This is a genomic window from Glaesserella australis (assembly GCF_003260095.1).
Lineage (GTDB): Bacteria > Pseudomonadota > Gammaproteobacteria > Enterobacterales > Pasteurellaceae > Glaesserella > Glaesserella australis.
Window position 1 is genome coordinate 115,344 of the sequence record NZ_PTPX01000014.1, and the last position, 115,343, is coordinate 230,686.

Here is a 115,343-nt window from a genome sequence, read left to right on the forward strand (position 1 = left end):
TTTAAGAACTATTTCCCTTAATTTTGGCTCTAATGCCCATTATTTTCTCTATGAGATTTGGAAAGCAAAAAGATGAATATGATCCTGACCAACTTAAAGCAGCAACTTAGTCAAATTAATGATTTAATTTTAGATAAAAATGATGTGTTGTATTTTGATTATCCCCTTCATTTGAATGTAGGCGATTTATTAATTTATGCAGGCACAGAAGCATTTTTTAAAGATTATAATTTGACTATTCGTTTAAGACGTTGTTTGCAAAGTTTTGATCTTCAAGAAGTCAAAAAATTCGTGAAGCCTAATTCTACGTTAATTTGTCATGGTGGCGGTAATTTTGGCGATCTCTATCCTTCTATTCAAAAGATGCGGGAAGATCTCGTTCAAGCTTTTCCAAATAATCGTATTATTGTGATGCCACAAACAGCGCATTTTTCAAATGAAGATGCGATGAAAAAGTCAGCGAAACTTTTTTCTGCACATAAAGATTGCCACTTATTTGCACGTGATAGCGCTACATTCGCTTTAATGCAAACGCATTTTTCTGACAAGGTAAAACTATCGCCTGATATGGCGCACCAGCTTTATGGTTCACTGCCGACTAAACAACCTAAAACGGATAACATTTCAGAAAGTAATACACTCTATTTTTTACGCAAAGATATTGAAAAAAGCCAACTAGAGCAAAGGATTCGTGAACATTTATCTACAAATGCTCATATTAAAGATTGGGAAGATTTACTGACTGAAAAAGATCATCAAATGGAAAAACTCTGTGGGCGTTTAGCTCGCTTGGCAAATAGCTTAAATCTTGGTTTTTTAAAGAATAAAGTCAATGATATATGGTACCAGCATAGTTTATCGGTGATTAAGCGTATGCAAGAGATTTTTATGGATTACGATTTAGTAGTAACGAGTCGTTTACACGGGCATATTTTTTCTTGTTTACTTGAATTACCTAACGAAGTTTGTGATAACTCCTATGGTAAAAATTTAGGTTATTACAGCCAATGGACGAAAGGTATTGAATTTACTCAACCTTATCAATTACCGGAGAAATAATAAAAAAGAGTAGTGTCAATCAAGGTAAAAGTCAGCTTTATTTTGCATTTGCACTAAGTGCGCTATTGTTTAGGGTTTTGATTAAAATTAAAATATCAGTTATTTATTATTTGGTATGACAAGCGGTCAGATTTATGAAAAAAATTGCAATTATTCCAGCTCGAGCAGGCTCAAAAGGCATTAAAGATAAAAACTTACAACTCGTTGGCGGTGTTTCACTTGTAGGGCGAGCCGTACTAGCAGCAAAAGAGTCAGGTGTGTTTGACTTAATTGTAGTAACGTCAGACGGTGATCGTATTTTAGCAGAAGGTGAAAAATATGGCGCAATGGCGGTTCATCGCCCTGTAGAACTTGCACAAAGCAATACGAGAACGATTGATGCGGTTGTACATTGTTTAGAAACACTTAATATTCGTGAAGGTGTGGTTGCACTTTTCCAACCAACTAGCCCGTTGCGTAATGCTTTAGATATTCGTAATTCTATGGAAATCTTTTTAGGCGGAAAAAGTAAATCGGTTGTTTCTGCTTGTGAATGTGAGCATCATCCTTATAAGTCGTTTACCTTAAATGGTGATGATATTCTTCCAATCAATGAAATCAAAGATTTTGAAGCGCCACGCCAACAGCTACCGAAAGCCTATCGTGCAAATGGAGCGATTTATATCAATGATATTGCCAGCTTGCTTGAAGAAAAATATTTCTTTATTCCGCCTGTGCGTTTCTATTTGATGCCAACGTATCGTTCGGTAGATATTGATACCACCTTAGATTTACAATTAGCCGATAGTTTGATTGAGAAAGAGATGTCATGAGAGCTATCAAAGACAGTGCGATTTATGTCATCGGTGAATTAACATCAAGGGCAATGCCGTTTTTACTCTTGCCCTATTTATCCCGCAAATTAGGTCCAGAAGGATTTGGTGAATTAGCTTATTATCAAACCTTTCTGGTTTTGTTTTTTCTCATTGTGGGATTAAGTCAAGAAGGGGCGGTGACTCGCTATTTCTATGTATATGGCAAACGCTCTTTAAATTTGGTCGTTAATACAGGCTATGCCTATACACTCTTTATGGGCGGGCTTATTTTAATTGGCTGTTGGATTGCACAATCTGAAATATTATTTTATTTAGCATTATCTGCTATTTTTCAATCTTTCTTTACGGTGCAATTAAGTATAAGGCAGTGTCAAAAACAAGCAATTCCTTATGCCATTATTCAATTTATTTCAAGTTTAAGTGCAGTTGTATTTACCATTTTATTACTTGAAATATATCAAACAGATTTAGTTGAAAAACGGGTTGTTGCGATTTTATTAGGCTATATTACGGTATTTTTAGTCTCTTATGCATTATATAGTAAAAATATTCGTCGTAAGAAATTTAAATTTGCCCAATATAAATTAGCTTTGCTTTATTTATTAGCCTTTGGTGTTCCGCTTATTTTTCATAATGCAAGCCTATTTTTAAAAGGACAATTAGATCGTATCTTTATTTTTCACCAATTTAGTGAATCAGAATTAGGTATTTACGCCATGGGAGCGCAAATTGCTTCTATTTTTATGATTGTATTACAATCACTGAATAAAGCGATGACTCCTTATTATTTTGATGGATTAAAGCAACAACGTATTACAATTAAACAGGTACATAAGTGGGCGTTTTATGCGCTTTGCTTTGTGCCTTTGCCTGCTTTAGTGATGTGGTTAATTCCAGAATCTGTTGTGGTATGGACGTTAGGTGAACGATTTATTGGTACAAAATATTATATTGTCTTATTTCTTATTTCTACTAGTTTGATTATTCCTTATTTTATTTTGGTGAATTATCTCTTTTTTCATGGTAAAAATAAGGCAATTGCTTTTTGTTCGGTTCTTTCAACCATTATTTATGTTTTAAGTTTAATTGGATTAACCTATACTCAAATTCAATATATTCCTTATGCGTCTATTATTGGGGCTTTAGCAATTATTCCAATTTTATATTTCATTACAGCAAAGGTAAGTAAACGTTTATGAACTTAATTATTTGTTATACCCCTTTACAAGTCCTTCTTGCAGAAAAAATCATTGCATTACACCCATCAGAAAAGTTTTATGGTGTTATGCTTTGTTCGGTTAAAAATGCGAAATTTGATTATTATGCAGAGCGTTTATCTCAAAAATGTGAACAATTCTTTGTGATGAAACAAAGTACAGACCGTTTTAATTTATTAAAAGAGATTGCTTATTTACGTATTAAATTTTTTGCAAAGTCTTTTGATAAAGTGTTTGTAGCGAGTATCAATGATATTCAAATTCAATTTATTTTAAGTTCAACGAGATTTAAAGCGTTTTATACTTTTGATGATGGTACTGCAAACATTGCTAATCATAGTGTTTATTATACCGATGAACCTAAGACAATGATTCGTCGTTTAATAAACACTTTATTTTGCAATAAATATAGTGTTGCGAAATTAAAATCGATTTCCCAAAAACATTATACGATTTATAAAGGATTACCAAATATTATTGAAAATACAGAATATATTGATATCTTTTCCTCAGAAAGCACTCAAGATGTTGAAGGCGAAACTGTTAAGATTCTCTTAGGACAGCCTGTTTATTTAGATTTTCAGAAGAATATTGATTTGGCAGAAAAAGTGATCAAGCGGTTTGATATCGACTATTATTTACCACACCCACGTGAACAATATAAATTAAATAATGTTGAATATATTCAAACACCCCTGATTTTAGAAGACTATTTAGCTCAAGAGTTTAAAAATAAAAAATGTCGCATTTATACTTATTTTAGTAGTGCGGTATTAAATATCAAAGACAAAAGTAAAAATATAGATGTTGTCGCTTTAAGAATTCATGTCGATAACCCTGATTTTATTCAGGTGTATGAGTTATTTGAAAAGTTAGGCGTTAATATTATAGATATTAGAGAATAAAATGAAAAAATATTTAATTTCTTTAGATAAAGATAGTCATAGACGAGAACTATTTTTTGCTCAGCCAGATACCGCTGATTTTTCCGTATTTTCAGCATTTAATACCATGAACGAAGATGAGCAAAGTTTGGCAACACGTTTTAACTTAACACAATTTAGTGAACATTACGGCAGAAAAGTAACAAAAGGTGAAGTGGGTTGTACATTAAGTCATCTTGGCGTCTATCAGCAAATTTGTGACGATAAGAGCATCGCAGATGAAGAGTATTGCTTAGTCTGTGAAGATGATGCATTATTTAATCAAGATTTTCAGGCAAATTTAATTAAAATCTTAAATGAAAAACCAACAGCAGATTTAATTTTGGTTGGGCAATCAAAAATTGCAACCTTTGATGATATTGAGTTAGAAATAAATTATCCCACGACATTTGCAAATTTTTTGAAGAAAGTGACCGCTTGTCCTTTTGTCTTGGCATATCCTTACAAGAATTATTTTGCAGGCACGGTAGCCTATTTAATTAAAAAATCAATTGCACAGAAAATATTAAATCAGGTTAATCAAAACGGTTTGCCTTATTGGTTGGCAGATGATTTTATTCTATTTGGAGATAAATTTGGTTTAGATATTCAAGTTGTACGTCCTTTAATGGTTATTGAAAATCCAAATTTAAATAGTAATTTAGAATCTATTCGTGGCTCAATCGCTCATGGTTTTTTTACAAAACTTGCCAAATATCCGCTTAAAAAATTATTAGCGGTTAAACGTAATTTAGGAAAATAAATGTCTGCGTTAATTAACCTATTTTATATTTACGATCCATGGTTATTCCATTTTTTTAGAATGGCCTTTTTCTGTGGAATCATCTCTGCACTCTTTTTAGCTTATAAAATTTATAAGAAAGAGTTAGCTTTTGGGATTAGTTTACCGATAGATAGCTTTATTGCCATTATTGCCTTAATTGGTCTAAGTGCTATTCCAATGTTAGTTCACGGCACTTACGAATTTTATGCCGTTGGCATGTATATCAAGGCACTCATATTATTTAGTTTTGGTGTGATTATTTATAATCTACTTTACAGAAATAATAATGGACAGGCTTTGGTTGTTCGAGATCTCAAAATTGGCATTCTTATTCAAGCAGCGATAGGCTTTATTGCTTTAACTGGATTACCTTTTATGGTTGATGCCGTATTAAAAACGCACGCTTTTTTACCTCGTTTTTATGGTTCAGAGCAAGAATATCGTTTATACAATATTACATCAATGGCTTTTTTCCAATTAAGTCTATTTTATGCTTTTTTATTACATTTCTTACTTGCCTATAATGCGAAACATAATAATATAAGTTCAATTTTTATTTTCCTTTTATTATGTATTGGTTTAATTTCAGGTAGAACCTTTTTATTTATTTCTGCAATTAGTTTTCTCGTCTATTTTAAATGGCGTTATATTCCTGCATTGGCGATCTTTGGTGTAATTTGTTTGTTTTTAGCGCTTAATTTTGCAGAGCATAAATATGTTGAACATGCGTTAGAGCCATTAATTAACTTAATTTATGGCAAAGGAACAGTAAGTTCTTCCACAGATACATTAATGCAAAAACATTTGTATATCCCAGAATTAAAACAAATTCTTGTAGGAGATGGTCGCTATTTTTATCCACAAGGTGGATATTATGGAAAAACAGATTCTGGATTTTTGCGTCAAACTTTATATGGTGGCTTTATTTATTTGTCTGTTTGTTTCTTATTTATGTTCTATTTTGTCCGCAAAGTTGCAATAAATTGGTTTAATGGTAGTTGGAAATTCATTTTATCTACACTGCTTATTTTATCTATTTTAAACATAAAAGCAGATACTTATGCTTTCCCTGGAATTATGTTGGTATTGTTAATGTTTTTATCCCTATTTGGTTCAGAAGGTAAAAATAAAGTATTATTTGAAAATATAAGGAAAGAAAATGTTTAGTATTATTGTACCTTCTTATAATCGTAAGAGCGAAATTCCTTCTCTATTAGAAAGTTTAGAACATCAAACAAAATATAATTTTGAAGTGATTATTGTAGATGATCACTCTGTAGAGCCTGTAGAAATTAAGCATCTTTATCCTTTTCCTGTCAATATTATTCGTAACGAACAGAATTTAGGTGCAGCGGAAAGTCGTAATGTCGGAGCAAGAATAGCTAAAAATGAGTGGTTACTTTTTTTAGATGATGATGATCGTTTTGTGCATCAAAAATGTGAAATATTAGAAAAAGCGATTTTAGAAAATAGCCAAGTTAATTTTATTTATCATCCAGCAGAATGTGTGATGGTCAATGAAGGTTTCAGTTATATGACGCACCCTTATTCAAATGAAAAGGATGTTACTTTAGATAATATTCTGTTAGGTAATAAAGTCGGTGGAATGCCGATGATTGCAATTAAAAAAGCTCTCTTTTTTAAAGTAAAGGGTTTATCAACAGAATTAAAATCGTTAGAAGATTATGATTTTATCTTGAAAGTGATTTCAGATGAAACCTTTAATCCTAAATATATTTCAGAAGCCTTAACAACTTGTACATTTCATACAAAACGTTCAAGTGTTTCAACAAATACACAAAATACTGAAATCGCCATTGAAAAAATTAAACAACAATATGTGAAGACTGAGATTCAGCAGAATAATTTTGCATTTAATACATTATATATGCTCTCTTATCCACATATTATGAATTTATCTCGTAAAGCAGCTTGTTATTATTGGAAGATGTTTTTACAAAGCAAAAATATTAAACATTTGGTGATTACAATTATTACGTTAATTTCACCAAAACTCGCAATCAATATGAAAAGGTTTATCTAATGAAGTTCTCTGTATTAATGTCCTTATATTTTAAGGAAAAGCCTGAATATTTAATAGAATGTTTTGAAAGTTTAAAAAATCAAACAGTACAAGCTGACGAAATTGTCGTCGTATTTGATGGGGCGATTACTCCTGAATTAGAGCAAGTTGTGCAAAATTTTGCTGAAATCTTATCGCTTAATATTGTGCGACTTAAACAAAATCAAGGCTTAGGCAAAGCATTAAATCACGGTTTGACTCACTGTCGCAATGAATGGGTATTTCGTATGGATACTGATGATATTTGTGTGCCTGAACGTTTTGAAAAACAGGTGGCATTTATTGAACAAAATCCTGATACCATTATTTTTGGTGGGCAAATTGCTGAATTTGGACAGCATATCAACGACATCGTGAGCTATCGCCGAGTGCCAACAGAAACAAATGACATTGTCGCTTTTACCCAAAAACGTTGCCCATTCAACCATATGACTGTTGCTTATCAGAAAAGCGCTGTGCTTGAATCTGGTGGCTACCAAGATTTGCAGGAAGATTACTATTTATGGATTAAATTGGTTGCCTTAGGTAAAAAAGTCGCCAATTTGCCTGATATTTTAGTTTACGCTCGTGTTGGCAACGGCATGGTCGGTCGTCGTCGTGGCATTGCTCAAGCCAAAGCCGAATGGCGTTTATTTAAATTAAAATATAAAGTAGGAATTCAAGGCTATATTCCAGGATTTATTGTTTTTCTAATGAGATCAATTCCTCGTTTATTACCGACGTCATTGTTAAGTCATTTCTATAAATTACTCAGAAAATAAATCTTAAATTTACATTATTATGTGATAAAGATCTCAGATTATATTTTGCATATTTTATAAAATAAAAAGTATATTTTTCAGTAAAATAGTAAATATAATATGAGATCTTTTCCCTATTCCGCCGAAAACTTACCCGAATTTCAATGGCTGCCTTTGCACAACTACCTAAATCAAGTTGGTGAGATGGTGGCGTATTTTGCTCGCTTTTGGGATACCGAACTTTTTATGCTAATACTGAAATGCGAGCGATTGAAAAGGTATCCTGATCTAAGTGAGCTACAACAGCAATTTAACCGTTTTATTTTCTCTTTTCGCAAGCGCACTGCTAATTTGTCACAAGACAATGATGATCAAAAAACGCAATATTGAATTAACTGTTCTCTATAAGGTGAATTTATGAAAAATAAGTTGGTATTAGAAAGCTCTACCTTTATTTCTCATGCTCGAGAAGATGCTGATAAAAATTGGCATATCCATATTTTACAAGATCATTTAAAGAAAGTGTCTGAATTAGCGGTAAGATTTGCGGGCAAACGTGGTTCTTTGTTCGTAGAATATGCTGGGCTGCTACATGATTTAGGCAAATTTCAGCTCGCATTTCAGGAGTATATTCGTAAAGTTTCAGGATTAGAGAAAGAAAATGCCCATTTAGAAGATATTGAAAATAATAAGCCTAAGAAAATTCCGCATTCTACGGCGGGGGCAAAATATGCGGTAAATCATCTTGATCCTTTGTTAGGACATTTATTAGCGTATTTAATAGCGGGACATCATGCGGGGCTTGCAGATTGGCATGATAAGGGCAGCTTAAAAGCGAGATTACAAAAAGCTGACGATGAATTGTCAGCTGCATTGCTTGGTGTAACGCAGTCTGAGTTATCCAACGATTTTTGGCAGCTTGATGAAGATAGATTGATTAGTGAATTTCAGCGTTTGTTTCAAAATAATGGAAATCTTGCCGCTGAGTTACATATTTGGATACGTTTTTTATTTTCTTGCTTGGTTGATGCTGATTTTTTGGATACCGAAGCATTTATGGCGGGATTTGCTACTGCTGATAAAGCAAAACAGGCTGGCATACGCCCGAGTTTCCCTGATCTACATGAATTGTATCAGTGCTATGAGCTTTATATGGCGGAGCTAGCGAAAAAGACAGATTTAGGGAGATTAGTCAATCAAGAACGTCAAGTGATATTACAACAATGTTTTAGTGCAGCTGAGTTAGATAAATCGCTATTTAGCTTAACCGTGCCAACTGGCGGCGGTAAAACCTTAGCGAGTTTAGGGTTTGCCTTGAAGCATGCTCTGAAATTTCATAAAAAACGTATTATTTACGCCATTCCGTTTACTAGTATTATTGAACAAAACGCAGCCGTTTTTCGTAAGGTATTGGGGGATAACGTGGTGCTTGAACATCACAGTAATTTAGAAGTGAGTGAAAGTAACGAAACGACCAAAAATCGCTTAGCAACCGAAAACTGGGACGCTCCTTTGATTGTAACAACCAATGTACAATTGTTTGAAAGCCTGTTTGCCGCTCGCACTAGCCGTTGCCGTAAGATTCATAATATTGCCGATAGTGTAGTAATTTTAGACGAGTCCCAGCAACTCCCCCGTGAATTTCAAAAGCCGATTACGGACATGATGCGTGTCTTGGCACAAGATTATGGCACGACTTTTGTGCTTTGCACCGCGACTCAACCTGAATTGGGTAAGGAAATTGATGCCTTCGGACGCGTAGATATGGAAGGTTTAAATGATGTTTATGAAATTATTCAAGATAAAACTACGTTAGCAAAACGTTTGCAACGAGTACAAATCAACTTTCCTGAAGCGAATTCACCCAAACAAACATGGCAACAAATTGCTGCTGAAATCACAACACAACCGTGTGTGCTGGCAGTAGTGAATACACGGCGTCATGCACGTCAATTATTTGCTGAGTTACCTGATGATGGTATTAAGCTACATCTTTCTGCCAATATGTGTGCAGCGCATCGTGCTGAAGTCATCGCTTTAATAAGGCGTTATCTACATGAATATCATAATGGACACTTAAATCAACCGCTATGGGTGGTGAGTACCCAGTTAATTGAGGCGGGGGTAGATGTAGATTTTCCGGTGGTATATCGTGCGATGGCGGGCTTGGATAGCATTATTCAGACGGCAGGCCGTTGTAATAGAGAGGGGAAATTACCTGACCTTGGTAAGGTGGTCGTGTTCCGGGCAGAACAAGGCGCGCCTAGCGGCAGTTTAAAACAAGGGCAGGATATTACTGAAGAAATGCTGGTAAAAGGATTATTAAGCGAACCACTATTGCCTGAAACGTTTAGTGACTATTTTCGCCGATTTAGAGCTAAAGGCGCAGTGGATAAATACAATATCAGCGCAGATTTAACTGCTGAATGTTCGCAACAAAACCCGTTGGCTTTTAAGTTTCGCACGGCTGCCGAGAAATTTCGTTTGATTGATAATAAAGGTGTGGCATTAATTGTTCCTTTTATACCCTTGGTTTGGCAGGAAGAAGGGAAAGAGAACAAGATAGTCGATACCACAAAGTTGGACGATTTTTTAAAGCAGCATTTAGATAATATCTCATTTGATAAATGGCAGGAAAAATTAAACAGCTTGCGTTATCCAAGTGCAGAACAAAACGAATTCTTACGAACCGATAAGCCTTCTTTGCCAGAACCTTTTGAAACTTGGTTTACTTATTTGGAAAGTGATCCACTAAAACATAAATGGGTATATCGCAAATTACAACGTTATACGATTAGTGTATATGAACATGAACTAAAAAAATTGCCTGAAAAAGCGGTATTCTCAAGAGCAGGGTTATTGGTGCTGGATGTAGGTTATTACCGCGATATGTTGGGGGCAGATTTTGATGATGAAATCAGTCTTATGCCACAAGAATCCGTATTGTAAATAAAATGCCCCAAAAGGGGCATTTGGGCTGGTCAATATAGCACCATGGTTTCAACACACAGTCAGAGATGACTGATTTTACTATTATTAGTAAGTCTTATATTTTAACAAAAATTTGTCGAAATAAAAATTTCGTCAATCATTGACAATACTGTTGGAGTTTTTTAATATAGCTCCATGGAAATCATTAAGGAGGGTATATGAGTTTTATCATAGAAATTAGCGGCGATCTGGCTTGTTTCACCCGCCCAGAATTGAAGGTGGAGCGAGTTAGCTATCCTGTAATTACACCTTCAGTCGCGCGTAATATCTTGATGGCTATTCTGTGGAAACCGGCTATTCGTTGGCGTGTTTTAAAGATAGAAATTTTGAAACCAATTCAATGGGTTAGTATTCGCCGCAATGAGGTCGGTATAAAAATGAGTAACCGTAGTCAAGGTATGTACATTGAAGATAACCGCCAACAACGGGCTTCTATGTTATTGCGTGATGTTGCCTACCGTATCCATGCTGACTTTGATATGACAAACGAAGCGGGTGAAGGAGATAATCGCACTAAATTTGTCGAAATGTTTAAACGCCGTGCCAGTAAAGGGCAATATTTTCATCAGCCGTATTTAGGTTGTCGTGAATTTCCTTGCCATTTTAGATTGCTTGAAAAAGCGGAAGACGGTTTGCCACGCGAAGACATTACTCAAAATTTCGGCTTTATGCTCTATGACATGGATTACAGCAAATCTGCCCCGCACGATTCCAATAATGCCGAGCCGATGTTTTATGAGTGTAAAGCAGTTAATGGCGTAATTATAGTGCCGCCAGTCGATAGCGAGGAGGTGAAGCGATGATTTTACAAGCATTGACGCATTATTATCAACGTAAATCAAATGCTGGGGGAGATGTTGCTCCTGAAGGGTTTGAATTTAAAGAACTTCCTTTTGTGATTGTGATTGATGAGCAGGGGCGGTTTATTGCCCTTGAAGATACACGAGAGCAAGTCGCTAAAAAGAAAATTGGACGTAAATTTTTGGTGCCTAAAGGTTTGGGGCGTAGTGGTGCTAAGTCCTATGAAGTGAGCAATATTTTGTGGGATCACTATGGCTATGTGCTGGGTGTCGCAAAAGAAGTAGAGAGCATTGCTAAAAAAACACCTGAGCAAATTGCTGATGAACAAACCAAAAATCAGATTTTGGCAGACAATCAACATCAAAGTTTTATTAAAAAAGTAGATGAATTGCTTCAAGCGCTTCCAAGCGATAAAGGCATTGTGGCTGTTAAAGCATTTTTGGCAAACACAGATGAGATTGTTAAGGTTACCCAGTCTGAAAATTGGTCTGAGTGCTTTAAAACCAAAGGGTGTAACTTAAGTTTTCGTTTGGTAAGCGAAGTGCGCGATTTAATCTGCCAGTCCAAAGCATTACAAACCTATCTGTCGGATAAAAAAGGCGATAAGTCGGAAAATAGCCAAGTAGGTATTTGTTTAGTAACAGGTAAAAAGACAAATATTGCTCGCTTGCACAATCCCGTCAAAGGTGTCAATGCTAAACCTGCGCCATTTGCTTCGGTAAATTTGGCTGCATTTGAGTCTTATGATAAACAGCAAGGTTTTATTTTCCCTGTGGGCGAGCAGGCAATGTTTGAGTACACCACGGCCTTGAATATGCTCTTAGATAGCGACAATCGCTTTCGTATTGGTGATGTGACAGCCGTGTGCTGGGCTGAAAAACCTACGCCGCTTGAGAGTAAGATGTCACTGATGATGAACGGGGGTGGTAAAGACAACCCAGATGCACATATTGAAGAAGTGAAATTGCTTTATAAAAGCCTATATAACGGCAAATATCAAGAGCCTAACGCCAAAGATAAATTTTATCTGCTTGGCTTGTCGCCTAATTCCGCTCGGATTGTGGTGCGATTTTGGCATGAAACCACGGTTGCAGAATTGTCGGAAAATATTGCCAAATGGTATGACGATTTACAAATAATTCGTGGTGAAAAATCGCTTTATCCTGAATTTATGCCATTACCACGTTTGTTGGGGAATCTAGTGCTTGACGGCAAATTGGATAATTTACCATCGGATTTGATTGCAACCGTGACACAAAGTGCCTTAAGCAACCAGCCCCTGCCAGTTAGCCTTCTGCAACTTGCTTTACGTCGTAATAAAGCTGAGCAAAAAATTACCTATGGACGTGCTTGTTTAATTAAAGCCTATTTAAATCGTGCTGTCCGTACAGGTAGATTAAAAACTACAAAGGAGATTACCATGAGTTTAGATAGAGAAAGAAGTGACATTGGTTATGTTCTAGGGCGTTTATTTGCTGTTTTAGAAAAAGCGCAAAGCGAAGCCAATCCATCACTAAACGCCACCATTGGCGACCGCTATTTCGGTTCGGCAAGTAGCACACCGATTGCCGTGTTTGGCACTTTAATGCGTTTATCGCCCCATCATTTGAGTAAGCTAGAACATGAAGGTCGCGCTGTACATCTAAAATGGGAAATTGGACAAATTTTAGAGAAATGCCAAAAATTCCCCAGCCATCTTAATTTGGAGCAACAAGGTTTATTTGCCATCGGCTATTACCATGAAACCCAATTTTTGTTTACCAAGGAAGCTTTAAAAACCCTTTTTAACCAAGCGAAATCTGCTTAAGGAGCAATAAAATGACTATTGAAAAACGTTATGACTTTGTCTTTTTGTTTGATGTACAAGATGGTAACCCTAACGGTGACCCCGACGCAGGAAACTTGCCACGCATTGATCCCGAAACGGGCATGGGCTTGGTAACTGATGTTTGCTTAAAACGCAAAGTACGTAATTTTGTACAAATGACCCAAAGCCCTGAAACACACGATATTTTTATTCGTGAAAAAGGTATTTTAAATAACCTAATTGATGACTCCCACGAACAAGATAGTGTTAAAAATAAAGAAAAAGGTGAGAAAACTGAAGCGGCTCGCCAATATATGTGCGCTCGTTATTATGATGTTCGTACCTTTGGTGCAGTTATGACCACCGGCAAAAATGCAGGTCAAGTGCGTGGTCCAGTTCAACTTACTTTTTCACGCTCTATCGATCCGATTATTACATTAGAGCATTCTATTACTCGTATGGCAGTAACTAATGAAAAAGATGCTAGTGAAACGGGGGATAATCGTACCATGGGGCGCAAATTCACCGTTCCTTATGGTTTGTATCGTTGCCACGGCTTCATTTCCGCTCACTTTGCCAAACAAACCGGTTTTTCCGATGAAGATTTGGAGTTGTTCTGGCAAGCTTTGATCAATATGTTCGATCACGATCATTCCGCAGCCCGCGGGCAAATGAATGCACGTGGTTTGTATGTATTTGAACATAGTAATAGCTTGGGTGACGCTCCTGCTGATAGCCTGTTTAGACGTATTTTTGTTTCTAAAAAAGAAGGCGTAGATTCTGCCCGCAGTTTTGATGACTATAGTGTAGCGGTGGACGATAAAGATTTGGGAGCAACAAAACTATATCGTAAATTAGGTTAATCAAGTGCTTATTTGCAAAATTTTCAGCAAATCAAACCGCTTGTAAGAGAGTGTCATCCATGCGTATGATTTCGCTCTCCGCCTTACAGCACTATGCCTTTTGCCCACGCCAATGCGCGTTAATTCATAACGAACAGGTGTGGGCAGAAAACTATTTGACTGCTCAAGGTAGGGCGTTGCACGAGCGAGTGGACAGTGGCGAGCCTGAAACTCGCAAGGGCGTTCGCTTTGAGCGTAGTGTTCACGTTGCTGCCGAGCAACTTGGGCTAAGTGGGGTGCTGGATATGGTGGAGCATGACCTAAAAACAGGCGAGTTAAAACCTGTGGAATATAAGCGTGGCAAGCCTAAGCCTGAACCCTTTGATGAAATCCAACTGTGTGCTCAAGCCTTGTGCTTAGAAGAGATGACAGGGCAGACCATCAACGAAGGAGCATTATGGTATATGCAAACCCGCCACCGCCTGCCTGTGGTGTTTTCAGCTGAGTTGCGAAAACGTACGCTAGATGTTATCAAAAGCGTACGAGCGTTACTTGACAGCGGACAAACTCCACCCCCTGAGTATGCCAAACGCTGTAAGGCGTGTTCCTTGATTGAGCTTTGCCAACCGAAGTTGTTGGGGAAGGATAGGTCAGTGGGGTATGTGGCGGGGTTGTTTGGGGGGTAAAATATTAAAACTCTTTTTTGCTTTGAGAAATTTATAAGGAAAACCATATGAAGATTAGAACAATTGAAATTAGAAACTGGCGTTCTATTAAAGAACTCAAAATTTCAGCGCAGGATTTAATGATTATTATCGGTCAAAATAATCAGGTAAATCTAATTTACTTTCTTCTATTTTATTCTTTTTTGGTGAAATTAAGCATCAAGATTTAGATTTTTCACAAGGAGCGCAAGAGCTTTTTGTGGAAATAGAATTTGCTGAACTGGATGAACAAGACAAAAAAACATTTGAAAAATATTTAACCCAACAAGAAACACTTAGAGTTAGAAAAACTGCTTATTTAAACGGTAGTTTTGAATACAAAGGTTGGGTGCAAAATTGTTCAGAAGACTATTTAAAAGAAGAGAATGCAGGGAGTTATACAAATAGAGAAACGGCTAATAGCTTACCTTTCTATCGGCATTTACCAACAACAGGAAGATTAACTAAACAAAATATTATTGATGCGCAACAAAAATATATTCAAGAAAATTTCTCTAACCTTTCGTTTAGTTATGAGTTAGAAGCAACTAATTTTATGGGGGCAAAATCTGTTGCCAAAGGAATTTTTGGAGATGTTTATTTCTTACCGGCAATAAAGAATGCTGCTGATGATTTTACATCAAAAGATACTAGTATTTTTGGGAAACTATTGGGAGAGGTTGTAGAAGCCATGTCGCAACATAATTCTGACTGGCAGGGAACGAAACAACAATTAACAAATTTATTTTCTAAATTCAGTAAATATATTGATGGTGTAGAAAATACCAATCGGCCGGAGCAACTATCTAACTTGGAAGATGAGTTATCAAAAGAATTATCATCTTGGAATGCGCATTTTGATATTGAATTGAACGCTCCTGATATTGATACAGTTTTGAAATCAAACGCTTCTGTATGGATTAACGATGGAACGAGAACGGATATTGCACGAAAAGGTCATGGTTTGCAACGTGCTGTAACGATTGCACTTATTCAGTTAATTGCAAAACGCCAATCGCAAGCTACAAATAATACTGAAACTACTAATCGGGTAGCATCTAAATCTCGTTATTTTATTTTTGAAGAGCCTGAATTGTATTTACATCCACAGGCTCAAAGATCATTATTTGATAGCTTTATAAATTTATCTGAAACTAGCAGTCAAGTTATTTTATGTACACATTCTAGTAATCTTATCAATATAGATAAATATAAATCTATTTATATTGTTAAAAAGGAAAATGAACAAGCTGGTAGCAAGGTAACTCAATGTGAAGAAGATTTATTTGATGGAAACCAAAAAAATGAATGGAATTTGTCCTATTGGATTAATCCTGATAGAGGAGAGTTGTTTTTTGCTGAAAAAGTAATTTTAGTAGAAGGGCAAACTGACAAAGTTATTATTTCTGCATTGGCAGATAAATTAGGTGTTTTTAAATATAGTTATACTATTATTGATTGTGGTTCAAAACAGAATATCCCTTTGTATATTAGATTGTTAAACAAATTTGGCATTCCATATGTTGCCGTATATGATAAAGATCATCAAGAACATAAACAATCAAAACCACAAGCAATCGAAGCTGCTGATTCTGCTACAAAAGCAATTGTAGATGAAGTTATTGAAGGATTGGGTATAGCAGTTGAACTAGTCAATGATATAGAAGAAGAGCTTGGTTATACGAGCGATACATCAGGGAAACCATTTAAAGCATTACAACATATTAAATCGGATGATTTCAAATTTTCAGAAAGCTTTTCTGAAAAGATTAGAAAAATTTATGAATAGTAGGTGTAGGATGTGTGTATTAGGTGCACATATATTGACGGGTTATATACTTTAAATCATTAAAATACACAATAGAGTCTCCCAAATGCGTAAACTTCAAAACACACTCTATATCACCACCCAAGGCAGTTATTTACATAAAGAGCGTGAAACCTTGGTGGTGGAGCAAGACCGTAAGAAGGTAGCACAATTGCCTGTGCATTCTATTGGGCATATTTTTTGTTTTGGTAATGTGTTGGTGTCGCCGTTTTTGATGGGCTTTTGTGGTGAAAATAATGTCAATTTGGCATTTTTTACTGAAAATGGGCGGTTTTTGGGGCGGCTGCAAGGGCGACAAAGTGGCAATGTGCTACTAAGACGCGCTCAATATCGATTATCCGAACAAAATCCTGTGCCGATTGCTCGCCATATCATCGCTGCCAAAATCCAAGCATCAAAACGAGTACTCCAGCGACGACTGCGCAATCACGGTGAGCAAGCAGAAGTTGAACAAGCAATTAATGCCTTAAATATCAGCTTAAATCAGCTTAAGCGGGCAGATAATTTGGACGTGATTCGTGGGATTGAAGGCGAAGCTGCGGCGCATTATTTTAGTGTATTTGGGTATTTGCTCAGCGAAGGTTGTGGCTTTACGTTTTCAGGGCGAAATCGTCGCCCGCCACGAGATGAAATCAATGCTTTGTTATCACTGTTATACAGCATTCTTGGCAAGGATATCAGCGGGGCTTTGCAAGGTGTAGGGCTTGATCCGCAAGTGGGCTTTTTGCACGCTGACCGCCCGGGGCGCGACAGTTTGGCGCAGGATATTTTGGAAGAATTTCGTGCGTGGTGGGTGGATAGAATGGTGCTGTCGCTGATTAACCGTGGGCAAATCAAACTGCAAGATTTTACCACTGAAGCCAGTGGTGCAGTCAATCTCAAACCTGAAACCCGCAAGCTACTTTTCCAAACACTTCAAGCCAAAAAACAAGAGAAAATTATCCACCCATTTTTACAAGAAGAAGTGGAAATCGGTTTACTGCCATATATCCAAGCGATGTTGTTAGCCCGCCATTTACGTGGTGACTTGGCGGAGTATCCCCCATTTTTGATGAAATAAACGGACAAGCGGTCAGTTTTCGGCAAAAATTTGCAAATTTTAAGAAAAAAGCACCCGGCTGTAAGATGTTTAAGGAGAGAATATGTTGATGTTAGTTACCTATGATATTTCTTTTGATGACCCCGAAGGGCAAGCTAGACTGCGTCGTATCGCTAAACATTGTCTTGATTATGGCGTGCGAGCGCAGTATTCGGTGTTTGAATGTGATGTTACCCCAGACCAGTGGGTCAAGCTCAAACAAAAATTATTAGAAACTTACAATCCTGAAAGCGATAGCTTGCGATTCTACCATTTGGGCAGCAAGTGGCGAAATAAGGTCGAACACCACGGCGCAAAACCTGCGGTGGATGTGTTTAAAGATGTGCTTATTATCTAACGCTAACCTGTGGTTCTCATCAAAATACAGTAAGGTTAGCGAAAAGCTAACCCATTGAGTTCTTTAACAATTGAAATAACTTATTGAATTTCTTAGAATAGAAATGTTTTCATGGCGATAGCTTAGCGATTTTGCTTATCTATCTCCTTGAAAATACTGCCATTTTCATAATGGCAGTCGCTCCCCACGCGGGAGCGTGAGTTGAAACACATCACCGCCGGATACCCAGATCCCATTTTGCGGGTCGCTCCCCACGCGGGAGCGTGAGTTGAAACCCATTTTTTACCACCGGTCAAAAAGGGGGGTGACTTGTCGCTCCCCACGCGGGAGCGTGAGTTGAAACTTCAAAAGACAAGCAACCTGCGGTGTAAGTGTTAGTCGCTCCCCACGCGGGAGCGTGAGTTGAAACGCCTGCCACGTCAAAACGCCTGCGGTTATGGCTATGTCGCTCCCCACGCGGGAGCGTGAGTTGAAACTTATGTTTTTAAATTAAAATAGGAGAAAAAAAAATGGTCGCTCCCCACGCGGGAGCGTGAGTTGAAACACCGCAGATAAAGCGTTGAAGTGGGTGGTGGGTAGTCGCTCCCCACGCGGGAGCGTGAGTTGAAACTGGATTGCTACGCCTTACGATATGGGCGATCCACCGTCGCTCCCCACGCGGGAGCGTGAGTTGAAACACAGTGGGGTAATTTGTCGTAAACCTGATGGTGAAGGTCGCTCCCCACGCGGGAGCGTGAGTTGAAACCACGCCACCCAATTCTTTGAGCAGCAAATTGGTCGTCGCTCCCCACGCGGGAGCGTGAGTTGAAACGGGTAGGTCGCTTTCTTCAAAAGACAAGCAACCTGTCGCTCCCCACGCGGGAGCGTGAGTTGAAACTGCTAACGCCCTGCGGTTGTTAGACTAAAAAAGCCAGTCGCTCCCCACGCGGGAGCGTGAGTTGAAACATAATGGTGTCCGTTCTTCTATTTTGACCGCTGAAAGTCGCTCCCCACGCGGGAGCGTGAGTTGAAACAAATAAAACTAGTATTAAACCTGAAGAAAAGAAATCGTCGCTCCCCACGCGGGAGCGTGAGTTGAAACTATAAGTGAGTTACTACCATGAAGGGCTTTTAGTAGTCGCTCCCCACGCGGGAGCGTGAGTTGAAACTATCGACTTTTCATTTCTAGAGTTAAATTCTCTGTCGCTCCCCACGCGGGAGCGTGAGTTGAAACATCTTCTGAAGCATATTTCGGATCAGCTAATAATGGTCGCTCCCCACGCGGGAGCGTGAGTTGAAACAATTATGACTAGACAAAGATTGAAAATCATCCAATGTCGCTCCCCACGCGGGAGCGTGAGTTGAAACTGTTGTCGTTCAGCCTCCATCGCATCATAAACCGTGTCGCTCCCCACGCGGGAGCGTGAGTTGAAACTGCAACTTATACATAGCTCTAGCCACGTTTTCAGAGTCGCTCCCCACGCGGGAGCGTGAGTTGAAACAGTATCGTCAGGAACACCAGGAGCACAGACCTCCGCGTCGCTCCCCACGCGGGAGCGTGAGTTGAAACAAGGTGATGAGCAATGCTATTTTGCTCAGACAGCTCGTCGCTCCCCACGCGGGAGCGTGAGTTGAAACTCCACCTCGGTTTCTGCATTTAGCATTTTATCCCACGTCGCTCCCCACGCGGGAGCGTGAGTTGAAACTTTATAATGCAATCACTTTCTAGGAAGAACTTTGTGTCGCTCCCCACGCGGGAGCGTGAGTTGAAACAATGCGAATAGCGTCACGAGCCTTTGTTTTTGGCGGGTCGCTCCCCACGCGGGAGCGTGAGTTGAAACTAGGGAACACTAGGAAGAACTTTGTAACAATAACTGTCGCTCCCCACGCGGGAGCGTGAGTTGAAACTATTCCGAAGTCAAAGCTTTATTTGCTACTGATGAGTCGCTCCCCACGCGGGAGCGTGAGTTGAAACTATCTAGCCAATAGGCTATAAGGATCAATATATGTCGCTCCCCACGCGGGAGCGTGAGTTGAAACCCGCTCGCTCGCCACGCCACGAAACCACGCAATCACGTCGCTCCCCACGCGGGAGCGTGAGTTGAAACTAGGCGGTTTATCGTTGCTTGCATTGTTGCAGTAGTCGCTCCCCACGCGGGAGCGTGAGTTGAAACCCTACAATGTACTCACTTTCTAGGGAATACTAGGAGTCGCTCCCCACGCGGGAGCGTGAGTTGAAACTGTTTTTCGTACCAAGTGCGACAAAATCCACAAAAGTCGCTCCCCACGCGGGAGCGTGAGTTGAAACTTATAATGTGATCACTTTCTAGGGAACACTAGGAGTCGCTCCCCACGCGGGAGCGTGAGTTGAAACACTGGGTAAAGCCGGTGCAAGCCGTGACCCATCGTCGCTCCCCACGCGGGAGCGTGAGTTGAAACATTTTTATCAATGTTCGACGGTGTGAGGAATACAAGTCGCTCCCCACGCGGGAGCGTGAGTTGAAACTGAAAAAGGAAAGTATCCTTACACTTGGGCTATGTGTCGCTCCCCACGCGGGAGCGTGAGTTGAAACAAGGAAATTATACTCGTTAATTCGGCGACTAATCCGTCGCTCCCCACGCGGGAGCGTGAGTTGAAACCAACAATCTCAATCACTCGCTCCACGTCATCGACGTCGCTCCCCACGCGGGAGCGTGAGTTGAAACAGATCTAAGATTATCTAGATCTTGCATTACATTAGGTCGCTCCCCACGCGGGAGCGTGAGTTGAAACTAGGGAACACTAGAAAGCAATCATTATCTAGTAACGTCGCTCCCCACGCGGGAGCGTGAGTTGAAACAAAAGAAATAGTATCTGTTGTCTATGGTGATCAGGCGTCGCTCCCCACGCGGGAGCGTGAGTTGAAACACCAATAATGTCCCACGTTCAAAGGCACTAACCTGTCGCTCCCCACGCGGGAGCGTGAGTTGAAACGTCTCTTTGAGTTAGTTTAATATCTCGTGGTGGCGTCGCTCCCCACGCGGGAGCGTGAGTTGAAACCACATTATTAACCACGATGGCATAAAAGTTGTATGTCGCTCCCCACGCGGGAGCGTGAGTTGAAACCGTCATAAAACCCTGCAAGTTGTGTACCATCAACAGGTCGCTCCCCACGCGGGAGCGTGAGTTGAAACAATAAACACAGGTATTACGCTTACGAAGAATAACAGTCGCTCCCCACGCGGGAGCGTGAGTTGAAACACTCAAACGGAAGTGCTTTTAACTGAAATGAATGGTCGCTCCCCACGCGGGAGCGTGAGTTGAAACTTTAATGAAGCTGATGACGCATTAACAAAAGCGTGGGTCGCTCCCCACGCGGGAGCGTGAGTTGAAACTGTACGCTGTGTGACAGGGTTATATACCTGAGCGTCGCTCCCCACGCGGGAGCGTGAGTTGAAACCACGCTAAACGTAAGCTCATCATCAGGATCCATCGTCGCTCCCCACGCGGGAGCGTGAGTTGAAACTAGGGAACACTAGAAAGGATAATCTAACAGTAACGTCGCTCCCCACGCGGGAGCGTGAGTTGAAACGCTACAAAGTGATTGCGTGGATTTTGTGATTTAGTGAGTCGCTCCCCACGCGGGAGCGTGAGTTGAAACACTTTTTCGCCGTATATTTCAACGGCGATCTCTTTGTCGCTCCCCACGCGGGAGCGTGAGTTGAAACTTTATAATACAATCAAGTTTTAGGGAATACTAAAGTCGCTCCCCACGCGGGAGCGTGAGTTGAAACCAATCTTTGCTATTTAGCTCTTTCATTGAAAAAGTGTCGCTCCCCACGCGGGAGCGTGAGTTGAAACCCATCGTGGGCGAGAATCAATAGATGATGAGCGAGAGTCGCTCCCCACGCGGGAGCGTGAGTTGAAACAGGATTGCGAAGTTTTGCAGAATTAACACCGCTGTCGCTCCCCACGCGGGAGCGTGAGTTGAAACCATGGGTCCGATATAACCAATAAATAACAGTTTTGTCGCTCCCCACGCGGGAGCGTGAGTTGAAACATCACGAGCTAAATTCAGCTCACCAGCAAGGCTCGTCGCTCCCCACGCGGGAGCGTGAGTTGAAACCTTTGTTGGCTAGAAAAAGAAGATGGCAAGATGGAGTCGCTCCCCACGCGGGAGCGTGAGTTGAAACTATTTATTATTTAGTCTCTCTTGAGCAATGTCGAGTCGCTCCCCACGCGGGAGCGTGAGTTGAAACCTTTGCGTGTTTGTGGTGAATACCAAAGGCGAGTGTCGCTCCCCACGCGGGAGCGTGAGTTGAAACATTTGAACCCATTTAGCGAAATACTTTGGCGTTGTCGCTCCCCACGCGGGAGCGTGAGTTGAAACGTATGGTTCGTGCCACCTAATAATCTTATGATTAGGTCGCTCCCCACGCGGGAGCGTGAGTTGAAACTACCGATGACTTACTTAAACTAAAAGCCCAAGTCGTCGCTCCCCACGCGGGAGCGTGAGTTGAAACTACGCCCATACGGTTAGCACTCTCGTCTAGCAATGGTCGCTCCCCACGCGGGAGCGTGAGTTGAAACTCGAATGGGCGAAAGAAGCTGACGAAGCAGATGTTGTCGCTCCCCACGCGGGAGCGTGAGTTGAAACCAACCGAGCGTAGCACGCAAAAGCCGTTATAACCCGTCGCTCCCCACGCGGGAGCGTGAGTTGAAACCCTAAATTCGCTAAACTAGGCGATACGGCTTTTGTCGCTCCCCACGCGGGAGCGTGAGTTGAAACGTTTATGACGGCTTAAAAACAATGCGTAAACGTAGTCGCTCCCCACGCGGGAGCGTGAGTTGAAACTTCATAGTTTTAACCTTATAAATTTTCTTGTACGTCGCTCCCCACGCGGGAGCGTGAGTTGAAACAAGGCATTGCTAAACGTATGGAAAAAGCGAAAGAGTCGCTCCCCACGCGGGAGCGTGAGTTGAAACAGGTTTGATGTTATCAAATGCACAATTATCTATTAGTCGCTCCCCACGCGGGAGCGTGAGTTGAAACTTTCTCACGACCTAAAGCAATCACATCTTGCGTTGGTCGCTCCCCACGCGGGAGCGTGAGTTGAAACGTTGCAGATCGCCCATCACTAGCAAGAATGTACAGGTCGCTCCCCACGCGGGAGCGTGAGTTGAAACTTATTATTAGGTAAAACCAATAATATATTTAGTGCGTCGCTCCCCACGCGGGAGCGTGAGTTGAAACGATTGAATAGACACCGCCCAACGCTTTTACAAGTTGTCGCTCCCCACGCGGGAGCGTGAGTTGAAACCGATAAGGCGTTGTTTGTTTAAAAGCTCGTATGCGTCGCTCCCCACGCGGGAGCGTGAGTTGAAACATCATCAGGTTTAGCCCCTTTAGTTGGAATAGTTAGTCGCTCCCCACGCGGGAGCGTGAGTTGAAACTACACTTCTAAAGCGTTGGAATGAATATAGAGGAGTCGCTCCCCACGCGGGAGCGTGAGTTGAAACTCTTAAACGCTCTCTATCAAAAAGGCGTTTCTTGGTCGCTCCCCACGCGGGAGCGTGAGTTGAAACATATAAGCACGAACGGCTTTATCCATTTCGATGGCGTCGCTCCCCACGCGGGAGCGTGAGTTGAAACATCTTTTAGAGAGTGGTAAAAATGGCATTAAGTGGTCGCTCCCCACGCGGGAGCGTGAGTTGAAACCCTGCTCTCAAAAAGCAATCCACAACGGTTATCTCAGTCGCTCCCCACGCGGGAGCGTGAGTTGAAACAATAAAAGGAAACCCTATGTACAACAAAATAATCAGTCGCTCCCCACGCGGGAGCGTGAGTTGAAACCGCCTTTACCACTTGGATAAAGCGAATTCGCAAGGTCGCTCCCCACGCGGGAGCGTGAGTTGAAACATCAATGTCTGCACCTGTTTCTGCGCTTAAACCTGTTGCTCCCCACGCGGGAGCGTGAGTTGAAACCGCTCAGCCACGGCGTCCGTGTCAATCCATTTGTCGTCGCTCCCCACGCGGGAGCGTGAGTTGAAACACTAAAAAACACTAAAAACAAAACCATAAAAAATAGTCGCTCCCCACGCGGGAGCGTGAGTTGAAACCAGCGCAAACTTGCGAAGGAAATCCCCTACGGCGGTCGCTCCCCACGCGGGAGCGTGAGTTGAAACAAAACTGGGTATTTGAAGAAGTCCTACCGCAAATCGTCGCTCCCCACGCGGGAGCGTGAGTTGAAACGATTTGCGTAATCTTTTCAGTTTTGGATGCATCATGTCGCTCCCCACGCGGGAGCGTGAGTTGAAACTTGGTAAAGTTGGTACATTTGCTCGCTATTGTGAGTCGCTCCCTTCACGGGAGCGTGAGTTGAAACTCATTTATGTTTTATCCTAAGTATTTTGATAAATGTCGCTCCCTTCACGGGAGCGTGAGTTGAAACGGTATATCAGGTACAGGCAAATCACGTTTTGTGGTCGCTCCCTTCACGGGAGCGTGAGTTGAAACCATAAACACAAAATAATTCATCAACAAAACGCCCCGTCGCTCCCTTCACGGGAGCGTGAGTTGAAACATTGTAGGGCATAACGGGATTGGGGTGATTTTGGGGTCGCTCCCTTCACGGGAGCGTGAGTTGAAACAAGCCATAAACGCTTCGCTTCGCGGTAGCTGTGCTCGTCGCTCCCTTCACGGGAGCGTGAGTTGAAACCAACTGCTGACGAATTTCAAGGGGTGTGACGTTGGTCGCTCCCCACTCGGGAGCGTGAGTTGAAACGTTTGAGTTCAGATATTTCTTTGTCTGTTATTTTGTCGCTCCCCACGCGGGAGCGCGAGTTGAAACTGATTAAGTCAATAAAGACCATAGATTAGTTCCCGGTCGCTCCCTTCACGGGAGCGTGAGTTGAAACACCAATACGCATCACAAAATCATCAACACTGGCGGTCGCTCCCTTCACGGGAGCGTGAGTTGAAACACTATTTGCAACAGGGGTTGGATCTTGCTCATTATGTCGCTCCCTTCACGGGAGCGCGAGTTGAAACCAACAGCTTTACTATTGGCTCGCTTTCAAGGGCTGTCGCTCTCCACACGGGTGCGTGAGTTGAAACGCTCAAAATAACTATTTCTGCCCAAAGCTAATGCGTTGCTTCCTACGAGAGAGCGTAAATTGAAACTAATTTAAGCTAGCTTTTATAGATAATCCAAACTTCTATTCAGAGAGATAAATTGAAATATACTAAAGTTTCTTATTTATTTTTAGTAGACTTGTTAATTTACTTTTTTTCTGTAAATCGGATAAGATTCTATTAAGGCAAATTAATTTCAGGAATAAATATAAATGGATCAGCTTTATCTCGCATCGAACAGTCCACGTCGTTGGGAATTGTTGCAACAAATTGGTTTACAACCGATTAAAATAGAGAGTGAAATTGATGAGACGCCTTTGATAAATGAAGACGCAAAGTCGTACTGTTTACGCATTGCTTTGGAAAAAAATAAGGCAGCACAAGGGGTGAGATCTCACAAAAATCTTGCAAATTTACCTATTTTAACGGCAGATACGACGGTTTCTGTCGATCATCAAATTCTAGGAAAACCACTAGATCAAGCTGATGCATATCGAATGTTAAAATTGCTTTCAGGAAGAACTCATCAAGTATTTACTGCAGTATGTGTGAGTGTCAATGGTCAGACGTTTTCGGATATTCAAACAAGTCATGTTGAATTTAAAATGCTAACTGATGAAGAAATTTGGTCATATATTAAGACAAATGAGCCGATGGATAAGGCTGGGGCTTATGGAATTCAAGGTTTAGGTGGCATTTTTATTAGGCATTTATCAGGAAGCTTTACGGGCGTAATGGGCTTGCCTATTGCTGAAACTGCAATATTACTACAAAAATGTGGTATAAAAGTTATTTAAATAGTGTACCAAATCGCTCAAATGCTTGCCAACTATCATCACTAAACTCTTGTTTGACTTGCTTTTCTAGCTCCGCTAGTGATTGGATAAGTTTGTAGAGTTTATTGTAAGTTAAGCGAGAGACAGCTGTTTGATACAAGTTACGACGGTTTTGCCACACTTTCAAGCGGTCAAATTCTGCACGTAAATTACCATTATATAACGATTGATGGCTGTTTAGCACAGGTTGCGGGCAACGTGTCATTTCCAGTAAGAGTAGTAACTCTTTTTGTACGATACGCAGTAGCACCACAGGTTGTACTTCTTCATTTTGTAAATGATGTAGTACTCTTGATGCTCGGGTGAACTTGCCTTCAAGCAATGCATCGATCCATTGAAATGGAGTAAACTGTGCCGATTGTTCAATCACTTCTTTGGCTCGATTTAAGCCGATTTTCTGTTCGGGATAACGCAGTTGTAGCATTTGCAACGCTTGCTTTAATGCCAGTAAATTTCCCTCGTAGCTGTAGCAGAATAATTGAATAGCTTCGGGATCAAGTTGTAGCTCCATTGCTTTGGCTCGATGTTGTAACCAAATCGGCAGTTTGCTGATGTCGGGAGTTTGGCAGTTGATCAGTAGAGCGTTATTCAACTGGATAAACCAGCCTTGCTTTTCCATTGTTTTGGTCAGTTTGGGCTGATGTAAAATGAAGATCAGATCTGAATGTGAAAACGCTAGCAGTTCGGCTAACTGCTTTTGTTGAGCAACAGTGAGATTTTCAGGCAGATTGAGTACCAGAATTTGACGGTTGAAAAATAAGCCGTTGGACTGTACGAGATCGAACAGCATATCCCATTGGGTATCGTTGGCAATCGTAAATTCCTGCTTTTCATCAAAATCGTGCAAACGACCCGCTTGTACGATCTGATCTTTAGCTTCGCCGATCAAGAGCAGATCTTGCCCTGTCAGTAAATAAAAGGGCTGTAAGCCTTTACTGAGAGCCGTTGATAATCCCTCTGAGAAAATGCGTTGTATCATCTTATTTGTCTTGAGCCAGTGCTTTTTGTAAGCCTGCTACTTTGATAAGTAGTTGGCGAGATGCTTGGTCATACATTTGGCGCATAATAGATTCTTTCTCTTCTGATTTTGCTAATGCAGCACGAGAGTCATCGAAGAAGGTACGGTGTACGCTTGTTTCAATTGGATATGAACCTTTGTTTGGAACCGTTACTGTTGCTTTTACCGTTAAACTTAAGATTTTTTCAGCTTCACGGGCTTGTTTAAAAACAGACGCAACACGTGAGCTACTTTCCGTTGAATTTAAGCGTAAATTGGCAACTTGTGCTGATTTTGGCACAATATTGATATTAGTCAGTAGCATCTCATTTCTTAGTGCTCGAGACATATCACTGTACTGATCTGCGCTTTCAAAGCTTAGTGTGCGTAATTCTTCAGGGAACAATTCACTATTTTTAAAATGCCAACCACAAGCGGTTAGAAACAGCACAAAAACAAGAGAGAGTTTTTTTAACATAAGACACCTTCGCTATTTTTATATTGTAGGGTGGGTTTTGACCCACCACATAGCAATGTAAATGTTGAACGGTGGGTTAAAACCCACCTTACATTATGCCTTAACGGCAAAACTCAACATCTTAAACGGCACGTAGATCTCTTTGACAATCTCTACCCCTTCAAGATATTTTGCGACATTTTCATCGGCTTTCGCAATGGCTTTGACTTCATCTTCCGTTGCAGTCGCAGATACAGTGATTTTACCACGTACTTTGCCGTTTACTTGCACCACAACCAGTTTTTCATCTTCTACCATCGCACTTTCATCTGCAACAACCCAAGGGGCGAAATCAATAGCGCCTTCATTACCAAGAGCTTGCCACAATTCAAAGCAGATGTGTGGCGTGATTGGGTAAAGCATACGAATCACCGCATTTAACGCTTCTGCCATTACCGCCTTATCTTGATCGTTTGCAAGCGGTGCTTTAGTGAGTTTATTCATCAACTCCATAATCGCTGCAATCGCGGTGTTAAAGGTTTGACGGCGACCAATGTCATCGCTCACTTTGGCAATGGTTTTGTGGACATCACGGCGTAAATCTTTTTGCTCTTTGCTTAATACAGTCGGATCTAACGCCACAGTCGCAGGGGCTTGGGCATATTCGTATGCCAAGTTCCATAAACGGCCTAAGAAACGCTTCGCCCCTTCCACGCCCGATTCTTGCCATTCCAACGTCATTTCCGCAGGGGACGCAAACATCATAAACAGACGCACCGTGTCCGCACCGTATTTTTCCACCATTTCTTGCGGGTCGATACCGTTGTTTTTCGATTTCGACATTTTGGTCATACCGCTGTGAACCAGCTCACGCCCCTCTTTGTCCACCGCTTTGATGATACGTCCTTTTTCATCACGCTCAACGGTCACTTCCGTTGGTGAAACCCAAATACGTTCGTTGGTTGGGCTAGTGTAGTAGTAAGCGTCCGCTAGCACCATACCTTGACAGAGCAATTTTTCGGTTGGTTCATCGCTGGTCACAAAGCCAGCATCACGCAACAATTTATGGAAGAAACGGAAGTAGAGCAAATGCATCGTGGCGTGTTCAATACCGCCGATATATTGATCCACAGGCAACCAGTAATTCGCTTCGTCTTTGTCCAACATACCTTGCTGATATTGCGGAGACGCATAGCGTGCGTAGTACCAAGACGACTCCATAAAGGTGTCGAAAGTATCTGTTTCTTTCAAGGCTGGCTGACCGTTGTAAGTGGTTTTCGCCCATTCAGGATCGGCTTTGATCGGGCTTTTCACGCCGTCCATTACCACATCTTCAGGCAACACCACAGGTAAATCTTGTAGCGGAACCGTCACGGTTTCGCCATTTTCAAGGGTGAGCATTGGAATTGGCGCTCCCCAGTAACGTTGGCGAGAAACGCCCCAGTCACGCAAGCGGTAATTCACTTGACGCTTACCGATCCCCATTCCCTCTAATTTATCTGCGATGCCATTAAATGCACCGTCAAAATCTAAACCGTTAAATTCCGCAGAATTAATCAGTTTGCCGTGTTCGGTGAAGGCTGCTTTTGAGAAATCCCACTCGCTATGATCAAGCGGTGCGATTACCTGCTTAATTGGCAAATTGTATTTTTGTGCGAATTCAAAATCGCGCTCATCGTGAGCAGGCACTGCCATTACCGCCCCTGTGCCGTAGTGCATCAACACGAAGTTCGCAACCCAAACTGGCACTTCTTCGCCTGTCAATGGGTGAATAGCGAACAAGCCTGTCGCCATGCCTTTTTTCTCCATTGTGGCAATATCTGCTTCGGCAACTTTGGTGTTTTTCGCTTCTTGAATAAATGCCGCCAACGCTGGATTGTTCTCTGCCGCAAGGGTAGCTAACGGATGAGCCGCCGCCACAGCCACATAGCTTACGCCAAAAAAGGTATCAGGGCGAGTGGTGTAAACTGATAAAGTCTGATCCACATCTTTGATTTTAAAGGTAATTTCTACCCCTTCAGAACGACCGATCCAGTTGCGTTGCATGGTTTTTACTTGATCTGGCCATTGTGGTAAGTTATCTAAGCTGTTTAATAATTGCTCCGCATAATCGGTGATTTTGATAAACCACTGCGGAATTTCTTTTTGCTCCACAGGGGTATCACAACGCCAGCAACAACCTTCGTGAACCTGCTCATTCGCCAACACCGTTTCATCATTCGGACACCAGTTCACCGTAGAAGTCTTTTTATACACTAAACCTTTTTTGTACAACTCAGTAAAGAACCACTGCTCCCATTTGTAGTATTCAGGCTTACAGGTTGCAATTTCACGATCCCAGTCAAAACCAAAACCTAATAACTTGAGCTGACCTTTCATATATTCAATATTTTCATAGGTCCATTTGGCTGGGGCAGTTTTATTTTTTACTGCCGCACCTTCCGCCGGCAAGCCGAATGCATCCCAACCCATTGGTTGCAACACATTTTTGCCGTTCATACGTTGATAGCGAGAAACCACATCGCCGATGGTGTAGTTACGCACGTGTCCCATATGTAGACGACCTGACGGATACGGGAACATCGATAAACAGTAATATTTCGGCTTGCTTTCGTCTTTAATGGCTTTGAATACTTTATTTTCAGCCCAATACTGCTGTACTTTAGGCTCAATCGCACTCGGATTGTATTGTTGTTGCATGATTTTTAACCTTCAAAATTTGTCGAAAAAATTGTGGTATAGGATAGCGTAAAAATGGGATTTTTTGAAATGAAAGCGGTGGAATATATGCTATTTTTCACAAAATTGTGCCTTAAGCTGAATATTTACTTTTTTTATGCTAAAATTCGTCCGCTTTTCCGTCCGCCCATTTGTGAGGGCGAGTGAAGCAACTTGCAAAAAAATTTGAAAAACTGACCGCTTGCAAGCGGTCTTTTGTTTTGAAAAATTTACCAATTTATTTAAATCAACAAGTCACCTTTCGTATGGGTGACCACTGTATAAGGATTAACAATGCCAATTATTACTTTACCTGATGGCTCACAACGCCAATTCGATAACCCCGTTTCCGTAATGGAAGTTGCTCAATCTATCGGTGCTGGGCTTGCCAAAGCGACCATTGCAGGCCGTGTAAACGGTGAACGCCGTGATGCGTCTGACATTATCAGCGAAGATGCAACCCTTGAAATCATCACCGCAAAAGATGAAGACGGTTTAGAGATTATCCGTCACTCAACGGCTCACTTGCTCGGTCACGCAATCAAACAGCTTTTCCCCAATGTGAAAATGGCAATCGGCCCGACCATTGACAACGGTTTCTATTACGACATTGATTTAGACCGCTCTTTAACCCAAGAAGATATTGATGCGTTAGAAAAACGTATGTTAGAGCTGGCGAAAACCAATTATGACGTGGTGAAAAAACGTGTGAGTTGGCAGGAAGCAAGAGATACTTTTGAAAGCCGTGGCGAAACCTACAAAATGGCGATTTTGGACGAGAACATCAGTAAAGATGACCGCCCAGCCCTTTATCATCACGAAGAATATATTGATATGTGCCGTGGTCCACACGTGCCGAATATGCGTTTTTGCCATCATTTCAAACTACAAAAAGTGGCAGGGGCTTACTGGCGTGGCGACAGCAAAAACAAAATGTTGCAACGTATCTACGGTACAGCGTGGGCAGATAAAAAACAACTTGCCGACTATTTACACCGTTTAGAAGAAGCAGCAAAACGTGACCACCGTAAAATCGGTAAAGCGTTGGATTTATACCATATGCAAGAAGAAGCACCGGGTATGGTGTTCTGGCACAATGACGGCTGGACGATCTTCCGTGAGCTTGAAACTTTCGTGCGTACCAAATTAAAACAGTACGATTACCAAGAAGTGAAAGGTCCATTTATGATGGATCGTGTGTTGTGGGAAAAAACAGGTCACTGGCAAAACTACGGCGATATGATGTTCACTACTCAATCAGAAAACCGTGAATATGCGATTAAGCCGATGAACTGCCCAGGACACGTTCAAATCTTCAATCAAGGCTTGAAATCTTACCGTGATTTACCAATTCGTATGGCGGAATTTGGTTCTTGCCACCGTAACGAGCCATCAGGTTCTTTACACGGCTTAATGCGTGTGCGTGGCTTTACCCAAGATGATGCCCATATTTTCTGTACTGAAGATCAAATTCAGCAGGAAGTAACAGGCTGTATCAAAATGGTTTACGATATTTACAGCACATTTGGCTTTACCGATATTTATGTGAAACTTTCAACTCGCCCCGAAAAACGTATCGGTTCAGATGAAATTTGGGATCGCGCGGAAGCAGACTTAGCGGAAGCATTAAAAGCCAATGGCTTAGCTTACGAAATCCAAGAAGGCGAAGGCGCATTCTACGGGCCGAAACTCGAGTTTGCGTTGCGTGATAGTTTAGATCGTGAATGGCAATGTGGTACGGTACAAGTGGACTTCTCATTACCGGGTCGCTTAGATGCGTCTTATGTGGCGGAAGATAATTCACGCCGCACGCCTGTAATGATCCACCGTGCGATTTTAGGCTCAATCGAGCGTTTCATTGGGATCATCACCGAAGAATACGCAGGTTTCTTCCCAGCGTGGTTAGCCCCAACGCAAGCGGTCGTGATGAACATCACCGACAGCCAAGCAGACTATGTGCAACAAGTGGTAAAACAACTTTCAGATGCAGGTATCCGTGTTAAAGCAGACCTACGCAACGAAAAAGTCGGTTTCAAAGTGCGTGAACATACCTTACGCCGTGTGCCGTATATGCTCGTTTGTGGCGACAAAGAGATCACCGAAGGCAAAGTGTCCGTGCGTACCCGTAAAGGTGCGGATTTAGGCACATACAAAGTCGAAGAGTTTGTGGAAATCTTAAAAGCACAGATTCGTGGACGTGAGTTGAAATTGCTTGGGGAAGAGTAGTTCTCTATAGTAAATTGCAAAAAATCAGTAAAAAAGCACCGCTTGTTGCGGTGCTTTTTTTATGAAATCAATGCATTGAGTACAGTAGGCTTTACGGGATTATTTATACGATCATAATGTGAGTTTCTCTCGATACTCATCAATTTTTCTGGGGTTAAATTCATCATTTGATATATGGGTGTCAATATATTTAGATTATTGTCATCCGTTTTTTCAATGAGTTCTATTAACATTTTAAAGTACTTAATAAGATATATTTTAGATTTCTCTATATCTTGGACAGAAATTTCTGTTCTATACAAATAGGATAAGGTCATATATATAAAAGCAGTATATTCATTTATTGGTTCATCTACTATTATTTTATCATAAATGTTAATTGCTTCTTTCACATTTTTATTTACACCTATGCCATTAGCGTACGCAAAAGCTAGATTCAGTTTACCTTCTAAATTACCTAACTTACTTGATTTCTCAGTATATTCAAAGAATTTATCCAAATTCTTAGGTACACCTTTTCCTTCGTAATAACAATAAGCTAGCTTATTTAAAGCGAGATCAAAATCTAAATCGGCTGATTTTTGATAGTATTTAAAGGATTTATTTTCATCACAAGGGATCTCTCCAGTTTCATATTCATAAATAATACCAAGTTGATATAGTGCTATTTCATCTCCTTCAGAAGCAGCTTGTTCATAAAGTTTGAGTGCTGTTTTTACATTTCTAATGCTATTTTTTCCAAAATAGTAGTAATAATGTGCAAGTGTAGTTATTGCTTCTTTTTTATTTCTTTCAGCATAATATTCGACTTCTTTTAAAGCTTTCTCTTCAAACCAATTCCAGAGCTTCTCAGATGAATTAGCAATCGCATCTTTATTAAATTTACGGTAATTTTCAATATTGTACTCAGCAATATTTCCAATATAGGTAATTTCTTTTTGGATATCAAGGTTTAATATTTCGCAGATTTTTCTTACAGATATTTTTTTCTTATCTACAGATAGATCTTTGTGAATAGTAATCTCACCTTGTTCTTTCCTCTGCATTGATTTTTTTAGATTACTTGCAAAATTCTTGATATGACTCTTTTCTTCATCTTCCGTATAGGATTCTTCTTCAGCTATATAAGCAAGATAGATTTTCTTTGCTAAATCTGACAATGATATGTAATGTTCATTACTGTATTTTTGAATAGCTTCAAAATATTTTGCATTACTGCTTGTTTTTTCAACATTGTCCCCGTTTTTTTCCTCAGTTGTCACTTTCATATTGTTACCCTTGTGTTTGTAGATAGACCATATCTACATATGGATTGTATGCTAAAAATCAAGAGTAGGAGAAAGTTATGTGTACTAAGTACAGCTCAAACAAAGATATAAATCAACTAATCAAAGGGTTAGTTAAAGTGGGATGGTGGTTTCATCGGAGATCAAAGCATAGTGAGCTTTGGTCTCCTGATAGAAAGCAACGTATTTTTATTTCAGTTAGTCCTAGCGATAAGCGAGCTTATATGAAATTGAAAAGTAATCTAAGAAGAATAGGATTTATAGTTGAGCGTTAATTTGGAGAGTAGTGATGAAAGAATTAGTTGTTAATTGGCATATTACAGAAGTTTGTAATTTTAAATGTCAGTATTGCTTTGCTAAATGGGATAAATCTTGTAAAAGAGAATTGTTTCGCGATCGTGAGAAAATCTATGATTTATTAGATCAAGTATCACTTTTACTTACTCAATTCAGTGGTTTTTATAAAATTAGGCTAAATCTAGTTGGGGGAGAAATATTTTTATATCCTGAAGATGTTAAAATTATTTCTATAGAAGCTAGAAAAAGAGGTGTGAGTTTATCCTGTATTACCAATGGAAGTTTGATGAATGAGTATATTAATAAATTTATTGCAAAAAATTTTGATATGTTGGGGGTTAGTGTCGATTCTATTAATGATATTACTAATATAGAAATTGGTAGAGAGACAAAAGGAAAAGCTATTGATCTTGCTAAGATTGTGGACGGTATTTCTGATATTAGAAAGATAAATCCAAATATTTCAATAAAAATTAATACGGTAGTGAATAAACTAAATTATCGTGAATATATGGGGGATTTTATTTCTTCAGTTTTACCTGACAAATGGAAAGTATTCAAAATGTTACCTATTATTAATTCTTATTTGGATATTGATGATATACAATTTAATCATTTTTTAATTTCACATCAAAAGTTTGGAGATATAATTAGTTCAGAAAATAATGATGAGATGACACAATCATACTTGATGATAGATCCGTTAGGTAGATTTTTCCAAAATCAACCTAATGAACTAGGTTATATTTATAGTCAGCCAATACTGAAAGTTGGGATAATTAATGCATTGAAGGAAATTCACTTCGATGCAGAAAAATTTTGCAAGCGATACAAGACTTAATTTCTTAAGTGTTGAATATTTGTTAAATATCAACAGCCAAGCAGACCTACGTAACGAAAAAGTCGGCTTCAAAGTGCGTGAACACACCTTACGCCGTGTGCCATATATGCTTGTTTGTGGCGACAAAGAAATCACTGAAGGTAAAGTCTCAGTGCGTACCCGTAAAGGTGCAGATTTAGGCACATACAAAGTCGAAGAGTTTGTGGAAATCTTAAAAGCCCAAATTCGTGGACGTGAGGTGAAATTGCTTGGGGAAGAGTAGTTCTCTATTGTAAATTGCAAAAAATCAGTAGAAAAGCACCGCTTGTTGCGGTGCTTTTTTTCGATATTATGTAGTAGTTGCACAAAACTCAGAAAAGCTTGTAGGGGCGGGGTTTATCCCCGCCCGAAATAACATCCAATAGTTAGCGGGCGGGGATAAACCCCGTCTCTACGATGTCTTTGTGCAACTGCTACATAATACCGGTTTGTAGATATTATTACATCTTAAAACTATCTTTGGCTTATGGTGAAAAATTGCTATATCTTAAGCATATAAGGTAGAGATCGGACCAGTAAAGTGTACTATACAAATAATCGTAAATTTAAGTAAAATTATCATTTTATGAAACAAAATTTAATTGGGTTTATTGAGCATCTTTCCTTAATTTATCTATGAGTAATTAGATCTTCTTAAATATAATCATGTGGCATGATAACTGTTTATGCCGTCTCTTCCTTATCTTTTTGATATAACAAATGGTCATATTTTTTTTACGAACAATTTTGTTAGAATGCGGTCATATATAATAAATAGTTCTTAAAGCATGCTGGAACAAAGCTATGAGTTATAAAAATGTTAAGAATTTGACAAATGATTTTACAATTTTAGGACATGTTGCTTGGTTATGGGCGAATTCTCCTTTGCATAAAGATTGGCCTATTTCTCTATTTGCTAAAAATATTCTACCCGCTATTCAACATAATCAATATGTATTGTTGATGCGAGATGAATTCCCAGTGGCATTTTGTTGTTGGGCAAATTTAACATTAGCTAATGAAGTGAAGTATGTATGTGATGTGACTTCATTAACACTTGAAGACTGGAATTCGGGAGAGCGCAAATGGTTTATTGATTGGATTGCCCCATTTGGGGATAACAATATGCTTTATCAGCATATGCGTAAAAAATTTCCTTATGATGTATTCCGTGCTATTCGTGTATATCCTGGCTCCACTGAAGCAAAAATTATTCATGTTCAAGGAGGAAAAGTCGATAAATCAATAGCAAAAAAATTAAAACAACAATATCAAGAAGAACTTACTTATGTTCTTAATAATTTAACAACAGAAAAATTAAAAGGAGACAAAATATGAGTACATGGTCAAGCATGCTCTCAGATCTTAAAAAACAGGCAGAAATAGCCAAACAGCAAGCAAAAAAAGGCTATAACGTAACTAAAAATGGCCTGCAATATGGGGTGAGTCAAGCTAAATTACAAGCACTAGCAGCTGGTAAAGCGACTCAAAAACTCGGGAATAGACTCGTGTTAGCGATTCCGAAAGATTATGATGGAAATCTCGGTAACGGTTTATTTGATTTAGTGAAAGCTGCCGAAGAATTAGGCATTCAAGTGCAATATGTCGACCGAAATGATCTAGAAATTGCTCACAAAAGCTTAGGTGTAGCAGATCAATTTTTAGGGCTAACAGAACGTGGTCTCACTTTATTTCTCCCTCAATTAGATAAATTTTTAAAGGATCACTCAAAGATTTCTAATGTTGTTGGTAGTTCAACGGGAGAAACTATAGATAAGTTGGCTAAGGGCCAAGCGGTTATTTCAGGTATTCAGTCTGTATTAGGCACTGTATTAGCGGGGATTAATCTCAATGAAGCTATTATTAGTGGTGGTTCTGAACTTGAATTAGCTAAAGCAGGCGTTGCTTTAACATCCGAACTTGTCAGCAATATAGCTAAAGGTACAGCAACTGTTGAAGCCTTTACTGAACAAATTCAGAATTTTGGGAAACTGGTAGAAAATGCTAAAGGCTTAGGCGGTGTTGGTCGTCAATTGCAACAGATTTCAGGTTCTGCATTAACTAAAACAGGATTAGGCTTGGATATTATTTCAAGTTTACTTTCAGGAGTTACGGCAAGTTTTGCGCTTGCTGATAAAAATGCATCAACAGGCACTAGAGTTGCCGCAGGTTTTGAACTTTCTAATCAAGTAATTGGCGGTATTACAAAAGCAGTATCAAGCTATATTCTGGCTCAGAGATTAGCAGCAGGCTTATCAACTACTGGTCCTGCGGCTGCGCTAATTGCATCTAGTATTTCTTTAGCTATAAGCCCGCTCGCATTCTTACGTGTGGCAGATAATTTCAACCGCTCTAAAGAAATTAGTGAATTTGCAGAACGCTTCAAAAAACTAGGCTATGAGGGAGATAAACTACTTTCAGAGTTTTATCATGAAGCAGGTACTATTGATGCATCTATTACTACAATTAGTACAGCGCTTTCTGCTATCGCAGCAGGCACTGCTGCTGCAAGTGCAGGTGCATTGGTTGGAGCGCCAATTACTTTATTAGTTACAGGTATTACAGGACTCATTTCTGGTATTTTAGAGTTCTCTAAACAGCCGATGTTAGATCATGTTGCATCAAAACTAGGTAGTAAGATTGATGAATGGGAGAAAAAATACGGTAAAAATTACTTCGAAAATGGATATGATGCTCGTCATAAAGCCTTTTTAGAAGATTCATTCTCTTTATTATCAAGTTTCAATAAACAATATGAAACAGAAAGAGCTGTATTAATTACTCAACAACGTTGGGATGAATATATTGGTGAACTAGCAGGTATTACAAGTAAAGGGGATAAAATCTCCAGTGGTAAGGCATATGTTGATTATTTTGCAGAAGGTAAATTATTAGAGAAAAAACCTGATGACTTTGAGAAAGTTGTATTCGACCCAACTCAAGGGAAAATTGATATTTCAAATAGTCAAACATCAACGCTATTAAAATTTGTTACACCATTATTAACACCTGGTACAGAATCACGAGAACGGACTCAAACAGGTAAATATGAATATGTGACGAAATTAGTGGTAAATGGTGTAAATCAGTGGTCTGTTAATGGCGTAAAAAATAAAGGTGCTGTCTATGATTATACTAATTTAATCCAGCATGCACATATCAGCTCATCTGTTGCTCGTGGTGAAGAGTACCGTGAAGTTCGTCTTACATCCCATCTTGGTCATGGTAATGACAAAGTGTTCTTGGCTGCAGGTTCTTCAGAGATTCATGCTGGTCAAGGTCATGATGTAGTTTATTATGACAAAACAGATACGGGGCTTTTGGTCGTTGATGGAACTAAATCAACTGAACAAGGACGCTATTCGGTAACTCGAGAATTAAGTGGTGCTACAAAAATTCTTCGAGAAGTTGTGAAAAAACAAAAATCTTCTGTAGGTAAACGTGAAGAGACTTTGGAATATCGTGATTATGAATTGACTCAGTCAGGTAATAGTAATCTAAAAGCACAAGATGAGCTTCATTCTGTTGAAGAAGTTATTGGAAGTAACCACAGAGACGAGTTCAAAGGTAGCAAGTTTAGGGATATTTTCCACGGTGCCGAAGATGACGATTTATTACACGGTAATGATGGCGATGATATCTTACACGGAGACAAAGGTAACGATGAATTACGTGGAGATAGCGGCGATGACCAGCTTTATGGTGGAGAAGGTGATGACAAACTCCTTGGAGGTAATGGTAATAATTATCTCAGTGGGGGAGATGGTAACGACGAACTTCAGGTTTTCGGTTATGGTTCCAATGTTCTTCGTGGCGGTAAAGGCGACGATAAACTTTATGGTGGTGCAGGAGCTGATTTACTTGAAGGTGGAGAAGGTAATGATTACTTAGAAGGTGGAGAAGGTAGCGATTTCTATATTTATCGCTCAGCTTCAGGTCAACATACTATTTATGATCAGGGTAAGGCTAGCGATTCAGATAAATTATATTTATCAGATATTTCTTTTGATAGTCTATCAATTAAAAGGGTCAATAATAACCTTGAGTTTAGAAACCATAGTAATGGTTCTAACTTACTCACGGTCAAAGACTGGTTTATAGCAGGCAACAATCATAATCATAAGATTGAGAAAATTATTGATAAAAATGGTAGACAATTGACTGCAGAGAGTTTAGAAGCATCTCTTAATAATAAAGATAGTTTACTCCATAATGCTATTAAGGATCAAAATGAAAGCAACTTAGCTTCAATCAAAAATGAACTAAGTAAGATCATTTCGAGTGCAGGTAATTTTGGCCTAGCAAAACGTACTGAAAAGGAAATTGTTTCAGTGGCTAATGAATTTGACGAATTCAGTAGAATCAATACGACTCCTTCTGCATCATTGAATAATGATGTAAGTAAAATCGTATCTTCTGCGAGCACTTTTACAAGTTCACATGTTGCTGGTACAGGCTTAGGACTGATGTCATCAACTAATGTAAACTCAGTTATATTAAGTAGTTTAGCTAGAGCAGCTTAACCATTTTTAATAATCAATAGCAATCCTAGAAAAATCTTAGGATTGCTATTTTATTTTTATGGAGTCATAAATGTCCTTCAACGAAACAAAAGATTATGGATTACATGCCTTAGTAATTCTTGCACAGTATCATAATGTTGCTGTAAGTCCTGAAGAAATAAAACATAAATTTGATCTAGATGGTAAAGGCTTAAATTTGACATCATGGTTATTAGCAGCAAAGTCACTAGATTTGAAAGCTAAAAGGGTAGAAAAAAGTATTGATAGATTGCCATTTATTCACCTTCCAGCATTGATTTGGCGAGATGATGGTCAGCATGTGATTCTTACAAAAATTGATACCCAAACGAATCGTTATCTTATCTTTGACCTAGAAGAACGGAATCCAAAAGTGTTAAGTGATGTAGAGTTCCAACAGCTTTTTCAAGGCAGTGTGGTTCTTATCACTTCTCGTGCTTCTATTATGGGGCAATTAGCAAAGTTTGATTTTACTTGGTTTATCCCAGCAGTAATTAAATATCGTAAAATTTTTGTTGAGACAATAATTGTATCTATTTTTCTACAACTTTTTGCGTTAATTACTCCGCTGTTTTTCCAAGTTGTTATGGATAAAGTCCTCGTGCATCGAGGTTTCTCAACGCTTAATGTTATTACAATAGCATTAGCCATTGTGGTGATCTTTGAAATTGTTTTAAGTGGTTTACGAACTTATGTATTTTCTCATAGTACTAGCCGAATTGATGTAGAACTTGGAGCAAAATTATTCCGTCATTTGTTAGCATTACCAATTTCGTATTTTGAAAATAGACGAGTAGGAGATACTGTTGCACGTGTACGAGAATTAGATCAAATACGTAATTTCTTAACAGGCCAAGCTCTTACTTCTGTATTGGATCTCTTATTTTCTTTCATTTTCTTTGCTGTAATGTGGTATTACAGCCCAAAACTGACTATTGTCATTTTGTTATCGTTACCTTGCTATATCGCATGGTCACTATTTATTAGTCCAATACTTCGTCGCCGTTTAGATGAAAAATTTGCTAGAAATGCGGATAACCAATCCTTTTTAGTAGAATCTGTCACTGCAATTGATACGATTAAAGCCCTAGCAGTAACACCACAGATGACCAATATTTGGGATAAACAATTAGCGAGCTATGTATCGGCAGATTTCCGAGTAACGGTATTGGCAACGATTGGGCAACAAGGTGTACAACTTATTCAAAAAGCGGTAATGATCATTAACTTATGGCTGGGAGCTCATTTAGTTATATCAGGTGATCTTAGCATTGGGCAATTAATTGCTTTTAATATGCTTTCAGGGCAAGTAATCGCACCAGTCGTCCGTTTAGCACAGTTATGGCAAGATTTTCAACAAGTAGGAATTTCAATTACGAGATTGGGAGATGTATTAAATTCTCCTACAGAAAATTTTCGTGGCAAACTGTCACTACCAGAAATTAACGGTGATATTGCTTTTAAAAATATTCGTTTTCGTTATAAACCTGATGCACCTGTAATCTTAGATGATGTAAATTTATCAATTAAACAGGGAGAAGTAGTGGGTATAGTTGGGCGATCTGGCTCAGGTAAAAGTACTCTCACCAAATTACTACAACGTTTTTATACTCCAGAAAACGGGCAAGTGTTAATTGATGGACATGATCTTGCCCTTGCAGATCCTAATTGGTTACGTCGACAGGTTGGGGTAGTTTTACAAGATAATGTGTTACTGAATCGTAGTATTCGTGACAATATCGCACTTACTGATCCAAGTATGCCTATGGAAAGAGTTATTTATGCCGCAAAATTAGCTGGAGCACATGATTTTATCTCTGAATTACGTGAAGGTTACAATACTATTGTAGGAGAACAAGGCACAGGACTATCTGGAGGACAGCGTCAACGTATTGCTATTGCGAGAGCTTTAGTAAATAACCCTAGAATATTGATTTTTGATGAAGCTACAAGCGCATTAGATTATGAATCTGAGCATATCATTATGCGTAATATGCAGAAAATTTGCCATGGTCGTACAGTAATCATTATTGCACACCGCCTTTCTACAGTAAAAAATGCCGATCGCATTATTGTGATGGAAAAAGGGCATATTGTGGAACAAGGTGCTCATAATGAATTACTCAAAAATCAAGATGGGCTTTATTACTATCTCAACCAACTACAATCAAATTAAGGTGAAATAGCATGAAATTATGGATTATAGGACTCTGGGAATTTTTTCAACGCTATCGTAATATTTGGCGAGAAGTATGGAAAATTCGTAAACAACTTGATACTCCAGCTAGACAAAAAGATGAAAATGAATTTTTACCTGCACATCTAGAATTAATTGAAACGCCAATATCAAAGAGACCACGTCTAATTGCGTATTTGATTATGTTGTTTCTACTTTTAGCTATTATTATTTCTATTGTTAGCAAAGTAGAAATTGTCGCCAGTGCTACGGGTAAATTGGTATTTAGAGGGCATAGTAAAGAAATAAAGCCTATCGAAAATGCATTGGTTAAAGACATACTTGTTAAAGAAGGTGAATTTGTTGAAAAAGGGCAATTACTTCTAAATCTTACTGCACTCGGTGCTGATGCAGATCAACAAAAAACGAAAGTATCATTAGGACTAGAAAAGTTAGATGGTTATCGATATAGAGCCTTGTTATACAGTATTGAGCACGATAGATTACCTTTATTAGATTTTAATCAGGCTGATTTTGATGCAGTACAAGATGAAGATAAAGCTAATACGCGACATTTAATTACTGAACAATTTGAAACATGGCAAAAACAAAAATACCAAAAAGAATTAGCGTATCAACGTAAGCAAGCTGAACGGCAGACGGTGTTGGCTAATATCCGAAAATATGAAGCTGCTAGTCGTATTGAGAAGGAAAAACTAGGTGATTTAAAAAAACTATATAATGTAAAATCTGTTTCTAAGCATGAATTATTGGCTCAAGAAAATAGATATGTTGAGGTTGTTAATGAACTGTCCGTCTATCAGTCTCATCTTAAAGAAATTGACAGCGATGTGTTACAGGCTCAAGAGTCCTTACAATTAGTTACTCAATTGTTTAAAAGCGATATTTTGGAAAAATTGCAACAAAATATACAACGTGAAAAACAACTCACTTTAGAACTTGAAAAAAATGAGCAACGTCAATTTGCATCTATTATTCGTGCACCTGTATCAGGGACAGTTCAACAGCTAAAAACTCATACAAAGGGTGGTGTGGTGACTACAGCTGAAACGTTAATGGTTATTGCACCTAAAGACGATGTATTAGAAGTGAGTGTATTAATTCAAAATAAAGATATAGGTTTTGTTGAAGTTGGACAAGAAGCAGTGATTAAAGTGGAAACATTCCCTTATACAAGATATGGGTATCTCTATGGAAAAGTAAAGAATATTACTTTGGATGCTATAGAGCACCCACAGCTTGGTTTGGTATTTAATTCTATTATTGAAATCAATAAAGAGACATTAACCAATGGTAATAAGGAAGTACAATTAAGTTCAGGAATGAATGTTGTTGCAGAGATAAAAACAGGGGAACGTAGTGTTATTAGTTTCCTACTGAGTCCACTAGAAGAGTCCTTTACTGAAAGTTTAAGGGAGCGTTAAATAATCATTCCTTCCTTTTCTACTCAATATTATTAGTAAATGTATAAATAAAAAGAGTTGCTAGGAATTATAGAAATAATTTTTAGCAACTCTTTTGTTTAGATACATAGTTTTAGATTAGTAATCTGTTAAAGATTTCTGATCTGCACCTTCTTTTTCAACTACAGGTTGAATCATATGTTCACGTTTTAGCCCTAATGCAAGAGCAACACCAACAGCAACATAAATAGAAGAGTAAGTACCAAATGCAATACCAATGAGTAATGCAAGAGAGAAACTATGCAACGTTGGACCACCAAGCCAGTAAAGTGCTAATACAACAAATAATGTTGTAACAGATGTCATCAATGTTCTTGATAGTGTTTGGCTTAATGAAATATCAATAATTTCTTGTGATGTTGCACGGCGAATTTTAGGGAAGTTTTCCCGCACTCGGTCAAATACAACGATACTGTCATTGAGAGAATAACCTACTACAGACAAAATTGCTGCAACGAAGGTTAAGTCAATCTCAATTTGTAGGTAAGAGAATATCCCAATAGTTACCATCACATCATGAAATAATGCCAATACCCCACCAGCAGCGAGACGCCATTCAAAACGAATACCGACATAAAGTAAGAGCATTGCTAAGGTGGCGAGTGTTCCGTAGATCGCACCTTGAGTAAGTTCTTCACCAACATTAGGTCCTACAAACTCAATACTTTGGATTTTAGCTTCAGGATCGAGTTTTTGGTGGATAATATCCATGACTTTATTTCCTAAAGTCATATCGCCTGCAGATGCAGGTAAACGGATCATAATGTCTTTTTGTCCACCAAAGGTTTGTACCAATGCACTAGAGTATCCGCTTTCATCTAATACTGAACGTACTTTAGCAAGATCTGCTGGCTGAGAGAAATTAGTTTCTATAACAGTTCCGCCAGTAAAGTCTAATCCCCAGTTGAATCCTTTTGTTACTACCGAAAAAATACATAATGCCGTAACAATAATTGAGAAAGTAAAGGCAATCATTCGGTATTTCATAAAAGGAACCAAACGATACGGGAGCTTGATTTCCACTTCTTTTTCTGTTGTTTGAACAGTCATTTGATTCCCCTTAAATCCAAAGTTTTTTCACTCGTTTACCGCCGTAAACAAGGTTCACTAACATACGTGTCCCTGTAATTGCTGTAAACATAGAGATCATTACCCCCAAAGCAAGGGTAACAGCAAAGCCTTTTACAGGACCTGTTCCTACGGCATAAAGGATTAATGAAACTAAAACAGTTGTTAAGTTTGAGTCGAAGATACTCGTAAATGCACCATTATATCCTTCGTGAATAGCTTGTTGGATTGGTCTTCCATTACGGATTTCTTCTTTGATACGTTCATAAATTAATACGTTAGCATCAATCGACATCCCTACCGCAAGAACAATCCCTGCAATACCAGGCATAGTTAATGTTGCACCAATTAAAGACATTAAACCAATCGTGAGTACCAAGTTTGCTAATAGTGCAGCGGTTGCAAATAAACCAAATACTTTATAGAACACGACACAGAATAAAATAGTTAATCCTAATCCTAATAATCCAGCATCCATCCCTTGTGCAACATTATCTGCACCTAGAGATGCACCGATTGTTCGTTCTTCAACAATCACGATAGGTGCAATTAATGCTCCTGAACGAAGTAATACAGCTAGATTTTGCGCTTCTGCGGCACTATTAATGCCAGTGATTTGGAAACTACTACCTAAACGAGAGTTAATGGTTGCGACATTGATCACTTCTTCATGTTTCTCTAAGATCACTTTACCATTTGCATCTCGACGTCCAGAGTCTTTAAATTCACTGAAGAGCGTTGCCATTGGTTTACCAACAGCTGATTTAGTCGCATTTGACATTAAATCACCACCAGCCGCATCAAGAGTAATACTTACATTTGGTAAGCCTCTTTCGTCTTTGCCTGATGTTGCATTAATAATATGTTCACCACCTAAAATGACTTTACGATAAAGTACGGTTGGAGAACCTTCTCGACTATATTTCACTTCAGAATCGGCAGGAACGATACCACGCGCAGCAGATTCTACATTCGCATTTACATTTACGAGACGGAATTCTAAAGTCGCAGTTGCACCAAGAATTTCTTTTGCTCTTGCTGTATCTTGTACACCAGGTAATTCGACAACAATACGATCAGCACCTTGGCGTTGAATAGTAGGCTCAGACACACCTAGTTCTTCAACACGCTTACGTAAGATAGATAAGTTTTGTTCAATGGCTAAATCGCGAGAAGTAGCTAAACCTTGAGCGGATTGAGCAAAAAGAACAACAGTTGGAGAAACAAATGTAGCTTCTAGATTTGGATTTGTTCTACGAATATAACGAACGGCTTTATCTGCTGTGTCAGCATCAATAAATTCAACTTCATTTGCAAAATTTTCTGCTTTTCTAACCGCTTTGTATTGCCATTTTTCCTTACGGAAATCGTTACGTAAGGTATCTTGAAGCTGATCTTGTTGTTTAGCCAATGCAGTATTCATATCGACTTCCATTAGGAAGCGAACACCACCACGCAAGTCTAAACCACGTTTCATCGGTTCACCACCGATGGATGTTAGCCATTCAGGTGTCGCAGGCGCAAGATTTAATGCAACAGAATAGTTATTACCTAAAACTTCTGCAATTTTCTCTTTCGCTGGTAACTGTTCTTCATCTTTATTCAAACGAACAAGAATAGAGCCATTTTCGAGAACGGCAGATTTTGGGGTAATGTTTAAAGAGCCAAGTGCAGAATGCACTTGTGTTAGCGTCTCTTGTGACGCTTGTTGCCCACGCGTACCTGAAATTTGTACTGATGGGTCTTCACCATATAAATTTGGAAGGGCATATAAAGCACCAATGGCGACCACAAGGATCACCATTAGGTTCTTCCAAAGAGGGAAACGGTTTAACACGATAAGTCCCCTTTCTCACGGAAAGAATTAAAGAGATTTGAGTGAACCTTTTGGTAACACTGCAACCACGAAATCACGTTTGATCGTCACTTCAGTTGTATCATTTAACGCAATAACGATATTATCGTTATCTGCAGTCACTTTGCTAATTTTACCAATTAAGCCACCGCTTGTTAGCACTTCATCACCTTTTGATAAGCCAGCTAAAAGTTCACGTTGTTGCTTTTGACGTTTTGCTTGTGGGCGATAAATCATAAAATAGAAGATAAGACCGAAAACAACCAAAATAAAGATCATTTCCATTCCGCCGCCTTGTTGCATATAAACTCCTTAAAATCAATATGTTAGAAAATAGAATAGAGTTTTCTCAAATTGTGAGAAAAACGCCCGATAAAATAGCATAAAATCAATAATTAAACGAGTAGAAATTCAGGAAATAGACTCATCAGCTCTGTTTAAATGCTTTTTTATGATAGGGTAGCCAAATATTGTTTCTACTTAGATAAAATTCAATGGTAAAAGAGGAAAAAATGAGAAAAACAGTATTACAAGCGGGTGTTTTAGGTCTATTTTTTGCAAATATTGCATTTGCACATAATGTACAACTCAATCAAACGTTACCTTCAGTTGCCGTTATGCAAGATGGTGAGTTAATCGCAAACGGTAAAAACGTGAGTTATCGTCAATGGCAATCTTCATCTTTAGCAGGTAAAGTTAGAGTAGTTCACCATTTGGCAGGTAGAAGTAGCGTAAAAGAGAAAAATCAGCCGTTGATGGACGCAATTAAAAGTGCAGGCTTTGATCGTTCAAAATATCAAACAACGACCATTATCAATGCCGATGATGCGATTGTTGCCACAGGTGCATTTGTAAAAAGCAGTGCGGAAGATGGGAAATTAGAGAATCCGCATTCTCAAGTTGTCCTTGACCAGAAAAGCACAGTGAAAAATGCATGGAAACTCAAAGAGAAAGAAAGTTTTATTACGGTATTAGATAAAAGCGGTAAAGTACAATTTGTCTCAGAAGGCAAGTTATCACCTGCTCAAAATCAGCAATTGATTGATTTAGTTAAAAAATTAATTTCACAGTAAAAGAGATTTTATCTCTTTAAACTACAATGGCTGGCTCGACAGTTTTAGTCGAACCAGCCATTTTTGAATACAACAAGCGGTCACTTTGTTATAAAACGTTGCAATTTTATTGATTTTCAAACCAACTTTCTAAAATCAGACAAGCGGAAATTGAATCCACTTTATCCTTTTTTAATGCTTTAAAACCACCACGAGCAAAGATCTCGGCTCGGGCTTCTACCGTGGTTAAACGTTCATCTTGTAGTTCAACAGGTAAGTTAAAGCGACCATTTAAACGATTCGCAAATTTCTTGGCTCGTTGGGTGAGCGGTTGTTCTGTACCGTCCATATTTAATGGCAAACCGACCACCAAAAGATCTGGTTGCCATTCGGCGATAACTTTACCGATTAAATCCCAATTAGGAATGCCATCTTGTGCTTTAAATGCGGGTAAACCTTGCGCTGTCCCTGTGATACTTTGTCCTACCGCACAGCCAATGCTGTTTGTGCCAAAGTCAAAAGCTAAAATCGTTTGGCTCATTAAGCTCTCCCTGCTTTTCCTAAAATGCCTTCAATACCTAATAGGGCATTGGCTTCATTCCAACGATCTAAATAGCCTGTTTCAAACAAAATTTTGTTTGATGAAGGAGAGGTTACCCAATAGTTTCGTGCAATTTCATCTTCTAGTTGATCTGCTTTCCAAGTACAGCAACCTAAACAGACAATAAAATGTTCAGGCGCATCTTCTCTTCCAAAGGTATCAAGAATATCGCCTGAAGTCGTTAAGGTTAATCCATCGGCAGTTGGATAGCTATGTAGGAAAAATTGTTCTGTTGGCGTATGTAAAATAAAGCCACGCTCTTGCCCAACAGGACCTCCACTTAATACTAATTGATCTTTCGTATAATTGCGTTCATTTGCCATCAAGAAATCCATTTTTGCCAACAGTTCCATGACAGATAAATCCGTTGGCGAATTAATCATAATGCCCATCGCCCCTTGTTCGTTATGTTCACAAATATAGATAACAGAGCGATCAAAGTATTCATCATTCATTTCTGGTGTGGCAATCAGAAATTGTCCTTGTAAATTCATCATTTAACTTAAATCTCCATAAAGCAGTTGTAATGCTGTAATGGTAGCAAGGGAAGCAGTTTCAGTACGTAAAATGCGTTTACCTAATAAAACTTCGGTGAAGTTTTCTGTCTCTGTCATCGCAATTTCTTCTGGAGAAAGCCCACCTTCTGAGCCAATCAGCAATCTAACTCCTTCTTTGGGTACGTTCGGCAATGATTTCAAGGTATATTTTGCACGAGGGTGTAAATTCAGCTTCAACATACCATCTTGTTCTTTACACCAATCGGTTAATTTCATGATTGGGCGAATTTCAGGAATAATGTTACGCCCGCATTGCTCACATGCCGCAATCGCAATTTTTTGCCATTGCTGAATTTTTTTATCTTGACGTTCGCCATCTAGTTTTACACCACAACGTTCAGACCATAATGGCGTGATAGTCGTGACCCCTAACTCAACGGATTTCTGAATGGTAAATTCCATCCGATCTCCACGAGAGATCACTTGTCCTAAATGAATCGGTAAAGTTGATTCTCGATCGTCTAATTGACTTTGCGTGATGGCAACACTGATCTGTTTTTTACCTACACTTTCAATCACGGCATTAAAAATATGGTTAGAACCATCAAATAAAATCAGTTCTGCGCCTTCGCCCATACGCAGTACTCGACCAACGTGGTTAAAGGCATCTTCACTCAAAATACAGTGGCTTTGATTCGCTAAAGGTTCAGGGTGATATATTCTTGGAATTCGCATGGTTTTTTTCATTAGAGAGAAAACAAGCGGTCGGATTTTGTAAATTTTTTACAAAATCTCACCGCTTGTAAATCGGATTATTTGAATTGATGAATGGCGTTGCCAACTTCATTATCGTTATAGATGGCATAAATGGCATCATTATATGCTTGACTTAGCACTTTATGGATTTCGTTATTATCTGCACCAAACGCCCCTTCGTATCCACGAGAGGTATTAAAATTCTTAGCGAAGTTTCCACGTGCACCTTGTACAACGACTTCAACATTGACATTCGCATTAACTTTATAACGTAAATTACCTTGTTCAACATCGGCGAAGAATTTGCGAACATTCACAATCACATTTGCGTTACCTGCGCCATTGACAATAGTAAAACCTTTGCTATTTAAATTTTGTTGCATTGCTTGTTGGAAAAGCTGTGTTACACTCGGTACAGCATTAAGGCGATTGACATTTCCTGCTGTTGTGTAGCTGGCGACTTCCGCGGAAGTACGTAAATCTTGTGTACTAACATTGACTAAAGCTGTTTGGTTATGAGTATTAAACATTGCGGTAGGCGCCGGTGTCGTGAAGGTTAAGGTATTCGACTGACTTTGACATCCAGCTAATAAAGCTGCGCTTAGCGTTGTGACAGCTAAAATAACTTTTTTGTTGAGTTTCATGATAGATTCCTTTAGTTATATGGATAAAATCGAATAAAGTATAGTATCATCTGCAAAATTTGCCAAATCTAAGAGAGAATAAAATGTCTGTTGAACATACAATTGTAACAAAATTACAATCCCAATTTTTTCCCGATGTACTCCATATTGAAAATGAAAGTCATCGTCATAGTTCTGGCCGTGGGGCTGAATCCCATTTTAAAGTGACGATGGTATCATCTTTGTTTAAGGATAAACGTGCAGTTGCTCGTCACCAAGCGGTTTATACTTGTTTAGCAGATGAATTACAGAATGGCGTTCATGCACTGGCTTTACATCTTTATACGCCAGAAGAGTGGATGGAGCGTAATGAACAGATTCCTGCATCCACAAACTGCTTAGGCCATGGTCATTAACATAATTTATTTTTCTTTATGAAGAAAATGCTTGATTAGACTGTAAAAAATCAGTATAGTTCAATCATCTTTCAGATGTGCATTTTAATGCACATTTTTTATTGATTCGGTGAGATGTCCGAGTGGTTGAAGGAGCACGCCTGGAAAGCGTGTATATGGGAGACTGTATCGGGGGTTCGAATCCCCCTCTCACCGCCATTCAATATGAGAGAGATTCCTTACTGTTTTCATAGATATTTCCTTGGTTAAGTTAAAGTATTTATACTTTTTTTCTTATTTTTTAAGTTATCCCCAAACATTGTTTGGGGATTTTTTTAGGTTATAAGTTTCGGGTTACAATCATTTAGGTGATACTTTTTGTAACTTATAATTGTGCTTACTATTGATTGTATTGCCTGAAGCATCACAAAACTCAACAAAAGTATCAGCAATTTTCAATGCAAGATTATCAGAGTTGGTTAAACGGACAACATTAGGTTTGTTATTATCCCAAGCATAAGTACCTTTTTCGGTAAAAGGGTGTTGCTCTTTATTTTTAAAGTAAACCGTATTGTATTGGTAAGTTTTATCACTATTTAACACAAGTTCGGCCTCAATTTTTTCACAGTCTGCACAAGGTAATGTGCCTTGATAAGTACCTGATACGCTTTTTTGTGGGAGTAATGAGCAAGCACTTAACATTGCAATAAAGGTTGCTAATGCGATTTTTTTCATTCTAATATCCTCTTTAGTTTAAACAGATTTAAAGCTTGGGTTTACTTGAAATTGCAAGACCGTAACTTGTGGAAAATCTGTTTGAATAAGTTTAAGCAAATAGGATTGTTGTAACAATAATCCTTGGCGAATTGTCGCACTTTGAACTTCAAAAGTGAGCAAATTATCGGATAAATTTCGAATCCGGTAAAGTCTACGATACTGCTCTGGCAGTAATTGTTGAATTTTTTGATTTAACTCATTTAGTTCATTAGCTTGTTGGACAATCTTAATCAAATTAGAGTTCTGCAAAATATCATGAATATGTTTTATTGATGAATTTTTCATCTCTTGTACCTATTTAACTTGTTTTTGACGAGATTATCCTTATATTCTGCCTATTCTACAAAAATTGTCGTATAATCAACATTATTTTTTCGCTCGATTTTTCAATGAATTTTTTACGTCGCTTTCATAAACCTGCTTTGTTGTCGCAATTCTTTTTGGGAATTGTGGCAATTTTTGCGTTGCCAGCAGTTCAGCCATCGGCAAATGAAAGTGAGCCACTTCCAACAAATCAGCTTGTTCTGCGTTTAAGTGATTTTTCTGCTGTTCAAAAAGTGGAACTTGAAGCTGCACATTTATTACATTTAGAACAACAGCCTCTTATCACTCCAATTAAACAAGCGGTCGTTTTTTGCGAATTTTTTGCAAAATCTTACCGCTTGGATAGTGTCGCTAGTCCGCCAATTCGGGCGGGGCCTGTGGTTTAATTCTTCTTATTTTACGAAACATCGGGTGGATTTGCTCCGCCGTGTCAATTTATCTTTAGTAAGTGGTGGGTCAAGACCCACCCTACAACCATTTTTATTTACTGGAAAAATTTTATGTTTACAAAATTAATGACTGCGATTTTTGGCAGTAGCAATGATCGCACTTTACGCCGTTTGAACAAACGTGTGGCACAAATTAATCGTTTAGAAGCAGAATTTGAGAAATTAACTGACGAACAATTACAAGCGAAAACCGCTGAATTTAAACAACGCCTTGCAGACGGTGCAACCTTAGACAGCTTGTTGCACGAAGCCTTTGCGACCGTGCGTGAAGCGAGTAAGCGTGTGTTGGGTATGCGTCATTTTGATGTGCAACTTATCGGCGGTATGGTACTGACCGAACGAAACATTGCGGAGATGCGTACGGGTGAAGGTAAAACGTTAACCGCAACCTTACCTTGCTACTTAAATGCGTTGACTGGCAAGGGCGTTCACGTGGTTACCGTCAATGATTATTTGGCTCGCCGAGATGCAGAAACCAACCGCCCGTTGTTTGAGTTTTTAGGAATGACGGTGGCGGTGAATATTCCAGGCTTGCCGTCTGATGTGAAACGCCAAGCCTATTTAGCTGACATTACCTATGCAACTAACAGCGAATTGGGCTTTGACTATCTGCGTGATAATTTGGCTCATAGCAAAGAAGAGCGTTTCCAACGTCCGTTGCACTATGCTTTAGTGGACGAAGTGGACTCGATTTTGATTGATGAAGCTCGTACGCCGTTAATTATTTCAGGGCCTGCGGAAGATGCGACCCAAATCTATCAAGCGATTGATAAAGTGATCCCCCATTTGATCGCTCAAGATAAAGAAGATACCGAAGAATATACGGGCGAAGGCGACTTCACTTTAGATTTGAAAAGTAAACAGGCACATTTGACCGAGCGTGGTCAGGTAAAAGTGGAAAATCTTTTGACGGAAATGGGCTTGATGCACGAAGGGGAAAGTCTCTATCACCCAGCTCGTATCAGCTTGTTGCACCACGTTTATGCGGCGTTACGCGCCCACAAATTGTTTGAAGTGAATGTGGATTATATCGTCAAAGACGGTGAAATTGTGATCATTGACGAACATACAGGGCGTACAATGGCAGGTCGCCGTTGGTCTGATGGCTTACACCAAGCGATTGAAGCGAAAGAAAAAGTGAACATTCAAGGCGAAAACCAAACCGTTGCGTCTATCACTTACCAAAACTATTTCCGTCTCTATGAAAAATTAGCCGGTATGACAGGGACAGCCGACACGGAAGCCTTTGAATTTCAACAGATTTATGGCTTAGACACAGTGGTTATTCCAACTAACCGCCCGATGATCCGTGATGATAAAACCGACTTAATGTTCAAGAGCGAACCTGAAAAATTCCAAGCGGTGATTAAGGATATTCAAGATTGTATCGCTCGCAATCAGCCTGTGTTAGTCGGGACTATTTCGATTGAAAAATCGGAAGCCTTATCTGATGCCTTAAAACAAGCGGGTATTCCGCATAAAGTGTTAAATGCGAAATTCCACGCACAAGAAGCGGAAATTGTGGCGGACGCAGGTTATCCAGGGGCGGTTACCATTGCGACCAATATGGCTGGTCGTGGTACGGATATTGTGCTTGGCGGTAACTGGAAAGCAGAAATTGCCAAGTTAGAAAATCCGACCCAAGAACAGATTGACGAAATCAAAGCGAAATGGCAGGAACGTCACGACATCGTGATGCAAGCGGGCGGTTTGCACATTATCGGTACAGAACGCCACGAGTCTCGCCGTATTGACAACCAGTTGCGTGGACGTTCAGGTCGTCAGGGCGACCCGGGTTCATCACGTTTCTATCTCTCTCTTGATGATGCCCTAATGCGTATTTATCTCAACGAAGGCAAGCTTAATATGATGCGTAAAGCCTTTACTGAAGAAGGCGAAGCAATGGAGTCGAAGTTACTCACCAAAGTGATTGCGTCTGCTCAAGCAAAAGTCGAAGCGCACAACTTTGACGGACGTAAGCAGCTTCTCCAATATGATGATGTGGCGAATGAACAGCGTAAAGCGATTTACGAACAGCGCAACTACTTGCTTGAAACAGATGATATTTCAGCGATGATCAACACCGTGCGTGAAGATGTGTTTAATGCGGTAATTGACCAATACATTCCACCGCAATCTATTGAAGAGATGTGGGACGTACCAGCCTTAGAAAACCGCTTAAGACAAGAGTTTGGCATGGATCTTCCGATTGTAAAATGGTTAGATGAAGAGAGCGATCTACACGAAGATACCTTGCGTGAACGTATCATCAACATTGCCAAAGAGCAATATGAAGCAAAAGAAGCCATGGTTGGCGCAGAAGTGATGCGTAGCTTTGAAAAAGGCGTGATGTTGCAGAACTTAGACGAGCTTTGGAAAGAGCATTTGTCTGCGATGGACTACTTACGCAAAGGGATCCATTTGCGTGGTTATGCACAAAAAGATCCGAAACAAGAGTACAAAAAAGAGTCGTTTGCGATGTTTACTGATATGCTTGATCACTTAAAATCAAACGTGATCAGCGTATTAAGCCGTATTCAAGTGCGTAGCCCTGAAGAAGTGGAACAAGCAGAGCAGGAAAGACAAGCTCACGCTGAGCAAGAGTCTTCTCACTATCACGCCGAAGGTGAAGAACAAGATTTTAGCGATTTACACATCGGACGCAATGAGCCTTGCCCTTGTGGTTCAGGTAAAAAATACAAGCATTGCCACGGTAGTAAAGCGAAGTATGCGTAATTGACAAGCGGTCGGATTTGTAAAAGTGTTTGCAAATCCGACCGCTTTCATTTTAACGAAAGGAATGAATTGATATGTCTAAACCGTTAATTCAAGTGTCTGCCGGTATTATTCGTAATGAATTTGGACAGATTTATTTAACCCAACGTCTTGAAGGGCAAGATTTTGCCCAAGCCTTAGAGTTTCCTGGTGGGAAAGTGGCGCAGGGCGAAATGCCAGAAGATGCATTACGTCGGGAGTTGGAAGAAGAGATTGGTATTCACGTCTTAAGTGCATTTCCTTATGACCATTTTCATTTTGAATATCCAACTAAAGTAATTGAGTTTTTCTTCTATTTGGTGGAAGAATGGGTTGGTGAGCCTTTCGGACGAGAAGGGCAAGAAGGTTTTTGGATTGCTCAACAAGAGTTGGATGAAGGTCAATTTCCACCAGCAAATGCTGACCTTATTCGTAAGTTAAAAGCAGAAGTGCTCTCTATCTCTAAGTAGTATTTACTTTTTCTCTCTTAGTCTCAATATAGGTCGGGCATTGTTCCCGACCTTGAAAACATTTAGTCTCTTTCCGCCAAATCTAACATCTCTTGTGCATTGGCTAGGACAGTATCTGTAATTTTCTCTCCACCGAGTAATCTTGCTAAAGCTTTTACACGTTCTTTTGGAGTAAGCAAGCTCATTTTGGTCTCAGTTTGGTTATTTTCGACCTGTTTTTGTACATTAAAATGATGATGTCCGTGGCTTGCCACTTGCGGTAAGTGCGTGACACATAACACTTGGCATTTTTTGCCCAACTGACGCAATAATCGACCGACCACTGTTGCTGTTGGTCCACTAATTCCTACATCGACTTCATCAAAAATAATGGTCGGTGTCGAAAGTTTATTGGCGGTAAGTACTTGTACCGCAAGAGAAATACGGGATAGCTCACCGCCAGAAGCAATTTTGGCTAACGGTTGAGCATTTTGCCCTAAGTTACTGCGTAAGTTAAATTCAACAAAATCTGCCCCATTAGCAGATAATTTGTCGAGATTATGCTGAATATCAATGAAAAATTCGCCATTTTCCATCGCAAGTTGTTTGATCTGCTTCGTTACTTGAGCAGCGAGTTTCTGCCCTGCTTCAACACGTTTTTGATAAATTTTTTCAGCTAAATCAAGACATTGCTGATGGGCTTGTTGTTCATCTGCAATTAATTGCTCTTCGTTATCAGCGAAATCTAGTAAGGTTTGAAGCTCTTGTTGTAATTCAATATGTTTCTGCCATAGTTTTTCTGGTACAACGTGGTGTTTACGAGCCAGTTGTATTGTTTTGCTTATACGTTGATCTAATTCCTGTAACAATTCGGGGTCTTGCTCAATTTTATTTGCTAAGTGATTAATTTCTGAGCTTGCTTCCTGCACTTGAATCAACGCTTCATTCAGCATATCTAGCGCAGATTGATACTGGCTATCGACTTCAACCAGCTCTTCTAAATCTCGGATAGCACGATAAAGCATTGAGTCCACATTGGCATTATCATCACTCAATAAATTAAGAACAGACTGCGAAAGCTCTGTCAGTTGTTCTGAATTGGCTAGACGAGCATGATCTTCTTCTAGTTGCTCAAATTCGTTCTCTTTAATGGCAAATTCATCTAATTCTTCAACTTGATACTGCAATAATTGTTTACGAGCTTCATTTTCTTGGCATTGTTGATGAAAATTTTTGACCTGTTTATGCAATTTTTTCCAGGTTTGATATTGTGCGGACATTTCCACCAAAAGCGTATGCAAGTTGGCATAATTATCCACTACTTCAAGTTGATATTCGCTTTTGAGCAATAATTGTGGAGCATGTTGACCATTGAGATGAATAAGATATTGCCCTAACTCTCGCAGTTGAGATACAGGTAAAGGATGATTATTTACAAAGGCTTTGGAACGTCCTTCTTGGTTGATCATTCGACGTAAAATACATTCGTGTGGGTTATCTTCATCGAGTAACTCATGCTCTTTTAGCCATAAGTAAGCAGGGCTATTTGGCTGCATAGAGAAAGTCGCCGAAATATCGGCTTTATCCGCACCATTGCGGATCATACTGCTTTCAGAGCGATAGCCTAAACATAGGCCAAGAGCATCAATCCCGATAGATTTCCCCGCACCTGTTTCCCCTGTAATCACAGACATTCCTTCATTTAGTTCAAGGGTTAAATGGCGAACGATAGCAAAATTGTTGATAGTTAATTGAGTTAGCATAAGAAAATACCCATACGAATACTGTATGGGTATATAGTAAAACTGTTTTTATAAACAGTAAATAGGTTTTGCAAAATTTTTTTTCAGATCTCACCGCTTGTTATGGAAACAAGCGGTCATTTATGTGCTATTTTTGCAAGTCAACTCTCTCCATGACATCCACCTTGACCTTTCTTACCACAACATTTATCGCAGCCACTACATAAGTTGCGTTTACGGTTTAAGACGAATTTCCATACAATGTAGCCGACACAAGCGACAACAATAACACCCACAATAATATTCTGAATCATCATACAATCCTCAAAGCAATGTGATATACCACAAGGGCGAAAATATAAGCCAACGCAAAGAGATAAGCTGTGATAAGTGCCGTCTGTTTGGTGGACTTCGTTTCACGTTTGATTACAGCAAGTGTTGCCATACACATTGGTGCATAGATATACCAAGTGATAAAGGCAAGCGCTACCGGTAAGCCCCAATCATTATTTACAACAGGGATAAGTGCATCAACAATCTGATCTTCAGAGCCACTCATTGCGTAAACCGTACCTAAGGCGGCGACCACAACTTCTCGTGCTGCAATGCCGGGTATCATGGCAATACACATTTGCCAAGTGAAACCGAGCGGGGCAAAGATAGGTTCGATGAAATGCCCTAACATACCGGCAAAGGTATAATCAATGTCAGGGGCTGCCGCACTTTCAGGGGGCGCAGGGAATGTGACTAAGAACCATAAAATAACGCTTAATGCAAAAATAACAGTCCCTGCACGTTTTAAAAATGCACTCACTCTATCCCATAAGCTTAAACAAATATGGCGGAAGTTTGGCATACGGTAGGTTGGCAGTTCCATAAGCAATGGGAAGTGTTGAAGCCCGCCTTTGCGTAAGGCGAAACGTTTTGTGACATAAGCCGCTAATCCTGCTGATAAAATACCGATAAAATAGAGTCCAAAGAGTGTTAAGCCTTGTAAGTTGAAAATCCCCCAAACAGTTTGTTCAGGAATGATTGCCGCAATGATGAGTGCATAGACAGGCAAACGAGCAGAGCAAGTGAGCATTGGGGCTATCGCTATGGTGACAAGTCGTTCTCGTGGATCTTGAATGGTTCTGGCGGACATTACCGCAGGGACAGTACAAGCAAAACTTGAGAGTAGTGGGATAAATGCTCTCCCTGAAAGCCCACTTTTAGCAAGGAAATTATCCAGTAAGAATGCGGCTCTAGGTAGATAACCTGAATCTTCTAACACTAAAATAAAGGCAAATAGAATAGTGATTTGTGGTAAAAAGACTAATACGCCACCGACGCCAGCAATAATGCCATTAACGATCAGATCCGCTAAAATCCCTTCAGGCAATGTGCTTTCCACCCATTCTCCAAGAGTGCCAAACAGATCTTCAATCAGCCCCATTGCAGGTTCTGCCCACGAATAGACCGCTTGAAACACTAACAGTAAAATAACTAAGAGCAGAGCAATCCCCCATACAGGGTGCATCACTATTTTATCCAAATGTTCGTGCCATTTTGGTAACTCTATGTCACGTTTAACAACATCAGCAAGAATCTGCTCAACTTGTTGGTAAAGCTGTTGGCTATCAAGTTGCTCTAATTGTTGCTCTGCATCAGCAGTATCTAGGGGAGTGGATTGTTGATATGGTAAAGCCTTAATCGCTTCACGCAGTGATGAAATACTCTCTTTTTTTATCGCAACGGTTTCTAATACGGGGACTTCAAGTAATTGGCTCAGTTTGTCTGTGTCAATTTGTAATCCCCTTGAACGTGCAATATCGCTTAAATTAAGAGCAACGAGTATCGGCAATCCTAAGGTTTTGATTTCCAACACCATTCGCAGAGTCATACGCAAATTGGTTGCATCAGCAACGGCAATAATCGCATTAGGTCGCTGCCCGATTTTCCCTAAAACTACATCTCGGGCAACGGCTTCATCTGGGCTTGTGGTTCTTAGGCTGTAGGTTCCCGGTAAATCAACAATGCGGATATTGGCATCATCAATAAAGCGTCCTTCTAATTTATCGACAGTCACACCTGCATAGTTGGCGACTTTGGCGTTTGCCCCCGTGAGACTATTAAATAAAGCAGTTTTGCCACAATTTGGTGCGCCAAGTAATGATATAGAGTAACTCATATCATCTCTCCAAAATCTGACACACAATTTTATTCGCTTCAGGTTCACGCAAAGCAAACTGCGCTCGATTGCCTAAACGCACAACATAAGGCCCTTTACCTAATGGACCTTTTGCAATCATAGTCAATAGCATCCCTTTAGAAAAACCAAGATCAGCTAATCGACGGCTGACAATACTATCTATCTCTCCAAAAACATGACTAGAGACGATGTCATGGATTGTGGCAGATACATTTTTTTCAAGGGAAGAGAGTGTAACCATAGACATACGATATTCCTTTATTATTTGCTAAATTAAAGTAGCGAAAGTATAGTAAATGCGAATAAATCGTAAAGTCATTAAATTTTGTAAGTTTGATGAAAAGCAAATAATTATACTTTTTCTATTACACTCTCCGCACACGCAAACGCCGACGACCACGCCCACTGGAAGTTATAACCACCGAGCCAGCCTGTAACGTCCAATACTTCGCCGATAAAATACAAGCCCGACACATTTTTCGCTTCCATTGTTTTTGATGAAAGATAATCGGTATCTACGCCGCCCATTGTCACTTCTGCGGTGCGATAGCCTTCGGTGCCGTTGGGTAAGAAGTGCCAGTGGTGGATCAACTGATCTAATGCAGTAAGATCAGATTTACTTAATTGGGCAATCACCTGATCGTTAATCATCTGTTGTTCGATCCACAGTTCGACCAATTTTTTCGGTAAATGGCGAGATAACACGGTTTTTAACTGCAATTTCGGCGAAGATTGACGCAGTTCGCTTAAAATATCCGGAATAGAAGCGGACGGCAGTAAATCAATTTCGACCGTTTCACCTAAATCCCAGTAGTTTGAAATCTGTAAAATCGCAGGACCCGATAAGCCACGATGGGTAAAAAGCATTTGATTGCTAAAGGTTTTATGGCGATTACTGACAGATACAGGCAACGAAATGCCCGACAAACTGGCAAAGGCTTTATCGCTCTCTTTCCAAGTAAATGGCACAAGGCTTGCCCGAACAGGCACGACAGGAATACCAAACTGTTCGGCTATTTTATAGCCAAAAGGACTTGCTCCCAGCCCAGCCATTGATAAACCGCCTGTAGCGATAATCAGATTTTCGGTTTGGTAGCTTTCGCAAGCGGTCTGAATATGGAAAAAATTTGCAAATTTTTCAATGTTTCCGACCGCTTGTCGTAGCTGAATTTCAACCTTGCCTTTATCACATTCCGCTTGCAACAGATCGACAATCTGCTGCGAGCTTTCATCGCAAAACAGTTGTCCTAACTCTTTCTCGTGATAAGCAATGCCGTAACTTGCCACGAGCGAAATAAAATCCCAGTTGGTGTAGCGAGCGAGTGCCGACTTCACAAAGTGGCGATTTTGGCAAAGATAGTGGTTTGGCGTCACGTCCAAATTGGTGAAATTGCAAAAACCGCCGCCCGACATCAAAATTTTCCGCCCGATTTTTTTGCCGTTATCCAGTACCAACACCGATTTACCGCCTTGCCCGATCTGTGCCGCACAGAATAGTCCAGCCGCCCCCGCCCCGATAATAATTGCATCGTATTGTTTCATATCGCCCTTTTTATGTGAAATTGCTAAAATAGCCTATCTTTCGCTATTTTATCCTGATTATGTGGAAAAATCCCCTGATATTGAATTTTCTCTATGTGTTTGCGATTGGTTTGAACATCGTTTTGCTTCGCTATTTTAGTCTCCACTTTGACGCTCTCAACAATAACGGCGTGCGATTTACCGTTGGTGGCTTGGTGTTGCTAGGGTTGGTGTGGCTGAAATATCGGTATGATTTGCGCAAGCTGATAGCACAGCCAAAACTTGCGCTGATTGGCGTGGTTATGGGCATCATGATGTGTGCCAATATGTATTTCTGGCTGAAAGGCGTGGCTTTGACAAATGCCGTTACAGCTTCGGTTTCAGGCGTTCTTGCAATGCCCTTTGGGATTTTAGTAGCAGCGATTTTCTTTCAAGATGAACGGCAAAAACTCAAAAACAAAACCTTTTGGATCGGCAGTTTTCTCACGATCTCCGGTGCGTTGGGGTTTGTGTGGTATGGAAAAACGATTGAGGTCGGTGATTATTTTCTAGTCGGTTCTTTTTTCCTTTTACTCTCGATTTTGATCCGCAATGTGCAAAATTTGTTGGTGAAATTCATTAATCATCAAATTAATGTCGCTACCCTTAGCTTTCTGACATCGCTCACAGCAGGGCTATTAAGCCTGCTGTTAAGCCAACAAAGTGGCAAGCTGTCTGAATTAAGCCTTATTTCTACCTTTCTACTGATAAGCCTGATCCTTGTCGGTATTTATGCTATTGGAGCTGGAATGGTGCTGACTTTTCACATCATTCAACAACAAGGCATTGTTACCTATCAAGTGCTTGAGCTACTTATGCCGATTTCTACGGCATTTATCGCTTATTTGTTACTTGGAGAAAAAATTGCGTTGGCACAACTGCTGTTCGCCGTTGTAGTGATGATTGGGGCGAGTATGGCGTTGGGGTTGATGCCAATAGAGCAAAAGCGATATAGAACAAATAAATGACAAGCGGTGGGATTTTCAGAGAAATTTGCAAATGGTAAAAACTATAACTTTCTCTGAAAAGATGCTTGCCAAACATTAAATAGTTAAGACAACACAGTGCAATTCTCTAATGTTTTAAAAAAGGTCGCTCAATAAACCAATATGTCAGAATACTACTGATCACTGTTACAAAATAGACCATGGGGAGATAGTAAATAAATGTGTCTAAATTAGCGTGATTGAAATCGTAGAGATTAAACAGACTGAACGCTAAATAGAGATAAATCCCATGACTAAGATAAATGCTATAGCTTATCTCACCAAGCTTTCTTAGTCCCATAGTATTTAATAAGCCACCAAAACTGTATCCGTTTGAAATTAAGGCAAATCCAACTGCGATGAGACACATTTGCTCAGCAGAATAACCTTGTGTAAAGAAAAAAATATAGCTAAATAACACTACCATTGGTAGATGCAGATAATGCTGATACTGCTTTACAAATTGTTGGATAGCTGTTTTGCAAACGACACTTGGCAATGCTAATACAAATAGCCAATATAATGAGTAATTTGTATTTTTGATAACAAGAAAAGCAACAAGAGATGCAAGTGAAATTATCAACAATGGTACTTTTTTCTGTTGCCACAATAGATAAATTAATGGCAGGCAGAAATAAAATCCCCATTCATAAATTAATGTCCATTGGGCATGAGAGCTAATAAATCCAGAGTTAAAGCCATTTAAATCTATTGGATTGAATTTTAACCAATGGAACAAAAACTGGAAAAATTGACCGCTTGTATAATATTCTGAAGGAAGTATATATAACGTAATTATACAAACCACTAAAATCATCAAAAGATACATTGGCAGAATTCTTTTCAATCGGGATTTCAATAACTTAAGCCAACTTATAGGTTGGTTATTAGTGGTTGTATCGGTAGTATTAGCATTAATTTTGGATAGGAAAAGATAGGCGGTAGTCATAAAAAATAGTGATACAGATACTGAACCTAAGTTATTGAGATAATGAATTTTAGGTGCGACCCAGCCCTGTCCTGTTTTCCATGTGAATGTAATGTAGAAATGATGCACGAGAACGGATAATGCTAAAATTCCACGTAAACCATCTAAAGGCGAGTGGCGGTTCGCAGATTGCTGGGAAAGCAATGGTAAGGGTTTCAAAAGAAAATGCGATACTGCTAAGCATAGTACAAAAATACCGAGTAATGGTAGAGTTTGATGAAACTCAGGGGTAAACATAGTCTGATAGCTCCTTAAATGAAGGAACCCATTTTAAAATAAAATGTGTAAAGATAACTAGGATATTTATGCAACTGCTACATAAAACCACAAAATATCCTAATCCCAACCATTTGCTTCCCTTTATCCCACATCTACCCGTTTGCCAATATCTTTTAATTTGGATAATTCTTCGGTCAGTCTCGGCATATCATCAAGGCTCATTGCAAAAGTCCAAAGATAGGTGATAACCGCATAAATATGCCCGGCCGTTACCCCTTGTTTGAGCGTCAGTACCGCCAGCGTTACGCAAAACAACACGCCCAATGCCGCCCCGATACACAAATAACTGACCGCTTCACGATTGGAAATCAAAATCCGCAATTTTTCTACCAAACGATAATGCTTAATCAGTTCGGCATTTTTGGCACGTTCCACGCAATCCACTTCCTTTTCCAAGCGGTTATTGAGCTTAAAATACAAGCCGTCATTGACTTGGGTAAATTTCGGCAACATCGCCCCAAACATCAGCAAAATCGCCAATGCCACCACGCCCGACCAAAATTCAATCAGCAATAACATCACCACCGCCCCCACAATAGAAAAAGCGGAAGTGATTAAGGTGGGCAAATGCTGCTCAAAAAAATTCACAAATTCACGCGACAATGCCACGCGTGCCGTGGTGGTGGACGTATCAAAGCCTTGATTTCGTTGGTTTAAAATCACAGGTACGGCAAGTTCACTATAAATTCGCGTAAACGCCCGCGTATCCACCGCCCGCCGTGCCGAACCCACCGCCCACATCACAAACACCATCAAACCATACGCCAAAGCCGAAACCACATCGCCTTGCAATACCGCATTAACCGCAAAACTGCCGACCAACGGATACAACAAAAACAGCAAATTTTCCGCCATTACCAACGCAAACGTGGCAGACAGCCGTTTTTTATGCGTGATGGCGATATTTTTTAAAGTGCGAACCATGTTAGGTTCAAGCGTTACATCAGGATTTATCGTGTTCATATTCATCAATTTTTTGGTTAAATGTGGCACTAAATTCACGCATCAGCGTAAATAATTGCACGATTTTTTCATCGCCAAATTCGGCAAAGGCAAGTTCGCTCACCGAGCGTGTGGCGTGAAAAATCGGCTCGGCTTGGGTTTTGCCTGATTCGGTTAAGTGCATGATTTTTTCGCGTTTATCGTTGGCACTTTCGGCAAATTCAATCCAGCCTTTCTCTTTGTATTCTTTGCAAATATTGAAAACGGTTTGTTTGGGCAAATACCAATCTTCGCAAATTTGCTTTTGCGTACAGCCGTTTTTTACCGTTTGTGCCAACGCATACAGCACGGCAAAGTGATTGTAATTTAAGCCTAATTTGCTTATCCAATGGTTTAGGGCATTGTCCATTTCGCTAATGCAATTGCCCAATTCGTCAAAGTGGTTCATTAAGTAGTCCTAAAATTTACTAATTTTAGGCATTATACAAAGATTTTTAGAAAAGGAAAGAAATTAGTATTAAAACTTACTATTATGTAATGACATAAAATAATATTGATGAAAGCTGACAAATTACCATTTAAATTGAAAATGCTATCTAATAAATTTTATTTAGATGGAATTTTTACTTAGGTTAAAATTTTCAAACTTCTCAAAAATCCCCCCCTTTCGCTATTTCCCCATTTCCCTGTTAAAATAGCCGGCAAATTGATGTTATTTTACAGGAAAGACAATGACAGAACTCAATCACCAAATCAGCCAAATTATTGCCACCGAGCTAGCGGTGCGATCTGAACAAATTTTTGCGGCGATGACCTTGCTTGACGAGGGCAATACCATTCCGTTTATCGCGCGTTATCGTAAGGAAGTTACGGGCGGTTTGGACGATACCCAACTTCGCCATTTTGAGACCCGTTTGCTCTATTTGCGTGAGCTGAACGACCGCCGTCAAACCATTCTGAAATCCATTGAAGAACAAGGAAAGCTCACCGATGAATTGCGTGAGAAGATCGAGCAAACCCAAAGTAAAACAGAGTTGGAAGATCTCTATTTGCCTTATAAACCGAAACGCCGTACCCGTGGGCAAATTGCGATTGAAGCAGGGCTTGAGCCGTTGGCGGAGAGCCTTTGGAATGATCCAAGCCAAGTGCCTGAAGTGTTGGCAGAAAGCTATGTTGATGCGGATAAAGGCGTTGCCGATGTGAAATCAGCACTTGACGGGGCGAGATATATTTTAATGGAACGTTTTTCGGAAGATGCCGAACTGCTTGCAAAATTGCGTCAATATCTCACCGCTAATGCCACCCTTGAAGCGAAAGTGATCGAGGGCAAAGAGCAAGAGGGCGAGAAATTCCGTGACTATTTTGCTCACAGTGAGCCGTTGAAAAATGTGCCGTCTCACCGAGCTTTAGCGATGTTCCGTGGGCGTAACGAGGGCGTGTTGTCGCTGAATTTAAATGCCGATCCTGATGCGGAAGAAGGCAGTCGCTCAAGCTATTGCGAGGAGATTATTCGTGAGCATTTGGGCGTGCAACTTCGCCAACAGCCTGCGGATCACTGGCGTTCGCAAGTGATTGCGTGGACGTGGAAAATCAAAGCCTTGCTACACCTTGAAACCGAATTAATGGCGGCGTTGCGTGAGAAAGCGGAAGAAGAGGCGATTGACGTGTTTGCCCGTAACCTGTCAGCATTATTAATGGCTGCACCTGCTGGGGCGAGAAACACAATGGGCTTAGACCCTGGTTTGCGTACAGGGGTGAAAGTGGCAGTTGTGGATAACACGGGCAAATTGTTGGACACGGCAACGATTTATCCACATACAGGACAAATGGACGCTGCAATGGTGACCATTTATAAACTTATCAAACAGCATAATGTGGATTTGATTGCGATTGGTAACGGTACGGCTTCTCGTGAAACGGAACGTTTTGCTAAAGAAGTGATTAAAGAGATCAAAGAGAACAAACCGCAAACGGTGGTAGTGAGTGAAGCTGGGGCTTCGGTCTATTCTGCGTCAGAGCTTGCAGCGGCTGAGTTCCCTGAGCTTGATGTTTCATTGCGTGGGGCTGTGTCGATCGCTCGCCGTTTACAAGATCCGTTGGCAGAATTGGTAAAAATTGAACCAAAAGCCATTGGTGTAGGGCAATATCAGCACGATGTTAATCAGTCGCAACTAGCTCGCAAACTTGATGCGGTGGTGGAAGATTGTGTAAATGCGGTGGGCGTGGATCTGAATACCGCTTCCGCACCGCTTCTGGCTCGTGTGGCTGGAATGAGCAAAACGTTGGCTCAAAATATCGTGGCATACCGTGATGAAAACGGGCGTTTTAACTCTCGTGCTGACCTGAAAAAAGTCGCTCGCTTAGGTCCGAAAGCCTTTGAACAGTGTGCGGGCTTTATGCGAATTTTAGGCGGAAAGAACCCGCTTGATGCGTCTAGCGTTCACCCTGAAGCCTATCCTGTGGTCGAAAAAATCTTGCAAGCGACCGCTTCAACCTTAGGCGACTTAATGGGCAATGCCACCAAAATTCACAGCTTAAATGCGAAAGATTTTGTGGACGAACAGTTTGGCTTGCCGACCGTCAATGATATTTTTAAAGAACTGGAAAAACCAGGACGAGATCCACGGGGCGAGTTCAAAACGGCAACCTTTATGGACGGCGTAGAAGAGATCAGCGACTTAAAAGTCGGTATGATTTTAGAGGGAACCGTCACCAACGTGACGAATTTTGGGGCGTTTGTCGATATTGGCGTACACCAAGACGGCTTAGTGCATATTTCAATGCTATCCAACAGCTTTGTGGAAGATCCGCACCAAGTGGTCAAAACAGGCGATGTGGTTAAAGTCAAAGTGTTGGAAGTCGATGCAGCCCGTAAACGTATCGCCCTGACAATGCGTTTAGACGATAAGCCTACGGATAAACGTGACACAAGCGGTGAGAAACGCAAAGAATTTAGCAAATCCGACCGCTCGCAAAAGCCTGAACGCCAAAGTTTTGGCAATAATGCCTTTGCTGATGCGTTGAAGGGGTGGAAGAAATAAAAAATAGCTGTACAAAACATCCAACTCGTAGGGGCAGGATTTATCCCCGCCCTTAAGCATATCCACATTTCTTTGGGCGGGGATAAACCCCGCCCCTACACTGCTACGACGTAAGTTATCTATGTCATTGCCCTTTATTTTTGATAAAAAAACTAAAAAGCAAACGTTTGCTTTGCTATAATGTCCGCAGTTTTTCAACAAAAGGACACAAAAATGACAACCATCGGCACTCCCTTAACTCCAAAAGCAACCAAAGTGATGATGTTAGGTTCTGGTGAACTTGGCAAAGAAGTCGTGATTGAGCTTCAACGCTTAGGCGTAGAAGTGATTGCGGTCGATCGCTATGAAAATGCTCCTGCTCAACAAGTCGCACACCGTGCTTACACCATTTCTATGTTAGACGGTAGCGCATTACGAGACTTGGTCGAAAAAGAACGCCCTGATTTTATTGTGCCTGAAGTGGAAGCGATTGCAACGGACACCTTAGTCGAATTAGAGCAAGAAGGCTATCACGTGATTCCTACGGCAAAAGCGACCAAATTGACGATGAACCGTGAAGGGATTCGCCGTTTAGCTGCAGAAGAGCTAGGCTTGAAAACATCGCCTTATCGTTTTGTGGATAACCTTGAGCAATTTAAACAGGCAGTGGCAGAGATCGGTATTCCTTGTGTGGTAAAGCCGATTATGTCGTCATCAGGTCACGGACAAAGTGTAGTGAAATCTGAAGCCGATATTCAACCTGCGTGGGAATATGCACAACAAGGTGGGCGAGCGGGTGGTGGACGTGTAATCGTTGAAGGTTTTATCCAATTTGATTATGAAATTTCGCTTTTAACGGTGCGTCATATTCACGGCACTTCATTTTTAGCACCGATTGGACATATCCAAATTGATGGTGATTATCGTGAATCGTGGCAGCCACAAGCGATGTCGGAAACAGCATTGAAAAAAGCCCAAGCAGTTGCAGAGAAAATCACGACTGCGCTTGGCGGACGTGGAATTTTCGGCGTAGAGCTGTTTATTTGTGGTGATGAAGTGATTTTTAACGAAGTATCGCCACGCCCGCACGATACGGGAATGGTGACGCTGATTTCACAAGAACTATCCGAATTTGCCCTACACTCTAGAGCGATTTTAGGCTTGCCGATCCCTGAAATCAGTTTAATCAGCCCATCTGCGTCTAAAGCGGTGGTAGTTGAAGGCAAATCAACGCAAGTGACTTTCGGTAATTTAGCAAATGTACTTGCCGAACCCCATACCAATCTACGTTTATTCGGCAAAGGCGAAGTGAACGGACATCGTCGTCTAGGCGTGATTTTAGCTCGAGATGAAAGTGTGGAAAAAGCCCTTGAAAAAGCTCGACGGGCTTATGAGAAATTAGAAGTTAGTTTGTAAAAAACACGTTGAAAGTGACCGCTTGTCATTGAGATAAACGGTCACTTTTGTGTTTCAGCGTTATCAACTGTTTTTATAACCGCTCTTGATTGCTTATCCATTGTCACTTCAATTTTGTGATCCACCACTACATTCATATTAATTGTAATACCTTCAGGCGGTGTTTCAAGTTGTACTTTAGGGGTACAAGCGGTCAGATTTAGGCAAAAAATTGCAAAAAATAGTGGTGTTTTCATTGTTTATCCAACTGTTGATAAATCGAGTGTTCAATATTTTGTTCAAACTGTGAGCCATAATTAATCAGTTTCCACAGGTCGAACATATTTTCTTTATGGGTGTAGTTTAAATTTACTTTGGCTTGTTGATGTTCCGTGAGCCTTGTGTGAATGTTGGCAGAAAGTTGCATATCGCCTTTACTGTCTAAATTCACACTGGCATTGAAATCATCAATTTCACTTTTATTGACCATATAAGCCAAAATCTGTTCCGTGTATCCCCCTTGTTTTATCGCCTTGAGCAATTCAGGGGTAAATTTTAGGTAAGATCGCTCCGCTTGAGTCAAAGTGCCGTTGCAAATATAGCAAGGTTTGCCCGAAAGCCAAAATGGGAAAGTGCCATTGACTTTGCCTGTTAAATCAAGCTGATGATATTGGGCTAATTCTAAAATTCGCTCAAAGCGAATATCAAACAGTTTTAAATAGGCAATCTGCGTTTGTGGCAAGGCAAAGCGTTCGACGTTCAATTTGCCATCAAGTAAGTTCAAGCTTAATTCCCGTAAAAACAATGGCTTACGTTTGCTATAAGGCAAATGCCCTTGAATTTTTACGTTCACATTTGTGATTGGAATACCAACATTGACTTCATCGATGTTCACATCAAGGGCTTTTTTCACCCCAATATCCACTTCGCCTTGTTTGTACTGATAAGGCAGTGAAAAATCAATGCCCTTAATTTCACCGTTTGGCAACGATATTGCCCCATTGCGAATAGCGAAGTGTCCGCCTGCGATTAAGCCACGTTCATTGTTAGCACTAAAAGCCGTTTCGCCTTTGATTGTGCCATTGGTGATAATCCATTGATTTCTAAAAGGAAAGAGACTTTGGAAAACATTTGCGGGCTGTTCCGACCAATAAAGTTTACCGATTAAGTCGCTGGCATTTTTAGTCAGTTTTCGGCGAGCAAAGAGTTTAATTGGTCCTAATTTATTGGCGGTCACATCGCCCCGAAAGTTGAGATTTTCCACTTCGCCGTAGAAATTCAAATTCGCCGTCGGTTTCTCTAACATTCCACCGTAGGAAAAATTCATTTGTGGAGAGAAAAGTGTTACGCCCCCCGTTAAATGAAATTTATCGTAATCAAAGTTAATCGGCTCGTTTAATACCAATTCCATTTTGGGAATCGTCACGCCATTTTTCTTAATTTGAGTCAGATCGCCTTTAAATTCAGAAAGTTGAACTAAATCCTTGTGCCACACGCCACGCCCTGAGATTGCAAGCGGTCGGTTTAGGGCTTTTATTTGCGAATTTCCCCAAAAACGCCAATTCCATTGATCTTTTACCGCATTGTTCTCAGTTGGATCTTGAAAAAATTCCAACGCCCCTGCTTTGAAATTACGGGCGAATCCGTCTAGTCGCATTTCAATCTGTTTAAAATCGGGGCTTTCTCCACGAAAAATCGCCTGTAAACGCCCGTGAATACCCTGTTTATCTACACGTACGCCAGCCAGTGGGAAACGTAAATCGTTGATGGTTAAAAAACGTTCCGTTCCTGTTAAACGTAACAACGCACCTTGTAAAAAACGAAGGGTAAGATCATTAAATTTGCCACGCAGATCAAGGGGAACCGCACTATATAAAATGTAGTTTCCTTGCTTGATATTACCCGTGATTTGTAGCAGAAAGGTCAGCTGATCTGCCAGAATTTCCCCTTGCGGACTGCTGATCACCACATTGCCTTTGCCCTTATCATTTTGGGTTAATAGGCTAATGCGTAAAGCGGTTTTTATCGGGTAAAGCTCATTTAAGGTAAAACCGTTTGGCGTGATCGTTGTGGTCAGATAAGCCTTGAGTGGAAAGCTGTCTGTCAGTTGCCAGTCGATTTTACCCTGCTCAATAATAAGGCTGTTAAAATCAAAGCGAAACGGCAAGGTAAACTGATTTTCAGGCGTGGTCGCTGAGCTCAGCTTCCATTCGCCCTGTAATTGCTCATCTTGCTTTTTCCAAGTAAGCGTTGAATTGCCTTGTTGCAAACTTGGCTCTGCAATCAAGGTTTCAGGCAGTTGCCATTGATACTGCAACGAGAGATCGTCAGGTAAGCTAAACAGTTGATCTTTTAGTTGAGCGGTAAGATCGGCAAGGTGTTTTTCTTGCTCATTGGGTTGGTAATGGAGTTGAGCCGTCAGTTGTTGATTTGTAAAATTTGCGTCTAATCTGACCGCTTGTTGCTTCAAGTAAGCGGTCAGTTTTTGCTGAAACAAGGCAAGTTTAATTTCACTTGGCGATTGCAGTAGCGTTTTCAAACGTGCGTGCATTGTCTCAGGCAAGTTTTTCCACGCCAGTGATTTAATCTCCGCTTCCCCTTCAGGCAATAGGGCAAGGATATTTTTTATTGTATCGGACGGATCGCTTTGGCTTTTCTCTGTGTTTGGAAACAGCGCAAAACAGGCATAATCTACCGTTGCTTGATTAAGGCGGATTGAACGAGTTTCCACCCATTGAACTGCTAAGTGATCAGCCGAAATCAGCGGACAATCTTGATAATAAAGGGTAAATTGCGGAAGAACCGCTCGCGCTAAACTTGGCTCAATGCCGTTTGGTGTCTCAATTTTCCAACCTTGTGGCAACACCATATTGATCGCAGAAGTCAGTTGGCTGCCAGAAAGCAATGATGCACCGCTTGCGATTAAAATCGCAAGCACTGCACCAATCACCATAAGACTTCTATATAGCATTTAGAGTATATTCGTAAACGGATAAAGCATTGCAAGGAAGGTCGCTACCGTCCAAGCGGTCGGATTTTTGATGTTTTTTCCCTGTTTGCCTAATAGCAACCAAGCCAACATCAGCAAAATCACAAATTGCACCGCAAAGAAGATAAAATAAGGATAAATAACCATTTCAGGCATAATCGCAAGTTGTTGATATAACACGAAAATTACCCAAATATAATTGATGATTAACACCCCAAGTGCGATTAATACCAACAGTTTCAAAAAGCCTTCTAAACGGCTTTTTGCCAACATCAAATACCAACCGCTTAATAAAACCCCGAGCAGAATTTGAGCGAAGTTGTTGGCTCTGAGCCAGTTAAACAGCGATGGCAGTTCATACCAATAAATCAGCAGATATTGAAATAATCCAATCGCTGTGATACCTAAACCGCAGTAGATCACCGTGCGATAAACGTCGTCATCTTTTGGCAATTTCCAATAAATAAAAGGAAGGATAACCGACGCAAAACCTACGATTAAGGCAGGGGAATGTTTTGGCGTAAAGGCAAGGGAGTAGAGTAGATTACCTATGGCAAACACCGCCAAAAACGGCAAAATAGCAGTTAATCGCCCTTTTTGTCCTGGACAGATTTGCCCTTTCCACAACACTACAAAGCTAATCAAACAAACCACAAAAAAGGCAAACAGATAAGGCGACATAAAAATCGCATTCTGTGGAGCAAAGTAGTGATTGAGCGACATTTCAATCAATAACATCGTCACCAACGGCAAAATAGCGTGGGTGGCGATTTCTAATTTAGATGGAGTATCGTGATTGTGAGACATAGTTTTAATTCAAAAATGATTTTAAAGTGAGATTATGCCATAATATCAACATTATTTTCTATTTCAGGGAGATTTTATCATGCGAATTTTACATACGATGTTGCGTGTTGGAAACTTAGAGCGTTCAATCAAATTTTATACTGAAGTGCTTGGTATGCGTTTGCTCCGCACAAGCGAAAACGAGCAGTACAAATATACCCTTGCTTTTTTAGGCTATGCTGATGAAAGCGAAAGTGCGGTACTTGAACTCACTTACAACTGGGGCGTAGAAAGCTATGAATTAGGCACGGCTTACGGACATATTGCGATTGGCGTTGATGATATTTATGCGACCGTTGAAGCCGTTCGCCAAGCGGGTGGTAAAGTAACCCGTGAAGCAGGGCCTGTGTTGGGTGGAAAAACCGTGATCGCCTTTGTAGAAGATCCTGACGGCTACAAAATTGAGTTTATCGCAAATAAAGATGCACAAAAGGCGCTGGGTTAATGGCTGAGACGGAACAAGCGACAGATTATAATTTGCTCAAAAACCGTTTTCGTGGCTATTTGCCTGTGGTGATTGATGTGGAAACGGGTGGGCTAAATGCTAAAACAGATGCCTTGCTTGAAATTGCCGCTATTACGCTCAAAATGGACGATAACGGCTATTTGCAACTTGATGAAAAATTTCACCGCCATATTCAGCCTTTTGAAAATGCCAATATCAATCCCGAAGCCTTGAAGGTCAATGGGATTGATGTGGATTGTGCTGAGCGTGGTGCTGTGCCTGAAGATGTGGCAATTACCGAGATGTTTAAAATGGTGCGTAAAGCGGTGAAAGCGAGCGGTTGCCAACGTGCCGTAATTGTGGCACACAATGCGACTTTCGATCAGGCGTTTTTACACGCCGTGGTGAAACGGATTAACGCCAAACGTGATCCTTTTCACCCTTTTGCGATGTTTGATACCGCTACCCTTGCTGGCTTTATGTATGGGCAAACGGTGCTTGTCAAGGCTTGCCAAATGGCACAAATTCCCTTTGATGGTAAGCAAGCTCATTCTGCATTATACGATACAGAACGTACCGCTGAACTGTTTTGTACAATGGTAAATAAGCTAAAAGAGTTGGGGGGATTTCCGCCCACCGCTACACTATAATTTGATTATCGGCAATTAGGCGAAAATGAATTCGCCTAATTGCAAAACTTTTATTGAATCTTACCGCTTGTATTTAAATAATTTCCCCTAAAATTGTAATTTTTTCTTTCATTCCCCCCCCATTCGCTATATCATTGCAAGCTATTTCAAAAGCGTATTTGTTACGTTTTGGTCATGCTGATTTTTTAGTCAGTTTTTTGCATTTTCTCAACAATGCCCTAGGGGGAAAACAAAAATAAATGGAAAAGTTAGAGCAACAAAAACCAATTATTGAGCTTCGTTCTATAACGAAACGTTATGGTGAAAAAACAATTATTGATGGCTTAGATCTTACAATTAATGATGGTGAGTTTTTAACTATTCTTGGTCCGTCAGGTTGTGGTAAGACGACAGTATTGCGCTTAATCGCAGGTTTTGAAGATTTAACCGATGGTTCAATTATTCTTGATGGACAAGATGTATCGAATATTGATGCTGAGCAACGTCCAGTCAATACGGTTTTCCAAAGTTATGCCCTTTTCCCTCATATGACGATTTTTGATAACGTCGCCTTTGGTTTACGTATGCAAAAAGTGCCAGAAGAGCAAATTAAACCTCGAGTAATGGATGCATTACGTATGGTGCGTTTGGAAGAGATGGCTCCACGTAAACCGTCACAACTTTCAGGTGGTCAGCAACAGCGTATTGCTATTGCTCGTGCGGTGGTTAATCAGCCTAAAGTGTTATTGTTAGACGAATCTCTCTCTGCACTTGACTATAAATTACGTAAAGAGATGCAGCACGAATTAAAACAGTTGCAACGTCAATTAGGCATTACCTTTATTTTCGTGACTCACGATCAAGAAGAAGCATTAACTATGTCTGATCGTATTATTGTGATGAACAAAGGTAAGATCCAACAAGATGGTTCTCCACGTGAAATTTATGAAGAACCAAGCAATTTATTTGTAGCACGTTTCATTGGTGAAATTAACGTCTTTGATGCAACGGTGATTGAACGTGTGACAGAAAAAACCGTTAAGGCCAATGTAGAAGGTCGTATTTGCGAAATTTATACTGATTTACCTGTTCACCCAAATCAAAAATTAAAAGTATTACTACGTCCAGAAGATATTGTCATTGAAGAATTGGATGAAAATGAAAGTGCAAAAGCGGTGATTGGTCACATTAGCGATCGTACTTATAAAGGAATGACATTAGAATCCAACGTTGTTTTAGATCATAACCAAATGAAAGTATTGGTGAGTGAATTCTTTAACGAAGACGATCCGCATATGGATCACTCTGTAGGGCAAAAAGTGGCATTAACATGGCACGAAGGCTGGGAGGTTGTACTCGACGATGAAGACTGCTAGTAATAAATTCCAAAAAGTTACTGTTGCGGTTATCTTCGGTTGGTTAATTTTCTTTGTATTAATCCCGAATTTACTGGTGTTATTTACCAGTTTTATGACCAAAGACAGTAGCAACTTAATTGAGTTTACGTTCTCTTTAGAGAGCTATGGGCGCTTAATTGATCCACTTTACTCACAAGTATTGTGGAACTCGCTCTATATGGCAGGTATTGCAACCATTATTTGTTTGGTTGTGGGTTATCCTTTCGCCTTTATGATTGCAAAGTTACCCGCAAAATATCGTCCATTTTTACTCTTTTTAGTGGTGTTGCCGTTCTGGACAAACTCATTAATTCGTATCTATGGAATGAAAATTTTCCTTGGGGTAAAAGGGATCTTAAATGAGACGTTATTATCTTTAGGTCTTATTAGCGAGCCAATTCGTATTTTAAATACAGAAATCGCTGTAGTAATTGGTTTAGTTTATATTTTGCTACCATTTATGATTTTACCGCTTTATTCTTCTATTGAGAAAATTGATGGTCGTTTATTAGAAGCAGCAAAAGATTTAGGTGCGAATGCATTTCAACGCTTTGTTAAGATTATTATTCCATTGACGATGCCAGGTATTGTGGCAGGTTGCTTACTTGTATTGTTGCCAGCAATGGGTATGTTCTATGTGGCAGATTTATTAGGTGGTGCGAAAGTATTACTTGTAGGTAATATCATTAAGAGCGAATTCTTGGTGACGCGTAACTGGCCATTTGGCTCTGCAATCAGTATTGCATTAACTGTCCTAATGGCGTTAATGATTTATGTTTACTATCGAGCAAACAAACTGATGAATAAGAAAATGGAGTTAGAGTAATGAGTCGCGTATTGAAAAGCTTTTTTATGTTTGTCGTGTACGCATTCTTGTACATTCCAATCATCATTTTAGTGGTAAACTCTTTTAACGCAGATCGCTATGGTTTAACGTGGAAAGGGTTTAGCTGGAACTGGTATGAGCGTTTATTTAGTAATGACACGCTCATTCAAGCAGCAACAAACTCTATTACCGTTGCCTTTTTTGCAGCAACTTTTGCAACGCTCATTGGTGCATTAACATCTATCGCTTTATATCGTTATCGTTTCCGTGGAAAACAGTTCGTAGGCGGAATGTTATTTGTGGTCATGATGTCACCAGATATTGTTATGGCGGTATCTTTACTCGCATTATTCATGCTTGTTGGTGTGGCTCTAGGTTTCTGGTCATTATTATTAGCGCATATTACGTTCTGTTTACCTTATGTTGTAGTCACAGTCTCTTCACGCTTAAACGATTTTGACTCAAAAATGCTAGAAGCAGCGAAAGATTTAGGTGCGAGTGAATTTACGATTTTACGTAAAATCTTGTTCCCACTATTGTTACCAGCAATTATTTCAGGTTGGTTGTTAAGCTTCACTATTTCACTTGATGACGTTGTTGTTTCATCATTTGTGACCAGTGCAAGCTATGAAGTATTACCACTGAAAATTTTCTCGTTGGTGAAAACAGGGGTAACGCCAGAAGTGAATGCGTTGGCAACTATTATGATTGTTTTATCGTTAGCTCTAGTGATTTTAAGTCAGTTAGTGCTGCGCAAAAAAGATTAATCTTTTCATTCTAAAGCGGACGATATGTCCGCTTTCTTTTTGCAAAAAATTCACACAATCTCACCGCTTGCTCTGTTATTTTATCCAGTTTTCCGCTATGCTTACATCTTTCTTATTCATGGATAAATCAAATGATCGGACGACTTCACGGCAAAATTATCGAAAAATCACCGCCTGAAATGGTGCTTGATGTACAAGGCGTTGGCTATGAATTATTGTTACCAATGACAAGTTTTTATAGCCTTCCTGCTGTAAATGAAGAAGTAACTATTTTTACACACTTGGTTGTACGAGAAGATGCGCATCTGCTTTTCGGTTTTGCGCAGAAACAAGATAGAACCTTATTCCGTGAATTAATCAAAACCAATGGTGTTGGACCGAAACTTGCCCTTGCAATTTTATCGGCAATGTCTGTTTCCCAATTTGCCACCGCCGTTGAGCAAGAAGAATTGGCGAAGTTAACCAAAATTCCAGGGATTGGGCGTAAAACTGCAGAGCGTTTATTGGTTGAACTGAAGGGTAAATTTAAAGGTATGGCTCAAAGTGATTTCTTTGTAGAACAATCTTCAGAGACTCATATTGTTGCATCTGAAAGTAACGATCCTGCAACGGAAGCAGCGGAAGCATTGGTCGCTTTAGGCTATAAACCTGCTGATGCCGAGAAGATGATTAAGAAACTCAATAAATCAGGCATGACAAGCGAACAGCTTATTCGAGAAGCGTTAAAAAATGCGTTATAAATTTCGGGCATAAATTGAAATATGATAGAAGCAGATAGAATTATTAGCGCATCCGCTAAAAATGAAGACGAAACCATAGACAGAGCGATTCGCCCGAAGCTACTTGCCGATTATGTCGGGCAGCCTTCTGTGCGAGAGCAGATGGAAATTTTTATCAAGGCAGCCAAATTGCGTAATGATGCCTTGGATCACTTATTGATTTTTGGTCCACCGGGGTTAGGCAAAACGACCTTAGCTAATATTATTGCCAATGAAATGGGGGTAAATATTCGCACAACGTCAGGTCCTGTCTTGGAAAAAGCCGGTGATTTAGCGGCAATGCTGACCAATCTTGAGCCTTATGATGTGCTGTTTATTGATGAAATCCATCGTCTTTCGCCTGCCATTGAAGAAGTGCTTTATCCTGCTATGGAAGATTATCAGCTTGATATTATGATTGGCGAAGGTCCTGCGGCACGTTCGATTAAACTTGATCTTCCGCCATTTACTCTCGTTGGCGCAACAACCCGTGCGGGTTCTTTGACTTCGCCTTTACGTGACCGCTTTGGGATTGTGCAACGCCTTGAGTTTTATTCCGTAGAAGATTTGACTTCTATTGTCAGCCGTAGTGCGAACTGCCTGAATTTAAATCTTTCTCCTGATGGTGCATTTGAAATCGCTCGTCGCTCACGTGGTACGCCACGTATTGCCAACCGTTTATTGCGCCGTGTGCGAGATTTTGCTGATGTGCGTAACAACGGCGTGATTTCCTCTGACATTGCTAAACAAGCTTTGACGATGTTAGATGTGGATTCAGAAGGCTTTGATTTTATGGACAGAAAGCTACTTTCTGCGGTCATTGAACGCTTTGACGGCGGACCTGTCGGGCTAGATAATCTTGCTGCCGCTATCGGTGAAGAGCGAGATACGATTGAAGATGTGCTTGAGCCTTATTTAATTCAGCAAGGCTTTTTACAACGCACGCCACGAGGGCGAATTGCGACCTCTCGAACTTATAGCCATTTTGGTTTATCAAAATAGATTGAGCATAGACAAGCGGGATGATTTTTGCAAAAAATTCCAAAAATCATTCCGCTTGTTTTTTATCCAAAATAGAAAGATTTCTTGATATAACTCACATATCTAAAAATTACTTTGTTTGATCTTTAACAAAAACTTTACAAATATGATTTTTTGCGATACTAATTAATTCTCACAACATTCTACGGAGACATTTCTATGCAAACAATCTTTACCCGTTCTTTACTGGCAAGTGCCATTGCACTTGGCCTTTCTGTTTCTGCTTTTGCAGCAAAAGTACCGGAAGGTACGGTGCTTGCAGATAAGCAAGAGATTATTATTAATAACAGTTCTGAGCCATCAAGTTTTGACCCGCATAAAACAGAAGGCGTACCAGAAGCTCAGGTTTCTTATCAATTACTTGAAGGGTTAGTTACGAAAGATTCCGATGGTAATGTCATTCCAGGTATGGCTGAAACGTGGAAAAATTCAGATGATTTCAAAACGTGGACATTTAATTTGCGCAAAGATGCGAAATGGTCAAATGGCGATCCAGTGACTGCGCACGATTTTGAATTTTCCCTTAAGCGTTTAGGCGATCCAAAAACCGCTTCTCCTTATGCAAGCTACTTAAACTATCTCCAAGTTGAAAATGCACAAGACATCATTGATGCGAAAAAAGCACCAAGCGAATTAGGTGTGAAAGCGTTAGATGATTACACGTTAGAAATCAAATTAAGTAATCCAGTGCCTTATTTGGTGGATATGATGACGCACCAAACCATGTTACCAGTGCCAAAAGCAGTAGTTGAAAAACTTGGTGATGCTTGGGTGAAAAAAGAAAATTATGTGGGTAATGGCGCATATAAATTAGCCGATCACGTTATCAACGAAAAAATCGTATTTGAACGTAATCCACTTTACTGGAATGACAAAGAAACTGTGATCAATAAAGCCACTTTCTTAATGATTCCAAACTCAAGCACAGACGTTCAACGTTACCGTGCAGGTGATTTACACATCACAAGCTATGCGTTACCGCCTGAGCAGTTCCCAACCTTGAAAAAAGAGCTTCCAAACGAAGTGTTTGTCACTCGTACCCTTTCAACTTATTACTACGAGCCAAACAACGAGAAAGCACCATTTAACGACGTGCGTGTACGTAAGGCGTTAAACCTTGCATTAGATCGTAGTATTATTACGGATAAGGTATTAGGTCAAGGGCAAACACCAACCTACGTGTTTACACCGCCATACATTACCGAAGGTCATTTAATTCAGCAACCTGAATATTCAAAACAAGATATGAAGGAACGTAAAGCTGAAGCGATTAAATTGTTAGAAGAAGCTGGTTTTAGCAAAGCGAATCCATTGAAATTCACGCTTTTATATAACACCAACGAAAACCACAAAAAAGTGGCGATTGCAACGCAATCTATCTTAAAACAAAATACGAATGGTTTAGTGGATATCAAGCTTGAAAACCAAGAGTGGAAAACTTTCTTGGATACTCGCCGTGCAGGCAACTACGATGTAGCTCGTGCAGGTTGGGCGGCTGACTATAACCAAGCATCAACTTTCGGTAAATACTTCTTATCTAACTCAAGTAACAATACCGCTCGTTATAAGAGTGCAGCTTATGATGCAGAAATCAACGCAGCATACAAAGCAGGCAGTGCAGAAGAGCGTGCGGCAGCTTATGCGAAAGCAGAAGAGCAGTTAGCGAAAGACTTTGCGATCATTCCTATTTATAACTACGTTAACCCACGTTTAGTCAAACCATTCGTGAAAGGTTATGCGGGTAAAGATCCGCAAGATGATATTTTATTAAGAAACTTATATATCATTAAACAATAATGCTTTACAAGCGGTGGGATTTTCTTAGAAATTTGCAAATTTTCAGGGAAATCTGACCGCTTGTTTTTATTTATAAGTGTGGATTGGAGAATTTACCTATGTTGAAGTTTATTGTGAAAAGGATTTTGGAAGCCATACCGACGCTTTTCATTTTAATCACATTTTCATTCTTCCTAATGCGTCTTGCCCCGGGTAGCCCTTTTACATCTGAAAGAGCTTATCCGCCTGAAGTCATGGCAAATATTGAAGCGAAATATCACTTAAATGAACCTTTGTATAAACAGTATTTTATTTATTTAGAAAACTTATCTAAAGGGGATTTTGGGCCGTCTTTCAAATATAAAGACCAAACCGTTAACGATTTAATTGCCTCTGCCTTCCCTGTTTCGATTAAATTAGGCGTGGTGGCATTTATTTTTGCAGTGACTTTAGGATTATTAGCGGGAACCGTTGCCGCCTTGAAGCAGAATAGCAGGTGGGACTATATTGTGATGTCCTTTGCAATGACGGGGGTGATTATGCCAAGTTTCGTCTTTGCACCGTTATTAGTGCTTGTTTTTGCGATTTATCTTAAATGGTTGCCAGCAGGTGGTTGGAACGGCGGGCAGCTTTATTATATGGTCTTGCCGGTGTTGTCGCTCACCATTGCGTATGTCGCAGGGATTGCGCGTATTACCCGTGGCTCAATGATTGAAGTATTACACTCTAACTTTATCCGTACCGCAAAAGCAAAAGGCTTACCACTCAGCCGTATTATTTTCAAACATGCGTTGCGTCCAGCGTTATTGCCTGTGATTACATATTTAGGACCTGCTTTCGTCGGGATCATTACGGGCTCAATGGTAATTGAGAGTGTGTTTGGATTACCAGGTATCGGGCAACTATTCGTTAACGGTGCGTTAAACCGTGATTACTCTTTAGTATTAAGTTTAACGATTTTGGTCGGCACATTAACCATCACATTCAATGCGATTGTGGATATTCTTTATGCCGTTATTGATCCGAAAATTCGTTATTCATAAGGAGTCTGTGAGATGTTAAATAACAAAAAGAATCAAGAACTTGTGGATAAGCTGGCAGAACAAAATGCAGAATTGATTTTAGAAGGGCGTAGCCTTTGGCAAGATGCTCGTCGCCGTTTCTTTCGCAATAAAGCGGCGGTTGCCAGCCTTATTATTCTCTTTTTTGTGGTGCTTTTTATTACCTTTGCACCGATGTTAATGCCATTTAGCTATGAAGATACCGACTGGAATATGATGAGTGCCGCACCTGATATGGAATCGGGTCACTATTTCGGTACAGACGCATCAGGGCGTGACTTGCTTGTCCGTATTGCAATCGGCGGTCGAATTTCTCTGATGGTCGGGATTGCAGGGGCATTAATTGCCGTGGTTATCGGCACGATCTACGGGGCGATTTCAGGTTATGTTGGCGGAAAAGTCGATATGATGATGATGCGTTTCCTTGAAATTTTAGGTTCTTTCCCGTTTATGTTCTTTGTGATCTTATTGGTCACCTTCTTCGGTCAAAATATTTTATTGATCTTCGTTGCCATCGGGATGATCGCATGGTTAAGCCTTGCCCGTATTGTGCGTGGACAAACCTTGAGTTTGAAAAACAAAGAGTTTATTGAAGCGGCAATTGTCTGTGGTGTACCAAAACGCCAAATCATTTGGAAACATATTATTCCAAACGTGTTAGGCATTGTGGTGGTTTATGCTTCTCTTGAAGTGCCGTCGTTGATCTTATTTGAATCCTTTTTAAGTTTCTTAGGATTGGGGACGCAAGAGCCAATGAGTAGCTGGGGCGCATTATTAAGCGACGGCGCAGCACAAATGGAAACTTCGCCGTGGTTATTAGCCTTCCCTGCGTTTTTCCTGTGTTTAACCTTATTCTGTTTTAACTTTATCGGCGACGGTCTGCGTGATGCGCTCGATCCAAAAGATAGATAGGAGATCTCATGTCAGCAATAAATCATTTACTTTTAGACGTGCAAGATCTGCGTGTCAATTTTAAAACGCCCGATGGTATGGTGACCGCCGTAAACGATCTGAATTTTACCTTAGATGCAGGTGAAACTTTAGGCATCGTTGGCGAATCAGGTTCAGGCAAATCCCAAACCGCCTTCGCTCTTATGGGCTTATTAGCCGCTAATGGTATCGTTTCAGGCTCCGCAAAATTCCGTGGCAAAGAGTTGGTGAATTTACCTACGTCGGAATTAAATAAAATCCGAGCCAATGAAATTGCCATGATCTTCCAAGACCCGATGACATCGCTCAATCCCTATATGAAAGTTGGCGATCAGTTGATGGAAGTGTTAATGCTACACAAAGGGTTAAGTAAAGAAGCGGCGTTTAATGAATCTGTGAAAATGCTTGATGCGGTAAAAATGCCCGAAGCGAAAAAAAGAATGGGTATGTACCCGCATGAATTTTCAGGCGGTATGCGTCAGCGTGTAATGATCGCGATGGCGTTGCTTTGTCGCCCGAAATTGTTGATCGCCGATGAACCGACAACCGCATTAGATGTGACCGTTCAAGCACAAATTATGACCTTGTTAAATGAACTGAAGCGTGAATTTAACACAGCAATTATTATGATTACCCACGATTTAGGTGTGGTCGCAGGTATTTGTGACAAAGTCTTGGTGATGTACGCTGGACGTACTATGGAATACGGCACGGCAGATCAAATTTTCTATCACCCGACTCACCCGTATTCTATCGGCTTAATGGACGCAATACCACGTTTGGACGGCAATGCAGAAACCTTGGTAACAATTCCGGGCAATCCGCCAAACTTATTACAACTGCCAAAAGGTTGTCCGTTCTCACCACGTTGTAAACACTTTACGAAACAATGTTTAGTAGCCCCTAAATTGGAACGTTTGAGTGACGATCGTCTGCGTAACTGTTGGATTCCTGTGGAGAAGTTTGCACTATGAGCGAAAATATGACAGAGAAAAAATTGATCCTTGAAGTGAGCAATTTGGATGTTAACTTCAAAATTAAAGATAAAAAAGCCCTCTTTTTTGCCAAACCGCAAACACTCAAAGCTGTGAATAATGTTTCGTTTAAACTTTATGAAGGCGAAACCTTAGGTGTGGTGGGGGAATCAGGTTGTGGTAAATCGACCCTTGCCCGCGCCATTATCGGCTTAGTGGAGTCATCGGCGGGTAATATCGTATGGCTAGGTAAAAATTTAAGTCATCAATCGAAAGCGGAATGGAAAAACACCCGTAAAGATATTCAGATGATTTTCCAAGATCCGTTGGCGTCATTGAATCCACGCATGAACATCGGTGAAATCATTGCGGAGCCGTTGAAAATCTATCAACCGCATTTAACCGCGGAAGAAGTGAAAGATCGTGTACAAGCGATGATGATGAAGGTTGGTTTATTACCAAACTTAATCAACCGCTATCCGCACGAGTTTTCAGGCGGTCAATGTCAACGTATCGGTATTGCCCGTGCATTGATTATTGAGCCGAAAATGATCATCTGTGATGAACCTGTGTCGGCGTTGGATGTATCCATTCAAGCACAAGTGGTTAACCTGCTGAAATCTCTACAAAAAGAGATGGGATTATCGTTGATCTTTATCGCACACGATTTAGCGGTGGTTAAACATATTTCCGATCGTGTATTGGTGATGTATTTGGGTAATGCCGTGGAGTTAGGGACAGATGAAGAAGTCTATAACCACACGAAGCACCCTTATACCAAAGCTTTGATGTCTGCGGTGCCGATTCCTGATCCAAAATTGGAACGCAATAAAGAAATTCAGCTATTGGAAGGGGATTTACCATCGCCGATTAACCCGCCGTCAGGCTGTGTATTCAGAACACGCTGCCCGATTGCTGATGAAAATTGTGCGAAAGAAAAACCAGTACTGAAAGGCAACGACAGCCATTTTGTTGCGTGCTTTAAAGTCTAATAACAAGCGGTCGGATAGGTAAAATATTTTGCAAATCCGACCGCTTGCTTCTCTTAAGAATAAAGTTATTCAACTAACCCTTTCTTTAATCTCTCAAAATAACTTCTTGTTTCTTCAATAACGACATGACGTAAAGCAACTAATGCGACTAAGTTAGGGAATGCCATTAAGCCGTTCACAATGTCAGCGATAGTCCAAATCGTACTTAATTTAATAAATGGTGCAACAGCAATCAGTGCAATAAAAGCAAGACGATAGAATTTAATCCATTTCGTTCTGCCACCTGTTAAATAAACAAAGCAACGTTCGCCATAATAGCACCAGCCCAAAATAGTCGTGAAGGCAAAGAAAACTAAACTTACTGTCACAATAACTGCGCCAATAGAACTACCCAATCCTTCTGAGAAAGCTAAGTTAGTTAATTTTGCCCCTTCGGTAGAACCACTCCAAACGCCTGTTAATACAATGACTAAGCCCGTCATTGTACAGACGATGATCGTGTCTAAAAAGGTACCTGTCATGGAGATTAAGCCTTGGCGTACAGGCTCTTTTGTATGTGCGGCTGCGGCAGCAATAGGTGCTGAACCTAAACCTGATTCATTTGAGAAAATACCACGAGCCACACCCGCTTGAATGGCTTGCATTACAGTGAAGCCGACAATACCACCAAGCGCTGCTTGAGGGTTAAAAGCTGCATGAATAATCAAACTAATCGTTTCAGGAATTTTGTCTACATTGATAACTAAAATGAGAACAGATGCCGTAACATAGCTGATTGCCATAAATGGCACGATCACCATCGAAATTTTAGAAATACGTTTTACTCCACCGAGCGTAATGGCCGCCACCATTAATGTTAGAACTATAGAAGTAAGCGTAATTGGTAAACTAAATGTATCTTCTAAAGCGGTAGTAATACCATTTATTTGTGGGAATGTACCGATACCAAATAAAGCTACCATAACACCGAAAATAGCGAATAATTTAGCAAGCCATTTCCATTTTTGTCCCATTCCCAATTCAATGTAATACATTGGTCCACCGGCGATAAAACCATCTTTATCTTTAGTACGAAATTTTAAGGCAAGTAAGCATTCAGCGTATTTGGTTGCCATACCAAAAAGGGCAATGATCCACATCCAAAAGACTGCGCCAGGTCCACCAGCTTGGATTGCTGTTGCAACGCCAACGATATTCCCAGTACCAATAGTTGCTGCAAGAGCAGTGGATAGAGCAGCAAAAGCGGAAATATCGCCTGATTGCTGTTCGCCTTTTTCTCGCTTAAACATATAGGAAAATGCGCGGGGGAGACTGAAAAATTGAATGAGCTTTAATTTCAAAGTGAAATAAATACCTACACCTGAAATAAGAATGAGTAGGGGCGGTCCCCAAACGATGCTGTTAATATTGTTTAGAATGGTGTCGATTGACATGATTAATTCCTCGTAAAAACTTCTTACAAGGAAAGAAAAGTCACCAAGACAATCGGTCAGATTTTGCAAAAAATTTGCAAAATGTTACCGCTTGTATCCCTGTACTTTTCTCCCCTGTCCTTTTGCCTGAGCGTTTCACATTGCTGTTTGCGCCTTCGGCGGTCATTTTCTGTGTGAATATACAGATTGACTCTCTCCAAGGGTTCGTCCAATAGCTGTCCTCGCTGTCGCACCTGAAAGATTTTACCTCGTCGGTGTAGAGTTAATTCCCTACTCTCCAGCTATCTTCATCCGAACTATCTTCTTCATATTAAGAAGGGCGCAAATTCTAACAATTTTTAGTTGGGAGTCAATGGGAATTAATGGAAAAATCAATGATAAATCTACGTAATATTTTGGCAGATGCTATAAAAAGTGATAGGATATACATCATTTTCATGGTAGATAAAAGTATAAAAAATGAAAGAAATTCTACGCATTGCAACGCGCCAAAGCCCATTGGCTCTTTGGCAAGCCAATTTTGTTAAAGACGCATTGGAACAGCGTTTCCCACAATTATCTGTCGAATTAGTTACCATGGTAACGAAGGGCGATATCATCTTAGACACACCGCTTGCTAAAATCGGTGGTAAAGGTCTTTTTGTTAAAGAATTAGAATTAGCATTATTGGAAAATCGAGCGGACATTGCGGTTCATTCAATGAAAGATGTTCCGATGGAATTTCCTGAAGGCTTAGGATTAGCGGTGATTTGTGAACGCGAAGATCCGAGAGATGCTTTCGTTTCAAATAAATATCAAACCCTTGCGGAGTTACCAGAAGGTGCTGTTGTTGGAACCTCTAGCTTACGTCGTCAATGTCAATTAATGGCTAAATACCCACATTTACAGATCAAATCTTTACGTGGCAATGTTGGAACACGTTTAAGCAAATTAGATAATGATGAATACGATGCGATTATTTTGGCTTCAGCGGGCTTGATTCGTTTAGGGTTGTCAGAGCGAATCCGCAGTTTTATTTCTGTCGAAGACTCTTTGCCTGCTTGTGGACAAGGCGCTGTAGGTATTGAAACTCGTATTAATGATGAACGAGTATTATCTTATCTTGCAGAGTTAAACCATGAACCGACCGCTTGTTGTGTGATGGCAGAGCGTGCAATGAATACGCGTTTACAAGGTGGCTGCCAAGTTCCAATTGGTGGTTATGCTGTGCTAGATGGCGATGAAATTGAATTAAATGCATTAGTCGGTGCCTTAGATGGCTCACAAATTATTCGAGCATCAGCAAAGGGCAACGTGAAAAATGCCGAAGTTTTAGGGATTGAAGTCGCTGAAAGTTTACTTGCTAATGGCGCAGATGAGATTCTGAAAGCAGTTTATCAAAGCGAATAAGATGAATGTATTAGTAACTCGCCCCGATCAGCGTGGTGCCCAATTGGTTGAACTATTAGCAGAACAAAATATTTTTGCGCTGCATCAACCTTTGTTTTCTGTTATACCAGGCAGAGAATTACCGCAATTACCCTCAGCAGTGGCTCGGTTAAATCGTGGCGATTACGTGTTTGCAGTATCTAAAAATGCAGTGGATTTTGCAAGGGATACTCTTAAGGAAACAGGCTTTCATTGGCGTAATGATTTAAATTATTTTGCGGTAGGACAAGGAACGGCGCAATATTTTAGTTCACAGATAGAACAGAATGTGATTTATCCGATAGAATCGGAAAATAGTGAAGGTTTACTTGCATTGCCTGAAATGCAAGACTTGATTGGTAAGAGCATACTTATTCTACGAGCAGATTCAGGTCGGGAACTCTTCCCTGAACAAGCAAGTTTAAGAGGCGCTCAAGTTCAAATTTTAGAATGCTATCAGCGTATTATTGAGCCAGATTTATCTGAGCAAATAAGTTTATCAAAGCGTATTGGTGTTGATGTCATTGTCGTTACTAGTGGTGAAAGTTTACTAACGCTTTTTGAACAAACTGCAGAGAGTGAACGAAATTGGTTATTTGAATGTCGTTTAGTGGTTGTTGGGCAACGTATTGCAAAGTTAGCAATAAAATTAGGTTGGCAGCCAAAAGCTATTCAGATTTCAGATAAAGCAGATAATCAAAGCTTATTGAAATTGTTAATCAATCATTGAATTTAACTTAAAAAACAGGTGGGATTTATGTCAAAACAGACTAAAAAACAACACGCAAATGACCCCGTTATCGAAAACAAAGTAGAAACAGTTGAATCTACAGTCGATAATGATGAACAAGCGGTGAGTTCTGTTTCAGATCTTGGACAGGATATTGAAATAGAGAAAGAGAAAATCGCTGAAACAGAGATATCAGATGCTGTATCTGATGAGAAATTATTAGCAGAGAAAGATCCTAAAATGGTAGAAAAAACAAAATCTGGCGGTAAAGGTATTGCGTTACTTGCTTTATTGGTCGCTGTAGGTATTGGAGCAGCAGGTCACTTTTTTGCTAGTAATAAGTTCTCACAAGTTGAAGCACAAATTCAAACATTAGCCCAAAAATCGAATAGCTCTGTAGCCTCTGTTGAAGTACCAAATTTCGATAATGAGAGAGCTCAAATTGCAGAGTTAGTTTCTAATTATCAAAAATCCTTATCTCGTGTTGAACAATTAGAACGTGAACAAGCGAGTTATACACAGCAAATCAACGTATTAAAAGATCAAATTCAAAAATTAGGGGCTGGTCCAAAAACAGATCAGTCAGAGTGGTTGCTTTCAGATGCCGATTTCTTGCTAAATAATGCGCTACGTAAAGTTGTTTTAGATAATGATATTGATACTGCTCGTAGTCTATTAATTGAAGCAGATAATGTATTAAGTCAGGTTTCCGATACCCGTGTGCTTTCTGTTCGTGATGCGATTAAAAATGATCTCAATCAGTTAGCAAGCGTGAATAAAGTCGATCAAAATAACTTAATGCAACGTTTAGCACAACTTGCAAATCAAGTAGATGATATGCCAATTCTTCCACCAGAAGATGAAACAAATGATACAGATAGTGGCGAAGTGAGTGGTTCTATTGAAGATTGGCAGAAAAATATTGAGAAAAGTGCAGATTCATTCTTAAATCACTTTATCCGTATCAGCGATAAAGCTGTTGCGAATGAAAAAGCCTTTATTGCACCAAATCAAGAAATTTATTTGCGTGAGAATATTCGTCTTCGTTTACAAATTGCGATTTTGACGATTACTCGCCAACAAAATGAATTGTATAAGCAATCTCTTGAAGCTGTCAGTTCATGGGTAAGAAGTTATTTTGATGTACAAAATGACCAAGTAAAAGCATTCTTAAAAGAAGTTGATGATTTAATTGAGCAATCTATCTATATTGATGCGCCAAGTCGTTTACAAAGTTTAGGTTTGTTAGATCAATTATTGAATAAAGCGCCACAACCTATTGGTAAAATTCAAATTGATGAAGATAAATCATTAGAACAGCTTAGCGTTAAGCCTGAAGCTTCTCCAGTAGAGCAGTCGACACAGGAACCTGCTGCGTCTGAACCAAAATCTACTACAGAGCAACCATAAGGAGATAGATTATGTTTCGAGTTCTCTTTTTAATGCTACTGGTTTTAGCAGGATTAGTATTGGCACCTTATATTTCAGGGCATCAGGGCTATGTTCGCATTGAAACCGCGGGTAAAGTAATTGAAATGAGCCTTGTGATGTTAGTGATTTTCTTTGCCGTTGCCATGGCCGTTGTGTATGGTTTGGAATGGATTTTACGTCGTTTCTTTGGATTAAGCCGCGGAGCATATCAGTGGTTTGGAAATCGTAAACGTAAGCAAGCACAGCAACAAACATTAGAAGGCTTAATGAAAATGACAGAAGGGGATTATTCTAAAGCTGAAAAATTGATTGCGAAAAATGCGAAACATTCAGACGAGCCAGTGCTTAACTTTATTAAAGCAGCAGAAGCGGCTCAACAGCGTGGTGATGAGCTAAGTGCGAATAAACATTTGATTGAAGCGGCAAAAGTAGCTGGTCCAAATAGTGTTGCGGTTGAATTAGCTCGTACACGTATTCTTTTACAGCAAGGTAAATTACCAGCAGCACGCAGTGCCGTAGATAGTTTATTGATTTTGGCTCCGAATAATACGGAAGCGTTACGTCTAGCAATTGAGATTTATCGTAAGTCAAAAGCTTATAATGCGTTAGATGACATACTTGAACAAATTGGTCAACGTAGTTTCCTTTCTGTCAGTGAATATGAATCACTTGAACGTGAAGTGGATGACGGTCTGCTTGATGAAATTATGAATGAAGATGGTCAAGAAGGCTTATTAAAATGGTGGGATAATCAACCAAGTCGTCGCCGTCGTTCTGTTTATGTTCGCGTTGGTTTGATTAAACGTTTGATTGATACGGATGATCATGTATCTGCAGAAGCATTAGCGCTTGAAACGGTGAAGAAATTCCAAGATGAGCAACTTGATCTTCTTTACCCAGAATTAACTCGTTTACAAGTGGATGAAGCGAGTAAATTGTTAAAACTCTTAATGAAACGTAGTGATAAGGCACCAGAAAATTATAAAGATGATTATGCAAGAGTGCTTGGCTATATTTATGTGAGAGAAGGACGCTTTAATTTAGCTAAGCCATATTTTGTTCAGTTGCTAGATCATAAAGAGTGTGTAAATAAAGATCGTATTATGGCACTTTATGTGGCAGAGCAAACAAATGATTTTGAGCTAGTTAATCGCTTAAAAGCAGAAAATCTGAAGGAAGTGAATGTTGATGTACAAGCGGTGCAAACAGAGCCTGTTTTAGCACTACCAGAAGAAATCAATAAATAGAACATTAAAATCCTACTGCAAAGTAGGATTTTTTATAAGAAAAAAGCTGAATTCCAAAACGGGATTCAGCTTCTTCATTTTAGTTATTGATATTACTTTGCTTTAAATGACTTAAGGCTACAAGACCTTTGTCACAGCTTTTTTCTTGTAGAGCAATATCCATTTTTAAGATTTGCTGTTTTGAAGATGATAACTTATTTTTCATCTTCTGCATTTGTGTATGTGTGCCGGGTTGTTTTTCCGCATCAGCAACTAATCTATCAATTTCTTTAAACATCTGTTGGCACTGCTGTGGTAATTTACCGCTAGATTGAGCCTTAGCAATTGAAAGAGAAGATGTTTTCAATTCAGTTGCTGAACCATTTATTGCAACGAGTAAAGGAGCCATTGCAATAATTATTGAACGTAAAAGAGATATTTTCATCGTTTTCCTAATGGTTAGTTAAACTGTTTGATAAAAGATTACACATATTAACATAATTAAAAAGGATTCGTCACGATTTATTTAGATCGACAGGGATCTTAAATTGTAAATAGTTTGTTAAATATGCTTGATTTTTTATAAGATGCTATATTGATAGTCTTGGATATAGGGAATTTTACGCTAGAATAACTTGATTTATATCAAGTAGATATTTAGATCAAGTTTATATTTTTTAAATGTTTAGCTCTAAAATGTGATCAATGTAATAATTTTGCTATTTTTTATTTGTCTATTTACGAGTAAAATAGTTCCTTGACATTATTGCTATTTATTAGTCTTGGAATTAATAACTATGCAAAAACAATGTTGATTGGGGGATTACTTGGCATTCTTGTAATCAATAATTCAGACTTGTATATACAAAGAGGTTTGAGATGTTAGACGTTGTTGAACTCTCACGTTTGCAGTTTGCATTAACTGCTCTCTATCACTTCTTGTTTGTACCTCTTACATTAGGTCTTTCTTTTGTCCTTGTGGTGATGGAAACGCTTTATGTAACAACAGGTAAAGAAGTGTATAAGGATATGACCAAGTTCTGGGGTAAGTTATTTGGTATTAACTTTGCTCTAGGGGTAACGACAGGGATTACAATGGAATTCCAATTCGGTACTAACTGGTCATATTATTCTCATTATGTAGGTGATATCTTCGGGGCTCCATTAGCTATTGAAGGCTTGATGGCGTTCTTCTTAGAATCAACCTTTATTGGTCTTTTCTTCTTCGGTTGGGATCGTTTATCAAAAGGTAAACATTTATTAACTACTTTTGCAGTCGCATTTGGTTCTAACTTCTCTGCATTATGGATCTTGGTTGCGAATGGTTGGATGCAAAACCCTGTCGCTTCTGAATTTAATTTTGAAACTATGCGAATGGAAATGGTAAGTTTCTCTGAACTTGTACTTAATCCAGTAACACAATCAAAATTCTTACATACTGTAAGCGCAGGTTATACTTGTGGGGCTATCTTTGTTTTAGGTATTAGTGCTTACTATATCTTAAAAGGTCGTGATTTAGGCTTTGCTCGTCGTTCATTCTCCGTAGGGGCAAGCTTCGGTTTAGTAGCGATCATCTCTGTATTAATTATGGGAGATGAATCAGGCTATGAAATCGGTAAAGCTCAACCAGTAAAATTAGCGGCAATGGAAGGGGAATTTGAAACTCACCCTGCACCAGCTGCGTGGAATGCCTTTGTGATTCCAAATACCGCTGAAATGAAAAATGAGCTAGCGATTGCTGTGCCTTATGCAGCAGGTATCATCGCAACACGTTCTTTTGACAAGGAAATCAAAGGCTTAAAAGATCTTCGTGAAGAGAATGTTCAACGTGTTCGTAATGGTATGGTGGCTTACGGCTTATTAGAAAAACTTCGTTCAGGCAACTATACTGCGGAAGATAAAGAAGCATTCAAAGCGGTACAAAAAGATCTTGGCTTTGGTTTATTGTTAAAACCATATACAGACAAAGTCGTTGATGCAACGGAAGAACAAATTGCAAAAGCTGCAGCAGATACTATCCCGAATGTAGGTCCTACTTTCTGGTCATTCCGTATTATGATGGCAGCTGGTGGTTTAATGCTACTTCTCATCATTTCAGCCTTTGTACAAAACGTTCGTGGTACTGTTGGATCAAAACCGATTTTACTTAAAGCATTATTATGGGGTATTCCACTTCCATGGATTGCAATTGAAAGCGGTTGGTTCTTAGCAGAATACGGTCGTCAGCCTTGGGCAGTATATGAAGTATTGCCAACAGGAGTAGCTAACTCTGCATTAACAGTGGCAGATCTTTGGATCTCTATCGGCTTACTCTGCGGTTTATATACCATTTTCTTGGTAGTAGAAATGTATTTAATGTTCAAATATGGTCGTCTTGGCCCAAGTGCATTAAAAACAGGTCGTTATCACTTTGAACAATCTGCGAAATAAGTAGGAGTAAAATATGTTAGATTATGAAGTTCTACGCTTTATTTGGTGGATTTTAATCGGTGTTTTATTAATCGGTTTTGCGATTACCGATGGTTTTGATATGGGGGTTTTAACCCTATTACCAGTTGTAGGTAAAAGCAACGTTGAACGCCGAGTCATGATTAACTCGATTGCTCCGCACTGGGATGGTAACCAAGTTTGGTTATTAACTGCAGGTGGTGCGATCTTTGCTGCGTGGCCAACGGTTTACGCTGCGTCTTTCTCTGGTTTCTATTTAGCGATGGTTTTAGTGCTAGCGGCGTTATTTTTCCGTCCAGTTGGCTTTGAATACCGTGCGAAAATTGACGATCAAAAATGGCGTAATGCGTGGGACTGGGGTTTATTTGTGGGTGGTTTCGTGCCATCACTGATTTTCGGTGTGGCATTCGGTAACTTATTACAAGGCGTACCTTTCCACTTCAACGAGTTAAATCAGGTTACTTACGAAGGCTCAACCCTTTGGAAATTATTAAGCTTGTTAAATCCATTCGCCTTACTTTGCGGTGTGGTGAGCTTAATGATGCTGACAACACAAGGTGCAACGTGGTTACAAATGAAAACCACAGGCGAATTGCGTAACCGTGTAAGAAATGTGGCTCAAGTGACCGCTTTAGTTGCTCTAGGTGCATTCTTACTTGCAGGTGTGTGGGTTTACTTCAAAGAAGGCTTTGTCATTACCAGTGCATTAGATCACAACGGTCAATCCACTTTAGTGAACAAAACTGTTGTGTTAGAAACAGGTGCGTGGTTCAAAAACTACTTTGAAATGCCAGTGCTTTTCATCATTCCAGCATTAGCGGTGATCGGTGCATTAGGTACTGTTGTTAGCTCTAAGGCGAATAATGGTGGACTTGCGTTCTTATCTTCATCAATTATGCAAGCAGGCGTGATTTTGACTGCTGGTGTGGCAATGTTCCCATTTGTTATGCCATCAATCACTCACCCAGAAATGAGTTTGACAATGTGGGATGCAACAGCAAGCCATAATACTTTAACAGTCATGTTTATTGTTGCATGTATCTTTGTTCCGCTTGTATTGAGCTATACAGTTTGGACTTACTTCAAAATGTTTGGTCGTCTTGACGCTAAATATATTGAAGAGAAAAGTGCAAGCCTATACTAAGGAGAGCCATTATGTTTTATGTAACTTGGGTACTTGGTGTTTTACTTGCTATCTTGTTTGCAACAGTAATCACTGTAAGCATTGAAAAAACAGGTAAATTTGACGAGTAATGAGATGATTAATTCACTCTATCAACTCACAAGAAAGGGCTGGCTAAAAGCCCTTTCTTTTATCTTGTCCATAGCTATGGTGGCAATGATTTTGCTTAATGCAAATACCTTCGCTCTATATTTTGGCGGAGAGATCCCTTTTTTAGTATTACTTGTTTTTTACGGGATGCTGATTTTATTTGTTCATGGATTTGGTTTTGAGCTTAATGCTAGTTTGTGGCAGATCATTTTTTTACCATTATTAGGTTATGCGATTATTATTCCATCCTTAGTTATTTTAACTATTTTTTGAATTTCTCATCAGAGCTTACAAGAAGTAAGCTCTTATTCTTTTTTATATTCACTTATTACATATTTTCATTGAAAAGTACTTGCACAACGATTTTACTCTCTCTAAAATGGCAGGCAATTTACGCCTAGTTTTTGGGCGTTTTTTCTTTTTTGAAAAAGATTGGGAACAATTATTGTGGACTTTCCTATTCGGGTGTATTACGAAGATACGGATGCGGGTGGAGTAGTATACCATGCTCGCTATTTACATTTCTTTGAAAGAGCAAGAACAGAATTTCTACGTCAATTGGGGTTTTCTCAGCAAGAATTGTTAGCCGAGTCGCTAGCTTTTGTTGTTAAAAAGATAGATATTGACTATAAGATCCCTGCTCATTTAGATGATTTATTGAATGTAGAAACAACAATATCTGAACTAAAAGGCGCTAAAATAGTCTTTCATCAACAGCTATGGCGAAATAAAGAGTGCTTAACTGAAGCATCGGTTACGGTCGCATCTGTTGATCTAAAAAAAATGAAGCCTATTGCCATTCCTGCAGATATCAAACAGGCTTTTCAACAAATCGCAATTTAATATTTTTATTTTGGAGTTATTCAATGGCAACTGAATTTAATTTAGTTTCATTATTTATGGAAGCAAGTATAGTAGTTAAGTTAGTTATCCTGATTTTAATTGCATTCTCTGTGTTATCTTGGGCCGTTATTATTCAGCGTAGTAGTGTATTAACGAGAGCAAAAAAAGACTCTTTAGCCTTTGAAGATCGTTTTTGGTCTGGTGAAGACTTACATCGTTTACATGAAGGTTTAGAGAATCGTCGAGATGGTTTAAGTGGCTCGGAGCAAATTTTCTATGTTGGATTTAAAGAGTTTAATCGTTTACAGCAAGCAAATCCAGACTCACCAGAATCTATCATCCAAGGTTCTAGTCGTGCGATGAATCTTGCTTTAAATCGTGAAGTTGAAGGGTTAGAAAATTACATTCCATTCTTAGGAACAGTAGGTTCTATTAGTCCGTATATTGGTCTATTCGGTACTGTATGGGGAATTATGCACTCATTCATGGGATTAAGTGCAGTAAAACAAGCAACATTACAATCTGTTGCGCCGGGTATCGCAGAAGCGTTAATTGCAACAGCTATTGGTTTATTTGCTGCAATCCCTGCAGTTATGGCTTATAACCGTTTGAATTTAAGAGTGGGCAAATTAGAACAAAATTATGTGAATTTCATTGATGAGTTCACTACGATTTTACATCGCCAAGCATTTGCGAAAAAATAATTTGTAAATTTTCAGCAGGATCTTACCGCTTGTAAGATCCTTTATAAATTGTATAGATAAGAGGAAACCATGTCTTACCGTCGTCGTAAACGTAATGACATTAAATCTGAAATTAATATCGTTCCTTTTTTGGACGTATTACTTGTATTACTACTGATTTTTATGGCTACAGCTCCAATTATTAGCCAAAGTGTTGAAGTGGAATTACCAGAAGATCGTCATAGTCAGTCAGTTTCTAATGAAGATAAAACACCTGTCATTTTAGAAATTTCAGGAGTGGCAGAATATAAGCTAAAAATTGATGGAAATTATATTCAAGAGAACCAACAAGAACATTTAACTGAACAAGATGTTATTGCCTACGCTGGAGAAGCCTTCCAGAAAGATAATAATACATTGTTTTTAGTTGCTGGTGGAAAAGATGTTCCTTATGAAGAAGTAATGAAAGGAATTTCATTATTGAAAGATGCAGGCATCAAATCAGTAGGTTTAATGACTGAAGGTAAGTAATACTAGCGAGGATGATACGTGAAATCTCAAAATGATAGGCTAGAACTTGCTGTAATTGTCTCAGTTTTATTGCATTTACTGCTGATGGGACTTCTAATCTTGGGATCATTATTTACTAAAACTACTCTACCATCAGCTGGAGGTAGTGGTGGAGATAGCGAATCTTTAGATGCAGTTATGGTTGATACAGGGCAGGTTGCTGCAGAATATGGACGATTAAAAGCAGAAAAGCAGGGTAGTAAAGCGGTAAAGGTTGAACCTAAAGAAGAAATTAAGGAAGAAACTAAAGAGCAAGAACCTACACCTATTGAAATTGCAGAGCAGCAGGCTAAAGAAAAAGCAATTCAGATAGCTCAACAAAAGCAGCAGGAAGAAAAGCGTCTAAAAGAAGAGCAACGTAGACAAGAGCTGGCGAAACAGGAGCAAATTAAACAAGAGCAACTGAAGAAACAGCAAGAAGAAGCGACGCAACGTAAGTTAGCTGAAGCGGCTAAATTGAAGGCAGATGCTGAAGCAAAACGTTTAGAAGCCTTAGCAAAACAAGCGGAAGAAGAGAAAAAGCTTAAAGAAGAGCAAAAAAGGCTAGAGCAACAGAAGTTAAAAGAGCAGGAACTCGCTAAAGCTCAAGCAGAAAAAGCTGAAAAACAAAAAGCAGAAAAGGAAGCTAAGGAAAAAGCTGCGAAGGAAGCGAAAGCGAAGGCTGAGAAGGAAGCAAAAGAGAAAGCTGAGAAGGAAGCCAAAGCTAAGGCAGATAAAGAAGCTAAGGAGAAAGCAGCGAAGGAGGCTAAAGCCAAGGCAGAGAAAGAGGCTAAGGAAAAAGCTGCGAAGGAAGCGAAAGCACAGCAAGCTAAAAATAACAAAGCCCTAGATGATTTCTTAAATGGGGGAGACATTGGTGGAAATGCTAGTAAAGGTGGGAATAAAAATAGTACTGGCTCTCAAGGAAGCGGTGGAACATCAGGCTTAGGACAAGGGGCAAATGTTGACGGTAGTGCTTATGGACAACGAATTAAGAAATTAATTCAATCTAAATATCGTGTGGACCCAAGTTTTGCAGGTAAACAGTGTGATGTGAAGATTTTCTTAGAACGTGATGGTACTATTCGAAACTATCAGGTTGTTTCTGGTGATAAAGAAGTGTGTGATGCTGCTGTGAGTGCAATTGTTGCAACTCGTAAAGTACCACCAGCTCCTTCAGATGCGGTATATCAACAATATAAATCTCCAACACTAGATTTTAGTTTAAAAGTTAAATAATCAACCGAGAGGGTTAAAATGAAATTAGTATCTCGTTTAACGAGTGTAATTGGTACAATTAGTTTACTTTTTTCTGTAACTGCAAAAGCAGAATCAGATGTAAGAATTGCCATTGATCAAGGCGTAAGTATGGCACAACCTATAGCGGTTGTTCCATTTAAAGCAACGGGTGGTGTACCAGCAGATGTTGCTCAGATTGTAGCTGATGATTTACGTAACAGCGGTAAATTTACGCCATTAGATAGAGCGAGTTTACCTGCTCAACCAGGTTCTGCTACAGAAGTTAATTCTGAACAATGGACGAATATTGGTATTGATAATATTATTGTAGGTCAAGTATCCCCTGCTGGCAGTGGTTATAATGTGGCTTATCAACTTATTGATACTTTAGGCACATCAGGTAGTGCTGGTAATGTAATCGCTCAAGGTGCTTTTAATGTTTCTGCAGCCCAAATTCGTTTAGGTGCACATACAGTAAGTGACCAAGTATTTGAAAAATTAACGCAAATTCGTGGTGCTTTTAGAACAAAAATTGCTTATGTAGTACAGCGTGGTGTATCATCTTATGAATTACGTGTTTCAGATTATGATGGTTTTAACGCATTTACTGTGGTAAAAAGTAAAGAACCATTAATGTCTCCAGAATGGTCACCAGATGGTTCAAAATTGGCTTATGTAACTTTTGAGAATAAAAAATCTCAAGTTGTTGTTCATGATATTCGCTCTGGTAGTCGTAAAGTTGTCGGAGCATTAAAAGGTCATAATGGTGCTCCATCATTCTCACCAGATGGTTCAAGAGTGGCATTTGCTTCTAACCAAGATGGTTTATTAAATATTTATGTAACAGGTGTGGGCGGTGGCTCACCAAAACAGTTAACCAGTAACGCAGGAAATAATACCGAACCAAGCTGGTCTCCAGATGGCGGCTATATCCTGTTTACGTCAGACCGTGGTGGGCAACCACAAGTTTATCAAATGAGTTCATCTGGCGGTGGAGCTAGCCTAATTGGTGGCAGTGGTAGCGGCAAAATTTCGGCAGATGGCAAGAATTTAATCATGGTTTCAGGTGATCGAATTGTAAAACGTGATCTTGTTTCGGGTGGCACAGAGACAATAAGTTCAACGTTTTTAGATGAAAGTCCAAGTATTTCACCAAATGGTACCATGGTTATTTATAGCTCTACCAAAGGCGTGAGCAAAGTGCTACAATTGGTGTCCGCAGATGGCCGTTTTAAAGCTAATTTGCCGGGAGCAGGTGGACAATATAAATTCCCTGCTTGGTCACCTTATTTGACGAAACAATAATTCTTTTTGGAGAAAAAAATGAAAAAACTAGCTAAAGTTTTAATGATCGCGGCACCAGCTTTCGTTTTAGCAGCTTGCAGCAGCTCAAACGACAACGCAAGTGCAAACGCTAATGCAAATGCAGGTCAAACCTTCGGTGGTTTATCTGTTCAAGATTTACAAACTCGTTACAACACTGTGTACTTCGGTTTTGACCGTTATACAGTTGAAGGCGAATACCAACAACTTTTAGATGCTCACGCTCAATACTTAGTAGCATCACAAGGTAAAGTAACTGTTGCAGGTCATGCTGACGAACGTGGTACTCCAGAGTACAACATCGCGTTAGGTCAACGTCGTGCAGATGCAGTACAAAGCTATTTAGCAGCTAAAGGTGCTAACAATGTAGCAACAGTTTCTTACGGTGAAGAAAAACCAGCAGTATTAGGTCACACAGAAGCTGATTATTCTAAAAACCGTCGCGCAGTATTAGAGTACTAATTTTTAGTTGTCTAAAATGCTAATACATAAAGCCCCGATTTTCGGGGCTTTATTTTTTTAATTTCTTAATTATTTTTTAAGGATTTTCCGCTAAAATAGCCACCAATTTGATAAACAGTAGATAACAGAATAAGGGCAATCAATGCAATTTATTGGGAAAATTTTAGGTTTCATTTTAGGCTACAAATTCTTTGGCGGATTTTTTGGTGGCTTGTTGGGCTTGTTAATTGGACATTGGGGCGATAAAAAACTGTATGAATTAGGCAGCGTATCTTCTTCCATTTTTGGCAAAGCACTCACTCGCCAATCGCTTTTTATGCAAACTACCTTTGCTGTATTAGGGCATATTTCCAAAGCCAAAGGACGAGTGACAGAAAACGACATTCAACTGGCTCGTCAGCTAATGGCGAATATGAAATTAGATGCCAATAATCAACAGCTGGCACAAAAAGCCTTTACCTTAGGCAAAGAAGCCAATTTCCCACTACGTCAAGTCATGCAAGAGTTTCGTGAAGCTTGCGGACAACGCCGTGATTTATTGCGTTTCTTTGTGGAAGTGCAGATGCAAGCGGCTTTGCAAGACGGCAATTTAGACGGTAACGAACAGCAAATTCTCTTTACTATTGCCGAAACGCTTGGTATGTCTCGTTTGCAATTTGAGCAGATGATTGCAATGGTGGCAGCGGCTCAACGTTTCCGTTCGGGCTATTATCAATATGAACAACAAGGTTCAAGCCAACAAGGGCAATATCAAGGCGGCTACAGTGGTTATCAACGCTCAAGCGGTCCGAGCCTAAAAGATGCCTATAGCGTATTGGGTGTGTCAGAAAATGATGATCAAACAGCCGTTAAACGTGCATACCGTAAACTTATGAATGAACATCACCCTGATAAATTGGTTGCCAAAGGCTTGCCGCCTGAAATGATGGAAGTTGCGAAAGAGAAAGCACAGCAAATTCAAGCGGCTTATGATCTGATTTGTAAATCAAAAGGTTGGAAATAATGCAAACTCGTTCTCATATCATACCGCTTTTTCTAGCGATAGTGATTACTGTGATTGCCGTATGGTCTGGACTTAACCCTACCGACCGTGCCGTTTGGTATGCAGAAGTGATGCCAATTTTTGCTGTGTTTGGCTTGCTTTTGTTCACCTATCCCCGTTTTCAATTTAGCGGTTTAGCCTATTTTTTGATGTCTCTTTGGCTGATTATGCACTTGATCGGGGCAAAATATACCTTTGCTAATGTGCCATTTGATTGGGCAAATCAATATCTCACCTTTTTAGGCGAAGATCGCAACCATTTCGACCGAGTTGCCCACTATATTATCGGTTTTTACAGCTTCCCAATGACTGAATGGTTGCTGCGTAAACGTAAATGTGGCTTAGGCGTGGCATTTTTCTTCTCACTCTTTTTCATTATGTCAGTGGCGGCAGCCTATGAAATTATCGAATGGCAATATGCGGTGATCGAAGGCGGCAATGCAGGTATTGAGTTTTTAGGATCGCAAGGCGATATTTGGGACGCTCAAAAAGATATGCTTGCCGATACCTTAGGGGCAATCACAGCGTTGGTCATCTACCTTGTTGCACGCCCTGATTTGCGTTTGCGACACAATACCTACTAACAAGCGGTCAGATTTCGTGGAAAAATTACCAAAAGTCATACTTGCACCAATGCAAGGCGTGTTAGATCCTTTTGTTCGCCAATTATTAACGGCAGTGAACGAGTACGATCTCTGTATTTCCGAATTTGTGCGAGTAGTCGATCAAAAATTACCGAAAAAAACCTTTTACCGCCTTTGCCCTGAACTGCACAACAACGGCTTTACCCCGTCTGGTACACCTGTGAGAGTACAGCTATTAGGGCAGCACCCTGAATGGCTGGCGGAAAATGCCCTATTAGCCGTTGAGCTAGGTTCGCACGGTGTCGATCTGAATTGTGGTTGCCCGTCCAAAACCGTCAATGGCAGTAACGGTGGAGCGTCTCTACTCAAACAGCCCGACTTAATTTACCGAGCAACCAAAGCAATGCGAGAAGCGGTACCGAACCACTTGCCCATTTCTGTGAAAGTTCGCTTAGGTTGGGACAGTAGCGAGCAAGCCTTTGAGATTGCCGATGCGGTGGTGCAGGGCGGTGCGACAGAAATTACCGTTCACGGCAGAACCAAAACGGACGGCTATCGAGCCGAGCGGATCAACTGGCAAGCGATTGGCGAGATCCGTAAGCGCTTGCCGATCCCTGTGATTGCGAATGGCGAAATTTGGGATCACCATTCTGCAAAAAAATGTATAGAAGTGACCGCTTGTGATGCCCTAATGATCGGGCGTGGGGCGTTAAATGTGCCAAATTTAAGCAAAGTAGTGAAATATAATCAGCCGAAAATGGCGTGGAATGATGTGTTGCAACTGCTGTTCCAATATGTACATATGGAAAACGAACTCGACACAGGTTTTTACCACGTCGCTCGCATTAAACAGTGGCTACGCTATTTGGATAAAGAGTACCCAGAAGCCGTGCAACTGTTTGATATCCTTAAAACCGAGCATGGTTATGAAGGACTGAAACGCCATATTACGCAGGCGGTGTTGGATAAATAATTACATATTTTGATGGCGCACGTTTTTAACCACAACTGTTCGAAACATATAATTAATTGATTTTAAATCATTTCCTTCCCCCGTTTACGGGGGAAGGTGCCGAAGGCGGAAGGGGGGATTGCAACGAAGTTGCAACACGATCTTGCACTTATATGGCTGATCTCCCCCTCTCAGCCTTCGGCAGCTCCCCCCGCAAGCAGGGCGAGCAAACGGAAAATCAGATTAAAATCATAGTGTTATAGGTTTCAAACACTTGTGGTCACAAACGAGTGTCAGCGTACATCTATTAATAGTAGTATCAACCATTTCAGGTAAATTTATCAGGTTTAAAATGGAAAAACGCATTTTTAGTGAAGAAACTGTTGAGAAAACAGAACAACATCAGCCAAAACAAGAGTTTAATGACGCAGAAATTCGTCTTGATGATGAGCCAAAAGAAGTACAAGCAGAATTAATTATCGAAGAAACATTCAAACCTTCTCGCTTTTGGTTACGGCTGTTTTTAACGGCATTGGCGTTGTTTGGTGTGGCGACTATTGCTCAATCAATCCAGTGGTTGATTGACACTTGGCAAGCAAACCAATGGATTTATTTTGCCTTTGCGGTCGCTTTTTTCGGTGTGAGTTTGGCAGGCGTTGGAGCTGTGGTTAATGAGTGGCGGAAATTACGTTGGTTACGCAAACATCATTACAATCAGCAAGTGAGCCAGCAATTACTGCTTGAAACCACTGAAACAAGCGGTCAAAAAGCGACAGAATTTTGTCAATCGGTACTGAAAAATCTTACTCAAACACCGAGGGTTCAGCAGTCAGCACAACGTTGGCAATCACAGCTTGATGAAGCCTATAACAGTAAAGAAGTGCTGTATCTGTTCAGTGAAAATGTGCTAGTACCGATAGATAATCAAGTGAAAAAATTGATTAGCAAAAATGCCGTAGAAAATGCGGTGATTGTGGCAGTTAGCCCACTGGCATTGGTAGATATTTTAATGGTGGCGTGGCGAAACATTGCGTTGGTCAATCAAATCACTAAAGCCTATGGTATGGAATTGGGCTATATCAGCCGTTTGAAACTGTTCCGCATGGTGATGACAAATATGGTTTTTGCAGGGGCAACGGAAATTGCCAGTGATGTCGGTTTGGATTTTTTCTCACAAAATCTGACTGCTCGTTTGTCCGTCCGTGCAGCACAAGGGATTGGAGTAGGCTTACTGACCGCTCGCTTGGGGATTAAAGCGATGGAATTTTGTCGTCCTGTTACTTTCCAAGCAAATGAACGTCCAAAAATTTCTGCTGTCAGACAAGAGCTAATTGGCGTGCTGAAAGAGCGCATTTTTAGTAAAAGTAGTGAAAAAGAGAGTGAAAAAGTCTAGTTTTTGCTATATTCTGCACAGCTCCAATTAACCTTATCGTTTTTTGGAATAACAGTATTTAGTTTTTTTATATTGAGGATTATGTATGAAAAAGTGGCTTGTGATTATTGTGTTAGCGGTTGTTGCTGTGGTTGGCGGTATCACATTAAAAAATAGCTATAATGAATTAGTGAAAGCAGAAGAAGATATCAATTCTGTTTGGGCAAATGTAGAATCAGCATACCAACGCCGTGCAGATTTAATTCCGAATTTAGTCAATACGGTAAAAGGTCAAGCAAATTTTGAGAAAGAAACTTTAACCAATGTGATTGAAGCCCGTGCAAAAGCAACTCAGACTAAAATTGATCCTGCTAATGCAACGGAAGAGCAAATGGCTCAGTTCCAACAAGCACAACAAGGTTTAAATTCAGCGTTATCTCGTTTATTGGTGAGTGTAGAAAAATACCCTGAATTGAAAGCGCACGAAGGTTTCTTAAACCTACAAGCTCAAATTGAAGGCACAGAAAACCGCATTAATGTTGAGCGTAACAACTTTAACGGTGCAGTGAAAGAGTACAATAAACAAGTTCGCCAATTCCCAACAAAATTAGCCGCTTGGATTTTTGGTTTCAAAGCAAAACCACAATTTAAAGCCGAAGCGGGTGCAGAAAAAGCACCAGTGGTGAATTTTAACTAATCTTGATTATTTCTATCATTGTAGGGGCGGACCGATGTGTCCGCCCTATTCAAATGGAGTAACATTAAATCAATGAAATTTTTCTCTTTATTCCAACGCAAATTGCCTCTCGATACAGCCAAAATCGAAGAGGCAATTTCGCATTTAGAACAACAAACGTCCGCAGAATTACGGGTTGTTGTTGAACGCAAAGCTAAAAAATGTACATCAGCTTTAGCACGTGCCAATGCCTTATTTGATGAACTGAAAATGCGAGAAACTGCACAGCGTAATGGTGTGCTGATTTATCTTTCATTTAAACCGCATTATGTAGCGGTGATCGGTGATGAAGGTATTCACCAAAAGGTTGGCGATGAATTTTGGCAAACGGTTTACGGCGCAATGAAAGTATCTTGTCAAAAGGGCGAGTTTACTCAAGCGATTTGTGATGGGATTGCACAAGTTGAAAAACAGCTTGCAGTACATTTTCCACTTGAGCCTAATGATAGCAATGAGTTAGCTAATGAGGTGATTATAAAATGAGAAGATTAACACTCTTTTGGTTTAGCTTATTGGCACTATTTAGCTTAACGAGTTGGGCGAACTATCCTGATGTGCCAAAGCCGTTTCGTTATGTATCAGACTATACCCAAACATTAAGTTCGCAGGACAAACAAACATTAGAAAATGCATTGGTAGAGTACGGTACAAAAACGAGTTCACAAATTGCAGTCGTGATTGTTTCGACAACGAATGGTGAAGAGATTGCGAGTTATACCCATAACTTATTTAACAAGTGGGGTATTGGTCGTCAAAAAGAGAATAACGGCGTGTTGCTTTTAGTGGCAAAAGATGATCGTAAGCTCTTTATTGCAACAGGGAGAGGCTTAGAAGGCGCACTGCCTGATGCGATTGCCTCTTCTATTATCCGTAACGATATTACACCATACTTCAAACAGAACTTATATGCACAGGGCATAGCAAAAGGGCTCTCATCTATTATTGCGGCAACGCAAGGAGAATATGCGCCAGCGCCTGTAGCAGAAGAAAGTGGAGAAGAGTTTGCTGATTTTGAGATTTTTATTATTGCGGCAGTCGCTATTTTCTTTCTCTTTAATATTTTATCTCGTGGTGGAAACACCTATGTTAGCCCAAGTAATGCGGGACGCATATTAAGAGATGTTGATGCTATTCGCCGTAGTGGCGGTTTAAATGGCGGATTCGGCGGAGGTTTTGGTGGTGGTCGTCGAAGCGGTGGATTTGGTGGCGGTTTCGGCGGTGGCGGTAGCAGTGGTGGCTTCGGTGGCGGAAGCACTGGCGGCGGTGGTGCTGGAGGAAGTTGGTAATAAAAAAACCTAAGGTAGACTATGTCACCTTAGGTTTTTTGTTATTTTATCGGTTATTTTGTACCAAAAATTTTGTCGCCCGCATCACCGAGACCTGGAATAATATAGCCATTTTCATTTAGGTGGCTATCAATAGCTGCCGTATAAAGTTCAATATCAGGGTGTGCAGCTTCTAATGCTTTGATGCCTTCTGGTGCTGCAACTAAAACCAACACTTTGATCTGTTTACAGCCGGCAGATTTTAGAAGATCGAGCGTTGCGATCATTGAACCGCCAGTGGCTAGCATAGGATCTACAACAATAGCTAAACGCTCGCCCACATCGTTGGCTAATTTTTTAAAGTAAGGAACCGGTTCGAGAGTTTCTTCATTACGGTAAATTCCCACAACACTGATACGAGCACTTGGGATATGTTCAAGAACACCATCCATCATGCCTAATCCAGCTCGAAGAATTGGTACTACAGTAACTTTCTTTCCTTTGATTCGTTCAATTTCTACCGGGCCATTCCAACCATCAATAGTTACTAACTCTGTTTCTAAATCTGATGTTGCTTCATAGGTGAGCAAGCTACCAACTTCAGTTGCTAAGGCACGGAAATCTTTGGTACTGACATCAGCCGCTCTCATTAAACCAATTTTATGCTTAATAAGCGGGTGTTTAACTTCAACAATTTTCATTTTGGTCTCCGATTGTCTAAAAAAATCGGGCTATTTTAGCAGAATTTCTTTTTGAATGTTTAATTTAGATCAGATAAAAGTTCCCAAAATGCGCGAATAACGGGTTCTTGTAAACGGCGCTGTTGTACACAAATACCAAGCTCAAATGCTTGGATAGGTGTAGCAAGCTGAATTCGAGATATTTGGTTTGCAACAGGGCTTTGTTGTACTACAACATCGGGAATCATGGCGACACCACAGCCAAGTGCAACCATAGGTACAATTGCTTCATGACCTTCCACGGTTGCATAAATTTTAGGTTCTTTAATTTTTTGTAATTTAAACCAACTTTCTATCCGCTTGCGAGCAGGTCCATCAACAGGCAGAATGAAAGGCATATTTTGCCAGTCGATTGGAGACTGTTGTAACAGTTGTGTTGCAGGGCAGGCAATACGAGGGGCAATGAGCGATAACTGAATATCATCAATATAATGAAATACAATGTTATTAGGTAAATTCTCTGGTTTACCTGCTAAGGAAATATCTGATTGTAGCGATTGTATGCTATGTAATGCTTTAGCTGGATCTCCAGTGCTGAGTTTGATCTCAATTTTGGGGTACTTTTTTCTAAATTTTTCTAAAATTTGCGGTAAGTGGCTATAGGATGCAGTAACAGAACAAAATAATTTCAGTTCACCCTCGAGTTCTGTTTGTACAAGAGAAAAACTACGATGAATTTGTTGCCAATCAGCCCAAGTCTGATTAGCAAAATGTAAAAAACGTTCTCCTGCATCAGTTAAAATGACTTGTCGATTATCTCTCAAAAAGAGTGGCTGCCCAATTTCATACTCCATACGTTGAATATGGCGAGAAAGAGTTGATGCACTCATATGGTTTTTTTCTGCAGTGCGAATAAAACTACGAGTATGAGCAATATCTAAAAATAGTTTGAGAGATTGAAAGTCCATTATGATTCAAAATAGCGAATAGTTTTTATTGGAAATATTTGGTTTATTAATTTCTTCAATTTTTCCGCTGAATTTCGTTTTTTCTTTTCAAGCGGTAACTGATTCCAATTATATTCAGACAAGATTGAAATTTGTTGGTCTACAGATAAATGTTTCAGGTGCGCGTTGACAAAGAAATCTGCAATGAGACGATTCCATTCTTCTTTATTTCCCCAATAATGCCCAATGATCGTTTCGCACGAATTTAATTGAGCTAAATGTTTTAGAGAAATGGAAAATGCAAATTGTTCAATCAAACGGCGTGGACAGTCTGTTGCACACATTTCATCACATGTGGCTAAAGCTAATTTAATAATCTCTTTAGCATTTTGTGCTGATAATGCAATAACGCCAGCATTCCACATTTCCGAATTTTCATTAATTGTAATATTAGAGAAAGATTTTCCATTTAAAGATTTAAACATCTTTTTAAATGTATTACTACTATTAAACGATATCTTATTTTCTAGAATATGCATAAAAGCATGCCCTTTATCTAATTTATCATTTATTTCAGTTAAGTCTTTAGCAAGGAATGTGTCTGAATCAACATAAAGCAGATGATCATCTGGGTATTTACTCTGAACAAGCTCAAGCGCTTTTATTTTTACTTTCCAGAAAAATTGATAAGGTTCTTGCCATTGTAATAATGTTGATTTATCTATATTAATGATTTCAACTTTTTCATTTAAGAATGAATAAAATTCAGAGCGATCTGTAACGACGATAATTCGATTTATTAATTTATCTTTTGCAAAAGATAAAATGGAAAATACCGCTTGATAATGATTTTCTAAGCGTTCACCAAAAGTAAGTAGGAGTAAATTCATATAAATTCCTTAATGCTTCATTCTTAAGTAAATTGCTTTTTTGACTATATCAATAAGTTTATAATATTCACGTAATAGTCTTATTTTAACTGTTCTGTTTTTTTTATTTTTATCTACTTCAATGTTTGTTTTAAACTCAAAGCTGGGTTTAACACAAGGGGGATTTACATTGAGAATATTGAGACGATTTTCCCAAAATCTATCCATCGTTATATCAACTTCATAGATCCACTCTTGACAGTAATCTAACAGCTTTTTCGCGGATTGTGGTGTTATATAATAACCTGTTGCATTATCATGTTTACCAACAAACTTAATTAATTCAGTATTACTATTTTTAATTTTTAATGTATGTTCACCATTCATTTTCTCAAAAGCGGGAGGCGATAACCAGAAAAATTCAAATGAGTTTTCATCAGATGTACAAAATTTATAGACATCTAAGAAATTATCTTGCAAAATAGCATCATCTTCTAAGATAATAATACCTTTATTTAATTCAATACATTTTTCCCAAAGCAGATAATGACTTGCGAAACAGCCTAATTGAGAAAAACTCATTATATTTCCTTTGCGAAGAAATCTTTTGGCTTTATTATATTTTTTGAAAAGGTAGAATTCTTTTTCTTTATTACCATTAATTGCAGGGAAGAAAGTATAATGTATACTGTCTTGATACGTATTAAATTGTTTTTTAATATATTCTTTTCTATCTAATGATGACTCTAAGTTAATTATATAAATAGGTGTTTGATTCATAACTTATTACTCACTATCTTTCTAAATGTTCTTTCTATTTGTTCTTTAATGTTTTCTTCAGAGAAATCTAAACTTCTTTTTTTCCCTTCTTTTATATAATGCTGATATAGGCTAGGATTTTCTAGTAATTCAACAACAGCTTGACAAAATTTCTCTTTATCGTGCATTGGAATTAATTTTCCATACTCATTTTTTTCACCTATAATTTCTTTTGGCCCAGTTGGACAGTCCATCGCAATAATAGGGGTTTCACAAGCTAAACTTTCTAGCAATACCATGCCTAGTCCTTCACTTTCTGATGTAAAAAGAAATAGGTGGGCATTTCTAATATAAGGATATGGATTTGTTATTTCCCCTAGTAATATACAATGTTCATCTAGAGAATATGATTTTATATGTTCATCTATTTTATACTTGTAATCCCCATCACCTATAATATATAGCTTGTGTTTTATTCCCCTATTTCTTAACATTGCATAAATATCAATTAGTTCTAGTAAGCCTTTTCCATTAACTAATCGAGTAACAACGATAAAATATTCTTCACATAAATTGAACTTAGGTAATAGTTTAGATTTATATGTAATATCTTCTATATTAATAGGGTTATATATAGTAGTGATAGAATCTTTAGGTAGTTTTATATTTTTTTGCAAAAAGCTTGTCATTTCTTTGGATATAGAAATAATTTTTGTATATTTTGATAATTTTTTAAAATGCTCTGTACTTGATTTTTGTTTAGATAACTGAGAATGGTTCCAACGGATAATTGGTGTTCCACATTTAGCTATAAATGGTTTGTGAATTAAACGATCTAGTATCCAGCTAAAATCAATAATGAGATCAAAATTATTTTCTTTTATTTTATTTTTAATGGTGTTTTCTATTTTATGATTACTTTTAATTCTACCGTATTCATATTTAAGTTTTGTGAGAAAAGAAGATCTTTTATTACTCTTTAATGCTAAAATTGCTTTAGATTCATCTTGAGAAAATATATAACTAACATTAATATTAGTTGGTAATAATGTTTGTAATGAATTTTCTTGATATCCAACATCATAGGTTAACAATATATCGAGTTGATAATTGAGTTTCTGAAAAACAGAGATATATGAAAGAAGAACTCTTTCAATACCTCCAGTGACTAGCCATTGATGTAATACTAATATGCGCATAAACTTTTCATATACAAAAAAACCTCCACTATTGTGGAGGTTTTTCTTGGAAAATTCAAATTATTTTGTGCTTGGAATGCTGAAGCGTTTGTTGAAGCGTTCAACACGACCACCAGTATCAACAACACGTTGTTTACCAGTGTAGAACGGGTGGCAGTTGCCACATACGTCTAAGTTTAAATCTTTACCCACAGTTGAGCGAGTTTTGATTACGTTACCGCAAGAACATGTTGCAGTAATTTCTACATATTTAGGATGAATACCTTGTTTCATTATAGAAAACCTCTAACGAAGCCATATCGCCACTAGAGCATACTACTCGGCTGTCTAGTACCATATGTATTAATAAAAAACTAGGCAAAAGCCTAGCAACCAAAAGAGATAACATTCTACGTAAAATCAAGGTAAATAGCAATGAAATTTTTATGATTTATGGGTAAACGTTTGCGAATAATGGGGATTTAAATTTGTGATCTAGATCACATTTTACTTTGGAGATTTTCCGCAAGTTACTTTAAAAATAGTGTAAACTTAATAAGTTTTTCAGATGGTTATATGTAAGGTGGGTTCTAACCCACCATTACAAATCAAATTTAGTTAGGTGAAGTAAAAACACCGTACTTTATTTTTTTATATTCATTAATTTTTAGGAGTCGAAAATGGCAGAACGTAGAGAACTGGCAAATGCAATCCGCTTTTTAAGTATGGACGCAGTGCAAAAAGCAAATTCGGGTCACCCAGGTGCACCAATGGGTATGGCAGATATTGCCGAAGTATTATGGCGTGATTTCTTATCTCACAACCCAACCAATCCAGCGTGGGCAAACCGTGACCGTTTTGTGCTTTCAAACGGACACGGTTCAATGTTGATTTATAGCTTATTGCATTTAACTGGCTACGATCTTTCTATTGAAGATTTAAAACAATTCCGTCAATTGCACTCTAAAACCCCAGGCCACCCTGAGTATGGTTATGCACCAGGTGTTGAAACGACCACAGGTCCATTAGGTCAAGGGATTACCAATGCAGTCGGTATGGCGATTGCAGAAAAAACCTTAGCGGCACAATTTAACCGTGAAGGACACGAGATCGTAAACCACTACACCTACGCTTTCTTAGGCGATGGCTGTTTAATGGAAGGGATTTCACACGAAGCCTGTTCATTAGCGGGTACTTTAGGTTTAGGTAAATTGATTGCGTTCTATGACGACAACAATATCTCTATTGACGGTCACGTTGATGGCTGGTTCTCTGATGATACCGCAATGCGTTTTGAGTCTTACGGCTGGCACGTTATTCGTGGTGTTGATGGACACAATGCGGACGAAATCAAATTTGCGATTGAAAATGCTCAAGCAGAAAAAGATCGCCCAACCTTAATTATCTGCAAAACCATTATCGGTTATGGCTCTCCAAACAAATGCAACTCTCACGACTGTCACGGTGCGCCATTAGGCGATGCAGAAATTGCGGCTGCTCGTGAATACTTAAAATGGGAACACGCACCATTTGTTATCCCTGCAGACATTTACGCTGAATGGGACGCAAAAGCGAAAGGTCAAATTGCCGAGAAAGAGTGGAATGCAAAATTTGCTGCTTATGAGACCGCTTACCCAGAGCTTGCGGCAGAGTTCAAACGCCGTGTAGCAGGTGAATTGCCTGCAAACTGGGCGGCTGAATCACAAGCCTTTATCGAAAAATTACAAGCAAACCCAGCCAACATCGCAAGCCGTAAAGCATCACAAAATGCGATTGAAGCCTATGCTCACATTCTGCCTGAGTTTTTAGGCGGTTCAGCAGACTTAGCAAGTTCCAACTTAACTTTATGGTCTGGTTCAAAACCAATTCGTGCGGATTATAATGTTGATGGCAACTACATCAACTACGGAGTGCGTGAGTTCGGTATGTCAGCGATTATGAACGGTATCGCATTACACGGCGGCTTTATTCCATATGGTGCAACATTCTTAATGTTTATGGAATATGCTCACAATGCGGTGCGTATGGCAGCGTTAATGAAACAACGCTCACTTTTCGTTTACACCCACGACTCTATCGGTTTAGGCGAAGACGGTCCAACACACCAACCTGTTGAACAAACTGCAGCATTACGTTTAATTCCAAATCTACAAACGTGGAGACCGTGTGACCAAGTGGAATCTGCGGTGGCGTGGAAAGCGGCGGTTGAACGTAAAGATGGCCCAAGTGCATTGATCTTCACTCGCCAAAACTTAGCACAAATGGAACGTACCCCTGAGCAGTTAGCGAATGTAGCTCGTGGTGGTTATATCTTGCGTCAATGCTGTGAAAAAGGCGATTGCCCAGATTTAATCTTAATCGCAACAGGTTCAGAAGTTGAAATTGCGATGAAAGCGGCGGACGTACTAAGTGCAGAAGGTCATCAAGTGCGTGTTGTTTCAATGCCAAGCACGAACGTATTTGATGCACAAGATGAAGCGTATCGTGAATCTGTGTTACCAAGCTCTGTAACAAAACGTGTGGCAATTGAAGCAGGTATTGCAGACTTCTGGTACAAGTATGTAGGCTTCGGCGGTCGTATCGTGGGTATGAATAGCTTCGGTGAGTCTGCACCTGCAGGTGAGTTGTTCAAACTCTTTGGCTTTACCGTTGAAAATGTGGTTGCGAAAGCGAAAGAGATTCTGTAATTAAATCTTGATTTTAATTTAATAAGGAGCTTAATAAAGCTCCTTATTTTTATCCGATATTATGTAGTAGTTACATAAAATTCAAAAAGCTTGTAAGGCGGGATAAACCCCTATTTCTATACTGTATTTATGCAACAGCTACATAAAACTGTTTTTATCTATTTGTTATCTTTAAAAATGCGTTTAAATGTGCTATTTTCTGCGTCGATTTTTTTAGTATAAAAGGCAATTTCAATGTCCATGAATTTAACAACAAAACAGAAACAATTTTTAAAAGGGTTAGCTCACCATTTAAGTCCTGTCGTAATGCTCGGCGGTAACGGTTTAACTGAAGGTGTGTTAGCTGAAATCGAAAACGCATTAGATCACCATGAGTTGATCAAAGTGAAGATCGCAGGTGCAGATCGTGAGATGAAACAGCTGATTATTGATGCAATTGTGCGTGAGACCAAAGCGGTTGAAGTACAAACGATCGGGCATATTTTAGTGCTTTATCGTCAAAGCGAAGAGAAAAAAATCAGCTTGCCGAAGGCAACAAAGGCAATTTAAGTTTGTCGCCTAGCACGGCATAGCCGTACTAGGTTCAAATCTGACCGCTTGTTGTCGCAAGCGGTTTTTTTATAAGGGAATTTCTCGTGGTAAAAAAACTCTCTTTTTTAACCTTTCTAATGTTACTTATTCCGTTTGTCGCTTGGGCTATCGGTTGGCAATGGAATTTACAAACAAATTTGGGCTTTAATCTGTTTGATTGGGCGTTGTTTATTTTAACGGAAACAGGCTCAACGCCTTACGCACTCATCACTTGCGTGTTATTTATGTTATGGCTGATGTGGTTGGCTCGCTCTCGTTATTCTTGGTTTTTAATTGGCTTTATTTGTGCGACATCCGTAGTCGGCACACAGGCGATTAAAGAAGGGGCAAAAGCGGTATTTCAAGAGCCACGTCCCTTTGTAACACAAATGTTCCAGCCGAATACAGAAGCCTTTTATGCCTTGCCAAAAGCAGAACAGGAAGTGGCGGTGCTTAAATTCGTTACCCCTGAAAATCAGTTTGTGGTTGAACATCAAGCCGATGAATTGGGCTATTCTTTCCCGTCTGGGCATACCATTTTTTCTGTTTCTTGGATGCTAATGTTTGCAGGATTACTATTTGGTATTCGAGGACAAGCGGTCGTTTTTGCCCAAATTTTTGCAATTTTATGGGCAGGTTTGATGTTGATCAGTCGTTTACGTTTAGGAATGCATTATCCTATCGATCTTTTTGCTAGCACCTTGATTGCGTGGGTGTTCCACCTGATCATCTTCCTATGGGCAATCCCTTTTTTAGAAAAATGGACACTATTTAAAAAGCGAGGCTAACTATGGTTTATTACGGTTTAGATATTGGTGGTACAAAAATTGAGCTTGCTGCCTTTAACGAAAAATTAGAGAAATTGCACAGTGAACGTGTGCCAACGCCACAAACGAGCTACGAAGATTGGTTAAGAACGGTGGAAGCCTTAGTGCGTAATGCGGATGCTAAATTTGGCGAGCAAGGCACGGTGGGGCTTGGTGTGCCGGGTTTTGTTAATCATAAAACTGGCATTGCGGAAATTGCCAACATTGCGGTGGTTCACGGCAATAAAATTATTCAAGATTTGGAAGAGCGTTTAGGGCGTGAGGTGCGCGCCGAAAATGATGCTAACTGCCTTGCATTATCAGAAGCATGGGACGAAAGCAATCTGCAATACCCAACGGTGTTAGGCTTAATTATCGGCACGGGTTTTGGTGGCGGCATTGTGATTAACGGCAAAGCTCACTCAGGTCAAATTGGTATGGCTGGCGAAGTAGGGCATATTCAGCTCAATTATCACGCTTTAAAACTGCTTGGTTGGGAAAAAGCCCCGATTTACAAATGTGGCTGTGGCAATACTGCTTGTTTGGATAGTTATGTTTCAGGGCGTGGTTTTGAAATGTTGTATGCGGATTTAGTCGGCGACAACATTGACGCAAAAACCATTATTCATCGTTTCTATGCCGAAGATCCGAAAACCGTTGAATTTGTCAATAAATTCATTGAGTTATTGGCGATTTCGGTTTCAACATACATCACTGTGCTTGACCCTGATATGATCGTCTTTGGCGGCGGATTATCGAATTTCGACCACATTTACGAAGCCTTGCCAAAAGCCTTACCGAAGTATTTATTACGCACCGCAGAAGTGCCTGTGATCAAAAAAGCCATTCACGGCGATTCAAGTGGCGTGCGTGGGGCTGCGGCGTTGTTCTTAAAATAAAGGTATGCTATGACTAAATTGCCTATCAGCGTAACGATGCTGGTTAAAAATGCTGAAAAATATCTTGCTCAATCGCTACAATCATTAGTGGATTTTGCTGAAATTATTATTTTAGATAATGGTTCAACGGATCGAAGCCTTGAGATTGCAGCTCAATTTGATAATGTAAAAATTCATCATCATGAGTTTATTGGTTTCGGACCAATGAAAAATTTAGCAGCAGAACTAGCAAGTTATGATTGGATTATCAATGTGGATAGTGATGAAATTTTTTCTCAAGCATTGATTGAAGAGATTAAGCAGATTGATTTGAACGATACACAGAAAGTGTATGCGATTTTGCGGATTAATCACTATCGTGGTAAACCGATTAAAACCTGCGGTTGGTATCCTGATTATGTTAAGCGTTTATATCATCGAACGACGGTGAGATTTAACGATAAACAAGTCCACGAATCTTTGATTATTCCTGAACAGATCGCTTTGGTGCGCTTGAAACAGCATTTTCTGCATTACTCTTTTGATGGAGCTGAAGGCTTAATCAATAAGATGCAACAATATACGAGCTTATTTGCACAGCAACAACAGTTCCGTAAACGAGCATCTATTTGGAGTGCAATTAGTCATGGGCTGTCTGCCTTTTTTAAAAACTACCTGCTAAAACGTGGCATATTGTCAGGGCGTGATGGTTTTGTTATCTCCTTTGCTAATGCTTGCGGTGCTTATTACAAGTATGTCAAATTAGCAGAAGCAAACCAACGTTTAACTACGTCGTTGATTATTACTACATATAACCGCCCCGATGCTTTAGAAGCGGTGCTAACGTCGGTGCTACATCAAAAAGTGTTGCCCGATGAAGTCATTGTGGCTGATGATGGCTCAAAAGATGATACAAAAGCGGTGATTGAACGTTTTCAGACAAATTTCCCTGTGCCGTTAAAGCATGCATGGCAGGAAGATGATGGTTTCAGATTAGCCGAATCTCGTAATCGAGCTATTGCTCTGTCGGAATGCGATTATGTGATTATTATCGATGGCGATATGGTATTGCACCCAGCATTTATTGCCGACCATAAAATGGCGGCAAAAAAAGGGCTATTTGTGCAAGGCGGACGAGTGGTTTTAACCAAGGAGAAAACTGCAGAATTATTGCAAAATCCGACCGCTTACCGAGTTTTAAAATGGTATGAAAAAGGGTTAGAAAAACGGCTAGAAAAACGGTTGTCTGCTTTGCATCTTCCTTTGATTTCTGCCTTTATACTGAAAAAAGAGAAGCAACAGTTGCACGGTATTCGTGGTTGTAATATGGCTTTCTTTAAAGAAGATGCGTTGGCAATCAATGGCTTTAATAACGCTTTTGTTGGCTGGGGGCGTGAAGACAGTGAATTTGTGGTTCGTTTCTTTAATCGTGGTGGGAAGCGAGCGAATATCAAATTTTCCGCCATTGCCTATCATTTATGGCACAACGAAGCAGAACGAGATGCATTGCCTGAAAATGATAAGTTGCTCAAAAATGCGATGAGTCAAAAATTAGTTTGGTGTGAAAATGGTGTATCTCAATTTATAAAATCAAATTAAAATTGGTCAGGTATTTTTACCTGACCTATAATTTTTATGGTGCATACAAATATGTTAAACATCACCCCTATTCCCGCCCTTTCCGATAATTACATTTGGATCTTACAAAAAGACAATCACGCCATTATTGTCGATCCTGCTGAATCTCAGTCTGTGTTGGACTATCTTGCAAAAAATCAGCTGGAACCGACCGCTATTTTACTGACCCATAATCATCATGATCATACGGACGGCGTG

At 39.8% G+C, this 115,343-nt stretch carries 102 protein-coding genes, 1 tRNA gene, 1 pseudogene, 1 CRISPR repeat array and 1 riboswitch (1 of these 106 only partly in view); of the genes and pseudogenes, 72 read left to right on the forward strand and 32 right to left on the reverse strand.

From position 1 onward, the window contains the following. Nucleotides 1-72: 72 nt before the first annotated feature. The 17 genes from C5N92_RS07440 to C5N92_RS07525 all read left to right on the forward strand — a co-directional run bounded on the left by C5N92_RS07440 (nt 73) and on the right by C5N92_RS07525 (nt 25,921). Nucleotides 73-1,059, forward strand: coding sequence for a polysaccharide pyruvyl transferase family protein (locus C5N92_RS07440; protein ID WP_111750215.1), 987 nt, complete (start codon nt 73-75; stop codon nt 1,057-1,059). A 134-nt stretch (nt 1,060-1,193) separates the two neighbouring features. Continuing rightward, the gene (locus tag C5N92_RS07445) at nt 1,194-1,871 is read left to right on the forward strand and encodes an acylneuraminate cytidylyltransferase family protein (protein ID WP_111750216.1); all 678 of its coding nucleotides are present in this window, start codon (nt 1,194-1,196) and stop codon (nt 1,869-1,871) included. Continuing rightward, on the forward strand, nt 1,868-3,073 hold the full coding sequence (locus C5N92_RS07450; RefSeq protein WP_111750217.1) for an oligosaccharide flippase family protein: 1,206 nt from the start codon (nt 1,868-1,870) through the stop codon (nt 3,071-3,073). The genes C5N92_RS07445 and C5N92_RS07450 overlap by 4 nt, the downstream gene beginning before the upstream one ends. Beyond that, on the forward strand, nt 3,070-3,996 hold the full coding sequence (locus tag C5N92_RS07455; protein WP_111750218.1) for a glycosyltransferase family 52: 927 nt from the start codon (nt 3,070-3,072) through the stop codon (nt 3,994-3,996). Before C5N92_RS07450 ends, C5N92_RS07455 begins: the two co-directional genes overlap by 4 nt. Nucleotide 3,997: 1 nt before the next feature. Then, complete coding sequence (locus tag C5N92_RS07460) at nt 3,998-4,777, forward strand: glycosyltransferase family 25 protein (RefSeq protein ID WP_111750219.1); 780 nt, start codon at nt 3,998-4,000, stop codon at nt 4,775-4,777. Next, a complete protein-coding gene (locus C5N92_RS07465; protein WP_111750220.1) occupies nt 4,778-5,965 on the forward strand; it encodes a hypothetical protein in 1,188 nt (395 codons plus the stop codon). It begins immediately after the preceding gene. Beyond that, nucleotides 5,958-6,842 carry a glycosyltransferase family A protein gene (locus tag C5N92_RS07470; RefSeq protein WP_111750221.1) on the forward strand — a complete coding sequence of 295 codons (885 nt, stop codon included), beginning with the start codon at nt 5,958-5,960 and terminating at the stop codon, nt 6,840-6,842. The genes C5N92_RS07465 and C5N92_RS07470 overlap by 8 nt, the downstream gene beginning before the upstream one ends. Beyond that, nucleotides 6,842-7,642, forward strand: coding sequence for a glycosyltransferase family 2 protein (locus C5N92_RS07475; RefSeq protein WP_111750222.1), 801 nt, complete (start codon nt 6,842-6,844; stop codon nt 7,640-7,642). The genes C5N92_RS07470 and C5N92_RS07475 overlap by 1 nt, the downstream gene beginning before the upstream one ends. A 396-nt stretch (nt 7,643-8,038) precedes the next feature. After that, nucleotides 8,039-10,570, forward strand: coding sequence for a CRISPR-associated helicase Cas3' (gene cas3, locus C5N92_RS07485; RefSeq protein WP_111750224.1), 2,532 nt, complete (start codon nt 8,039-8,041; stop codon nt 10,568-10,570). Between the two features lie 200 nt (nt 10,571-10,770). Further along, on the forward strand, nt 10,771-11,415 hold the full coding sequence (gene cas5c, locus C5N92_RS07490; protein WP_111750225.1) for a type I-C CRISPR-associated protein Cas5c: 645 nt from the start codon (nt 10,771-10,773) through the stop codon (nt 11,413-11,415). Further along, the gene (gene cas8c, locus C5N92_RS07495; protein WP_111750226.1) at nt 11,412-13,220 is read left to right on the forward strand and encodes a type I-C CRISPR-associated protein Cas8c/Csd1; all 1,809 of its coding nucleotides are present in this window, start codon (nt 11,412-11,414) and stop codon (nt 13,218-13,220) included. Before cas5c ends, cas8c begins: the two co-directional genes overlap by 4 nt. 11 nt (nt 13,221-13,231) lie before the next feature. Then, on the forward strand, nt 13,232-14,083 hold the full coding sequence (gene cas7c, locus C5N92_RS07500; protein ID WP_111750227.1) for a type I-C CRISPR-associated protein Cas7/Csd2: 852 nt from the start codon (nt 13,232-13,234) through the stop codon (nt 14,081-14,083). A gap of 59 nt (nt 14,084-14,142) precedes the next feature. Beyond that, nucleotides 14,143-14,748 carry a CRISPR-associated protein Cas4 gene (cas4, locus tag C5N92_RS07505; protein WP_111750228.1) on the forward strand — a complete coding sequence of 202 codons (606 nt, stop codon included), beginning with the start codon at nt 14,143-14,145 and terminating at the stop codon, nt 14,746-14,748. A gap of 190 nt (nt 14,749-14,938) precedes the next feature. Then, a complete protein-coding gene (locus C5N92_RS07510; protein WP_255409128.1) occupies nt 14,939-16,555 on the forward strand; it encodes an ATP-dependent nuclease in 1,617 nt (538 codons plus the stop codon). An 85-nt stretch (nt 16,556-16,640) separates the two neighbouring features. Continuing rightward, nucleotides 16,641-17,654: a type I-C CRISPR-associated endonuclease Cas1c gene (gene cas1c / locus C5N92_RS07515; RefSeq protein WP_111750229.1), complete on the forward strand. Its 1,014-nt coding sequence runs from the start codon at nt 16,641-16,643 to the stop codon at nt 17,652-17,654. A gap of 82 nt (nt 17,655-17,736) precedes the next feature. After that, complete coding sequence (gene cas2 / locus C5N92_RS07520; protein ID WP_111750230.1) at nt 17,737-18,030, forward strand: CRISPR-associated endonuclease Cas2; 294 nt, start codon at nt 17,737-17,739, stop codon at nt 18,028-18,030. 176 nt (nt 18,031-18,206) lie between these two features. After that, a CRISPR array of direct repeats spans nt 18,207-25,106; the repeat unit is 32 nt; unit sequence GTCGCTCCCCACGCGGGAGCGTGAGTTGAAAC. Nucleotides 25,107-25,336: 230 nt separating this feature from the next. Next, the gene (locus tag C5N92_RS07525) at nt 25,337-25,921 is read left to right on the forward strand and encodes a Maf family protein (RefSeq protein ID WP_111750231.1); all 585 of its coding nucleotides are present in this window, start codon (nt 25,337-25,339) and stop codon (nt 25,919-25,921) included. Here C5N92_RS07525 and holA read toward each other — a convergent pair. The 3 genes from holA to leuS form a co-directional block, all read right to left on the reverse strand. Beyond that, nucleotides 25,914-26,936, reverse strand: a complete 1,023-nt coding sequence (gene holA / locus C5N92_RS07530; protein WP_111750337.1) for a DNA polymerase III subunit delta — start codon at nt 26,934-26,936, stop codon at nt 25,914-25,916. The genes C5N92_RS07525 and holA overlap by 8 nt on opposite strands. Before the next feature lie 4 nt (nt 26,937-26,940). Continuing rightward, a complete protein-coding gene (locus tag C5N92_RS07535; RefSeq protein ID WP_111750232.1) occupies nt 26,941-27,435 on the reverse strand; it encodes an LPS-assembly lipoprotein LptE in 495 nt (164 codons plus the stop codon). Between the two features lie 93 nt (nt 27,436-27,528). Continuing rightward, on the reverse strand, nt 27,529-30,114 hold the full coding sequence (leuS, locus tag C5N92_RS07540) for a leucine--tRNA ligase (protein ID WP_111750233.1): 2,586 nt from the start codon (nt 30,112-30,114) through the stop codon (nt 27,529-27,531). 312 nt (nt 30,115-30,426) lie between these two features. Between leuS and thrS the strand changes: the two genes are divergently transcribed. Further along, the gene (gene thrS, locus C5N92_RS07545; RefSeq protein ID WP_111750234.1) at nt 30,427-32,358 is read left to right on the forward strand and encodes a threonine--tRNA ligase; all 1,932 of its coding nucleotides are present in this window, start codon (nt 30,427-30,429) and stop codon (nt 32,356-32,358) included. Between the two features lie 59 nt (nt 32,359-32,417). Here thrS and C5N92_RS07550 read toward each other — a convergent pair whose 3' ends face one another. After that, complete coding sequence (locus C5N92_RS07550) at nt 32,418-33,626, reverse strand: tetratricopeptide repeat protein (RefSeq protein ID WP_111750235.1); 1,209 nt, start codon at nt 33,624-33,626, stop codon at nt 32,418-32,420. 307 nt (nt 33,627-33,933) lie between these two features. Between C5N92_RS07550 and C5N92_RS07560 the strand changes: the two genes are divergently transcribed. The 6 genes and pseudogenes from C5N92_RS07560 to C5N92_RS07585 all read left to right on the forward strand — a co-directional run bounded on the left by C5N92_RS07560 (nt 33,934) and on the right by C5N92_RS07585 (nt 42,962). After that, nucleotides 33,934-34,782, forward strand: coding sequence for a viperin family antiviral radical SAM protein (locus C5N92_RS07560; protein WP_111750237.1), 849 nt, complete (start codon nt 33,934-33,936; stop codon nt 34,780-34,782). Between the two features lie 37 nt (nt 34,783-34,819). Beyond that, nucleotides 34,820-35,044 (forward strand): annotated as a pseudogene (locus C5N92_RS07565) (His/Gly/Thr/Pro-type tRNA ligase C-terminal domain-containing protein); the annotation flags it as partial. 560 nt (nt 35,045-35,604) lie between these two features. Then, nucleotides 35,605-36,138, forward strand: a complete 534-nt coding sequence (locus tag C5N92_RS07570; protein WP_111750238.1) for a toxin-activating lysine-acyltransferase — start codon at nt 35,605-35,607, stop codon at nt 36,136-36,138. After that, a complete protein-coding gene (locus tag C5N92_RS07575) occupies nt 36,135-39,323 on the forward strand; it encodes an RTX family hemolysin (RefSeq protein ID WP_111750239.1) in 3,189 nt (1,062 codons plus the stop codon). The genes C5N92_RS07570 and C5N92_RS07575 overlap by 4 nt, the downstream gene beginning before the upstream one ends. Before the next feature lie 70 nt (nt 39,324-39,393). Beyond that, the gene (locus C5N92_RS07580) at nt 39,394-41,517 is read left to right on the forward strand and encodes a type I secretion system permease/ATPase (protein WP_111750240.1); all 2,124 of its coding nucleotides are present in this window, start codon (nt 39,394-39,396) and stop codon (nt 41,515-41,517) included. Between the two features lie 11 nt (nt 41,518-41,528). Then, nucleotides 41,529-42,962 (forward strand): HlyD family type I secretion periplasmic adaptor subunit, encoded by a 1,434-nt coding sequence (locus C5N92_RS07585; RefSeq protein WP_111750241.1) that lies wholly within the window; start codon nt 41,529-41,531, stop codon nt 42,960-42,962. A 117-nt stretch (nt 42,963-43,079) separates the two neighbouring features. Here the strand turns inward: C5N92_RS07585 and secF are convergent, their stop codons facing one another. The 3 genes from secF to yajC are packed head-to-tail and all read right to left on the reverse strand — an operon-like array spanning nt 43,080 to nt 46,227. Beyond that, nucleotides 43,080-44,051 carry a protein translocase subunit SecF gene (gene secF / locus C5N92_RS07590; RefSeq protein WP_111750242.1) on the reverse strand — a complete coding sequence of 324 codons (972 nt, stop codon included), beginning with the start codon at nt 44,049-44,051 and terminating at the stop codon, nt 43,080-43,082. 10 nt (nt 44,052-44,061) lie between these two features. Continuing rightward, a complete protein-coding gene (gene secD, locus C5N92_RS07595; protein WP_111750243.1) occupies nt 44,062-45,906 on the reverse strand; it encodes a protein translocase subunit SecD in 1,845 nt (614 codons plus the stop codon). A gap of 27 nt (nt 45,907-45,933) precedes the next feature. Further along, nucleotides 45,934-46,227, reverse strand: coding sequence for a preprotein translocase subunit YajC (gene yajC / locus C5N92_RS07600; RefSeq protein WP_111750244.1), 294 nt, complete (start codon nt 46,225-46,227; stop codon nt 45,934-45,936). A 209-nt stretch (nt 46,228-46,436) separates the two neighbouring features. Between yajC and C5N92_RS07605 the strand changes: the two genes are divergently transcribed. Further along, nucleotides 46,437-46,997 carry a YtfJ family protein gene (locus C5N92_RS07605; RefSeq protein WP_111750245.1) on the forward strand — a complete coding sequence of 187 codons (561 nt, stop codon included), beginning with the start codon at nt 46,437-46,439 and terminating at the stop codon, nt 46,995-46,997. Between the two features lie 106 nt (nt 46,998-47,103). On the opposite strand, the gene ruvX is transcribed toward C5N92_RS07605, so the two are convergent. The 4 genes from ruvX to C5N92_RS07625 form a co-directional block, all read right to left on the reverse strand. Further along, nucleotides 47,104-47,517: a Holliday junction resolvase RuvX gene (gene ruvX, locus C5N92_RS07610; RefSeq protein ID WP_111750246.1), complete on the reverse strand. Its 414-nt coding sequence runs from the start codon at nt 47,515-47,517 to the stop codon at nt 47,104-47,106. Next, a complete protein-coding gene (locus C5N92_RS07615; RefSeq protein WP_111750247.1) occupies nt 47,517-48,074 on the reverse strand; it encodes a YqgE/AlgH family protein in 558 nt (185 codons plus the stop codon). The genes ruvX and C5N92_RS07615 overlap by 1 nt, the downstream gene beginning before the upstream one ends. Next, entirely contained in the window at nt 48,075-48,809 is a 735-nt protein-coding gene (gene rsmE, locus C5N92_RS07620) for a 16S rRNA (uracil(1498)-N(3))-methyltransferase (RefSeq protein WP_111750248.1), read from the reverse strand. A 77-nt stretch (nt 48,810-48,886) separates the two neighbouring features. After that, nucleotides 48,887-49,474, reverse strand: coding sequence for a YajG family lipoprotein (locus tag C5N92_RS07625; RefSeq protein ID WP_111750249.1), 588 nt, complete (start codon nt 49,472-49,474; stop codon nt 48,887-48,889). Nucleotides 49,475-49,557: 83 nt separating this feature from the next. Between C5N92_RS07625 and C5N92_RS07630 the strand changes: the two genes are divergently transcribed. After that, on the forward strand, nt 49,558-49,869 hold the full coding sequence (locus C5N92_RS07630; RefSeq protein WP_111750250.1) for a BolA family protein: 312 nt from the start codon (nt 49,558-49,560) through the stop codon (nt 49,867-49,869). 108 nt (nt 49,870-49,977) lie between these two features. Continuing rightward, a tRNA-Ser gene (locus C5N92_RS07635) sits at nt 49,978-50,067 on the forward strand. Between the two features lie 141 nt (nt 50,068-50,208). Here the strand turns inward: C5N92_RS07635 and C5N92_RS07640 are convergent. Further along, the gene (locus C5N92_RS07640) at nt 50,209-50,583 is read right to left on the reverse strand and encodes a copper resistance protein NlpE (RefSeq protein ID WP_111750251.1); all 375 of its coding nucleotides are present in this window, start codon (nt 50,581-50,583) and stop codon (nt 50,209-50,211) included. Between the two features lie 18 nt (nt 50,584-50,601). Then, complete coding sequence (locus C5N92_RS07645; RefSeq protein ID WP_111750252.1) at nt 50,602-50,910, reverse strand: DciA family protein; 309 nt, start codon at nt 50,908-50,910, stop codon at nt 50,602-50,604. A 104-nt stretch (nt 50,911-51,014) separates the two neighbouring features. Here C5N92_RS07645 and secM point away from each other — a divergent pair, with 104 nt between their 5' ends. The 3 genes from secM (at nt 51,015) to mutT (ending at nt 54,622) form a co-directional block, all read left to right on the forward strand. Beyond that, complete coding sequence (gene secM, locus C5N92_RS07650; protein WP_111750253.1) at nt 51,015-51,335, forward strand: secA translation cis-regulator SecM; 321 nt, start codon at nt 51,015-51,017, stop codon at nt 51,333-51,335. A gap of 114 nt (nt 51,336-51,449) precedes the next feature. Next, nucleotides 51,450-54,134, forward strand: coding sequence for a preprotein translocase subunit SecA (gene secA / locus C5N92_RS07655; RefSeq protein ID WP_111750254.1), 2,685 nt, complete (start codon nt 51,450-51,452; stop codon nt 54,132-54,134). Between the two features lie 74 nt (nt 54,135-54,208). Next, the gene (gene mutT, locus C5N92_RS07660) at nt 54,209-54,622 is read left to right on the forward strand and encodes an 8-oxo-dGTP diphosphatase MutT (RefSeq protein ID WP_111750255.1); all 414 of its coding nucleotides are present in this window, start codon (nt 54,209-54,211) and stop codon (nt 54,620-54,622) included. 62 nt (nt 54,623-54,684) lie between these two features. Here mutT and recN read toward each other — a convergent pair whose 3' ends face one another. From recN to C5N92_RS07685, 5 genes are all read right to left on the reverse strand, one after another. Next, on the reverse strand, nt 54,685-56,364 hold the full coding sequence (gene recN / locus C5N92_RS07665) for a DNA repair protein RecN (RefSeq protein ID WP_111750256.1): 1,680 nt from the start codon (nt 56,362-56,364) through the stop codon (nt 54,685-54,687). A gap of 140 nt (nt 56,365-56,504) precedes the next feature. Further along, entirely contained in the window at nt 56,505-56,660 is a 156-nt protein-coding gene (locus C5N92_RS07670; RefSeq protein WP_238138428.1) for a FeoB-associated Cys-rich membrane protein, read from the reverse strand. Further along, nucleotides 56,657-58,513 (reverse strand): ferrous iron transporter B, encoded by a 1,857-nt coding sequence (gene feoB / locus C5N92_RS07675; protein WP_111750258.1) that lies wholly within the window; start codon nt 58,511-58,513, stop codon nt 56,657-56,659. Before feoB ends, C5N92_RS07670 begins: the two co-directional genes overlap by 4 nt. 1 nt (nt 58,514) lies before the next feature. Beyond that, nucleotides 58,515-58,781 (reverse strand): FeoA family protein, encoded by a 267-nt coding sequence (locus tag C5N92_RS07680; RefSeq protein ID WP_111750259.1) that lies wholly within the window; start codon nt 58,779-58,781, stop codon nt 58,515-58,517. A 104-nt stretch (nt 58,782-58,885) separates the two neighbouring features. Further along, nucleotides 58,886-60,076 carry a BaiN/RdsA family NAD(P)/FAD-dependent oxidoreductase gene (locus C5N92_RS07685; protein WP_111750260.1) on the reverse strand — a complete coding sequence of 397 codons (1,191 nt, stop codon included), beginning with the start codon at nt 60,074-60,076 and terminating at the stop codon, nt 58,886-58,888. Nucleotides 60,077-60,135: 59 nt separating this feature from the next. Here C5N92_RS07685 and C5N92_RS07690 point away from each other — a divergent pair, with 59 nt between their 5' ends. After that, nucleotides 60,136-61,062 carry a DMT family transporter gene (locus tag C5N92_RS07690; protein WP_111750261.1) on the forward strand — a complete coding sequence of 309 codons (927 nt, stop codon included), beginning with the start codon at nt 60,136-60,138 and terminating at the stop codon, nt 61,060-61,062. A 106-nt stretch (nt 61,063-61,168) separates the two neighbouring features. On the opposite strand, the gene C5N92_RS07695 is transcribed toward C5N92_RS07690, so the two are convergent. From C5N92_RS07695 to C5N92_RS07705, 3 genes are all read right to left on the reverse strand, one after another. After that, complete coding sequence (locus tag C5N92_RS07695; protein WP_111750262.1) at nt 61,169-62,305, reverse strand: acyltransferase family protein; 1,137 nt, start codon at nt 62,303-62,305, stop codon at nt 61,169-61,171. 123 nt (nt 62,306-62,428) lie between these two features. Beyond that, the gene (locus tag C5N92_RS07700) at nt 62,429-63,310 is read right to left on the reverse strand and encodes an ABC transporter six-transmembrane domain-containing protein (protein WP_202820556.1); all 882 of its coding nucleotides are present in this window, start codon (nt 63,308-63,310) and stop codon (nt 62,429-62,431) included. Then, complete coding sequence (locus C5N92_RS07705) at nt 63,291-63,737, reverse strand: MarR family winged helix-turn-helix transcriptional regulator (RefSeq protein ID WP_111750264.1); 447 nt, start codon at nt 63,735-63,737, stop codon at nt 63,291-63,293. The genes C5N92_RS07700 and C5N92_RS07705 overlap by 20 nt, the downstream gene beginning before the upstream one ends. Nucleotides 63,738-64,020: 283 nt before the next feature. Between C5N92_RS07705 and C5N92_RS07710 the strand changes: the two genes are divergently transcribed. Together C5N92_RS07710 and purT are read left to right on the forward strand one after the other, a co-directional pair. Beyond that, on the forward strand, nt 64,021-66,330 hold the full coding sequence (locus C5N92_RS07710) for a Tex family protein (protein ID WP_111750265.1): 2,310 nt from the start codon (nt 64,021-64,023) through the stop codon (nt 66,328-66,330). A gap of 213 nt (nt 66,331-66,543) precedes the next feature. Further along, on the forward strand, nt 66,544-67,725 hold the full coding sequence (purT, locus tag C5N92_RS07715) for a formate-dependent phosphoribosylglycinamide formyltransferase (protein ID WP_111750266.1): 1,182 nt from the start codon (nt 66,544-66,546) through the stop codon (nt 67,723-67,725). A gap of 41 nt (nt 67,726-67,766) precedes the next feature. On the opposite strand, the gene C5N92_RS07720 is transcribed toward purT, so the two are convergent. Genes C5N92_RS07720 through C5N92_RS07730 form a run of 3 tightly spaced genes read right to left on the reverse strand, consistent with a single transcriptional unit; the run spans nt 67,767 to nt 71,500 of the window. After that, nucleotides 67,767-67,961, reverse strand: coding sequence for a YnbE family lipoprotein (locus tag C5N92_RS07720; protein ID WP_111750267.1), 195 nt, complete (start codon nt 67,959-67,961; stop codon nt 67,767-67,769). Beyond that, nucleotides 67,958-70,675: a YdbH family protein gene (locus C5N92_RS07725; protein WP_111750268.1), complete on the reverse strand. Its 2,718-nt coding sequence runs from the start codon at nt 70,673-70,675 to the stop codon at nt 67,958-67,960. Before C5N92_RS07725 ends, C5N92_RS07720 begins: the two co-directional genes overlap by 4 nt. After that, on the reverse strand, nt 70,676-71,500 hold the full coding sequence (locus tag C5N92_RS07730) for a hypothetical protein (protein ID WP_111750269.1): 825 nt from the start codon (nt 71,498-71,500) through the stop codon (nt 70,676-70,678). Nucleotides 71,501-71,579: 79 nt separating this feature from the next. Here C5N92_RS07730 and gloA point away from each other — a divergent pair, with 79 nt between their 5' ends. From gloA to oppF, 12 genes are all read left to right on the forward strand, one after another. After that, on the forward strand, nt 71,580-71,984 hold the full coding sequence (gene gloA / locus C5N92_RS07735) for a lactoylglutathione lyase (RefSeq protein ID WP_005710446.1): 405 nt from the start codon (nt 71,580-71,582) through the stop codon (nt 71,982-71,984). Continuing rightward, the gene (gene rnt, locus C5N92_RS07740; RefSeq protein WP_111750270.1) at nt 71,984-72,634 is read left to right on the forward strand and encodes a ribonuclease T; all 651 of its coding nucleotides are present in this window, start codon (nt 71,984-71,986) and stop codon (nt 72,632-72,634) included. The genes gloA and rnt overlap by 1 nt, the downstream gene beginning before the upstream one ends. A gap of 239 nt (nt 72,635-72,873) precedes the next feature. Further along, nucleotides 72,874-73,989, forward strand: coding sequence for a spermidine/putrescine ABC transporter ATP-binding protein PotA (gene potA / locus C5N92_RS07745; RefSeq protein WP_111750271.1), 1,116 nt, complete (start codon nt 72,874-72,876; stop codon nt 73,987-73,989). After that, on the forward strand, nt 73,976-74,836 hold the full coding sequence (gene potB / locus C5N92_RS07750; RefSeq protein WP_111750272.1) for a spermidine/putrescine ABC transporter permease PotB: 861 nt from the start codon (nt 73,976-73,978) through the stop codon (nt 74,834-74,836). Before potA ends, potB begins: the two co-directional genes overlap by 14 nt. Then, on the forward strand, nt 74,836-75,603 hold the full coding sequence (potC, locus tag C5N92_RS07755) for a spermidine/putrescine ABC transporter permease PotC (RefSeq protein WP_111750273.1): 768 nt from the start codon (nt 74,836-74,838) through the stop codon (nt 75,601-75,603). Before potB ends, potC begins: the two co-directional genes overlap by 1 nt. 131 nt (nt 75,604-75,734) lie before the next feature. Continuing rightward, entirely contained in the window at nt 75,735-76,343 is a 609-nt protein-coding gene (gene ruvA / locus C5N92_RS07760; RefSeq protein WP_111750274.1) for a Holliday junction branch migration protein RuvA, read from the forward strand. A 21-nt stretch (nt 76,344-76,364) separates the two neighbouring features. Next, complete coding sequence (ruvB, locus tag C5N92_RS07765; RefSeq protein WP_111750275.1) at nt 76,365-77,363, forward strand: Holliday junction branch migration DNA helicase RuvB; 999 nt, start codon at nt 76,365-76,367, stop codon at nt 77,361-77,363. A gap of 198 nt (nt 77,364-77,561) precedes the next feature. Beyond that, the gene (locus tag C5N92_RS07770) at nt 77,562-79,199 is read left to right on the forward strand and encodes an ABC transporter substrate-binding protein (protein ID WP_111750276.1); all 1,638 of its coding nucleotides are present in this window, start codon (nt 77,562-77,564) and stop codon (nt 79,197-79,199) included. A 98-nt stretch (nt 79,200-79,297) separates the two neighbouring features. Next, nucleotides 79,298-80,221 (forward strand): oligopeptide ABC transporter permease OppB, encoded by a 924-nt coding sequence (gene oppB / locus C5N92_RS07775; RefSeq protein WP_111750277.1) that lies wholly within the window; start codon nt 79,298-79,300, stop codon nt 80,219-80,221. Nucleotides 80,222-80,233: 12 nt separating this feature from the next. Beyond that, nucleotides 80,234-81,151: an oligopeptide ABC transporter permease OppC gene (gene oppC / locus C5N92_RS07780; protein WP_111750278.1), complete on the forward strand. Its 918-nt coding sequence runs from the start codon at nt 80,234-80,236 to the stop codon at nt 81,149-81,151. 8 nt (nt 81,152-81,159) lie between these two features. Beyond that, complete coding sequence (oppD, locus tag C5N92_RS07785; RefSeq protein ID WP_111750279.1) at nt 81,160-82,143, forward strand: ABC transporter ATP-binding protein; 984 nt, start codon at nt 81,160-81,162, stop codon at nt 82,141-82,143. Beyond that, complete coding sequence (gene oppF / locus C5N92_RS07790; RefSeq protein WP_111750280.1) at nt 82,140-83,135, forward strand: murein tripeptide/oligopeptide ABC transporter ATP binding protein OppF; 996 nt, start codon at nt 82,140-82,142, stop codon at nt 83,133-83,135. Before oppD ends, oppF begins: the two co-directional genes overlap by 4 nt. 65 nt (nt 83,136-83,200) lie before the next feature. Here the strand turns inward: oppF and C5N92_RS07795 are convergent, their stop codons facing one another. Then, entirely contained in the window at nt 83,201-84,568 is a 1,368-nt protein-coding gene (locus C5N92_RS07795; protein ID WP_111750281.1) for an alanine/glycine:cation symporter family protein, read from the reverse strand. Between the two features lie 104 nt (nt 84,569-84,672). After that, nucleotides 84,673-84,778, reverse strand: a riboswitch (glycine riboswitch). A 249-nt stretch (nt 84,779-85,027) separates the two neighbouring features. Between C5N92_RS07795 and hemC the strand changes: the two genes are divergently transcribed. Genes hemC through C5N92_RS07815 form a run of 4 tightly spaced genes read left to right on the forward strand, consistent with a single transcriptional unit; the run spans nt 85,028 to nt 89,383 of the window. Continuing rightward, entirely contained in the window at nt 85,028-85,957 is a 930-nt protein-coding gene (gene hemC, locus C5N92_RS07800; RefSeq protein WP_111750282.1) for a hydroxymethylbilane synthase, read from the forward strand. Between the two features lies 1 nt (nt 85,958). Further along, on the forward strand, nt 85,959-86,705 hold the full coding sequence (locus C5N92_RS07805; protein ID WP_111750283.1) for a uroporphyrinogen-III synthase: 747 nt from the start codon (nt 85,959-85,961) through the stop codon (nt 86,703-86,705). 27 nt (nt 86,706-86,732) lie between these two features. Beyond that, complete coding sequence (locus C5N92_RS07810) at nt 86,733-88,115, forward strand: uroporphyrinogen-III C-methyltransferase (RefSeq protein WP_111750284.1); 1,383 nt, start codon at nt 86,733-86,735, stop codon at nt 88,113-88,115. Nucleotides 88,116-88,126: 11 nt separating this feature from the next. Then, the gene (locus C5N92_RS07815; RefSeq protein WP_111750285.1) at nt 88,127-89,383 is read left to right on the forward strand and encodes a heme biosynthesis protein HemY; all 1,257 of its coding nucleotides are present in this window, start codon (nt 88,127-88,129) and stop codon (nt 89,381-89,383) included. Between the two features lie 79 nt (nt 89,384-89,462). On the opposite strand, the gene C5N92_RS07820 is transcribed toward C5N92_RS07815, so the two are convergent. After that, complete coding sequence (locus tag C5N92_RS07820) at nt 89,463-89,771, reverse strand: DUF5339 domain-containing protein (RefSeq protein WP_238138453.1); 309 nt, start codon at nt 89,769-89,771, stop codon at nt 89,463-89,465. A gap of 470 nt (nt 89,772-90,241) precedes the next feature. On the opposite strand from C5N92_RS07820, the gene C5N92_RS07825 reads away from it, so the two are divergent. From C5N92_RS07825 to C5N92_RS07905, 17 genes are all read left to right on the forward strand, one after another. Continuing rightward, entirely contained in the window at nt 90,242-91,792 is a 1,551-nt protein-coding gene (locus C5N92_RS07825) for a cytochrome ubiquinol oxidase subunit I (RefSeq protein WP_111750287.1), read from the forward strand. A 13-nt stretch (nt 91,793-91,805) separates the two neighbouring features. Beyond that, a complete protein-coding gene (cydB, locus tag C5N92_RS07830; RefSeq protein ID WP_111750288.1) occupies nt 91,806-92,954 on the forward strand; it encodes a cytochrome d ubiquinol oxidase subunit II in 1,149 nt (382 codons plus the stop codon). An 11-nt stretch (nt 92,955-92,965) separates the two neighbouring features. Then, nucleotides 92,966-93,064 carry a CydX/CbdX family cytochrome bd oxidase small subunit gene (locus C5N92_RS07835; protein WP_005619000.1) on the forward strand — a complete coding sequence of 33 codons (99 nt, stop codon included), beginning with the start codon at nt 92,966-92,968 and terminating at the stop codon, nt 93,062-93,064. A gap of 4 nt (nt 93,065-93,068) precedes the next feature. Beyond that, nucleotides 93,069-93,356 carry a cyd operon YbgE family protein gene (locus C5N92_RS07840; RefSeq protein WP_111750289.1) on the forward strand — a complete coding sequence of 96 codons (288 nt, stop codon included), beginning with the start codon at nt 93,069-93,071 and terminating at the stop codon, nt 93,354-93,356. Between the two features lie 174 nt (nt 93,357-93,530). Further along, on the forward strand, nt 93,531-93,926 hold the full coding sequence (gene ybgC, locus C5N92_RS07845) for a tol-pal system-associated acyl-CoA thioesterase (protein WP_111750290.1): 396 nt from the start codon (nt 93,531-93,533) through the stop codon (nt 93,924-93,926). A gap of 23 nt (nt 93,927-93,949) precedes the next feature. After that, nucleotides 93,950-94,630, forward strand: a complete 681-nt coding sequence (gene tolQ / locus C5N92_RS07850) for a protein TolQ (RefSeq protein ID WP_111750291.1) — start codon at nt 93,950-93,952, stop codon at nt 94,628-94,630. 69 nt (nt 94,631-94,699) lie between these two features. After that, entirely contained in the window at nt 94,700-95,140 is a 441-nt protein-coding gene (gene tolR / locus C5N92_RS07855) for a colicin uptake protein TolR (RefSeq protein ID WP_111750292.1), read from the forward strand. Nucleotides 95,141-95,158: 18 nt separating this feature from the next. Then, nucleotides 95,159-96,397: a cell envelope integrity protein TolA gene (gene tolA / locus C5N92_RS07860; protein ID WP_111750293.1), complete on the forward strand. Its 1,239-nt coding sequence runs from the start codon at nt 95,159-95,161 to the stop codon at nt 96,395-96,397. 18 nt (nt 96,398-96,415) lie between these two features. After that, entirely contained in the window at nt 96,416-97,702 is a 1,287-nt protein-coding gene (tolB, locus tag C5N92_RS07865) for a Tol-Pal system beta propeller repeat protein TolB (protein WP_111750294.1), read from the forward strand. A gap of 18 nt (nt 97,703-97,720) precedes the next feature. Further along, nucleotides 97,721-98,182 (forward strand): peptidoglycan-associated lipoprotein Pal, encoded by a 462-nt coding sequence (gene pal / locus C5N92_RS07870; protein WP_111750295.1) that lies wholly within the window; start codon nt 97,721-97,723, stop codon nt 98,180-98,182. A 142-nt stretch (nt 98,183-98,324) separates the two neighbouring features. Further along, a complete protein-coding gene (gene djlA, locus C5N92_RS07875; protein WP_111750296.1) occupies nt 98,325-99,185 on the forward strand; it encodes a co-chaperone DjlA in 861 nt (286 codons plus the stop codon). Next, nucleotides 99,185-99,808: a DUF2238 domain-containing protein gene (locus C5N92_RS07880; protein ID WP_111750297.1), complete on the forward strand. Its 624-nt coding sequence runs from the start codon at nt 99,185-99,187 to the stop codon at nt 99,806-99,808. Before djlA ends, C5N92_RS07880 begins: the two co-directional genes overlap by 1 nt. A 16-nt stretch (nt 99,809-99,824) precedes the next feature. Then, entirely contained in the window at nt 99,825-100,781 is a 957-nt protein-coding gene (dusC, locus tag C5N92_RS07885; RefSeq protein ID WP_111750298.1) for a tRNA dihydrouridine(16) synthase DusC, read from the forward strand. A 331-nt stretch (nt 100,782-101,112) separates the two neighbouring features. Further along, nucleotides 101,113-102,153, forward strand: a complete 1,041-nt coding sequence (locus C5N92_RS07890; protein WP_111750299.1) for a YcjF family protein — start codon at nt 101,113-101,115, stop codon at nt 102,151-102,153. An 85-nt stretch (nt 102,154-102,238) separates the two neighbouring features. After that, nucleotides 102,239-102,829, forward strand: coding sequence for a LemA family protein (locus C5N92_RS07895; protein WP_111750300.1), 591 nt, complete (start codon nt 102,239-102,241; stop codon nt 102,827-102,829). Nucleotides 102,830-102,901: 72 nt separating this feature from the next. Then, nucleotides 102,902-103,351, forward strand: coding sequence for a TPM domain-containing protein (locus tag C5N92_RS07900; protein WP_111750301.1), 450 nt, complete (start codon nt 102,902-102,904; stop codon nt 103,349-103,351). Next, complete coding sequence (locus tag C5N92_RS07905; protein ID WP_111750302.1) at nt 103,348-104,154, forward strand: TPM domain-containing protein; 807 nt, start codon at nt 103,348-103,350, stop codon at nt 104,152-104,154. The genes C5N92_RS07900 and C5N92_RS07905 overlap by 4 nt, the downstream gene beginning before the upstream one ends. Before the next feature lie 53 nt (nt 104,155-104,207). Here C5N92_RS07905 and upp read toward each other — a convergent pair whose 3' ends face one another. The 6 genes from upp to rpmE are packed head-to-tail and all read right to left on the reverse strand — an operon-like array spanning nt 104,208 to nt 108,860. Beyond that, nucleotides 104,208-104,834 carry a uracil phosphoribosyltransferase gene (gene upp / locus C5N92_RS07910; RefSeq protein WP_111750303.1) on the reverse strand — a complete coding sequence of 209 codons (627 nt, stop codon included), beginning with the start codon at nt 104,832-104,834 and terminating at the stop codon, nt 104,208-104,210. 59 nt (nt 104,835-104,893) lie between these two features. Next, the gene (ilvY, locus tag C5N92_RS07915) at nt 104,894-105,781 is read right to left on the reverse strand and encodes an HTH-type transcriptional activator IlvY (protein WP_111750304.1); all 888 of its coding nucleotides are present in this window, start codon (nt 105,779-105,781) and stop codon (nt 104,894-104,896) included. Then, nucleotides 105,781-106,650: a hypothetical protein gene (locus tag C5N92_RS07920; protein ID WP_111750305.1), complete on the reverse strand. Its 870-nt coding sequence runs from the start codon at nt 106,648-106,650 to the stop codon at nt 105,781-105,783. The genes ilvY and C5N92_RS07920 overlap by 1 nt, the downstream gene beginning before the upstream one ends. A gap of 9 nt (nt 106,651-106,659) precedes the next feature. Next, nucleotides 106,660-107,409 (reverse strand): glycosyltransferase family 25 protein, encoded by a 750-nt coding sequence (locus C5N92_RS07925; protein WP_111750306.1) that lies wholly within the window; start codon nt 107,407-107,409, stop codon nt 106,660-106,662. After that, on the reverse strand, nt 107,406-108,587 hold the full coding sequence (locus C5N92_RS07930) for a glycosyltransferase (RefSeq protein ID WP_111750307.1): 1,182 nt from the start codon (nt 108,585-108,587) through the stop codon (nt 107,406-107,408). The genes C5N92_RS07925 and C5N92_RS07930 overlap by 4 nt, the downstream gene beginning before the upstream one ends. Before the next feature lie 60 nt (nt 108,588-108,647). Next, complete coding sequence (gene rpmE / locus C5N92_RS07935; protein WP_111750308.1) at nt 108,648-108,860, reverse strand: 50S ribosomal protein L31; 213 nt, start codon at nt 108,858-108,860, stop codon at nt 108,648-108,650. A 386-nt stretch (nt 108,861-109,246) separates the two neighbouring features. Between rpmE and tkt the strand changes: the two genes are divergently transcribed. The 6 genes from tkt to gloB all read left to right on the forward strand — a co-directional run. Further along, a complete protein-coding gene (gene tkt, locus C5N92_RS07940) occupies nt 109,247-111,253 on the forward strand; it encodes a transketolase (RefSeq protein WP_111750309.1) in 2,007 nt (668 codons plus the stop codon). 234 nt (nt 111,254-111,487) lie between these two features. Further along, nucleotides 111,488-111,802: a ribosome assembly RNA-binding protein YhbY gene (gene yhbY, locus C5N92_RS07945; RefSeq protein WP_111750310.1), complete on the forward strand. Its 315-nt coding sequence runs from the start codon at nt 111,488-111,490 to the stop codon at nt 111,800-111,802. A gap of 119 nt (nt 111,803-111,921) precedes the next feature. Then, complete coding sequence (locus C5N92_RS07950) at nt 111,922-112,611, forward strand: phosphatase PAP2 family protein (protein WP_181015879.1); 690 nt, start codon at nt 111,922-111,924, stop codon at nt 112,609-112,611. 2 nt (nt 112,612-112,613) lie between these two features. Next, nucleotides 112,614-113,528, forward strand: coding sequence for an N-acetylglucosamine kinase (nagK, locus tag C5N92_RS07955; RefSeq protein WP_111750312.1), 915 nt, complete (start codon nt 112,614-112,616; stop codon nt 113,526-113,528). 9 nt (nt 113,529-113,537) lie between these two features. Further along, complete coding sequence (locus C5N92_RS07960; RefSeq protein ID WP_111750313.1) at nt 113,538-115,106, forward strand: glycosyltransferase family 2 protein; 1,569 nt, start codon at nt 113,538-113,540, stop codon at nt 115,104-115,106. Between the two features lie 51 nt (nt 115,107-115,157). Beyond that, a protein-coding gene (gene gloB, locus C5N92_RS07965; protein WP_111750314.1) for a hydroxyacylglutathione hydrolase crosses the window boundary here: on the forward strand, nt 115,158-115,343 show its 5' end (the start). Its footprint extends 522 nt past the window's final position; only the first 186 of its 708 coding nucleotides appear in the window; it begins with the start codon at nt 115,158-115,160; its stop codon lies off the right edge, out of view.

What these genes read in the sequence shown, in the direction of transcription:
- C5N92_RS07690 (WP_111750261.1), top strand. Translation starts at nt 60,136, where the DNA reads ATGTGGAAAAATCCCCTGATATTGAATTTTCTCTATGTGTTTGCGATT.
- gloA (WP_005710446.1), top strand. Translation starts at nt 71,580, where the DNA reads ATGCGAATTTTACATACGATGTTGCGTGTTGGAAACTTAGAGCGTTCA.
- feoB (WP_111750258.1), bottom strand. Translation starts at nt 58,513, where the DNA reads ATGAGTTACTCTATATCATTACTTGGCGCACCAAATTGTGGCAAAACT.
- C5N92_RS07465 (WP_111750220.1), top strand. Translation starts at nt 4,778, where the DNA reads ATGTCTGCGTTAATTAACCTATTTTATATTTACGATCCATGGTTATTC.
- C5N92_RS07820 (WP_238138453.1), bottom strand. Translation starts at nt 89,771, where the DNA reads ATGGCTCCTTTACTCGTTGCAATAAATGGTTCAGCAACTGAATTGAAA.
- C5N92_RS07890 (WP_111750299.1), top strand. Translation starts at nt 101,113, where the DNA reads ATGGAAAAACGCATTTTTAGTGAAGAAACTGTTGAGAAAACAGAACAA.
- ruvA (WP_111750274.1), top strand. Translation starts at nt 75,735, where the DNA reads ATGATCGGACGACTTCACGGCAAAATTATCGAAAAATCACCGCCTGAA.
- yhbY (WP_111750310.1), top strand. Translation starts at nt 111,488, where the DNA reads ATGTCCATGAATTTAACAACAAAACAGAAACAATTTTTAAAAGGGTTA.
- cas1c (WP_111750229.1), top strand. Translation starts at nt 16,641, where the DNA reads ATGCGTAAACTTCAAAACACACTCTATATCACCACCCAAGGCAGTTAT.
- C5N92_RS07570 (WP_111750238.1), top strand. Translation starts at nt 35,605, where the DNA reads ATGAGTTATAAAAATGTTAAGAATTTGACAAATGATTTTACAATTTTA.
- hemC (WP_111750282.1), top strand. Translation starts at nt 85,028, where the DNA reads ATGAAAGAAATTCTACGCATTGCAACGCGCCAAAGCCCATTGGCTCTT.
- C5N92_RS07720 (WP_111750267.1), bottom strand. Translation starts at nt 67,961, where the DNA reads ATGAAAACACCACTATTTTTTGCAATTTTTTGCCTAAATCTGACCGCT.
- cas2 (WP_111750230.1), top strand. Translation starts at nt 17,737, where the DNA reads ATGTTGATGTTAGTTACCTATGATATTTCTTTTGATGACCCCGAAGGG.
- C5N92_RS07880 (WP_111750297.1), top strand. Translation starts at nt 99,185, where the DNA reads ATGCAAACTCGTTCTCATATCATACCGCTTTTTCTAGCGATAGTGATT.
- C5N92_RS07920 (WP_111750305.1), bottom strand. Translation starts at nt 106,650, where the DNA reads ATGAATTTACTCCTACTTACTTTTGGTGAACGCTTAGAAAATCATTAT.
- rpmE (WP_111750308.1), bottom strand. Translation starts at nt 108,860, where the DNA reads ATGAAACAAGGTATTCATCCTAAATATGTAGAAATTACTGCAACATGT.
- rnt (WP_111750270.1), top strand. Translation starts at nt 71,984, where the DNA reads ATGGCTGAGACGGAACAAGCGACAGATTATAATTTGCTCAAAAACCGT.
- cas5c (WP_111750225.1), top strand. Translation starts at nt 10,771, where the DNA reads ATGAGTTTTATCATAGAAATTAGCGGCGATCTGGCTTGTTTCACCCGC.
- tkt (WP_111750309.1), top strand. Translation starts at nt 109,247, where the DNA reads ATGGCAGAACGTAGAGAACTGGCAAATGCAATCCGCTTTTTAAGTATG.
- C5N92_RS07640 (WP_111750251.1), bottom strand. Translation starts at nt 50,583, where the DNA reads ATGAAAAAAATCGCATTAGCAACCTTTATTGCAATGTTAAGTGCTTGC.
- thrS (WP_111750234.1), top strand. Translation starts at nt 30,427, where the DNA reads ATGCCAATTATTACTTTACCTGATGGCTCACAACGCCAATTCGATAAC.
- secA (WP_111750254.1), top strand. Translation starts at nt 51,450, where the DNA reads ATGTTTACAAAATTAATGACTGCGATTTTTGGCAGTAGCAATGATCGC.
- C5N92_RS07805 (WP_111750283.1), top strand. Translation starts at nt 85,959, where the DNA reads ATGAATGTATTAGTAACTCGCCCCGATCAGCGTGGTGCCCAATTGGTT.
- djlA (WP_111750296.1), top strand. Translation starts at nt 98,325, where the DNA reads ATGCAATTTATTGGGAAAATTTTAGGTTTCATTTTAGGCTACAAATTC.
- C5N92_RS07895 (WP_111750300.1), top strand. Translation starts at nt 102,239, where the DNA reads ATGAAAAAGTGGCTTGTGATTATTGTGTTAGCGGTTGTTGCTGTGGTT.
- C5N92_RS07535 (WP_111750232.1), bottom strand. Translation starts at nt 27,435, where the DNA reads ATGTTAAAAAAACTCTCTCTTGTTTTTGTGCTGTTTCTAACCGCTTGT.
- C5N92_RS07605 (WP_111750245.1), top strand. Translation starts at nt 46,437, where the DNA reads ATGAGAAAAACAGTATTACAAGCGGGTGTTTTAGGTCTATTTTTTGCA.
- C5N92_RS07905 (WP_111750302.1), top strand. Translation starts at nt 103,348, where the DNA reads ATGAGAAGATTAACACTCTTTTGGTTTAGCTTATTGGCACTATTTAGC.
- C5N92_RS07795 (WP_111750281.1), bottom strand. Translation starts at nt 84,568, where the DNA reads ATGTCAATCGACACCATTCTAAACAATATTAACAGCATCGTTTGGGGA.
- C5N92_RS07680 (WP_111750259.1), bottom strand. Translation starts at nt 58,781, where the DNA reads ATGTCTATGGTTACACTCTCTTCCCTTGAAAAAAATGTATCTGCCACA.
- C5N92_RS07925 (WP_111750306.1), bottom strand. Translation starts at nt 107,409, where the DNA reads ATGAATCAAACACCTATTTATATAATTAACTTAGAGTCATCATTAGAT.
- secM (WP_111750253.1), top strand. Translation starts at nt 51,015, where the DNA reads ATGAATTTTTTACGTCGCTTTCATAAACCTGCTTTGTTGTCGCAATTC.
- C5N92_RS07835 (WP_005619000.1), top strand. Translation starts at nt 92,966, where the DNA reads ATGTTTTATGTAACTTGGGTACTTGGTGTTTTACTTGCTATCTTGTTT.
- C5N92_RS07670 (WP_238138428.1), bottom strand. Translation starts at nt 56,660, where the DNA reads ATGATGATTCAGAATATTATTGTGGGTGTTATTGTTGTCGCTTGTGTC.
- C5N92_RS07950 (WP_181015879.1), top strand. Translation starts at nt 111,922, where the DNA reads ATGTTACTTATTCCGTTTGTCGCTTGGGCTATCGGTTGGCAATGGAAT.
- cas4 (WP_111750228.1), top strand. Translation starts at nt 14,143, where the DNA reads ATGCGTATGATTTCGCTCTCCGCCTTACAGCACTATGCCTTTTGCCCA.
- leuS (WP_111750233.1), bottom strand. Translation starts at nt 30,114, where the DNA reads ATGCAACAACAATACAATCCGAGTGCGATTGAGCCTAAAGTACAGCAG.
- tolB (WP_111750294.1), top strand. Translation starts at nt 96,416, where the DNA reads ATGAAATTAGTATCTCGTTTAACGAGTGTAATTGGTACAATTAGTTTA.
- yajC (WP_111750244.1), bottom strand. Translation starts at nt 46,227, where the DNA reads ATGCAACAAGGCGGCGGAATGGAAATGATCTTTATTTTGGTTGTTTTC.
- C5N92_RS07625 (WP_111750249.1), bottom strand. Translation starts at nt 49,474, where the DNA reads ATGAAACTCAACAAAAAAGTTATTTTAGCTGTCACAACGCTAAGCGCA.
- C5N92_RS07615 (WP_111750247.1), bottom strand. Translation starts at nt 48,074, where the DNA reads ATGATGAATTTACAAGGACAATTTCTGATTGCCACACCAGAAATGAAT.
- oppC (WP_111750278.1), top strand. Translation starts at nt 80,234, where the DNA reads ATGTTAAATAACAAAAAGAATCAAGAACTTGTGGATAAGCTGGCAGAA.
- secF (WP_111750242.1), bottom strand. Translation starts at nt 44,051, where the DNA reads ATGACTGTTCAAACAACAGAAAAAGAAGTGGAAATCAAGCTCCCGTAT.
- tolQ (WP_111750291.1), top strand. Translation starts at nt 93,950, where the DNA reads ATGGCAACTGAATTTAATTTAGTTTCATTATTTATGGAAGCAAGTATA.
- potA (WP_111750271.1), top strand. Translation starts at nt 72,874, where the DNA reads ATGGAAAAGTTAGAGCAACAAAAACCAATTATTGAGCTTCGTTCTATA.
- C5N92_RS07460 (WP_111750219.1), top strand. Translation starts at nt 3,998, where the DNA reads ATGAAAAAATATTTAATTTCTTTAGATAAAGATAGTCATAGACGAGAA.
- C5N92_RS07960 (WP_111750313.1), top strand. Translation starts at nt 113,538, where the DNA reads ATGACTAAATTGCCTATCAGCGTAACGATGCTGGTTAAAAATGCTGAA.
- C5N92_RS07825 (WP_111750287.1), top strand. Translation starts at nt 90,242, where the DNA reads ATGTTAGACGTTGTTGAACTCTCACGTTTGCAGTTTGCATTAACTGCT.
- pal (WP_111750295.1), top strand. Translation starts at nt 97,721, where the DNA reads ATGAAAAAACTAGCTAAAGTTTTAATGATCGCGGCACCAGCTTTCGTT.
- ruvB (WP_111750275.1), top strand. Translation starts at nt 76,365, where the DNA reads ATGATAGAAGCAGATAGAATTATTAGCGCATCCGCTAAAAATGAAGAC.
- C5N92_RS07840 (WP_111750289.1), top strand. Translation starts at nt 93,069, where the DNA reads ATGATTAATTCACTCTATCAACTCACAAGAAAGGGCTGGCTAAAAGCC.
- C5N92_RS07815 (WP_111750285.1), top strand. Translation starts at nt 88,127, where the DNA reads ATGTTTCGAGTTCTCTTTTTAATGCTACTGGTTTTAGCAGGATTAGTA.
- cas3 (WP_111750224.1), top strand. Translation starts at nt 8,039, where the DNA reads ATGAAAAATAAGTTGGTATTAGAAAGCTCTACCTTTATTTCTCATGCT.
- C5N92_RS07585 (WP_111750241.1), top strand. Translation starts at nt 41,529, where the DNA reads ATGAAATTATGGATTATAGGACTCTGGGAATTTTTTCAACGCTATCGT.
- C5N92_RS07525 (WP_111750231.1), top strand. Translation starts at nt 25,337, where the DNA reads ATGGATCAGCTTTATCTCGCATCGAACAGTCCACGTCGTTGGGAATTG.
- C5N92_RS07695 (WP_111750262.1), bottom strand. Translation starts at nt 62,305, where the DNA reads ATGTTTACCCCTGAGTTTCATCAAACTCTACCATTACTCGGTATTTTT.
- C5N92_RS07730 (WP_111750269.1), bottom strand. Translation starts at nt 71,500, where the DNA reads ATGTCTCACAATCACGATACTCCATCTAAATTAGAAATCGCCACCCAC.
- C5N92_RS07705 (WP_111750264.1), bottom strand. Translation starts at nt 63,737, where the DNA reads ATGAACCACTTTGACGAATTGGGCAATTGCATTAGCGAAATGGACAAT.
- nagK (WP_111750312.1), top strand. Translation starts at nt 112,614, where the DNA reads ATGGTTTATTACGGTTTAGATATTGGTGGTACAAAAATTGAGCTTGCT.
- ilvY (WP_111750304.1), bottom strand. Translation starts at nt 105,781, where the DNA reads ATGGACTTTCAATCTCTCAAACTATTTTTAGATATTGCTCATACTCGT.
- oppB (WP_111750277.1), top strand. Translation starts at nt 79,298, where the DNA reads ATGTTGAAGTTTATTGTGAAAAGGATTTTGGAAGCCATACCGACGCTT.
- C5N92_RS07560 (WP_111750237.1), top strand. Translation starts at nt 33,934, where the DNA reads ATGAAAGAATTAGTTGTTAATTGGCATATTACAGAAGTTTGTAATTTT.
- C5N92_RS07770 (WP_111750276.1), top strand. Translation starts at nt 77,562, where the DNA reads ATGCAAACAATCTTTACCCGTTCTTTACTGGCAAGTGCCATTGCACTT.
- potB (WP_111750272.1), top strand. Translation starts at nt 73,976, where the DNA reads ATGAAGACTGCTAGTAATAAATTCCAAAAAGTTACTGTTGCGGTTATC.
- C5N92_RS07475 (WP_111750222.1), top strand. Translation starts at nt 6,842, where the DNA reads ATGAAGTTCTCTGTATTAATGTCCTTATATTTTAAGGAAAAGCCTGAA.
- potC (WP_111750273.1), top strand. Translation starts at nt 74,836, where the DNA reads ATGAGTCGCGTATTGAAAAGCTTTTTTATGTTTGTCGTGTACGCATTC.
- C5N92_RS07580 (WP_111750240.1), top strand. Translation starts at nt 39,394, where the DNA reads ATGTCCTTCAACGAAACAAAAGATTATGGATTACATGCCTTAGTAATT.
- C5N92_RS07550 (WP_111750235.1), bottom strand. Translation starts at nt 33,626, where the DNA reads ATGAAAGTGACAACTGAGGAAAAAAACGGGGACAATGTTGAAAAAACA.
- C5N92_RS07630 (WP_111750250.1), top strand. Translation starts at nt 49,558, where the DNA reads ATGTCTGTTGAACATACAATTGTAACAAAATTACAATCCCAATTTTTT.
- C5N92_RS07575 (WP_111750239.1), top strand. Translation starts at nt 36,135, where the DNA reads ATGAGTACATGGTCAAGCATGCTCTCAGATCTTAAAAAACAGGCAGAA.
- recN (WP_111750256.1), bottom strand. Translation starts at nt 56,364, where the DNA reads ATGCTAACTCAATTAACTATCAACAATTTTGCTATCGTTCGCCATTTA.
- rsmE (WP_111750248.1), bottom strand. Translation starts at nt 48,809, where the DNA reads ATGCGAATTCCAAGAATATATCACCCTGAACCTTTAGCGAATCAAAGC.
- C5N92_RS07700 (WP_202820556.1), bottom strand. Translation starts at nt 63,310, where the DNA reads ATGAACACGATAAATCCTGATGTAACGCTTGAACCTAACATGGTTCGC.
- C5N92_RS07810 (WP_111750284.1), top strand. Translation starts at nt 86,733, where the DNA reads ATGTCAAAACAGACTAAAAAACAACACGCAAATGACCCCGTTATCGAA.
- mutT (WP_111750255.1), top strand. Translation starts at nt 54,209, where the DNA reads ATGTCTAAACCGTTAATTCAAGTGTCTGCCGGTATTATTCGTAATGAA.
- C5N92_RS07685 (WP_111750260.1), bottom strand. Translation starts at nt 60,076, where the DNA reads ATGAAACAATACGATGCAATTATTATCGGGGCGGGGGCGGCTGGACTA.
- C5N92_RS07710 (WP_111750265.1), top strand. Translation starts at nt 64,021, where the DNA reads ATGACAGAACTCAATCACCAAATCAGCCAAATTATTGCCACCGAGCTA.
- oppF (WP_111750280.1), top strand. Translation starts at nt 82,140, where the DNA reads ATGAGCGAAAATATGACAGAGAAAAAATTGATCCTTGAAGTGAGCAAT.
- C5N92_RS07900 (WP_111750301.1), top strand. Translation starts at nt 102,902, where the DNA reads ATGAAATTTTTCTCTTTATTCCAACGCAAATTGCCTCTCGATACAGCC.
- cas7c (WP_111750227.1), top strand. Translation starts at nt 13,232, where the DNA reads ATGACTATTGAAAAACGTTATGACTTTGTCTTTTTGTTTGATGTACAA.
- upp (WP_111750303.1), bottom strand. Translation starts at nt 104,834, where the DNA reads ATGAAAATTGTTGAAGTTAAACACCCGCTTATTAAGCATAAAATTGGT.
- C5N92_RS07440 (WP_111750215.1), top strand. Translation starts at nt 73, where the DNA reads ATGAATATGATCCTGACCAACTTAAAGCAGCAACTTAGTCAAATTAAT.
- purT (WP_111750266.1), top strand. Translation starts at nt 66,544, where the DNA reads ATGACAACCATCGGCACTCCCTTAACTCCAAAAGCAACCAAAGTGATG.
- cas8c (WP_111750226.1), top strand. Translation starts at nt 11,412, where the DNA reads ATGATTTTACAAGCATTGACGCATTATTATCAACGTAAATCAAATGCT.
- C5N92_RS07470 (WP_111750221.1), top strand. Translation starts at nt 5,958, where the DNA reads ATGTTTAGTATTATTGTACCTTCTTATAATCGTAAGAGCGAAATTCCT.
- C5N92_RS07450 (WP_111750217.1), top strand. Translation starts at nt 1,868, where the DNA reads ATGAGAGCTATCAAAGACAGTGCGATTTATGTCATCGGTGAATTAACA.
- cydB (WP_111750288.1), top strand. Translation starts at nt 91,806, where the DNA reads ATGTTAGATTATGAAGTTCTACGCTTTATTTGGTGGATTTTAATCGGT.
- C5N92_RS07930 (WP_111750307.1), bottom strand. Translation starts at nt 108,587, where the DNA reads ATGCGCATATTAGTATTACATCAATGGCTAGTCACTGGAGGTATTGAA.
- C5N92_RS07725 (WP_111750268.1), bottom strand. Translation starts at nt 70,675, where the DNA reads ATGCTATATAGAAGTCTTATGGTGATTGGTGCAGTGCTTGCGATTTTA.
- C5N92_RS07645 (WP_111750252.1), bottom strand. Translation starts at nt 50,910, where the DNA reads ATGAAAAATTCATCAATAAAACATATTCATGATATTTTGCAGAACTCT.
- ruvX (WP_111750246.1), bottom strand. Translation starts at nt 47,517, where the DNA reads ATGAGCCAAACGATTTTAGCTTTTGACTTTGGCACAAACAGCATTGGC.
- tolR (WP_111750292.1), top strand. Translation starts at nt 94,700, where the DNA reads ATGTCTTACCGTCGTCGTAAACGTAATGACATTAAATCTGAAATTAAT.
- oppD (WP_111750279.1), top strand. Translation starts at nt 81,160, where the DNA reads ATGTCAGCAATAAATCATTTACTTTTAGACGTGCAAGATCTGCGTGTC.
- C5N92_RS07445 (WP_111750216.1), top strand. Translation starts at nt 1,194, where the DNA reads ATGAAAAAAATTGCAATTATTCCAGCTCGAGCAGGCTCAAAAGGCATT.
- C5N92_RS07455 (WP_111750218.1), top strand. Translation starts at nt 3,070, where the DNA reads ATGAACTTAATTATTTGTTATACCCCTTTACAAGTCCTTCTTGCAGAA.